A 115,343-nucleotide genomic window follows, 5' to 3' on the forward strand; every position below is an offset into this window, starting at 1 on the left:
AATCGTCAACAAAGCCGATGATCCCGTAGCCGATTAATACCGTTAGTACGCACCAGACGTAGGGGTTGGACGGATAGGCCCACAGCAGAACGGACACGGTGATCGCGGTGAGGATCATGATCCCGCCCATGGTCGGCGTGCCGCGTTTGCTGAAGTGGGACTCAGGACCGTCGTTACGTACGACCTGACCAAAGGAGAGTTTTTGCAGACGGGCGATCATGCGCGGGCCCATCCACAACGAGATGAACAGCGCGGTCAGCAGGCTGACAATGGCGCGAAACGTCAGATAGGAAAAGACGTTAAAGCCGGAATAATATTTGACCAAATGTTCGGCCAGCCATACTAACATGTCCCAGTCTCCTGTAATGCGCGTACTACCTCTTCCATGGCGGCACTACGTGAACCCTTCACTAAAATGGTCATTATCTTATGCTCCGCCAGCAGCTCGCGCAGGCGAGCCACCACGGCGGCTTTATCGTTAAAATGTTCGCCCACGCCGCTGGCGCGGCTGATATCCGCACTCAAAGTGCCGACGCTGAGGACACAATCCAGACCCGCGGCTTTCGCCGCTTCGCCGACTTCGCGATGACAGGCCGCGCTTTCCGCGCCAAGCTCCGCCATATCGCCGACGACCATCGTCCGGAAGCCGGGCATCTCTGACAGCACCTGCACCGCTGCGGTCATCGAACCGACGTTAGCGTTATAGGAGTCATCCAGCAGCAGCTGGCTCTCATTAAGCTGGATCGGAAACAGACGTCCCGGAACGGCCTGCAGCTGCGCCAGCCCGGCTTTTACCGCCGCCAGATCGGCGCCTACCGCCATCGCCAGCGAGGTCGCCGCCAGCGCGTTAGCGATGTTGTGACGACCCGGTAGCGGCAGCAGCACGTCAACGTTGCCGGTTGGCGTCTGCAGCGTAAACTCGGTGCCGCGGCTGGTGATCTGCACGTTGGTTGCCGTGAAATCGCTGTTGGCCGCGTTCGGCGAGAAGCGCCACACTTTGCGATCGCCAATCACCGCCTGCCAGTTCAGCCAGTCGTTATTGTCGGCATTGAGAATAGCGATGCCATTTTCCGGCAGACCGGTATAGATTTCGCCCTTGGCCTTCGCCACGCCTGCCAGCGAGCCGAAGCCTTCGAGGTGCGCGGCAGCAAGGTTGTTAACCAGCGCCGCTTCCGGATGCGTCAGACTGACGGTCCAGGCGATTTCGCCCTGGTGGTTGGCGCCAAGTTCAATCACCGCGTACTGATGCTCTTTGGTCAGACGCAGCAGGGTCATCGGTACGCCGATATCGTTGTTCAGGTTGCCGGCGGTATACAGCGTGTTGCCGCACTGGCTGAGGATCGCCGCGGTCATCTCTTTGACCGAGGTTTTGCCCGACGAGCCGGTCAGGGCGACGACGCGGGTCGGTACCTGCTGACGCACCCAGGCGGCTAACTCACCGAAAGCCTGCCGGGTATCTTTCACGATCACCTGAGGGAGATCGCAGGCCAATGGGCGGCTAACCAGCAGCGCGCCGGCGCCAGCGGCTTTCGCCTGTTCGGCAAAATCATGGGCATCGAAACGCTCGCCTTTCAGCGCCACAAACAGGCAGCCCGCCGTCACTTTACGGGTATCGGAGGTCACCTCGTCGATAGCGATATCGCTACCCTGCAGTTCGCCATGGGTGATAGCGGCGAGCTGGCTTAACGTAAAGCGAATCATGCTACCGCTCCCAGCAGACGCGCGACGGTCACGCGGTCGGAATAATCCAGACGACGGTTACCGACGATCTGGTAATCTTCATGGCCTTTACCCGCTACCAGCACAACGTCGTTCGCTTTCGCCTGCATGACGGCATTAGTCACTGCTTCCGCGCGGCCTTCCATCACCTTCGCATGACCCGCATCGAGCATGCCGGCCAGAATATCGTTGATAATCGCCCGCGGCTCTTCGGTGCGCGGGTTATCATCGGTCACCACGACGATATCGGCGAACTCTTCCGCAATCGCCCCCATCAGCGGACGCTTGCCTTTATCACGGTCGCCGCCGCAGCCGAAAACGCACCACAGCTTGCCGCTGCAGTGCAGACGCGCAGCCTGCAGCGCTTTTTCCAGCGCATCAGGCGTATGGGCATAATCCACCACCACGGCCGGTTTACCCGGCGCACTGAACACTTCCATACGGCCGCACACCGGCTGTAAACGCGCGGCGGTTTTCAGCAGATCCGCCAGCGGATAGCCCAGCGCCAGCAGCGTGGCCAGCGCCAGCAGCAGGTTGCTGACGTTAAAGGCACCCATCAGACGGCTTTCGATTTCACCCTGACCCCAGCTGGAGTCAAACTGGATAGTGGCGCCGCTGTCGTGATAATTGACCGCGGTCGTCTTCAGCCAGCGGCCGTGGCAGTTCGGATTGATGTGATCTTCCATCGATACCGCCACCGCATCCGGTAACTTCGCCAGCCAGCGACGGCCGACTTCATCGTCCGCGTTGACGATAGCCTGGCCGCTATGGTGGGTGGAGTACAGCAGCCATTTCGCCGCTTCGTAGTGTTCCATGTCGCCATGGTAGTCCAGGTGATCCCGGCTCAGGTTAGTAAACACCGAGGCGGCAAACTGCAGTGCCGCCACGCGGTGCTGCACCAGACCGTGGGATGAGACTTCCATCGCGCCGAAGGTAGCCCCTTGCTCGACCAGACTGGAGAGCACATGCTGAACGTCTACCGCAGAACCGGTGGTGTTTTCGGTCGGCACGACTTTATCCAGCAGGCCGTTGCCCACGGTCCCCATCACCGCGCTGGTTTCGCCCAGCAGCTTCGCCCACTGCGCCAGCAGTTGGGTGGTAGTGGTTTTCCCGTTGGTTCCGGTTACGCCAACCAGACGCAGCTGCTGCGACGGCTGATGATAAAAACGCCCGGCCAGGGCCGACAAACGTTCGTTAAGCTGGCTCAGGAAGATAACCGGTACGCCGTGCATTTCACGGATTTCACCGTCTTCGGCCTCACCCTGTGCTTCAGCAATAATGGCAGCCACACCTTGCGCTATCGCCTGCGGGATATAACGACGCCCGTCCGCCTGATGACCCTGTACCGCGATAAAGAGATCGCCGGAAGCAGCCACCCGGCTGTCCAGCGTCATCTCTCGCAGAATGCGCTCCGGTGCGTTTGGCACCCACGGAGCGAGTAGGTCGCGCAAATTACGATCTGCCACCTGTTCCCTCGCCTTGATTAATTACAAATTCACTTTTTTCGCCCGTTGCCAGCGCATCCGGTTCGATGTTCATGGTGCGCAATACGCCGCCCATGATGGCACCGAAGACCGGCGCGGAAACGGCGCCACCGTAGTATTTACCTGCCTGCGGGTCGTTGATCACCACCACCAGCGCGAAGCGCGGATGGCTGGCGGGCGCAACGCCTGCGGTGTAAGCAATATATTTGTTGATATAGCGGCCATCCGGCCCCACTTTTTTCGCCGTACCGGTTTTAATCGCGATGCGATAGCCTTTGATCGCCGCTTTCACGCCGCCGCCGCCGGGCAGCGCCACGCTTTCCATCATATGGACGACGGTACGAACGAGTGATTCCGGGAAGACGCGCTCGCCCGGAACCGGTGGATCAACCTTGGTAATCGACAGCGGACGATAGATGCCGTAACTGCCAATCGTTGCGTAGACTCGCGCTAACTGTAACGGGGTTACCATTAGCCCGTAGCCGAAAGAAAAGGTGGCCCTCTCTATGTCAGACCACCGTTGTTTTTGAGGATATAAGCCACTGCGTTCTCCGACCAACCCCAAATTGGTCGCCTTTCCAAGCCCAAAACGTGAGTAAGTATCTACTAACGCTGAGGACGGCATCGCTAACGCCAGCTTAGAAACACCGACGTTACTCGACTTCTGCAGCACCCCGGTCAGGGTCAATTCGCTATAGCGTGCCACGTCTTTGATTTCGTGGCCGTTAATTCGATAAGGGACTGTGTTGAGTACGGTATTCTCATTGACGATACCGCGCTGCAGCGCGGTCATCACCACCATCGGTTTGACCGTTGAACCCGGTTCGAACACATCGGTGATGGCGCGGTTACGCATGGTGTCTTTTGCCGTACCAGCAAAGTTATTCGGGTTATAAGATGGGCTATTGGCCATAGCCAGCACTTCACCGGTGTTAACGTCTACTAACACGGCGCTGCCCGACTCGGCTTTGTTAAAGGCCACGGCGTTGTTCAGCTCGCGATAGACCAGCGCCTGCAGGCGTTCGTCGATACTCAGCGCCAGATTGTGCGCCGCCTGGCTGTCGGTAGAAGAGATGTCTTCAATCACCCGGCCATAGCGGTCTTTACGCACGATACGTTCGCCCGGCTGACCGGTGAGCCATTTATCAAAGCTTTTTTCGACCCCTTCAATCCCCTGGCTATCAACGTTGGTGAAGCCAATGAGGTGAGCGGTTACTTCGCCTGAAGGATAGTAACGGCGAGACTCTTCGCGCAGATGAATCCCCGGCAGCTTCAGTTTTTTGATGTAGTCGGCCATATCAGGGTTAACCTGACGTGCCAGATAGATAAAACGCATCCGCGGATTGGTATTGATGCGCGTTGCCAGCTGATCCAGCGGCATATTGAGGGCATCCGCCAGCGCCTTCCAGCGCGTATCCAGGGTGACGCCGCCGGCGTCGTGGAGTTCCTTCGGATCGGCCCAGATAGCTTTCACCGGCACGCTGACCGCCAGCGGCCGTCCGGAACGGTCGGTAATCATCCCGCGCGCGGTCGATACCTCCTGCACGCGCAGCGAGCGCATATCGCCCTGACGCACCAGCATATCCGGGCTAACCACCTGCAACCAGGCGACGCGCCCGAGCAGAAAAGCCAGCGCCAGCAGAATGCAGCCGCACAGCAACGCAAAACGCCAACTGATAAAGTTGGCCTGTTCTTCCTGACGTTTTGCTTTTGGCGTTTTTGGCGCTGCTTTCATCCGTCGCAATAATCCTTATTTCTGTACAACGATATTTTCTTGTGATGGATCGACATGTTGCATCTGCAACTTCTCGGTCGCGATCCGCTCAACCCGGCTGTGATCGCCGAGCGCGTTCTCTTCGAGGATCAGGTTGCGCCACTCAATGTCCAAAGCATCGCGTTCCAGAACCAGCTGTTCACGCTGCGCGGTCAACAGGCGCGTGTGATGCGCGGTGGTGACCACAGTAATCGCCGTAATAATGATGCAAATGAACAGGCAGAGTGGCAGCTTCCCAAACCGCAGGAGGTCGTCACCGATCACGCCAGGCAAAGCATGGCGCTCGTTGCTTCCTATCGACCCTTTAACCTTGCTTAAGGCCTCTGTCACTCTGCCGATCATGCGTTCGTCCTCTCTGCAATACGCAGCACTGAACTACGGGCACGTGGATTCTCTGCCACCTCTTCTTCGCCCGGCATCAACTTGCCTAGTGCTCGCAGCTCACGGCCGCCCAGTTTTTTGAGCTGCGCTTCGGTCATCGGTATTCCTGCCGGAACCTGCGGACCGCGACTTTGCTCACGCATAAAGCGTTTCACAATGCGATCTTCCAGCGAATGAAAACTAATGATCGACAGCCGCCCACCCGGGGCCAGCACGCTGAGCGAGCTTTTTAGCGCCTGCTCTATCTCCTCCAGTTCACTGTTTACCCAAATGCGCACCGCCTGGAAGGTACGGGTCGCGGGATGTTTGTGCTTATCTTTTACCGGCATCGCAGCGGCGATGACCTCCGCCAGCTCTTTGGTACGGGTCATCGGTTCAATCCGATTACGTTCAACGATCGCCCGGGCGATACGCTTACCGAAACGCTCTTCGCCAAAGGTTTTGATTACCCAGGCGATATCGGCTTCTTCAGCCGTCTGCAGCCATTCGGCCGCGGACTGACCGCGCGTTGGATCCATGCGCATATCCAGCGGCCCGTCACGCATAAAGGAAAAGCCGCGCTCCGCGTCATCAAGCTGCGGGGAGGAGACGCCGAGATCGAGCAAAATGCCGTCGATTTTGCCGGTAAGATTGCGCTCGGCGACATAGTCTGCGAGCTGTGAAAAGGGACCATGCACGATGGAAAAGCGGGGATCATCGATGGTTTGCGCGACGGCAATGGCCTGCGGATCGCGATCAATTGCCAGCAGGCGTCCTTCCGCCCCCAGTTGGGAGAGGATCAGGCGCGAGTGGCCACCGCGACCAAAAGTACCATCAATATAGATACCGTCTGGACGAATATTGAGGCCATTCACGGCTTCATCCAGAAGTACCGTAGTGTGTTTAAAATTTTCCATCATTTTTATAAGGACAAATCCTGCAGGCGCTCCGACAGTTCACCGGTCGCGGACTGCTCAGCGTCGATATCTTCCTTGACCCGTTGATACCAGGTCGTTTCGTCCCACAGTTCAAATTTATTAAACTGCCCGACCAGCATCACTTCTTTTGTCAGCCCGGCATGTTGCCGTAACACCGGCGCAATCAATAAGCGACCGGCATTATCCATCTGACATTCGCTGGCATGACCCAGAAGCAGACGCTGCACGCGCCGCTCAACGGGATTCATGCTCGATAAACGCGACAATTTCTGCTCGATGACTTCCCATTCAGGCAATGGATAAAGCAGCAGGCACGGGTGATGAATGTCAATGGTGCATACCAATTGACCGGCAGCGTCCTCGATCAGCCCATCGCGATAGCGCGTTGGCACGGCCAGGCGGCCTTTGCTGTCGAGATTGACTAACGTTGCTCCACGGAACATGCCAGCCTCACCCCTTTTCGCCACTTTACCCCACAAATTCCCACCAGAAGGAGTTTACGGAGCGGAGGAAAAGCTTGTCAAGCCAGCACGGATGCCAACGGAGCTCAAAAACCCATTATTTACAGCCGACATTAGCCCTGATGAAAAAATCATCAACAGGCGAGGCAAATTAACGTTATGAATACGTGTAAGAAAATAACCAACAAACTCGTAACAGTTATAAACAGCAAAATATCTTCGGCGGGAAAATATAAAGTGTCAGTTTGCGACGCGAGCGGCATTTTAGGCCATTATGCCGGCCGTTAACAGTACCTGTTGCTGGCTGAAGGGCCGACCAGATGCGGGATAAGGTGAGAGAGCGGAACCGGCGTGAACAAAATGAGTGTTAATTCAGCAATTAACCCGGTGAATGTAACAAAATAATACAATTAAAGGCCGGATAAACATTTTCCAGGCGCTGTTTTGCCTGACAAAACGTTTGCTCAGGAATAAACAAAATAACGCGTAAAAAAGTTTAGGGATTTGTCTGAAATATATTCAGTTTTGCTTTTTTGACATCCGTTGCCTGATTTATCGCCAAAGGCCTGCCTTGTGGCAGGCCTGCCAGGAATAATCCTGGTCGCTGGCGATCTTTTGCCGTTAACGGCGATTCAGGCTGCCGCGGCGATAGAGATTACGGCGAATACGGCTGAGGCCCGGCTTCGGCTTGCGCGGTTCATCAAGGCTGGCGAGGACGATCTCCAGCACTCGTTCAGCCACATCGCGGTGACGCTGCGCCACGGCCAGTACCGGACACTGCAGGAAATCGAGGAGTTCGTTATCACCAAAGGTGGCGATTGCCAACTCGGAAGGCAGCTTGCCCTCGCGGCGCAAGGTCACATCCATCACGCCCTGCAGCAGTGGGAAAGAGGTGGTAAACAGCGCCTGTGGCATCGGATGCGTTTCCAGCCATTTCTCAAATAACTGGGCCGCCGCTTCACGCTCATAGCTGTTGGCATAGAGATAGTGTACCTCGCGCGGATCGTCCTGCCAGGCTTTGCGGAAGCCCTGTTCGCGCAGGAAGCTCACCGACAGCTCCGGCAACGCCCCGAGATAAAGCACCGTTTCGCCCGGGAAAGTCCGCAACTCAGCAGCGAGCATCTCAGCGTCATCCTGGTCAGCGCCTACCACGCTGGTGAAGTGCTCGCGATCAAGGGCGCGGTCGAGGGCGACGATCGGAAATGGGTCGTTGGCCCAGCGCTGATAGAAAGGATGCTCCGGCGGCAGCGAGGTGGAGACGATAATCGCGTCAACCTGACGCTGCAGCAGGTGCTCAATGCAGCGCATTTCGTTATCAGGTTGATCCTCTGAACAGGCTATCAGCAGCTGATAGCCGCGCTGGCGTGCCTGACGTTCCAGATAATTTGCAATACGGGTATAGCTGGTGTTTTCCAGATCCGGAATCACCAGGCCGATAGAGCGTGTGCGTCCTGCACGCAGGCCAGCAGCGACCGCATTCGGATGATAGTTGTGCTCTCGCACCACAGCCATCACCTTCTCGACCGTTTTGTCGCTTACACGGTACTGCTTCGCTTTGCCATTAATCACATAGCTCGCGGTGGTTCTTGAAACACCGGCCAGCCGGGCGATTTCATCCAGTTTCACAATTGCCCCTTGGGTAAGAAGTGCCAAACATAACCATTATTCAGGTAAGGAACCCTTTTTATAACATCTAAACGCAGAATAGTTAGTGCAGCAACCGCTTTCGCTTACAGTTCCTACTGATTTCGCAAAAAAAATAGCCCGACAGTCGCTGTCGGGCTATTTTTACATCAGTTCCCGCTCATTAGCGCATGATTTTATCACCGCGAGACAGGCCAACCACGCCGGAGCGAGCCACTTCCACGATCCGAGCGACATCGCGCAGCGAAGCGAGAAAAGCATCAAGCTTATCGCTGGTACCGGCGAGCTGCACGGTATAGATAGCAGGCGTCACGTCAATAATCTGACCACGAAAGATTTCCGTGTTGCGCTTCACTTCTTCTCGGCCATAGCCGCTGGCCTGAACCTTCACCAGCATGATTTCGCGCTCAACATGAGCCCCCTGCCCCAGCTCACTAACCCGCAGGACATCCACCAGCTTGTGCAGCTGTTTTTCGATCTGCTCGATCGCTTTTTCATCGCCCACAGTCTGGATGGTCATCCTGGAGAGAGTGGGGTCGTCCGTCGGCGCGACAGTCAGGCTTTCTATATTATAGCCGCGCTGGGAAAAGAGGCCGATAACGCGGGACAAAGCGCCCGATTCGTTTTCCAGTAATACCGATAATATCCGGCGCATAATCAGGTCCTCTCCGTTTTGCTCAACCACATCTCATCCATGCTGCCGCCGCGGATCTGCATGGGGTACACATGCTCACTGCCGTCGACGGTGACATCGACAAACACCAGCCGGCGCTGGCGCACCTGCTCCAGCGCTTCAGCCAGCTTCGGCTCCAGCTCCTGCGGCTCGCTGATGCGGATCCCGACGTGACCATAGGCTTCCGCCAGACGGACAAAGTCCGGTAGCGATTCCATATAGGACTGTGAGTGACGCCCGGAATAAAGCATATCCTGCCACTGCTTCACCATTCCGAGATAACGGTTGTTGAGGTTAAGCACCAGTACCGGCAGTTCGTACTGCAGCGCAGTAGAGAGTTCCTGAATGTTCATCTGGATACTGCCGTCGCCGGTGACGCAGACCACCATTTCGTCCGGCAGGGCCATTTTGACCCCCAGCGCAGCCGGTAAGCCGAAGCCCATGGTGCCGAGACCGCCGGAGTTAATCCAGCGCCGCGGTTTGTCAAAAGGATAATAGAGTGCAGCGAACATCTGATGCTGACCTACATCGGAAGTGACGTAGGCATCACCATGCGTCAGACGCCAGATCGTTTCAATGACCGCCTGCGGCTTGATCTTATCGCTCTGCTCGTCGTAACGCAGACAATGGCGGGCGCGCCATTGCTCAATCTGCTGCCACCAGTCACGAATGTCATCCAGCGGCTGCTGCGCCTCTTCCTGCTCTAACAGCTCCAGCATCTGCTCCAGCACCAGGCGTGCATCGCCGACGATCGGCACATCCGCCGGTACCGTTTTCGAGATTGAGGTCGGATCGATATCAATATGCAGTACCGTCGCGTTCGGACAGTACTTGGCCAGATTATTGGTTGTCCTATCGTCGAAACGCACACCAACGGCGAAAATGACGTCTGAATGGTGCATCGTCATGTTGGCTTCATAGGTACCATGCATCCCCAACATCCCCAGCGCTTGCGCATGCGTCGCCGGGAAAGCGCCGAGTCCCATCAGGGACGAGGCTACCGGTAGCTTCAGCTTTTCCACCAGCTCGCGCAGCTGAGGTTCGCAATGCGCATTGATCGCCCCGCCGCCGACATAAACGACCGGTTTTTTCGCCGCCACCAGGGTCTGCAGGGCACGTTTAATCTGTCCTTTATGACCGCTGGTCGTCGGATTATACGAACGCATACTGACCGAATCTGGCCAGGCGTACGGCAACTTTTTCGCCGGATTGAGAATATCTTTCGGCAGATCGACCACTACCGGCCCGGGACGACCGCTGGCCGCCAGCCAGAAAGCTTTCTTCAGTACGCCCGGAATATCTTCAGTCTGCTTCACCAGAAAACTGTGTTTTACCACCGGCCGGGAAATACCGACCATATCGCACTCCTGGAAAGCATCGTAGCCGATAAGCGATGTCGCCACCTGCCCGGAGAGGATCACCAGTGGGATGGAGTCCATATAAGCCGTCGCGATACCAGTGATCGCGTTCGTCGCCCCCGGGCCTGAGGTGACCAGCACCACGCCGACCTCTCCAGTCGCCCGTGCCAGACCATCCGCCATATGCACTGCGGCCTGCTCATGACGAACCAGCACATGATCGATACCGCCAAGGGTATGTAACGCATCATAGATATCGAGGACCGCGCCTCCGGGATAGCCGAATACTTGCTTGACGCCCTGATCGACAAGCGATTGGACGACCATCTCGGCTCCTGACAACATCTCCATGGTTTGCCTCCAGGCTTATTGTTTTACGACAGCGGAATTCAATTTCCGCGCGCTCGCACGATGCGAAGGAAAACCCTCCGCACTGAGGTGAATGGACTGCCTGCCACTACCATAACTGCTCGCCAGCGGGCAGGCAATTCGCCACCAGGCTAGCTTTCCTTGCGTAATAAGAAGAAAAGAAAGCGGAGAGATGAAAATATGGTGGAATGCTTCAGAGATAAGAAAAGGGAATAGTAAATACTCGGGGAAAAGGCGCGTTTACAGGAATTGATCCATTTTTCATGCACGCGTCAAGCCATGCCGACAACGTGAACAGAATAAAATTCTGCATTATCGAATTTTAATCATATAAAAAAAAAGGAGCCGAAGCTCCTTTCACCCCTGCGCCATGACTTAGCGCTTACAAATATCCACCAGCAGCTCTTCCATCCATTGGTGGCCTTTATCACGACCGGCGGCTTCATGCCAGGAGAGATAGCAGGTCCGGCTGTTAACCTTCAACGGCAACGGTAATATTTGCAGTGCTAATTGGTCGGCATACTCATTAGCCAGCCAGCGCGGTGCAATGGCAACCATCTGCGTTTGTGATACCACGTTTAATACGCTGACCATGGCATTTCCCTGATAGGCGATTCGCGCCTGTTTGTCGGCAGTGTCATACCACGGCTGGCTGAATGATGCATACCGGTCGAGAGCGACAGCAGCATGCTCTTCCTGGTAAATATCAGCCTCCATGACCGGCCCGGAAATACGAGGATGGTGGTGACTGGCAACCAAAACCATTTCATCTTTGAATAACGGCACGCAGGCAAACTCAGGGCGTCGGAACTCCTCATAGCTAATGACAAATTCCGTTTCCTGATAACGTAACTGATGTTCTGTATTTTGATTCAGCGCGGATTTAAAGACCAAATGAATATTGGGTGCGATCTCAGCGACTTTATTAAAAATGACCGATGTCAGGATGTTATCCAGCGGACTGCATACGCATAGATGGAAAACGCGCTCACTGCTCAGCGGTTCAAAACCGGATCCCGGCAGTTCGTTTTGCACCAGCTGCAGCGCCTGACGAACCGAACCAAACAGCTGATAGGCCCGCGCTGTTGGCTGGATGCCGCGGCCATAGCGCACAAACAGTTCGTCATTAAACATCACCTTCAGGCGCGATACGGCATTGCTCACTGCGGGCTGCGACATGCCGAGTGCATGGGCCGCACGGGTAATATTCTGCTCTTGCATAACCGCATCAAAAACGGTGAGCAGATTGAGATCAACCATCCGTAGTTGAGGTTTAACGACTTCCTGTCCGGGGGCTGTTTTATATTCTGGACTTTCAATTAACATATCTAACTCCGCCGTCACGATGAATTCCCTTTACTAAATCACTATAATTAGCGTCAAAAATATCATTTATCATGTAAATGACATTTGCAAAATAGCAAAGGAGATTTTTAGGAATATATCAAGGCTATGAGTGGCAGTGAAAAAAGGTACTTACGGGAAAAATAAACCACTTAAACCATACCAATTACTTAATGATGATGAGTGTAACCATAAACCACAAAAATAAAAACAGCACCGACAGTTAAGTGTAATTTAAGCATTAATAAAGCATTTTATTTTTAATACCATAAAATTAACAAGCCATTATCATTGAAAAATATTCCGTTAGCGCTCGAATACATTCACATGAAAAATAAATTTAATATTTTCATTCAGATAGCGCTTTCTTGCCGTCTCGAGCACCGCTCCCGATTGACGACATGTTGAATGCAAAGCATTTTTTCAAATGAAACAAATGCGGGCCTCGCCGCGCGAGTCCAAAAAAGGATCTTCGGCAAAACAGGTACTGTATCAGCACATTTTGCTAATTCCGTCAGTCAGTGCAAACCGCTTTTTCCGCGTCAGGGGTTGACTTTAAAACGGCTATCCAGTAACTCTAAAAGCATAACGATTTCATCTGGAGTTTGACGCAATGATTCGCACCACTCGTATCACCAGCCTACTACTACTAAACGCATGCCATTTGCGCGGTAGGCTGTTGGGCGACGTTCAGCGTTAAGTCATCTTCCAGCAAGACTATAAAACCCGCGCCTTGGCGCGGGTTTTTTTATGCTCGTCAACAAGGCGCCAGGACACAGACTAAGGATCCAAACCATGAGCCAGCAAGTCATTATTTTCGATACGACCTTACGTGATGGCGAACAAGCGTTACAGGCAAGCCTGAGTGTCAAAGAGAAACTGCAGATCGCTCTGGCCCTTGAGCGGATGGGTGTCGATGTAATGGAGGTCGGTTTCCCGGTTTCCTCTCCGGGCGATTTTGAATCAGTGCAAACCATCGCGCGCACCATTAAAAACAGCCGTGTTTGCGCCCTGGCGCGCTGCGTCGAGAAAGACATCGACGTGGCGGCGGAATCCTTAAAGGTAGCCGAAGCTTTCCGCATCCATACCTTTATTGCCACCTCGCCGATGCACATCGCCACCAAACTGCGCAGTACCCTGGATGAAGTCATTGAGCGTGCGGTCTATATGGTGAAGCGGGCGCGCAACTATACTGACGACGTTGAATTCTCCTGTGAAGACGCCGGCCGTACGCCGATTGCCGATCTGGCTCGCGTCGTGGAAGCGGCAATCAACGCTGGCGCCACCACCATCAATATCCCGGATACCGTCGGCTACACCATGCCGTTCGAATACGCCAACATCATCAGCGGCCTGTATGAGCGCGTACCGAATATCGACAAAGCGATTATTTCCGTCCACACCCATGATGACCTGGGTATCGCCGTCGGTAACGCCCTCGCCGCCGTCCACGCCGGGGCGCGCCAGGTCGAAGGCGCGATGAACGGTATTGGCGAGCGCGCCGGAAACTGCGCGCTGGAAGAAGTGATCATGGCAATCAAAGTGCGCAAAGACATCATGAATGTGCACACCAACATTAATCATCATGAAATCTGGCGCACCAGCCAGACCGTCAGCCAAATCTGCAATATGCCGATCCCGGCCAACAAAGCTATCGTCGGCACCGGCGCCTTCGCCCACTCCTCTGGCATCCACCAGGACGGCGTGCTGAAGAACCGCGAAAACTACGAGATCATGACCCCGGAATCTATCGGCCTGAACCAGGTGCAGCTGAACCTGACCTCCCGCTCCGGCCGCGCGGCGGTAAAACACCGGATGGAAGAGATGGGCTACCAGGAGAGCGATTACAACTTGGATCATCTGTACGACGCGTTCCTGAAGCTGGCGGACAAAAAGGGCCAGGTCTTTGATTACGATCTGGAAGCGCTGGCGTTTATTAACAAACAACAGGAAGAGCCGGAGCATTTCCGTCTGGATTACTTCAACGTCCAGTCCGGCTCCAGCGATATCGCTACCGCATCGATCAAGCTGGTCTGCGGGGATGAAGTCAAAACTGAAGCCGCCAACGGCAATGGTCCGGTTGACGCTATCTACCAGGCGATTAACCGCGTTACCGATTACAACATTGAATTAGTGAAGTATGGCTTAAGCGCGAAAGGTCACGGCAAAGACGCCCTGGGCCAGGTGGATATCGTGGTTGACTATAACGGCCGCCGCTTCCATGGCGTCGGTCTGGCAACGGATATCGTTGAGTCGTCAGCAAAAGCCATGGTACACGTACTGAACAATATCTGGCGCGCCGCCGAAGTCGAAAAAGAATTGCAACGCAAAGCTCAGAATAAAGAGAACAATAAGGAAACCGTGTAATGTCGAAGAATTACCATATTGCCGTTTTGCCGGGTGATGGCATTGGCCCGGAAGTGATGAACCAGGCGATGAAAGTACTGGAAGCCGTGCGTCAACGTTTTGCCATGCACATTACTACCAGCCAATACGATGTCGGCGGGATTGCCATCGACCGCCAGGGTACCCCCCTGCCGCAGGCGACCGTCGCCGGATGCGAACAAGCCGATGCGATCCTGTTCGGCTCCGTTGGCGGCCCGAAATGGGAACATTTACCGCCTGCCGAGCAGCCAGAGCGTGGCGCGCTGCTGCCGCTGCGTAAACACTTCAAACTGTTCAGCAACCTGCGCCCGGCCAAACTGTATCAGGGGCTGGAAGCGTTCTGTCCGCTGCGTGCCGATATTGCTGCCAACGGCTTCGACATTCTCTGCGTTCGCGAACTCACCGGCGGCATTTACTTCGGCCAGCCGAAAGGCCGCGAAGGCAGCGGTCAACATGAGAAAGCCTTTGATACCGAGGTGTATCACCGCTTTGAGATCGAACGTATCGCGCGCATCGCTTTTGAATCCGCCCGTAAGCGTCGTCACAAAGTGACTTCCATCGATAAAGCTAACGTCCTGCAGTCGTCCATTCTGTGGCGCGAAATCGTCAGCGAGATTGGTAAAGAGTATCCGGACGTTGAGCTGGCACATATGTATATCGACAATGCCACCATGCAGTTGATTAAAGATCCGTCCCAGTTCGACGTGCTGCTGTGCTCCAACCTGTTTGGCGACATCCTCTCCGACGAGTGCGCGATGATCACCGGCTCGATGGGAATGCTGCCGTCCGCCAGCCTGAACGAAGAAGGTTTTGGTCTGTATGAGCCGGCGGGCGGTTCCGCACCGGATATCGCCGGTAAAAATATCGCCAACCCGATTGCGCAGATCCTCTCCCTGGCCCTGCTGTTGCGCTACAGCATGAATGCCAACGAGGCCGCTACCGCGATTGAAAACGCGATTAACCGCACTTTAGAAGAAGGCGTTCGTACCGGCGACTTAGCGCGCGGCGCGGCGGCGGTCAGCACTGATGAAATGGGCGATATTATTGCCCGCTATGTCGCAGAAGGGGTGTAATCATGGCGAAGACGTTATACGAAAAATTGTTTGATGCGCACGTGGTATATGAGGCGCAAAACGAAACCCCGCTGCTGTATATCGATCGTCACCTGGTGCATGAAGTGACCTCGCCGCAGGCGTTTGATGGTCTGCGCGCGCACGGTCGCCAGGTACGCCAGCCGGGTAAAACCTTCGCCACCATGGATCACAACGTCTCGACGCAGACTAAAGATATTAACGCGTCCGGTGAGATGGCCCGCATCCAGATGCAGGAGCTGATTAAGAACTGTAAAGAGTTCGGCGTTGAACTGTACGATCTGAACCACCCATATCAGGGCATCGTTCACGTTATGGGCCCGGAACAAGGCGTCACCCTGCCGGGGATGACCATCGTCTGCGGCGACTCCCATACCGCTACTCACGGCGCATTCGGTGCGCTGGCGTTCGGCATCGGTACTTCCGAAGTGGAGCATGTACTGGCAACCCAGACCCTGAAGCAGGGCCGGGCGAAAACCATGAAAATCGAAGTGCAAGGCAAAGCGGCGCCGGGCATTACCGCCAAAGATATCGTGCTGGCGATCATTGGGAAAACCGGCAGCGCCGGCGGCACCGGCCACGTGGTTGAGTTCTGCGGCGAAGCGATTCGCGATCTGAGCATGGAAGGCCGCATGACCCTCTGTAACATGGCGATCGAGATGGGCGCGAAAGCGGGCCTGGTCGCGCCGGACGAAACCACCTTCAATTATGTACGGGGTCGTCTGCATGCGCCGAAAGGCAAAGATTTTGACGATGCCGTAGCATACTGGAAAACCCTGAAAACCGACGACGGCGCGACCTTTGATACGGTCGTGACGCTGCAGGCGGCAGAGATTGCCCCGCAGGTGACCTGGGGCACCAACCCGGGCCAGGTGATTTCGGTAACCGATATTATCCCCGATCCGACGTCGTTCAGCGATCCGGTGGAGCGCGCCAGCGCCGAGAAAGCGCTGGCCTATATGGGCCTGAAATCCGGCATCCCGCTGACGGAAGTGGCTATTGATAAAGTGTTTATCGGTTCCTGTACCAACTCGCGCATCGAAGATTTACGCGCCGCGGCAGAAATCGCCAAAGGTCGTAAAGTGGCGCCGGGTGTTCAGGCACTGGTGGTGCCGGGCTCCGGTCCGGTAAAAGCGCAGGCGGAAGCGGAAGGGCTGGACAAGATCTTTATCGAAGCCGGCTTTGAGTGGCGTTTACCGGGCTGTTCTATGTGCCTGGCGATGAACAACGACCGCCTGAATCCCGGCGAGCGTTGCGCCTCTACCAGCAACCGTAACTTTGAAGGCCGCCAGGGTCGCGGCGGACGCACGCATCTGGTAAGCCCGGCCATGGCCGCCGCGGCAGCCGTTACCGGTCATTTCGCCGATATCCGTAATCTGAAGTAAGGAGACCATCATGGCAGAGAAATTTACCCAACATACCGGCCTGGTGGTTCCGCTGGATGCTGCAAACGTCGATACCGATGCGATCATTCCTAAGCAGTTTTTGCAGAAAGTTACCCGCACAGGCTTTGGCGCGCACCTGTTTAACGACTGGCGTTTCCTCGACGATAAAGGTCAACAGCCAAACCCGGAATTTGTACTGAACTTCCCTGAGTACCAGGGCGCATCTATTCTGCTGGCGCGCGAAAACTTCGGCTGCGGCTCCTCACGCGAGCATGCACCATGGGCGCTGACCGATTATGGTTTTAAAGTCGTTATTGCTCCGAGCTTTGCCGATATCTTTTATGGCAACAGTTTCAACAACCAGCTGCTGCCGGTAACCCTCAGCGACGAGCAAGTCGATGAACTGTTCAAGCTGGTGCAAAGCAACCCGGGCATTCAGTTTGAAGTGGACCTGGAAGCGCAGGTGGTTAAAGCGGGGGATAAAACCTACAGCTTTAAGATCGACGACTTCCGCCGCCACTGCATGCTCAATGGTCTGGATAGCATCGGCCTGACGCTGCAGCATGAAGCGGCGATCTCCGACTACGAGCGGAAACTGCCGGCGTTTATGCACTAACCTTCGGGCCCGGTCTTTTGACCGGGCTTTTATTTTATTGCTGAGAAAACTGAGATCTCACGCACAAAAACAATATTATTTTCTTCATCACCCGAGCAAAATGCGGACCTGGTATACGCCATAAAGACGAATCATTTCGCTTTTTGCCTCTCCTTCCCGGCTGTTTTTTGTATTATCCCCTCACTGCAAGTAAAAATAAGGCACGAGTATTTACGATAAAAATATAACAATGTGAAAGAAGCGTTAATCCCATAGAGAACCCCTATAGCTCAGGACAAAAAAAAGCATTATTTTTCGATTTTTCTCCTCGTTATCTTCTCCCACAGAGAAATATTAACTAAGGATACGCCCGGGCCCCCGCATATCGGCCTCCCGGCCTCCTGTGGAGAGAAGAGATGAGCCACTACCCGCACCTTTTCAGTCCGTTGACCATCAACGGTATGACGTTAAAAAACCGCATTATTATGCCCCCGATGGGCACTAATATGGCTACGCTCAACGGCGAAGTCTCGCAGGAACAGCTTGAGTACTATGAACTTCGGGCCAAAGGCGGTACCGGGCTTATCACCATCGAAAACATCTGTATTGATTTCCCTTTCGCCTCCAACGGCACCACCCAGCTGCGTATCGATAACGATCAATACATTCCGCGGTTGTTTAAATTAACCGAGACCCTGCATAAACATGGGGCCTGCGTATCCATTCAGTTAAATCATGCGGGCGCTTCCGCTTACGCCTACCGACTGGAAGGCCAGACGCCGCTCTCTTCCTCCACCACGCCATCGAAGAAGCACGGTAATATTCCACGCCCGATGACCCATGAGGAAATTTATCACGCGGTAGAAAAATTTGGCGATGCCGCAGAACGCGTTCGTCGTGCGGGCTTCGACAGCGTCGAAATTCATGCCGGCCACTCCTATTTAATTAGCCAGTTTTTATCACCGTTATTTAATAAGCGTACCGATGAATTTGGCGGCAGCGTCGAAAACCGCACCCGGATATTAAGTCTGATTGTCGACAAAGTTCGCGCCTGCGTCGGGCCGCGTTTCCCGGTCAGCTTGCGCATCAGCGCCGATGACTTCCTTAAGGGCGGTAATACCCTCGAAGATTCCCTGCGCATTCTTGAGCTCTGTCAGGATAAGGTCGATATCATCAACGTCTCTGCGGCACAGAACGACAACCTGAATCTGCAGATCGATCAGATGTCGCTGGAGGATGGCTGGAAGCGCTATCTTTCCCGCGCGGTACGCGACAAATTCCATAAGCCCACGGTCATCGCCGGCAATATCCGCTCACCGCTGGTGGCCGAGGATATTCTCGCTAGCGGAGATGCCGATCTTATCGCTATTGGCCGCGGTCTGATTGCTGAACCGGAATGGGTACAGAAAGTACAAAGCGGTAATGAGCGTCTGATGCGTAAATGCATATCCTGCAACATCGGCTGCGCCGACCATCGTATCGCTCGCTCCCGCCCGCTGCGCTGCTCGATTAATCCGGATATCATTCATGGCGACGCCTACAAAATGCGCCGCGTCAATCGCGAGACTAACGTGGTGGTCATCGGCGCCGGTACCGCCGGGATGGTAGCCGCTTGCACCGCAGCGGAAGTCGGTTGCCATACCTGGCTGCTGGAAGCGAAAAACCACGTCGGCGGCCTCGCCAGCGAAATCTCCCGTCTGCCGGAGAAAAAACGCATCGCTGATTTCCCGCAGTTTATGAAAAATCGTATCGCCTCGCTGGATAACCTGATGCTTCAGGTCGGCAAACGGGCCGACGTGGCTTCAGTTTCCGCCCTGCGCCCGCATCTGATTGTCAACGCCACCGGCTCGACTCCGCTGCTGCCGCCGATCGAAGGATTACGGGAGAACATTGACGTCGAGAACGGCAAGATATTTTCCATTACCGGCATGATCGACAACCTGGCGAAATTTACCGATATCGAGGGTAAACGCATCGCCGTGGTCGGCGCAGGTGCCGTTGGCCTGGACGTTATCGAATACTTTACCGCTCGCGGCGCGCAGGCGGTGCTAATCGAGATGCAAGATTCCGCAGGTCGCGATCTCGACATCATTACCAAAAATGCCATGTTGACCATGCTTGACGAGTATCAGGTCGAGCAGCACATGAATACCCAATTGATGGCGGTCGCAGCCGATCACTTCCAGGTGAAAAATGCGCAACAGACCTTCGATATCCCCTTCGACTACGGCTTTGTCTGCCTGGGAATGCGCGCCAACCGGACGGGTCTCGACGAGATCGAACGCTGGGCCAATGCCAATAACGTCAAAATCATGAATATCGGCGACAGCCTGATGGCACGGCGCATTATCGACGGCATCCGCGAAGGCCGCAATGTGCTGGACACCCTGGAAGACATGGGTGCGCTCGGCAGCCGCGAAGCACAACGAATTCCCTTTCTAACTTATTGAGGATTTTTGTCATGGCAGAACGTATTACTGGACACACTGAACTGATTGGCCTGATCGCGACTCCGATTCGCCACAGCATGTCACCCACCATGCACAACGAGGCTTTTGCCCATCTCGGACTGGACTATGTCTACCTCGCTTTTGAAGTGGGTAACCAGGAGCTGAAAGACGTGGTGCAGGGCTTCCGGGCGATGAAGCTGCGCGGCTTCAACGTCTCTATGCCGAACAAAACCGAGATTTGCCAGTATCTCGATAAGCTGTCGCCGGCGGCGCAGCTGGTCGGGGCGGTTAATACCGTGGTCAACGACGACGGCGTACTGACCGGGCATATCACCGATGGCACCGGCTACATGCGCGCTCTTAGCGAAGCAGGTATCGATATCATCGGCAAGAAGATGACCGTACTCGGCGCCGGCGGCGCGGCAACGGCGCTCTGCGTCCAGGCGGCACTGGATGGCGTGAAGGCGATCTCTATCTTTAACCGTCGCGATAAATTCTTCGCCAACGCTGAAGAAACCGTGGCCAAGATCCGCAACAACACTAACTGCGAGATCCATCTGTTCGATCTGGACGATCATGACAAGCTGCGTGCCGAAATCGACAGCAGTGTGATCCTGACCAATGCTACCGGTGTAGGCATGAAGCCGTTTGAAGGACAAATGCTGCTGCCGGATGACAGCTTCCTGCGCCCGGACCTGATCGTCTCCGATGTCGTCTACAACCCGCGTAAAACCCACCTGCTGGAAGTTGCAGAGAAAAAAGGCTGCCGTACGCTGAACGGTCTGGGCATGATGCTGTGGCAAGGCGCGCGCGCGTTCGAAATCTGGACGGGTAAACAGATGCCGGTTGATTACATCAAAAGCATCCTGTTCTAAGGGCCAAGCGATGAAAAATAAATACATCCCTACTGCGGCAGGGCTGTACCTCAACTACCTGATTCATGGGATGGGGGTGCTGTTAATCACCCTCAACATGGCCCATCTTCAGGAACAGTGGGGAACGGACGCGGCCGGCGTATCGGTGGTGATCTCTTCGCTAGGTATCGGCAAACTGGCAACCATCGTGACCGGCTTCCTGTCGGATCGCTTTGGTCGCAAGCCTTTTATCTATCTTGGGATCCTTAGCTATCTGATCTTTTTCGTCGGCATCCTGCTGACCAAAAATATCTATCTGGCTTACGTGTTCGGCATTATGGCGGGCCTGGCGAACAGCTTCCTCGATTCCGGTACCTATCCGGCGCTGATGGAATCTTTCCCGCATTCTGCCAGCCGGGCTAACGTGCTGATCAAAGCCTTTGTCTCCGCAGGACAGTTCCTCTTGCCGTTCATTATCAGCTTCCTGATATGGGCAAATCTGTGGTTCGGCTGGTCGTTCGTGATTGCGGCGGCACTCTTTGTTCTGAGCGGGATTTACCTGCTTAAAATGCCGTTCCCTGACAGCCAGGCAGCAAAGAAAGAGGAATCTCCGGAGCCACAGGCGGAAACAGCCACCCGGCCACAGGCCAATAAGCTAGATATGGTGATCTTCACCCTGTACGGTTATATCGGCATGGCGACCTTCTATCTGGTCAGCCAATGGCTGGCGCAGTACGGCCAGTTCGTGGTCGGCCTGCCCTATGCCTCGGCGATTAAACTGCTTAGCATCTACACCGTTGGCTCGCTGGTTTGCGTGTTCGTAACTGCCGCCTTCGTCAAAGAGGTGTTTAGCTCGGCCATTGCGATGATTATTTATACTGGCCTGTCGATGATTTCGCTGCTGCTGGTGTGCCTGTTCCCGACGCCAATGATGGTGACCGGCTTTGCTTTTGTCATCGGCTTTGCCGCCGCTGGCGGAGTGCTACAGCTGGGTGCGACAATCATGGCGATGAGCTTCCCGAACGGAAAAGGCAAAGCAACCGGTATCTTCTACACTGCCGGCAGTATCGCCAGCTTCACGATCCCGTTGATCACCGCAAAGCTTTCGCAGATCAGTATCGCCAGCATTATGTGGTTTGATTTTCTGATCGCCGTTATCGGCTTTGTGATCGCCCTGTACATCGGCTATCGTCAACTGCAGGCTCGGGCGGCGCAAAAAGTGTCACGCACCGCAGTCACCGCCTGAAGTTCAACGCGAAAAATAATGGATACCTACATGACAAATGCAGTAACCGTAAAGAACATCACCTTCCAGGAAGGGGAAACCTTAATTTGCGTACCGCTGATCGGCAAAACGCAGGATGAACTGCTGCGTAACGCCCAGGGTCTGGTTGATGCCGGCGCCGATATTATCGAATGGCGCGTTGACCATTTTACCCAGGTCAGAGAAGTGGCTCAGGTGATGGCTGCGCTGGCGGAAATCCGTCACGCGCTGAAAGCACTTCCGCTGCTCTTCACCTTCCGCAGTAAGAAAGAAGGTGGCGAGACTGAGATCAGCGACGAGGCGTATTTTGCGCTCAACCGCGAGGCCGCGCGTAGCGGGCTGGTTGATGTTATCGATATCGAGCTGTTCAATGATGAAACGCAGATCCGCGCGCTGGTTGACGATGCGCATGCCGCGGGCGTCAAGGTCATCATGAGCAACCATGATTTCCATAAGACCCCTGCTCAGGAAGATATCATCTATCGCCTGCGCCGCATGCAGGAGCTGGGTGCCGACCTGCCGAAGATCGCGGTGATGCCGCAGTCGCCGCAGGATGTGCTGACCCTGCTCGCCGCCACGCTGACCATGAAAGAGAAGTATGCCACGCGCCCGCTGATCACCATGTCGATGGGGAAATCGGGCGGCGTTAGCCGGGTAACCGGGCGTCTTTTTGGCTCAGCCATGACCTTTGGCACCGTGGGCCAGGCTTCTGCGCCGGGACAGATCGCCATCGCCAAGCTGCGTGAAGTGATGGATATTCTTTCCTGATAAACCCATGGCCCGGAGGCAATCTCCGGGCCATCCGCTAACAGATATTCTGGCTGTCGTGGATAACCACATTTTTAAAAGACTGCAGCGCCGGAGAAAGCACCCTGTCTTTCATGGTCGCCAGATAGATATAGCGCGGGGGAATGGTATTTTTAATCGTCAGGATATGAACGTTGTAATAGGAGAGCGCCGAGATCCGCGGCATGATCGCGATCCCATAGTCGATACTGACCAGCCCAGCCATCGCGGTATCTTCATCCACATAGCAGGCGATCTCTGGCAGCAGCTTTTGCTGCATAAATACATTATCGATAAAGGGACGCAGGCCGCTATTTTCTGAAAAATAGATATAGGGATAATGAATCGTCTCCACCAGGTCGACTTCATGTTCATACAACCTGGCCAGCGGATGATCTTTTGCCGTAACCACCACCAGCTCCTGCTGAATCACAGGAATAAAATCAATATCTGGTTCGTCAGCAATATAGGAACAGATCGCCAGGTCGACCTTTCCTGCTTTTAATTCCTGCAATAGCGTCAGCGACGTCCCCTGCGTAAAAGAAAAAGTCACATTGTGACATTCAGGTGAAAGAGAATATTTATTAATTAACTGCGGAACAACATATTCACCCATCGTGTAAATAAAGGCGATGCGAATATTCTCTTTATTCTCAGCGCCATTTTTTTGCAACACCATTCGGCCATTTTCCAGCGAGGCCAGCGCGTCATCCACATACGGCAGAAAACGTTTGCCGTTTTGGGTAATTTTGACATTGCGTCCCTGTCTGGCGAACAGCGCGACCCCTAACTCCTTCTCCAGCTCAGATATCGCATGGCTTAGCGAGGGCTGAGTGATGCACAGACTGGAGGCCGCTTCGGTGTAATGTTCGGTTTCAGACAAACGCTTAAAATAATAAAGTTGCTTTAGGTTCATTATTTTTGCCCGTATAATATAAGAATAAATGCACTGACGCTAATATACCATGCAAGCCGCCAATAATGCGCATGAGCGGGTAAATATCGGCGTTACATCAAATATTATTTTGAGAAGCGTATGAATGTGCAACAAGGCATTGCCATTCATAGATAACATCTATGGTTCCGGGAGATGTTTTTGCATGTGCGAATATATGCAAAAATATTTTAAACTTTAAAGGAACTCACTATGAGTATGTCAAACTCTCAGGAAGTCCTCACTTCCTCATCGGGGACAAAAAAAAGAAGCCGCGTACGGATATTTATTCTCCTGCTGTTGTCTCTCGGAACGATGATCAATTATCTCGACCGCACTATTCTGGGTATTGTTGCCCCACAATTAACCAAAGAAATTCATATCGATCCGGCGATGATGGGGATCATCTTCTCCGCTTTTGCCTGGACCTATGCTCTGGCGCAGATCCCCGGCGGTGTGTTTTTAGACCGGTTTGGTAACAAGTTGACCTACACGCTGGCCATTTTCTTCTGGTCACTGTTTACTCTGTTACAGAGTTTCACCCTCGGCCTTAAATCTTTGTTGCTCCTGCGCCTGGGGCTTGGCGTCAGTGAAGCGCCCTGTTTTCCGGCGAACAGTCGCATCGTCAGTACCTGGTTCCCTCAGCACGAGCGCGCCCGTGCAACAGCTACATATACGGTTGGTGAATATATAGGACTGGCGGCCTTCTCACCGTTATTATTTTTAATCCTCGAACACCATGGCTGGAGAACGCTATTTTTTCTTACCGGTGGGTTAGGTATTTTATTTACTTTGGCATGGTGGCGTTTTTATCACGAACCCTATGAATCACGCACGGCTAATAAAGCAGAGCTGGAATATATCGGGGTTAACAGTATTAACAATAAAATCCAGAACGTTCCATTTAACTGGCGTGATGCCAGACGTCTGCTGGGCTGTCGTCAGATCGTCGGTGCCAGCCTGGGTCAGTTCGCCGGGAACACCACATTGGTGTTTTTCCTGACGTGGTTTCCCAGCTACCTGGCAGATCAGCGCCATCTTCCCTGGCTTCATGTCGGTTTCTTCGCCACCTGGCCCTTCCTCGCCGCCGCGATTGGCATCCTGTTTGGCGGCTGGCTGTCTGACCGCTTACTGAAGCGAACCGGTTCCGTCAACATCAGTCGAAAATTACCAATAATTTCCGGATTACTACTTTCCAGCTGTATTATTGCAGCGAACTGGGTAAACGCCAATAGCACGGTTATTATTATTATGTCGATAGCGTTTTTTGGTCAGGGGATGGTCGGTCTCGGCTGGACGTTAATTTCTGATATTGCCCCGGAAAATATGGCTGGCCTCACCGGCGGCATATTTAATTTCTGCGCCAATATGGCGTCAATTATTGCGCCACTGATAATTGGCGTGATTATCTCTACCACGGGTGATTTCTTTTACGCGCTGATCTACGTCGGGCTGACGGCGCTGATCGGGGTGATTGCTTACATTTTTATCATCGGCGACATCAAGCGTATCGTCCTGAAGTAGTCCCGGTTGCCCCGGCATCGCTGCGGCGCGCCGGGGCCTTCACTCAGATATCCTTCACCTTGCTGGTCAAAAACAGCGTCACCAGCGAAATCGCGGCGATCGTCCAGTAAACGCTGGCATGGCCATAGCTTTGCGACAATGCCCCCTGCATCACTCCGGCGAGGATCACCCCAGTGGAGATACTGTTGGTGAACAGGGTGGTCGCCGCCCCCGCTCGTCCCGGCATTAAATCCTGGAACCACAGCATGCCGATCCCGGCGACAATGCCGATAAAAATAGCGTTAAACAGCTGCAGAGCCAGCAGCGCCGTGCGGCCATGAAACAGTATCAGCCCCAGATAAAACAGCACGCCGGCGGCTACCGCCGCGACCATCATTTTACGTTTGCCAAAGCGCTTCACGTAGTAGCCGGCGAGGATCATCGCCGGTATCTCCAGTCCGGCGGCAGTTCCCATCAAGATCCCGGCCAGACTGTCCGGAAGCCCGAGATCGCTACTGATCCACAGCGGCATATCAATGATATACATGGTGTTACAGGTCCACATGAGCGTGGAGGCGATAAACAGCATGCGTACGTTTTTGTCATGCCAACCGCCGGCCTGCGCCAGCGCCTGCGCCTCTTCCGAAGGCTGTTCTACCCGCGCAACCGAGGGCAATTTAATGGCAATCAGCGCCAGGCTAATCACAAAGATGCCCGCCGCGATAGAGAACATGGTGGTGAAGCCGTAGTTGAGCGCCAGCATAAAGGCCAGCGGCGGACCGATCACCCACGCCAGGGAGAGCTGGGCACGCATGATCGAGCTGAACATCACCACTTCCCGCGCTGAACTGTCAGCATACTCTCGCGCCAGAGCAAAGAGCTGCGGCATGGCGGCGTTAGCGATGGACGCCAGCATCACGCCGCAGGTGATCAGCGTCAGATAGTGGCGGTTGAAGGCAAAGAGCAGCGCATTACCCACCGCCATCAGGCAGCAGAACATAATTAATCGCCGCCGATCGCCGCGGCTATCGGAGCGCTTGGCCAGCGCCAGACTCACCAGAATCCCGGCTATCGCATTCACGGTGTAGAACAGACCCACCCAGAACGGTTGCGCCCCAACTTCGCGGCTGAGAAATAAACTCAACGTCGGCGCCTGCAGTGCGCCCGCCACGCCCATCATAAATGCAACCAGCATAAAGGCGGCATACACGCCGTTTAGCCGTCGTCCCATCGTCATCAACCACAGCATGGAATGTCCTTAACACACGCGAAGTAAACGAAAAAAGCCAGCAGAAGCTTTCTGCTGGCGGGTGATTCTATACTCTATGCGTTTCATGTTGCAGGACAAAACGGTTACCCGTTTTGCACAGCGCTTGCGCTGGCCCTGAAAGGATGAGCGTGGCCAGAACGTTAGGCCCTGAGCGCATCGACAGCGAGGCGACCAGGCCACCTGCAGCGTGAAAGACGACGAGTATAACACCAATACTCAGTCACACATGATGTCTGCAAGTCAATGATCCGAGGTCTTTGACGTCACTCCCCACTGCATCAGTTCTCCCAGAATTTCCTGCTGTCTTCCTGCCATCAGGCGGGCCAGCCAGGACGCTTCCTGCGTCGCAGAAAAGTAGTGCTGGTAGAACGATTTTGCGGTTGACCTCATCATATTCACCTCCTCGCTTCATCGGGAATCATTATTGGCTTAATATGGGGAGTAATAAATTGCTGAGTTTTGCGCAGGAGTTCCCCTTTTATGTCTTCCAGCCGTCTGCAACAACAGTTCATCCGCTTATGGCAGTGCTGCGACGGCAAGTCGCAGGAGACCACTCTTAACGAGCTGGCGGAAATGCTGAGCTGCTCGCGCCGCCATATGCGCACCTTGCTCAATATGATGGAGTCCCGCGGCTGGCTGGCCTGGGAGGCGGAAGCAGGCCGCGGCAAGCGTTCGCGGCTAACCTTTCTCTATACCGGCCTCGCCCTGCAGCAGCAACGTGCCGAAGATCTTCTTGAGCAGGATCGCATCGATCAGCTGGTGCAGCTGGTCGGCGATAAGGCTGCGGTTCGCCAGATGCTGATCTCGCATCTTGGCCGCAGCTTCCGCCAGGGACGCCATATCCTGCGCGTGCTCTACTACCGTCCGATGAAAAATTTACTGCCCGGCAGCGCGCTGCGGCGTTCGGAAACCCATATTGCCCGACAAATATTCAGCGCCCTGACGCGGGTAAATGAGGAAAATGGGGAACTGGAAGCCGATATTGCCCACCACTGGCAGCAGCTGAGCCCCACCCACTGGCGCTTTTTCCTCCGCCCGGGGATCCATTTTCACCACGGCCGTGAGCTGGAGATGGCGGATGTCATCGCCTCTCTGCAGCGCAGCAATGCCCTTCCACTCTATTCGCATATTGAACGCATCGAATCCCCCACCGCCTGGACGCTGGATATTCATCTGCGTCAGCCCGACCGCTGGCTGCCCTGGCTGCTGGGGCAGGTGCCGGCGATGGTGCTGCCGCAGGAGTGGCAGACCATGACCCACTTCTCGTCGATGCCGGTCGGTACCGGCCCTTATGCCGTGGTGCGTAACAATCAAAACCAGCTCAAGATCCACGCCTTTGAAGACTATTTTGGCTACCGGGCGCTGATCGATGAGGTCAACGTCTGGGTGCTGCCGGAGATTAGCGAAGAGCCCAACGGCGGCCTGACGCTGCAGGGCAATACCGAAAGTGAAAAAGCGGTGGAGAGTCGTCTGGAAGAGGGGTGTTATTACCTGCTGTTCGACTCGCGAAGTTCACTGGGCGCCAACGACGCGGTGCGCCGCTGGTTAAGCTATCTGTTCCAGCCCGCGAATCTGCTCTACCATGCGGGCGAACACTACCAGGGGAACTGGTTTCCCGCCTACGGTCTGCTGCCGCGCTGGCATCACGCCAGCAACCATGCCTGTGAAAAACCGGCGGGACTGGAAGCGGTCACCCTCACCTACTACCGCGATCACGTCGAGCACCGGATGATCGGCGGGATCATGCGCGACCTGCTGGCCGCGCATCAGGTAAAGCTGGAGATCCAGGAGCTGGAGTACGATGCCTGGCATCGCGGTGAGGTGGTCAGCGACATCTGGCTCAATAGCGTAAACTTCACCTTGCCGATCGATTTCTCGCTGTTCGCCTATCTGTACGAAGTCCCGCTGATTCAGCGCTGCATCCCCATTGACTGGCAAGAGGATGCCAGCCGCTGGCGCGCAGGGGAATTTAATCCTGCCACCTGGAGCCAGCGGTTGCTGGCCAGCCAGCATATCGTGCCGCTGATCCATCACTGGCTGATGATTCAGGGTCAGCGCAGTATGCGCGGCGTGCGGATGAATACCCTCGGCTGGTTCGATTTTAAATCCGCGTGGTTTGCGCCGCCGGAGCCGTAAGCGCTTTCCGTCATCTGACAAAATCATTACACTAAGGCCGTTCTCAACGGGGTGCTAATAAACATACGCAATATCATTCAAGTTGCATCAAGGCAGCAAGCGGGTGAATCCCCTGGAGCATAGATAACTATGTGACTGGGATGAACGCGTGAAGCTAACGCAGATGCGGCTTGAAGGATGAAGCGTATGGGCTGAGAAAATACCCGTCGAACCTGATCCGGATAACGCCGGCGAAGGGATTTGAGGCTCACTCAAAATCCTTTGCCACCCCTTTTTTCTGAGGTGCAAAGTGTTGAAAAAATTACTCCCGCTGCTGGCGCTGGTCGCCCTGCCCGCTCTGGCTAAACCTGTCCTTACTGTCTATACCTATGACTCCTTCTCTGCCGACTGGGGCCCCGGCCCGGCGGTGAAAAAAGCGTTTGAGGCAGACTGCGGCTGCGAGCTGAAGTTCGTCGCGCTGGAAGATGGCGTTTCGCTGCTCAATCGCCTGCGCATGGAAGGCAAGAACAGCAAGGCCGACGTCGTGCTGGGTCTGGATAACAACCTGCTGGCAGCCGCGGCGCAGAGTAAACTGTTTGCCAAAAGCGGCGTGCCGGCCAGCGCGGTCAGCGTGCCGGGCGGCTGGGAGAATGACACCTTTGTCCCCTACGATTACGGCTATTTCGCCTTCGTCTATGACAAAAACAAACTGGCTAACCCGCCAAAGAGCCTGAAAGAGCTGGTCGAGAGCCCGCAAAAATGGCGCGTGATTTATGAAGATCCGCGCACCAGTACCCCGGGTCTGGGGCTGCTGCTATGGATGCAAAAGGTGTATGGCGACAAGGCGCCGGACGCCTGGCAGAAGCTGGCGGCGAAAACCGTCACCGTCACGAAAGGCTGGAGCGAAGCCTACGGTCTGTTCCTGAAAGGGGAAAGCGACCTGGTATTGAGCTACACCACCTCGCCGGCTTATCACCTCATCGAAGAGAAAAAAGATAATTATGCCGCGGCGGACTTTACCGAAGGCCACTATCTGCAGGTTGAAGTTGCCGCGCGTACCGCCGCCAGCAAGCAGCCGGAACTGGCGGAAAAATTCCTCAAATTTATGGTGTCTCCTGGCTTCCAGAACGCCATTCCCACCGGCAACTGGATGTATCCGGTCACCCAGGTGGCGCTGCCGGCCGGGTTTGATACCCTGGTGAAGCCGCAGACCACCCTGACGTTTACCCCGCAGCAGGTCGCCAGCGAACGTCAGACCTGGATTAATGCATGGCAACGCGCCGTCAGCCGCTAAACTTCGGCGGTCTGCTGCCAGGCCTGTTCGCCGCGACGCTACTCTGCGCCGTCGCGCTGGCGGCGTTTCTGGCGCTGTGGTTTAGCGCCCCCGACGCGGGCTGGCGGACGGTCTTCAGCGATAGCTACCTGTGGCACGTGGTGCGCTTCTCCTTCTGGCAGGCGTCGCTGTCAGCGCTGCTCTCGGTGGGGCCGGCGATCTTTCTCGCCCGCGCCCTCTATCGGCGTCGCTTCTCTGGCCGCACGCTGCTGCTGCGCCTGTGCGCGATGACCCTGATCCTGCCGGTGCTGGTGGCGGTATTCGGCATCCTCAGCGTCTATGGCCGCCAGGGCTGGCTGGCCTCCCTTTTTCACACGCTCGGCTGGCAATGGGAGTTCTCGCCCTACGGTCTGCAGGGCATCCTGCTGGCGCACGTCTTTTTCAATATGCCGATGGCCACCCGCCTGCTGCTGCAGGTGCTGGAAAATATCCCCGGCGAACAACGGCAAATTGCCGCCCAGCTTGGCATGCGCGGCTACGCTTTCTTTCGCCTCGTCGAATGGCCATGGATGCGCCGCCATATTCCCGCCATCGCCGCGCTGATCTTTATGCTCTGCTTTGCCAGCTTCGCCACCGTACTCTCGCTGGGCGGCGGCCCGAAAGCCACCACGATCGAGCTGGCTATCTACCAGGCGCTGAGCTTTGACTACGATCCGGCGCGAGCGGCGATGCTGGCGCTGATCCAGATGCTCTGCTGCCTCGGGCTGGTGCTGCTCAGCCAGCGACTCAGTAAAGCCGTCGCCATCGGCGTCAGCCATGTGCGCGGCTGGCGCGACCCTGACGATCGCCTGCACAGCCGCCTGGGCGATGGGTTGTTGATCGGCGCTGCCCTGCTACTGCTGCTCCCGCCGCTGCTGGCGGTCATTGTCGACGGGATCAACCGCAATATGCTGGACGTGCTGGCGCAGCCAGCGCTCTGGCAGGCATTAAGTACCTCTCTGCGCATCGCCATCGCCGCCGGGCTGTTGAGCGTGATCCTGACGATGATGCTGTTGTGGAGCAGCCGGGAACTGCGCGCTCGCCAGCGGCCGTTGGCCGGGCAGGCGATGGAGCTGAGCGGCATGCTGATCCTTGCGATGCCGGGAATTGTGCTGGCCACCGGCTTCTTCCTGCTGCTCAATAACACTATCGGCCTGCCGGAGTCCGCCGACGGTATCGTCATCTTCACTAATGCCCTGATGGCGATCCCCTATGCGCTGAAAGTACTGGAAAACCCGATGCGCGACATTGCCGCCCGCTATAGCATGCTGTGCCAGTCGCTGGGTATCGAAGGCTTCACCCGGCTGCGGGTGGTCGAGCTTCGCGCCCTCCGACGCCCGCTCGCCCAGGCGTTAGCCTTCGCCTGCGTGCTGTCGATTGGTGACTTCGGCGTGGTGGCGCTGTTCGGCAACGAGGCGTTCCGCACCCTGCCCTTCTATCTGTATCAGCAGATAGGCGCCTACCGCAGCCAGGACGGCGCTGTGACGGCCCTGCTCCTGCTGCTGCTCTGTTACTTGTTGTTTACGCTGATTGAAAAACTTCCGGGACGTGATGCTAAAACTCAATGATGTGACCTGGCTGTACCAGCATCTGCCGATGCGCTTTACCCTCGACGTCGCGCGCGGCGAGCGCATTGCGGTGCTCGGCCCCAGCGGTGCCGGAAAGAGCACGTTGCTGAATCTGATCGCCGGTTTTCTACCGCCCGCCAGCGGCAGCCTGCTGATTAACGGCGAGACGCATACCGCAACGCCGCCGGCGCAGCGTCCGGTCTCGATGCTGTTTCAGGAGAATAACCTGTTTAACCATCTGACTATTCGGCAGAATATCAGCCTTGGGATCCACCCGGGCCTCAAACTGAGCCGCGAGCAGCAGGCGCAGGTCACGGCGATAGCTGGACAGATGGGAATGGATGCGCTGCTGGAACGTCTGCCCGGCGAGCTCTCCGGCGGTCAGCGGCAGCGCGCGGCGCTGGCCCGCTGCCTGGTACGCCAGCAGCCGGTACTGCTGCTGGATGAACCCTTCTCGGCGCTCGATCCGGCACTGCGCCAGGAGATGCTGGCGCTGGTCGCCGATGTCTGCGAGCAGCAGCAGCTCACTCTGCTGATGGTCTCCCATAGTGTGGAGGACGCCGCGCGCATCGCGCCGCGCGCGATAGTGGTCGCTGAAGGGCGGATTGTCTGGGATGGCGCCACCGCCGAGCTGTTAAGCGGCCACAGCAGCGCCTCGCTTCTGATGGGGATCAGCGCGCAATAACCTTGTGCAGGATCGCCAGATAAACCGGCATCAGCGGATGGCGGAAGACAAACGTTAACGCCGTCGCCGCCAGCACGACCATCAGCGGCGTCAGCCACAGCAGCCGTCCGCGCGGTAGCCAGCGGGTCAGGCGATCGCCTGAGGTTTTCGCGCTCCGCCACAGCCGCCAGCACAGCCATCCCGCCAGCCAGGCCAGCAGCGCCGCGCCCAACAGCAGCCACTTAAAGCTGGCGCTGTTTTCATCAGCCGGAATATCAATCGCCGCCCCGGCAAGAATCCCGGGCAGGAAGTAGAGCGGTGGCCAGAGCAGGCAGCCGATAATATTCGGTAGCACAAACTTGGCCACCGGCAGATCGAGCATCCCGGCGACCATCGGCACCAGCGGTCGCGTCGGCCCGACAAAGCGGCCGATCAGAATGGTGATCATACTGTGCTGATGCAGCGCATGCTCGGTCTTCTCCAGCAGCGCACGGTTTTTCTTCATAAACGACCAGCGGTGCAACGGCTTTTTAAAGCGCCAGCCGAGCCAGAATGAGATCCAGTCGCCAAGCAGGCAGCCCACGATCCCCGCCAGCCACGCCTGCCAGAAGTTAACCTCACCGCTGCCGATCAGCGCCCCCAGGCCGGCCATCATCACCGTTCCGGGTAAGATAAGCCCCACCAGCGCCAGCGACTCGAGAAAGGCCACCAGCATCACGGCTAACAGCGAGTAGACCGTGGATTGGGTGATAAAGTGTTCCAGCAATGCTTGCATAATGTACCCGGTTAAAAAACGAAGCCCGGATTCTCCGAAGCCATCGCGCCGTCGTCAAGCCACCAATTGTCTTAATAGTTTACTGGCTGTGACATTTAAGCGGGTCATCATTTCACTTTCTTTACTTTTTATTCACATCCTGCGCGGAATTCGCTCGGGCTGGCGCCGGTGCATTTTTTGAATACGCGCGAAAAATAGAGCTGATCTTCAAAGCCGACGTTGCGTCCGACGGTGGCGATCGGCATCCGCGTGGTACTCAACAGCAGTTTGGCCTGGCTGATACGCTGGTCTTCCCGCCAGCCGAGCACGCTGATCCCCAGCTGCTGGCGGAACAGGTGCGACAGACGAGAAGGCGACAGGCAGACATGCTGGGCGACGCTGGCAATATCAAAATGGCTGTCCGCCAGATGGTCGCTGATGTACTGGCAGGCGTCGCGTACCCGGTTATCCAGCGGCGGATGCAGCGATTCGTTGATCGCCTCCATGCGCCGCAGCAGCAGCTGCTCCAGCAGATTAATCGCCAGCAGCTCGGAATAGCGCCCCGCCCCCTGCCCGGCATCGACGATCTGGCCGAACAGCTCGCCAAAGCGCGCCTGCCACTGTTCATCCGGGCGGAAAAAGCCGGTCTGGGCAAAAATCGTCGGCCAGTTAAGCCACTCGTGCCAGTAGGCGCGCGGCCGGAAGTAGACCCACTGGTGATACCACTCGCTGGCGTCCGGATGGCGGCCATAGTGGTGGATCTCCCCCGGCGGGAACAGCAGCATATCGCCTGGCCGGCAGACGAACTGCTCGCCGTGGTTATTGATAACACCCTCGCCGCGAATGGTCAGATTGAGGATATAGCCTTTCATGCCCAGCGGGCGGTCGATAAAGAAATCCAGGTATCCCTGCGCCTCGATCGGCGTAAGGCCGGTGACCAGATGGGCGTTAAAAGAGTAGCCTGGCAGCAGCGGATCGTTTTGCGTTTCGGCCATACGCGTCGTTCTCCCCGAAGGTATTATTGACACCAATTGTCCATATTCATGATTTTATCGCTATCCGCCCTGTCACGACTGCGACGGCGGTGGGAATTTCGCTAAAAACCCGCACAGTAAGCGAAAAAAGCGCCAGCCGCGTGCATTCCACCCTGACATGCCGGGTAACAAAAGTGTCTATAAATACGGCAGGAAAGTCCACATCGAATATTTGCACGGCGTCACACTTTGCGAGGTGACAGCAAAATAATCCATAAGATTAGCGAATACGGCCTGACGGATTTTGCCGGGGGTATCTACTGTTGCTGCATGAATGATTTTTGCATGGAGTAACAAGATGGCAATTGCGATTGGCCTCGACTTTGGTAGTGACTCAGTCCGCGCCCTGGCGGTGGAATGTGCGTCCGGCGCAGAGCTGGCGGCAAGCGTGGAGTGGTATCCGCGCTGGCGGGAGGGACAGTATTGCGATGGCGCTAACAACCGGTTCCGCCACCACCCGCGAGATTACATCGAATCCATGGAAGCGGCGCTGAAAAGCGTACTGGCCTCCCTGAGCGCCGAACAGCGCGCTGACGTCGTGGGCATTGGCGTCGACAGCACCGGCTCTACCCCGGCTCCCGTCGATGCCGAGGGCAACGTGCTGGCGCTGCGCGAAGAATTCGCTGACAACCCTAACGCCATGTTTGTCCTGTGGAAAGATCACACCGCGGTCGAGGAAGCCGAGGCGATCACCCGCCTGTGTCACCAGCCGGGCAAAGAGGATTATTCCCGCTATATCGGCGGGATCTACTCCAGCGAATGGTTCTGGGCCAAAATTCTCCACGTCACCCGCGAAGATAGCGCCGTCGCCGAGGCAGCCGCCTCGTGGGTGGAGCTTTGCGACTGGGTGCCCGCCCTGCTCTCTGGCACCACCCGTCCGCAGGATCTGCGCCGCGGCCGCTGCAGCGCCGGACATAAATCGCTGTGGCACGAAAGCTGGGGCGGTCTGCCGCCGGCCAGCTTCTTCGATGAGCTTGATCCCATCATTAACCAGCATCTGGCCTGGCCGCTGTTCACCGATACCTGGACGGCCGATGTGCCGGTCGGCACGCTGAGCGCAGAGTGGGCCCAGCGTCTGGGTCTGTCGCAGACTGTGACCATCTCCGGCGGCGCCTTCGACTGTCATATGGGCGCCGTTGGCGCCGGGGCACAGCCTAACGCGCTGGTGAAAGTCATCGGCACCTCCACCTGCGACATCCTGATTGCCGATAAAGAGAGCGTCGGCGACCGCACGGTGAAAGGCATTTGCGGCCAGGTCGACGGCAGCGTGGTCCCACACTTTATCGGCATGGAGGCAGGCCAGTCCGCCTTCGGCGATATTTACGCCTGGTTTGGCCGCATCCTCGGCTGGCCGCTGGCGCAGCTCGCCCGGCAGCATCCCGAACTCAGCGAGCAGATCAAAGTCAGCCAGCAGCAGCTTCTGCCGGCCCTCACCGAAGCCTGGGCCAATAATCCGTCGCTGGAACATCTGCCGGTGGTACTCGACTGGTTCAACGGCCGCCGCACGCCGAATGCCAATCAGCGTCTGAAAGGGGTGATCACCGACCTTAACCTGGCCACCGATGCCCCCGCGCTGTTCGGCGGGCTGATCGCCGCCACCGCCTTCGGCGCCCGCGCCATTATGGAGTGCTTCACCGAGCAGGGGATCCCGGTTAACAACGTGATGGCCCTCGGCGGTATCGCGCGGAAAAACCAGGTCATCATGCAGGCCTGCTGCGACGTGCTGAACCGTCCGCTGCAAATTGTCGCCTCCGATCAGTGCTGCGCGTTGGGCGCCGCCATCTTCGCCGCCGTCGCCGCTGGCGTCTATCCGGATATCCCTGCCGCGCAACGCAACATGGCAAGCCAGGTGGAAACCACCCTGCAGCCGCGCGCGCAGCAGGCGCAACGTTTCGAACAACTGTATCAGCGCTACCAGCAGTGGTCGGTCAGCGCGGAACAACACTATCTCCCTTCGGCTGCAAAGGCGGAAAAAGCCCCGCAATCTCAGGCAGCGCTCACCCATTAAGGATACGAAAATGACGATTTTTGATAACTATGAAGTATGGTTCGTTATTGGCAGCCAACATCTGTACGGCCCGGAAGCCCTGCGCCAGGTGACGAAGCATGCCGAACATGTGGTGAACAGCCTGAATGCGGAAGCCAAACTACCGTGCAAACTGGTTCTCAAACCGCTGGGCACCACGCCGGACGAAATCACCCATATCTGCCGCGACGCCAACTACGATGACAAATGCGCCGGGTTAGTGGTCTGGCTGCATACCTTCTCGCCGGCAAAAATGTGGATCAACGGCCTGACTATCCTCAATAAGCCGCTGCTGCAGTTCCATACCCAGTACAACGCCGCACTGCCGTGGGACAGCATCGATATGGACTTTATGAACCTGAACCAGACCGCGCACGGCGGCCGCGAGTTCGGCTTCATCGGCGCCCGTATGCGCCAGCAGCACAGCGTGGTGACCGGTCACTGGCAGGATAAAGAAGCCCACCAACGTATCGGCGGCTGGATGCGCCAGGCGGTCTCCAAACAGGATACCCGTCAGCTGAAAGTGTGCCGTTTCGGCGATAACATGCGCGAAGTGGCGGTGACCGACGGCGATAAAGTCGCCGCGCAGATCAAATTTGGCTTCTCGGTGAACACCTGGGCGGTCGGCGATCTGGTGCAGGTGGTCAACAGCATCAGCGACGGCGATATCAGCGCCCTGGTCGATGAATATGAGAGCAGCTACCGTCTGACCCCGGCGGCGCAGGTTCACGGCGACAAGCGCCAGAACGTGCTGGACGCCGCGCGCATTGAGCTGGGGATGAAACGCTTCCTTGAACAAGGTGGTTTCCACGCCTTTACCACCACCTTTGAAGATCTCCACGGCCTGAAACAGCTTCCGGGTCTCGCCGTGCAGCGCCTGATGCAGCAGGGCTACGGCTTTGCCGGCGAAGGCGACTGGAAAACCGCCGCTCTGCTTCGCATCATGAAGGTGATGTCAACTGGTCTGCAGGGCGGCACCTCCTTTATGGAGGATTACACCTACCACTTCGACAACGGCAACGATCTGGTGCTCGGCTCCCACATGCTGGAAGTGTGCCCGACGATCGCCACCGCCGAGAAACCGATCCTCGACGTCCAGCCGTTGGGCATTGGCGGTAAAGCGGATCCGGCGCGCCTGATCTTCAATACCCAGACCGGCCCGGCGATTGTCGCCAGCCTGATTGACCTGGGGGATCGCTTCCGTCTGCTGGTCAACACCATCGAAACCGTCCCGACGCCGCACGATCTGCCGAAGCTGCCAGTGGCCAACGCCCTGTGGAAAGCGCAACCGGATCTGCGTACCGCTTCGGAAGCCTGGATCATCGCCGGTGGCGCGCACCATACCGTCTTCAGCCATGCGCTGAACCTCGACGATATGCGCCAGTTTGCCGAACTGCACAATATCGAGCTGACCGTTATCGACAACGACACCCGCCTGCCGTCGTTCAAAGACGCGCTGCGCTGGAATGAAGTCTATTACGGTTCAAAACGCTAAGAGGCCGCCCCTCACCCTAACCCTCTCCCCAGAGGGGAGAGGGAACCGACCGGCGCGGTGTCAACTTTCTCCCTCTCCCTTTGGGAGAGGGTCGGGATGAGGGGAACCGACCCGGCGCGGTGTCATCTTTCCCCTCCCCCTTTGGAAGAGGGTCGGGATGAGGGGAACCGACCGGCGCGGTGTCAACTTTCTCCCTCTCCCTTTGGGAGAGGGTCGGGGTGAGGGATACCCGACTCGCCTGCTATTCGGAGCACACTATGTTAGAAGATCTTAAACGCCAGGTCCTCGAAGCTAACCTGGCCCTGCCAAAGCATAATCTGGTGACCTTGACCTGGGGCAACGTCAGCGCCGTCGACAGCGATCAGGGCGTGCTGATTATCAAGCCTTCCGGCATGGATTACAGCGTGATGACCGCCGACGATATGGTGGTGGTCAGCCTGGAGACCGGCGAGGTGGTGGAAGGCAATAAAAAGCCCTCGTCGGATACCCCAACCCATCGTCTGCTGTATCAGGCCTTCCCGACGCTGGGCGGCATTGTGCATACCCACTCCCGCCACGCCACCATCTGGGCGCAGGCCGGGCAATCTATTCCGGCGACCGGCACCACCCATGCCGACTATTTTTATGGTCCGGTCCCCTGCACCCGATTGATGACCGATGCGGAGATCAACGGCGAATACGAGTGGGAAACCGGCAATGTGATTGTCGAAACCTTCCGCCAGCAGGGCATAGACCCGGCGCAAATGCCCGGCGTGCTGGTGCATTCCCACGGCCCGTTCGCCTGGGGCAAGAACGCCGAAGACGCGGTACATAACGCCATCGTGCTGGAAGAGATCGCCTATATGGGCATATTCTGCCGCCAGCTGGCGCCACAGCTGCCGGCTATGCAGCAGACGCTGCTCGATAAGCACTATCTGCGTAAGCACGGGGCCAAAGCCTACTACGGCCAGTAATCACCCTGCTCGCGCTGCGCTTAGCAGGGCTTCGGCTCTGCACCGTCTGGTAGCCCGGATAAGGCGCAAGCCGCAATCCGGGTCAACTTTAGCGCCGAATGCCTGTATAAAACCCCAGCACCCATCATGAAACCAGGCTATAATCAGGCCTGGTTTTTTATCATTGAGAGCACCCGTGACCCAGCCGCGAGCAGGTTTTTTACTCACCCGTCACTGGCGGGACACCCCGCAGGGCACCGAGCTGTCCTTCTGGCTGGCCACCGACGATGGCCCGCTGCAGGTCACCCTCCCGCCGCAGGAGTCCGTCGCCTTTATCCCCGAAGCGCAGCGGGCGCAGGCTGAGCGACTGCTGCAGGGTGAGAAAGGGCTCCGCTTCGCCCCGCTGGCCCTGAAAGATTTCCACCGTCAGCCGGTTGTCGGCCTCTACTGCCGTGCCCATCGTCAATTGATGCGTCTGGAGAAGATGCTCCGCGACAGCGGCGTCACCGTCTACGAAGGCGATATCCGCCCGCCGGAGCGCTACCTGATGGAGCGCTTTATCACCGCCCCGGTGTGGGTGGAAGGCGAAACGCGCGGCTCGCAGCTGGTCAACGCGCGCATGAAACCGCATCCTGACTATCGCCCGCCGCTGAAATGGGTCTCGCTGGATATCGAAACCAGCCGTCACGGCGAGCTGTACTGCATCGGCCTGGAAGGCTGCGGCCAGCGGGTGGTCTACATGCTGGGGCCCGAGCCCGAATCTCCCCCGGCTGTCGGTTTCGAGCTGGTCTACGTCGCCAGCCGCCCGCTGCTACTGGAAAAGCTCAACGCCTGGTTTGCTGAACACGATCCCGACGTGCTGATCGGCTGGAACGTGGTGCAGTTCGATCTGCGGGTCCTGCAAAAGCATGCCGAACGCTATCGTATCCCGCTGCGGCTCGGCCGCGGCAACAGCGAGCTGGAGTGGCGCGAGCACGGTTTTAAGAACGGTGTCTTCTTCGCCCAGGCCAACGGCCGGCTGATTATTGACGGCATCGACGCGCTGAAATCGGCGTTCTGGAATTTCTCCTCCTTTTCTCTGGAGGCGGTGGCCCGCGAGCTGCTGGGCGAAGGCAAAGCCATCGACAACCCGTGGGATCGGATGGACGAGATCGATCGCCGCTTCCATGAAGACAAACCGGCGCTGGCGACCTATAACCTGCAGGACTGCGAGCTGGTGACGCGGATCTTCCACAAAACGGAGATTATGCCGTTTTTGCTCGAGCGGGCGACGGTCAACGGCCTGCCCGCCGACCGCCACGGCGGCTCGGTCGCCGCCTTCAGCCATCTCTACTTCCCGCGCATGCACCGCCTGGGCTACGTGGCGCCAAACCTCGGCGACGTACCGCCGCAGGCCAGCCCTGGCGGCTATGTGATGGACTCCCGCCCCGGCCTGTATGACTCGGTGCTGGTGCTGGACTACAAGAGCCTGTATCCGTCGATCATTCGCACCTTTTTAATCGATCCGGTCGGTCTGGTGGAGGGCCTGGCGCAGCCCGATGACCAGCACAGTATCGAAGGCTTCCTCGGCGCCCGCTTCTCGCGCGATAAACATTGCCTGCCAGACATTGTCAGCCAGATCTGGCACGGCCGGGATGAAGCCAAGCGCCAGCACAATAAGCCGCTCTCCCAGGCGCTGAAGATCATCATGAACGCTTTCTACGGCGTGCTGGGCACCAGCGCCTGCCGCTTCTTCGACCCACGTCTTGCCTCGTCGATCACCATGCGCGGCCACGCAATTATGCGCCAGACCAAAGCGTTGATTGAAGCCCAGGGCTATGACGTTATCTACGGCGATACCGACTCCACCTTCGTCTGGCTTAAGCGCCCGCACAGCGAAGCGCAGGCGGCGGAGATCGGCCGGGCGCTGGTGAACGACGTCAACGCCTGGTGGGCGCAGGAGCTGGGCAAAAGCCAGCTCACCAGCGCCCTGGAGCTGGAGTATGAAACCCACTTCTGCCGCTTTTTAATGCCGACGATCCGCGGCGCCGATACCGGCAGCAAGAAACGCTATGCCGGGATGATTCAGGAGGGCGATACCCAGCGCATGGTGTTCAAGGGGCTGGAGACGGTACGCACCGACTGGACGCCGCTGGCCCAGCAGTTTCAGCAGGCGCTGTACCTGCGTATCTTCCGCAACCAGCCGTATCAGGATTATATTCGCGACACCCTCGCCCGGCTGATGAACGGCGAGCTCGACGAACAGCTGGTTTACCGCAAACGCCTGCGCCGCCCGCTGGCCGAGTATCAACGTAACGTACCGCCGCACGTGCGCGCCGCGCGGCTTGCCGATGAGCAAAATCTGAAGCGTGGGCGGGCGCAACAGTATCAGCAGCGCGGCACCATCAAATACGTCTGGACCACCAGCGGCCCGGAGCCGGTGGATTACCAGCAGTCGCCGCTCGATTACGATCACTATTTAACAAAGCAGTTGCAGCCAGTGGCGGAAGGGATCCTGCCCTTCGTCAACGATGACTTTGCTACAATAGTGACAGGACAGCTGGGGCTATTTTGATTTTTTGTCACCCATTCCGCGGGCACGAAAGCCTAAAAATGAAGCGTGAGGAGGACGTGACGAACGTTCTGCCATCCAGTAATATAGCGCCCTTTCCATTCCTGGCCCCAATTTTGACGCATCTCCGATTGTTCATGGAGATGATCAACTATTGCCTGCAATTAAAGAACTAAAGAGCCGAACATATATGCCTTTTACACTTGGTCAACGCTGGATTAGCGACACAGAGAGCGAACTAGGATTAGGGACGGTGGTAGCGCTGGATGCGCGCATGGTCACTCTCCTTTTTCCCGCCATCGGCGAAAACCGTCTGTACTCTCGCAACGATTCCCCGATCACCCGCGTGATGTTTAACCCGGGCGACACCATCACCAGCCATGAAGGCTGGCAGCTCCACGTTGACAAAGTGAATGAAGAGAACGGGCTGCTGTCCTACACTGGCACCCGCCTGGACACCCAGGAAGCGAACGTCACCCTGCGTGAAGTGCTGCTCGACAGCAAACTGGTATTCAGCAAACCGCAGGACCGCCTGTTCGCCGGCCAAATCGACCGCATGGATCGCTTTGCCCTACGCTACCGCGCGCGCAAGTTCCAGAGCGAACAGTACCGCATGCCGTGGAGCGGCCTGCGCGGCCAGCGCACCAGCCTGATCCCGCACCAGCTGCATATTGCCCACGATGTGGGCCGTCGTCACGCGCCGCGCGTCCTGCTGGCCGATGAAGTGGGCTTAGGTAAAACCATTGAAGCCGGGATGATCCTGCACCAGCAGTTGCTCTCCGGCGCCGCAGAGCGCGTGCTGATCGTGGTCCCGGAAACCCTCCAGCACCAGTGGCTGGTGGAGATGCTGCGCCGTTTCAACCTGCGTTTCTCGCTGTTCGACGATGAACGCTACGCCGAAGCGCAGCACGACGCCTACAACCCGTTCGAAACCGAACAGCTGGTGATCTGCTCCTTAGACTTCGTGCGCCGCAGCAAGCAGCGCCTGGAGCACCTGTGCGACGCCGAGTGGGACCTGATGGTCGTCGACGAAGCGCATCACCTGGTGTGGAGCGAAGAAGCCCCGAGCCGAGAATATCAGGCCATTGAACAGCTGGCTGAACGCGTACCGGGCATCCTGCTGCTGACCGCGACACCGGAACAGCTGGGTATGGAGAGCCACTTTGCGCGCCTGCGTCTGCTGGATCCAAACCGCTTCCACGATTTCGCGCAGTTTGTTGAAGAACAGCAGAATTACCGCCCGGTCGCCGACGCCGTCGCCCTGCTGCTGGCGGGCAACAAACTGAACGATAACGAACTCAACACCCTGGGCGACCTGATCGGCGAGCAGGATATCGAGCCGCTGCTGCAGGCCGCTAACAGCGATCGTGAAGATGCTCAGGCCGCGCGCCAGGAGCTGGTTTCGATGCTGATGGACCGCCACGGCACCAGCCGGGTGCTGTTCCGTAACACCCGTAACGGCGTCAAAGGCTTCCCGAAACGTGAGCTGCACACCATTCGCCTGCCGCTGCCGACCCAGTACCAGACGGCCATCAAAGTCTCTGGCATCATGGGCGCGCGCAAAACCGCGGAAGAGCGTGCGCGCGACATGCTCTACCCTGAGCAGATTTATCAGGAATTTGAAGGCGATACCGGCACCTGGTGGAACTTCGACCCGCGCGTCGAATGGCTGATGGGCTACCTGACCAGCCATCGTTCGCAGAAGGTGCTGGTAATCTGCGCCAAGGCCGCTACCGCGCTGCAGCTGGAGCAGGTGCTGCGCGAGCGCGAAGGTATCCGCGCCGCGGTGTTCCATGAAGGGATGTCGATTATCGAACGCGACCGCGCCGCGGCGTGGTTTGCCGAAGAAGACACCGGCGCCCAGGTGCTGCTGTGCTCCGAAATTGGCTCCGAAGGACGTAACTTCCAGTTCGCCAGCAACCTGGTGATGTTCGATCTGCCGTTTAACCCGGACCTGCTGGAGCAGCGTATCGGCCGTCTCGACCGTATCGGCCAGGCGCACGATATCCAGATCCATGTGCCGTACCTGGAAAAAACCGCGCAGTCGGTGCTGGTGCGCTGGTATCACGAAGGCCTCGACGCCTTCGAACATACCTGCCCGACCGGCCGGACCGTCTACGACAGCGTCCATGACGAACTGATTAACTACCTGGCGGCACCGGAATCCACCGACGGCTTTGACGATCTGATCAAATCCTGCCGTCAGCAGCATGACGCCCTGAAAGCGCAGCTGGAGCAGGGCCGCGACCGTCTGCTGGAGATCCACTCCAACGGCGGCGAGAAAGCCCAGGCCCTGGCGGAGAGCATCGAAGAGCAGGATGACGACACCAGCCTGATCGCCTTCTCGATGAACCTGTTCGATATCGTTGGCATCAACCAGGATGACCGCGGTGAAAACCTGATCGTCCTGACCCCGTCCGACCATATGCTGGTGCCGGACTTCCCGGGCCTGCCGGAAGACGGTTGCACCATTACCTTCGAGCGAGATGTGGCGCTGTCGCGTGAAGACGCGCAGTTCATCACCTGGGAACATCCCCTGATCCGCAACGGTCTGGATCTGATCCTCTCCGGCGATACCGGCAGCAGCACCATTTCCCTGCTGAAGAACAAGGCGCTGCCGGTCGGCACCCTGCTGCTGGAGCTGATCTACGTCGTCGAAGCGCAGGCGCCGAAACAGCTGCAGCTTAACCGCTTCCTGCCAGCGACCCCGGTTCGTCTGCTGCTGGATAAAAACGGCAACAACCTCGCCGGCCAGGTAGAGTTTGAAAGCTTCAACCGTCAGCTGAGCGCGGTCAACCGCCACACCGGCAGCAAGCTGGTCAATGCGGTGCAGCAGGACGTTCACGCCATTCTGCAGCAGGGCGAAGCGCAGATTGCCAAAGCAGCGCAGGCGCTGATCGACACCGCGCGTAACGAAGCCGATGACAAGCTGACGGCGGAACTGTCGCGTCTGGAAGCGCTGAAGGCGGTGAACCCGAACATCCGTGACGACGAACTGGCGGCCATCGAAAGCAACCGTCAGCAGGTGATGGATGCGCTGGCGCAGGCCGGATGGCGTCTGGACGCGCTGCGTCTGATCGTCGTCACCCACCAGTAACGGAACGCGAAATGGCGATGGAAAACTACAATCCGCCGCAGGATCCCTGGCTGGTGATCTTGTATCAGGATGAGCACATCATGGTGGTCAACAAGCCAAGCGGCTTGTTGTCCGTGCCGGGTCGTCTTGATGAGCATAAAGACAGCGTGATGACGCGCATTCAGCGCGACTTCCCGCAGGCCGAATCGGTGCACCGCCTGGATATGGCCACCAGCGGCGTGATTGTGGTGGCGCTGAATAAGGCCGCGGAGCGCGAACTGAAACGTCAGTTCCGCGAGCGCGAGCCGAAGAAACAGTACGTCGCCCGCGTCTGGGGCCATCCGCAGCCGGCGGAAGGTCTGGTGGATTTACCGCTGATTTGCGACTGGCCGAACCGGCCAAAGCAGAAGGTGTGTTATGAAACCGGCAAAGCGGCGCAAACCGAGTATGAGGTGCTGGAGTACGCTGAGGATAACACCGCCCGCGTGCGCCTGAAGCCGATTACCGGGCGTTCGCACCAGCTGCGGGTACATATGCTGGCGCTGGGGCATCCGATCCTTGGCGACCGCTTTTACGCCACCCCGGAGGCGCTGGCGATGGCCCCGCGCCTGCTGCTGCACGCCGAGACGCTCACCATCACCCACCCTGCCTACGGCAACGCGATGACTTTCCGCGCGCCGATCGACTTTTAACGCTCATACTTCGAGTTGCATGCGGGTTGGCTGCGTGCAACTCGGATTAGTGAGGGTACAGAAAACAATCCCGATTAATCGCGGGCGAACCACGCATCAATCATCTGCTCAACGCGCGCCACGACGAGATCGGTGTCATGGCGACGGCTGCGCGCGCAGGCGTGCGCCGGCTCATCGCACAGCAGGCAGCGGCGCTGCGACTCACCGAGCGACTGACGCCCCACCAGCCCATTCTGCGGACAGATCACATCGATATCCCACAGGCGTCCCAGCGGATGGCTCTGCTCCAGCGTACTGCACATCGCTTTGATTTCGCTGGCCGGATGCGCCACGCACCACAGGGCTTCCGGTCCGGTCGGCAGCCACAGCACCTGACGATCCAGCGTTTGCCAGCGGTGCTTCCACAGCAGCTGGTCGCAGGCCTGGAGGGCAACGCCCATCATGTTGCGATAGCGAATGCTGTCCTTCACCGCCCCCGGGGTCACCAGGGTCAGGGAAATAACAGGCTGCTGATAATGGGCCAGCCAGTCGGCCTGACGGGCCGCACGCTGCTCTTTCGCCGCCAGCAATGCGTCGATGCTGACGCCCGCCTGGGCGGGAGTATCCACTGACATTAATTCCTCTCCTACATATGATAAATGCGACAGCGCCTGGACTGTCATGATGATGGTTGCGATAGCCGATCGCGCGCTGATTGTAACGCTAAATGCGGAGCATTTAGGATACAGAACGCAGATATTTTCGGCGTTCTGTAGCGGAAAATAGCAGGTTTATCACTGAGAGCAGCGTTAAATCACGCCAGATAGTGGCTGAGGAACAGTAGCGCCAGCGAGACATTTATCGCCCCGCCGATGCGGGTGGCAATCTGCGCGAACGGCATCAGGCTCATGCGGTTACCGGCGGTGAGGATCGCCACATCGCCGGTGCCGCCCTGCCCGCTCTGGCAACAGGAGACAATCGCCACATCGATCGGGTGCATCCCTATCTTTTTACCAACAAAGAAGCCGGTCGCCACCAGCGCAGAGACGGTACTGACGATCACCAGCAGGTTGGTGAAGGTGAAGGCGTTCACCAGCTCCTGCCACGGAGTAATCGCCACGCCGACGGCAAAGAGGATCGGATAGGTCACCGCGGTGCGGAAGAATTTATACACCATCTGCGATCCCTCCTGCAGACGTGGAGAAACCACGTTAGCCAGCTTTAACAGCACCGCGAGAAACAGCATCCCCACCGGCGCCGGCAGGCCAATCAGTTTGTGGCCAAGCATCCCCATCATATACAGCAGCACCGCCAGCAGCGCGCCGGAGGCCAGGGTGCCGACGTCGGTTTTGCCGCTCACGCCTTCACTCTCACCAAGCGTGCGGGTTTCATGGCTGCGGTTCGGCATCAGTTGCCCTTCCCCGGTGAGATGCGGGAAGCGCTTGCCGAGCTGGTTGAGGCAGCCAGAGATGACTATCGCCGTCAGGCTGCCAAGCATCACCATCGGCAACACCCGGCCAAGGGCAACGCCCTGCTCCATATGCATCAGCGCAGCGTAACCCATCGACAGCGGTATCGCCCCTTCGCCTACGCCACCAGCCATGATCGGCAGCACGATAAAGAAGAACACCTGGAACGGCTCCATACCCAGCAGCGTGCCGACGCCGATGCCCACCAGCATGCCAACCACTTCGCCACACAGCATCGGGAAAAAGATCTTCAGGAAACCCTGAATCAGCGTGGTGCGGTTCATGCTCATGATGCTGCCGACGATGATGCAGCAGATGTAGAGATAGAGGATGTTGGTGGATTGATAGAATTTGGTGGTGGATTCAACCACCACGTCCGGCAGCAGACCGTAGTGGACCAGCGCGGAAGGAATAAAGGTGGCGCAGATCGCCGCCGCGCCAAGTTTCCCCAGCACCGGCAGGCGCTTACCAAACTCGCCGCAGGCGAAGCCAAAGAAAGCCAGAGTGGCCACCATCACCACGATATCGCTCGGCAGTTTGCCGCCAAGGCAGTCGAGGGCAATCAGCCCCCCGGCCAGCAGAAACAGCGGCAGCGGGACGATGCCGACCTTCCAGTTATCCATAATGTGCCACCAGCGCTGCTTCAGCGTGGTTTTCGGCGTATTGATCGGTTCAAGGGTTGCAGAGAATGCATTGTCTGTGGTGCTCATAAATTCAGCCCTGTCGTTATTATTCATTTTCAGCGTAAAGGGACAGCGGCGTCGTTAATGTGAAGCTCCCCAGATTAAAAAAGAAGTTTTAATGGTCACTATGGTTTTTATGGTTTCTATTCGCCGAACCTCAAAGGAGTGATATATCTCTGATTTATTATCGTGGTTTTTATGGTTTTTATTTCCCGCCGCGTCTGATTTCCACTACGGCCCTGCCAGCGCCTGCGCCGATGATCACAACTTTCCATTAACATTTACGTTACGTGACAGAAAAATGATAGAGTGCCGGGATGGTAAATACGCTGTTCGGGACCTATGAAATTATCTTTTCAATATAAGCTGTTTATTTCGCTGGTCGCTTTTTTCTCGGTCCTCTTTATCGCGCTCGGCATTTATTATTATTTTGACGCCAGCCGCCAGCTTTATCAGGAAATGAGCGCCCGGGCCAAAATTCAGGCCGAAGAGATAGCCCTGATGCCGAATTTACGCCAGCAGGTCAGCCAGCACGATCCGCAGGCGATTCGGGCGTTTATGCAGCAAATCGCCGCCCATAGCGATGCCAGCTTCATCGTTATCGGCGACCGACAGGGGGTACATCTGTTTCACTCCGTCCACCCGGAATGGGTTGGCACGCGGCTGGTCGGTGGCGACAACCAGGCGGTACTGGAGGGACACACCATCACCACCATTCGCAAAGGCGGCCTTGGCGTCTCGCTGCGCAGCAAAACGCCCATCGTCGATGACGAGGGGCAGGTGATCGGCATTGTTTCCGTGGGCTACCTGACCAGCTATCTTGACAGCATCACGCTGACCAAAGTGATCAATATTTTTATCGCTGCCGTCCTGCTGCTCATCGCCCTGTTTATCTTCTCCTGGTACTTTACCCGCAGCATCAAGAAGCAGATTTTTTCGCTCGAGCCACGGGAGATAGGTCTGCTGGTGCGCCAGCAAAAGGCGATGATGGAGTCGATCTTTGAAGGGGTGATCGTCATCGATCGCCAGCGGCGTATTGAGGTGATTAACCATGCCGCCCGCAGCCTGCTGGGGCTCAGCCAACCCGCCCGCCAGCTGCGAGGTCAGTCGATCGACAGCGTTATTTCACCACAGCCGTTTTTCGCCAGCGGCGACATGCTCGAGCGCGATACCCATGACGAGCTGTGCCGCTTCAACCAGTTGACCGTGCTCGCCAGCCGGGTGCGCATTATGCTGGAGAACACGCTGCAGGGCTGGGTGATCACCTTCCGCGATCGCAACGAAATCAATGCCCTCACCGCCCAGCTCAGCCAGGTGAAGCGCTATGTCGACAATTTGCGCATCATGCGCCACGAGCAGCTCAACCGGATGACCACCCTCTCCGGCCTGCTGCATATGGGCCACTACGACGAAGCGATCCGCTATATTCAGGCCCAGTCGGAGCATGCCCAGGAGCTGCTGGACTTTATCTCCTCGCACTTCCAGTCGCCGACGCTGTGCGGCCTGCTGCTTGGCAAAGCCACCCGCGCCCGCGAAAAAGGCGTGGCGCTGAGCTTCGACCCGGCCTGCCGTATCGACCGTCCGTTGCCGTCGCTGATGGAATCTGAACTGATCTCCATCATTGGCAACCTGCTGGATAACGCCATCGAAGCCACGCAGCGCGCTGATCTTCCGCACGAGCCGGTGGAAGTGCTGATTCAGCTCAACGCCCGGGAACTGATTATCGAAGTGGCCGACCGCGGCGTCGGTATTCGCCACGATATTCGCGACCGCATTTTTGAACGCGGCGTCACCACCAAGACCCGTGGCGATCACGGTATTGGTTTGTATCTTATTGAACATTATGTCACTCAGGCGGGCGGCACTATCGAAGTCGCCGATAACGCGCCGCGGGGAACGATCTTCACCCTGTTTATCCCGGCCGACGCCCCAGCCTGTCCGCAAACGGAGGCCCACGATGCATCATGACCTGGTCGATGTGCTAATCATTGAAGATGAGAGCGAGCTGGCGCGCCTGCACGCCGAGCTTGTGCAGAAACACCCGCGTCTGCGGCTGGCAGGCATGGCGGCCTCCCTCGCCCAGGCGCGGAAGTTGCTCCACGCCACGCCGCCCCAGCTGGTGCTGCTGGATAACTATTTGCCGGACGGCAAAGGGGTAACGCTGATGACCGACCCGGCGCTGGCGACCAGCCATTGCTCGGTGATCTTTATCACCGCCGCCAGCGATATGGAAACCTGCAGCCTGGCGATCCGCAACGGCGCCTTCGACTATATCCTTAAGCCGGTGTCATGGAAGCGACTGAGCCAGTCACTGGAGCGCTTTATCCAGTTCTACGATCAGCAGCGAGAATGGAAAATCGTCGATCAGCAGAACGTCGATTCTCTCTATCAACTGCAGGCGAAGAACTATCGCGTGGACAACGGCAGCAAGGGCATTGAAGAGAAGACGCTGGCGCTGGTGCAGGGGCTATTTCGCGGTCGGGAAGCGCACTGCTTTTCCGTCGATGAAGTGGTCAGCGCCGCCGGACTCAGCAAAACCACCGCCCGCCGCTATCTCGAACACGGCGTTGAAACCGGCTTTCTGGAGGTGGAAATGCAGTACGGTAAAATCGGCCATCCACGGCGGCTGTACCGCCGCGCCCAGGCCAAAAGCTAGAGGCCCCTCGCCGAACGGGAGGGGCGGGAAAACTCAGAAGCCGCGCTGCTCTTTGATCAGTTCCCAGGCCTTCTGGATCTCCTGAGCCTTCTGTTTGGCCATCTCCATCATCTCCGGCGGCAACCCTTTCGCCACCAGCTTGTCCGGATGGTGCTCGTTCATCAGCTTACGATAGGCGCGCTTTACCGTCGCCGCGTCATCGGTCGGTTTCACCCCCAGCACATTGCAAGCATCTTGCAGCGTTGGCCCACGCTGCGCCTGCTGCCAGCCGGCGTTACCGCCCCGCTGACCATACGATTGCTGCTGCGAACCGCCGCCAAACTGGGCGCCGCCCTGCATCATTCGCAGGAACTGATCGAACTGGGCGCGGGAGATGCCGAGCTCATCGGCGATGACGAACAGCACTTCGCGTTCGTTAGGGTGCAATTCGCCATCGGCGAACGCCGCCTGCAGCTGAATTTCCAGAAACATCCGAATCAAATCGAAGCGGCCAAAACAGACGCTGCGCAGCTGACGCATCTTCTCGCGCAGCGGATAGTTGTCGGCCTTCCCATCGCGGAACGCCTGCTGCGCCGCCGTGCGCGAGGCGCCGTGCAGGTTCATCCGATCCATCAGCACATTGGCGACATGAATATCCGCTTCGGTGACGCGCCCCTTGGATTTGGTCAGATGCCCCATCACTTCAAAGGTGGTGGAAAAGAAGAGCGACTGGCGCTCCTGTTGATTGGCGAAGAGATTCAACCGGCGGCTGCGCGCCCGGTCAAACATATGGCCGACCAGGAAGCCGAGCACCACGCCCCAGAACCCACCGCCCATCAGCAAAGCCACTGCCACGCCAATCACTTTACCCAAATACTGCATAGACTCCCCAACTGTTTGTCGCCGTTAAGCTCGAATATGACCGCACGTTAACCGGCACTCGCGCCTCGGTCAATTGTGGGACATAGCCTATAATTTGCTTTATCATACTCGTCATTCAACAGGGTGCCTAACGCTCGGGCCCGAAACGGGCAGGATTAACACTAGCGTGATAAAGTTGAGTAAGTTAGGCTCTGACCGTTTGCAAGCCGCTGCCACAAGATGATGGAACAATAAATACAACGTATGAAAAAACGTATTCCCAGCCTCCTGGCTACGATGATTGCCAGCGCCTTGTATAGCCAACAAGGCCTCGCTGCCGATCTCGCAACGCAATGTATGCTTGGCGTGCCAAGCTTTGATCGTCCGCTCGTGGAAGGGCGGCCTGGCGATCTGCCGGTGACGATTAACGCCGATCATGCGAAGGGCAACTACCCGGATAATGCCGTCTTCACTGGCAACGTCGATATTAACCAGGGGAATAGCCGTCTACGAGCCGACGAAGTTCAGTTGCATCAGCAGCAGGCCGCAGGCCAGGCGCAACCGGTGCGAACGGTGGATGCGTTGGGCAACGTCCATTACGACGATAACCAGGTGATCCTCAAAGGGCCAAAAGCCTGGTCGAATCTGAACACCAAAGACACCAACGTCTGGCAGGGTGATTATCAAATGGTCGGCCGCCAGGGACGCGGTACCGCGGACCTGATGAAACAGCGCGGCGAAAATCGCTATACCATTCTGGAAAACGGCAGCTTTACCTCCTGTCTGCCGGGCTCCGACACCTGGAGCGTCGTGGGCAGCGAAGTCATCCACGACCGTGAGGAACAGGTCGCCGAGATCTGGAACGCCCGCTTTAAGCTTGGCTCCGTGCCAATCTTCTACAGTCCCTACCTGCAGCTGCCGGTGGGCGATAAGCGTCGTTCTGGCTTCCTGATCCCGAACGCCAAATACAGCACCAAAAACGGTGTGGAATTCTCCCTGCCGTACTACTGGAATATCGCGCCGAACTTCGATGCCACTATCACCCCGCACTATATGAACAAACGCGGCGGTGTGATGTGGGAAAACGAATTCCGCTACCTGACCCATCTCGGCAGCGGCTTAACCGAATTCGACTACCTGCCGTCGGATAAAGTCTATGAAGACGACCACTCCAAAGACAGCAACAGCCGCCGCTGGTTGTTCTACTGGAACCACTCCGGGGTTATCGATCAGGTCTGGCGTCTGAACGCTGACTACACCAAGGTTAGCGATCCTGACTACTTCAGCGATTTCAGCTCGAAATATGGCTCCAGTACTGACGGCTACGCCACACAGAAGTTCAGCGCCGGTTACGTCAATCAGAACTTTGACGCCACGGTCTCAACCAAGCAGTTCCAGGTCTTTGACCGGGAATCGAGCAACTCCTACTCGGCTCAGCCGCAGCTGGACGTCAACTATTACCAGAATGATGTCGGACCGTTCGATACCCATCTGTACGGTCAGGTTGCCCATTTTGTTAACTCGAATAACAACATGCCAGAAGCCACCCGCGTTCACTTCGAACCGACGATCAACCTGCCGCTGTCCAACGGCTGGGGTAGCCTGAATACTGAAGCCAAGCTGCTGGCGACCCACTACCAGCAGAGCAACCTCGATAAGTACAATGCGGCCAACGGCACCGACTATAAAGAGTCCGTCAGCCGCGTGATGCCGCAGTTTAAAGTCGACGGTAAAATGGTCTTTGAACGCGACCTGCAGGAGGGATTCACCCAAACGCTGGAACCGCGTATGCAGTATCTCTACGTACCGTACCGCGATCAGAGTGAAATCGGCAGCTACGACTCTACGCTGTTACAGTCAGACTATAGCGGTCTGTTCCGCGACCGCACCTACAGTGGTCTGGACCGCATTGCGTCGGCCAACCAGCTCTCCACCGGGATCACCTCCCGCGTGTATGATGCCGCCGCCGTGGAACGTTTTAATATTTCCGTTGGTCAAATCTACTATTTCACCGAGTCACGCACCGGTGATGACAACATCAACTGGGAGAACAACGACACCACGGGTTCACTGGTCTGGGCTGGCGATACTTACTGGCGCATTACCGATGACTGGGGCTTGCGCGGGGGGATCCAGTACGATACGCGTCTGGATAACGTCGCCACCGGTAACGGCACCATTGAATACCGTCGGGATGAGAACCGCTTAGTCCAGCTTAACTATCGTTACGCCAGCCCGGAATATATTCAGGCCACACTGCCATCGTATTCCACGGCTGAACAATACAAACAGGGTATTTCGCAGGTGGGGATGACCGCCAGCTGGCCGATCGTCGATCGCTGGTCCGTGGTCGGGGCATACTACTACGATACCAATACCCGGAAAGCAGCAAACCAGATGTTAGGTGTCCAGTATAACTCCTGCTGCTACGCCATCCGTCTTGGCTACGAACGTAAAGTCAACGGCTGGGATAGCAACAACAACGGCGGCGAGAGCAAATACGATAACACCTTCGGAATCAATATCGAATTGCGCGGTCTGAGCTCTAACTACGGCCTCGGCACCCAGCAGATGCTGCGTTCGAACATTTTACCGTACCAGAGCTCCCTGTGATGCGGCTGGTTTACAACATCATCCGCATTTGCGGTTAATCGAAATGGAAAAAGTATGAAGAACTGGAAAACGCTGCTTCTCGGTATCGCCATGATCGCGAATACCAGTTTCGCTGCCCCCCAGGTGGTCGATAAAGTAGCGGCCGTCGTCAATAATGGCGTCGTGCTGGAAAGCGACGTCGATGGTTTGATGCAATCGGTTAAGCTCAACGCTGGCCAGGCTGGCCAACAGTTGCCGGATGACGCCACCCTGCGCCATCAAATCCTCGAAAGACTGATCATGGACCAGATCGTATTACAGATGGGGCAGAAGATGGGCGTGAAGGTCTCTGACGACCAGCTCGACCAGGCTATCGCCAACATCGCTAAACAAAACAATATGACCATGGATCAGATGCGCAGCCGTCTGGCCTATGAAGGCATCAACTATAACACCTACCGTAACCAGATCCGTAAAGAGATGCTGATTTCGGAAGTGCGTAACAATGAAGTGCGTCGTCGCATCACCGTGCTGCCACAGGAAGTGGAAGCGCTGGCGAAACAGATCGGCGACCAGAACGATGCCAGCACCGAGCTCAACCTGAGCCACATCCTGATCCCGCTGCCGGAAAACCCGACCTCTGACGAAGTCGCCGCAGCCCAGGAGCAAGCAAACTCCATCGTTGAGCAGGCGCGTAGCGGTGCGAACTTCGGCAAACTGGCTATCACCTACTCCGCTGACCAACAGGCGCTGAAGGGCGGCCAGATGGGCTGGGGCCGTATCCAGGAGCTGCCGGGTATTTTCGCTCAGGCGTTAAGCACGGCGAAGAAAGGGGATATCGTCGGTCCGATTCGTTCCGGCGTTGGCTTCCACATTCTGAAAGTGAACGACTTGCGCGGTGGTACCCAGAATATCTCCGTCACCGAAGTTCACGCCCGTCATATTCTGCTTAAGCCGTCACCGATCATGAACGATGCCCAGGCTCAGGCTAAGCTGGAACAGATCGCCGCCGAGATTAAGAGCGGGAAAATCACGTTTGCTCAAGCGGCGAAAACCTATTCTGAAGATCCGGGCTCGGCAAACCAGGGCGGTGATTTAGGCTGGGCCACTCCAGACATCTTCGACCCGGCATTCCGCGATGCGCTGATGCGTCTGAACAAAGGGCAGACCAGCGGACCGGTGCACTCCTCCTTTGGCTGGCATCTGATCGAACTGCTGGATAGCCGTCAGGTTGACAGAACGGATGCCGCGCAGAAAGATCGTGCTTACCGCATGCTGATGAACCGCAAATTCTCTGAAGAAGCGGCAACCTGGATGCAGGAACAGCGCGCCAGTGCGTACGTTAAAATTCTGAGCAACTAATATCGATGCCTGAAACCCGTAAAGTTGTTATCACTCCCGGCGAACCCGCCGGGATTGGCCCTGACCTGGTCGTGCAGCTTGCCCAGCGCGACTGGCCAGTTGAGCTGGTGATCTGCGCCGACGGCGCCCTGTTAACTGACCGAGCCCAGCGGCTCGGTCTTCCTTTATCGCTCCTTCCATACGATCCTGCGCAACCGCCCGTCCCGCAGCGTGCCGGTACCCTGACGCTGCTAAATGTGCCGCTGAACGTTCCGGCGGAACCCGGCGTGCTGAATGTCCAAAACGGCGCCTACGTAGTGGAGACGCTGGCGCGCGCCTGCGACGGCTGTCTGAACGGCGAGTTTGCGGCGTTAGTGACCGGCCCGGTGCACAAAGGCAATATCAACGATGCCGGCATTGCCTTTACCGGCCATACCGAGTTCTTTGAAGAACGTGCCCAGGCCAGTAAAGTGGTAATGATGCTGGCGACCGAAGAGCTGCGGGTGGCGCTGGTCACCACCCATCTGCCGTTGAAAGCCATCAGCGAGGCGATTACGCCCGACCTGCTGCGCGAGATCATCACCATTCTCGATCACGACCTGCGCACAAAGTTCGGTATTGCCCAGCCGCACGTACTGGTTTGCGGGCTTAACCCGCACGCCGGCGAAGGCGGCCATATGGGAACGGAAGAGATAGAGACCATCATTCCGGTACTGGAAGAGATGCGCGCAAAGGGGATGCACCTCAGCGGTCCGCTGCCGGCAGACACCCTCTTCCAGCCGAAATATCTTGATCATGCCGATGCGGTACTCGCGATGTACCACGATCAGGGCCTGCCCGTGCTAAAATACCAGGGCTTTGGCCGCGGCGTGAACATTACGCTCGGTTTACCTTTTATTCGTACCTCCGTTGACCACGGCACCGCGCTGGAATTAGCCGGCCAGGGGAAAGCGGACGTCGGCAGTTTTATCACGGCGCTTAATCTCGCCATCAAAATGATTGTTAATACCCAATGAATAATCGAGTCCATCAGGGCCACTTAGCCCGTAAACGCTTCGGGCAGAACTTCCTCAACGATCAGTTTGTGATCGACAGCATCGTCTCGGCGATTAATCCGCAGAAAGGCCAGGCGATGGTTGAAATCGGCCCCGGTCTGGCAGCACTCACCGAGCCGGTCGGCGAACGTCTGGATCAGCTGACCGTTATCGAGCTGGACCGCGATCTGGCCGCCCGCCTGCAGACGCATCCGTTCCTCGGACCGAAGCTGACTATTTATCAGCAGGATGCGATGACCATGAACTTCGGCGAACTGGCGGAGAAAATGGGCCAGCCGCTGCGCGTCTTCGGCAACCTGCCATACAATATATCGACCCCGCTGATGTTCCATCTGTTCAGCTATACTGATGCCATTGCCGATATGCACTTTATGCTGCAGAAGGAAGTGGTGAATCGTCTGGTTGCCGGACCGAACAGTAAGGCGTATGGTCGATTAAGCGTAATGGCGCAATATTATTGCCAGGTGATCCCGGTGCTCGAAGTGCCGCCAAGCGCGTTTACCCCACCGCCTAAGGTCGACTCCGCGGTGGTACGCCTGGTGCCGCACAGCACCATGCCGTATCCGGTCAAAGAGATCCGGGTGCTGAGCCGCATCACCACCGAAGCGTTCAACCAGCGCCGCAAGACCATCCGCAACAGTCTCGGCAATCTGTTCAGCGTGGAAGTGCTGACCGAGCTGGGCATTGACCCGGCTATGCGCGCAGAAAATATTTCCGTGGCGCAGTACTGCCAGATGGCCAACTGGCTGTCTGACAATCTGCCATCGAAGGAGAGCTAACCATGATTCATTCGCCCCGGGTGTGTGTCCAGGTACAGAGCGTCTATATCGAATCGCAGTCTTCCCCGGAAGAAGAGCGCTATGTCTTCGCTTACACCGTCACCATTCGCAACCTGGGGCGGAGTCAGGTTCAGCTGCTTGGCCGCTACTGGCTCATCACTAACGGCCACGGTCGTGAGACTGAAGTTCAGGGTGAAGGGGTGGTCGGCGAGCAACCGCATATTCCCGCCGGCGGTGAATATCAATATACCAGCGGCGCAGTCATTGAAACGCCGCTGGGAACCATGCAGGGTCATTATGAGATGATCGATATCGACGGCGCGCCGTTCCGTATCGAGATCCCTGTGTTCCGTCTCGCAGTTCCAACGCTCATTCATTAAAACAATGTCAACATACCTTATTGGCGACGTTCACGGTTGCTACGATGAACTGATCGCATTATTAGCGCAGGTTAAATTCGACCCGAGCACCGACATGTTATGGCTCACCGGCGATCTGGTGGCCCGTGGCCCGGGGTCGCTGGAGGTCCTGCGCTATGTCAAATCTCTGGGCGCCAGCGTGCGACTGGTGCTGGGCAACCATGACTTACACCTGCTGGCGGTCTTTGCCGGTATTAGCCGCAACAAGCCAAAGGATCGTCTGAAACCACTGCTGGAAGCGCCGGATGCCGATGAGCTGCTCAACTGGCTGCGTCGCCAGCCGCTGCTGCAGGTGGATGAAGAGAAAAAGCTGGTGATGGCCCATGCCGGCATCACGCCGCAGTGGGATCTGGAGACCGCCCAGCAGTGCGCACGCGATGTTGAAGCGGTACTCTCCAGCGACTCCTATCCTTTCTTCTTGGATGCCATGTACGGCGACATGCCGAACCACTGGAGCAACGAGCTGAGCGGGCTGGCGCGCCTGCGCTTTATCTCTAACGCCTTTACCCGCATGCGCTACTGCTTCCCGAACGGCCAGCTGGATATGTATTCGAAAGAAGCGCCCGAGGACGCCCCGGCGCCGCTGAAGCCGTGGTTTGCCATTCCGGGCCCGGTGAGCAGTGCGTACAGTATTGCCTTTGGGCATTGGGCTTCGCTGGAGGGACGCGGCACGCCGGAGGGGATTTACGCCCTGGATACCGGCTGCTGCTGGGGCGGGGAACTCACCTGCCTGCGCTGGGAAGATAAGCAGTACTTCACCCAGCCGTCGAACCGCCAGAAAAGCCTCGACGAAGGGGAAGCCGTCGCGTCCTGAGTCTTCCCGGATGGTGGCGTGTTGCGCCTTATCCGGGCAACCTGCGGCGCCGTTTTGTCGGGTGGCGGCTAACGCCTTACCCGACCTTGTATTATTCCTTTCGTGCAGAGAGAACCGGCCAGTTCTTTCTGCCATGCAGTCCGGATGCCGCACCCGACCTTAGATCCTCAAATCTGTGTCGTAGATAATTCGCACCGGACTGCGCTCCTCCACAAGTGATAAACCGAACAGTATCATGGACCGGAACACCCGGTACCCCGCATTTGCAAGGATGGTTACACCATGGAAAACAAACTCCACTTTATCGGCATTGATGTTGCCAAAGCTAAACTCGATGTCGATATGCTGCGCCCTGATGGCCGTCACCGCAGCAAGAAATTTGCCAACACCCCAAAAGGCCATAACGAGCTCGTCAGCTGGTTGTGCGGTCATCAGGTCAGCAATGCCCACGTCTGCATGGAAGCGACCGGGACGTATATGGAAGATGTCGCCGCTCATCTCTCTGACGCGGGGTATCTGGTCTCCATTATCAATCCGTTGCTCAGCAAAGCGTTCGTCCAGAGCCAGGGAATACGCAGCAAAACCGATACGGTGGATGCCCGCCAGCTGGCGTATTTTTGCCGGGAGAAACGCCCGGTGATATGGGAAGCCCCCCATCCGGTTGAGCGGGCCCTGCGGGCGCTGGTGCTGCGGCATCAGGCACTGACGGAAATGCATGTTCAGGAGCAGAACCGGCGGGAAAGTGCCCGTGAAGTTCAGTTGCCGAGTATCGACATGCACCTGCTGTGGCTGGAGACGGAACTGAAGCGTATCGAAAAGCAGATAAAAGACCTGACGGATGATGATCCGGATATGAAGCACCGTCGCAAACTGCTGGACAGTATCCCGGGGATCGGAGCGAAAACATCGGCGGTGTTGCTGGCTTACGTGGGGCTGAAAAACAGATTCCTGGAAGCGAGGCAGTTCGCGGCGTTCGCGGGTCTGACACCAAAGCAGCATGAATCAGGCAGCAGCATCCGGCGGGTGAGTCGGATGAGTAAAATGGGTCATATGTCGCTGCGCCGTGCGCTGTACATGCCGGCAATGGTGACGCTGTACAAGACAGAATGGGGTCGGATATTCAGGGAACGACTGGAGAAGAGCGGAAAAAATGCAAAGCTGATCATCGGTGCAATGATGCGGAAGCTGGCACAGGTGGCGTACGGGGTCCTGAAATCGGGACGCCCGTTCGATGCCACGCAGCATACGGAAAATGCTTGCATGGCATAACAGTATCTACATTTCCGTGCCATTTGTAGCCACGGGCAGCACTCCCGGAAGACGGAGCCCGCGACGGGAAATATGACGAGGTACTGCGTGCGCCATCGTCACGGAATTCATGCAAAAGAAAACCCCGGTTACGTCAGACGCGACCGGGGTTTTTTCATGGCAATCCTTCCCGCTTAACGGCGTTCGAGGATCTCAAAGCAGTAGCTGTGGGAGTTCTGCGCATCGGCATCATGAAACTCACTGAACACCGATTCCCACTCGTCCGGATCGTAATCCGGGAAATGAGTATCGCCTTCCACTTCCGCATCGATATGAGTCAGATACAGCTTCTGCGCTTTCGGCAGAAACTGCTCATACACGCGTCCACCGCCAATCACCATAATCTCTTCCACATCGCCGCAGGCGGCAATCGCTTCCTCAACGGAGGAGACCCACTGCACGCGATCGTCGCTGCCGGGTTTGCTGCTGATCACGATGTTTTTACGCCCCGGCAACGGGCGTCCAATGGATTCCCAGGTCAGACGCCCCATCACTACCGGCTTATTTAACGTGTTGCGCTTGAACCAGGCGAGATCGGCAGGCAGGTTCCATGGCATGGCGTTTTCCATACCAATCACGCGATCTACCGCTAACGCCGCAATCAGACTGATCATTCATTCATTCCTGAGTACAAAAAATTGTCGCCACTATACGGAAAGCGTACAACTTCGTCGACTGGGCGGAGAGTAAAGAATAAGAAAATTTTCTGATTTGCTGGCAAGCCCACGTTCACACCGTGGGCCGCCAGAAGAGGATCTAAAAGAAAACAAAATGTTACTGGTTAGCGTCAGGCAGAGGGCTTATTTTCCGGCTCATCGGCAATATCCCCGGTATGCCTGCCCTCTTCCGTTCCCTGCCAGCCATGGCGCTGCACCAGCGACAGATGATGTCGATCTTCGTTGATGATGCCGGTGAGCATATCGCTGGTCCGCTTGAAGACCGCCACCCGCGACGCCGCGTCGTTTTCCGCCATCGCCACCATCTCTTCGACCATTTGCAGGTTGAAACGACGGAACAGATCGGCCCGCTCGCGCGCTTCATAGGCGCCAAGCCCCAGCGCCTCCAGCGTCATTCGGCCGGACTTCAGCGCGGCCTCGAAGGTTTCACGCTCCGGCGCGTCAACGCCAGCCTGACGCAGCTGGATATAATGATCGACATCGCGGGCGCGGGAGATAATCTGCAGATGCGGGAAATGTTCTTTCACCCTCGCCACCAGCTCCAGGCTGACGTGCGGATCGTCAATGGCATTGATCAGCACTTCCGCCTTTTCCGCACCGGCTGACTCCAGCAGATCGACCCGGGTGGCATCGCCGTAGAAGACCTTCATATCAAATTTGCGCAGGGTATCGACATGGTCCGGATCGTGATCGAGGATCACCATCTTCACCCCGCTTGAGAGCAGCAGTCGCCCGGCAATCTGTCCGAAGCGGCCAAAGCCGGCGACAATCACCCGCGGCTGCTCTTCATCAATCTCGTCAGCGTCACGCGCCTGGCCGCTGGACGATTTCTCCATGCGGGTCAGCAGCACCAGCAGAATGGGGGTTGCCGCCATCGACAGGGCGACCGCCAGGGTCAACGCCTTTGCCCATTCGCCGTCCAGTACATCCGCCATCCGCGCGGCGCCAAAGACCACAAACGCGAACTCACTTCCCTGCCCCAGCAGCACCGCAAACCAGCGGCGCTGGGCGCGCGGCACGCCAAGCGGCCTGGCGATAAGCCACAGCATCAGCATTTTTATCGCCAGGAAACCGACCAGCAAAATCACAATACGCAGCGGATGGGTCACGAGAGTGCCGAAATCAATCGACATGCCGACGCCGATAAAGAACAGCCCCAGCAGCAGTCCTTTAAACGGCTCAATATCGCTTTCCAGCGCATGACGATACTCGGAGCTGGCCAGCAGCACCCCGGCGAGAAACGCCCCCATCGCCATCGACAGCCCGACCTCTTCCAGCAATAAACCAAAGCCGAAAACCAGGAACAGGGCCACGGCGCTGAACACTTCGCGCAGTCCGGAACGGGCGACAAAGCGCAGCAGCGGACGGGTCAGATAGCGCCCCAGGGCCACCACCAGCGCCAGCGCCGCGGCCACCTTCAATGCGGAAAGAGCAAACGCCACCAGCGAGGTGGCGCCACCGCTGGCCGCCAGCAGCGGGATCATCGCCACCAGCGGGATCGCCGCGATATCCTGAAACAGCAGCACCGCGAAGGCGCTGCGCCCCATCTGCGACACCGTCAGATTACGCTCATTCATCGCCTGCATCGCAATGGCTGTGGAAGAGAGCGCCAGGGTCATGCCGATCAGCTCGGCCACCTGCCAGCGCAGGCCCAGCAGCATGCAGAACAAGCCGATCAACACCCCGCAGGCCACCATCTGCAGCGCGCCGCCGCCAAACACCGAGGCGCGTAGCTTCCACAGCCGCTGCGGATCCAGCTCCAGACCAATGACGAACAGCATCAGCACCACGCCGATCTCGGCAAAGTGCAGAATCGCCTCGGCGTCGGTCACCAGCCGCAGCCCCCACGGGCCGATAATACAGCCGGCGATCAGATAGCCCAGCACCGACCCCAGCCCCAGGCGGACGGCGATGGGCACAATCAGCGCCGCGGCGCCCAGGTAAATCAGCGCTTGTATCAGCGTATGGCTATCCATTCTGATGTGCCTCCTGCCAGTCAATTAAGCGTTGACGATAATGGCGGGCCTGCTCCTGCAGCGTTTCGTCATCGCAGATAAAGGTGCAGTGCATGGCAAACGGCGGCAGCCATTTCATGCCGCAGTAAAGCGCAGTTGCCTGCAACGGCTGCGCCAGCACCGGAAAACCGGGAAATGAACCGATGTCGAAGTGGCTTTCACCGCCGCCGGTGGTCACCGCCCACATCAGCGATTTACCGCGCAGGGCAATACCGTTGTGGCCATAGGCCCAGCCGTGCGCCAGCACTTTGTCCATCCACAGCTTCAGCAGCGGCGGTACGCTATACCACTGCATGGGATGCTGCCAGATAACCAGATCGGCACGGGCCAGCGCCGCCTGCTCGGCGGCGATATCGATATTAAAGTCAGGATAGAGTTGATAGAGGGAGCGTATCTCTACGCCTTCAAGCGTCCCTGCCTGTTCAAGCATTCGCTTATTCGCATGAGAATGCTGCGGATAAGGATGCGCATAAATTATCAGAATCATTGATTGGCCTGCGTTTGCTCTTGTCATAATCAGCAAGAGTGTAGACAGTTAAGCCAACGGCTTACAATGATAACTGTGATTTATGTCGCAGTGGGTTACGCATTTCGGGGTTGATTCTTGATCGCCACATCAGAATCGTTGTCGACCAGATCGCATTGCTTCGGTAGCAGAAAGGTCATTGTGCCGGCGATAATCAACGAACCGGCCAGGGCGCAGACCGCCACATTCTGGCCGTAGAGATACATCATCACGCCCACCAGATAGGGGCCACAGAATCCGCCGAGATTGCCCAGGCCATTGATCACTCCGCGTGCGCTGCCCGCCACCTCCGGCGAAGCGATACGCCCCGGCATCGACCAGAACGGACTGGTAGCCGATTTGAGAAAGAAACCGCAGATCACCAGTGCGATATAGGCCGCCACCATCTGGTCGCGGAGCACTACCGACGCCACCAGCGCTGCCGCAAAACTGTAGAGCGAGAAGCGAACCCACAGACGACGCTTACCGCTGTGGTCGCTGAACAACGAAATCACATAGATCCCGGCCAGCGTGGCGACAAACGGCAGCACCGCCAGGAAGCCAACGCTGGCCATGTTGCCGCCGGTTAACCCCTTCAGAATGGTCGGCAGCCACAGCGTGTAGCCATAATCCCCGGTCTGGTAGAAAAAATTGAGGATCACCAGCTTCATCAGTCCGGCATTACCAAACACATCCTTCACCGGCGCCTTGCTGACAGGGGCTTCTGCCTGCTTCGCCGCACGCTCGGCGGCCAGGGTGGTCACCAGATAGTCACGCTCGCGGGCGGGCAACCAGTGGGCCTCTTGCGGACGGTCGCTGATCATAAACCACCACACGACCAGCACCACCAGCGACAACAGCCCTTCGATGATAAACAGCCAACGCCAGTCAAGCGCCGCAATAATGGCGCCGGAGACCGGCGCGGTGAGCATGCCGCCGAGCGGGGCAAACATCATCACAAACGCGTTCGCGCGACCCAGCTCTTTTTCCGGAAACCAATTGCTGACCATGGTCAGCACTACCGGCAGCATTCCCCCTTCAGAAACCCCGAGAATAAATCGCAGCACCAGCAGTTGATATTGATGAGTCACAAACCCTGTCGCCACGGAAACGATAGCCCAGGCTACCAGCGACCAGGCAATAAATTTTTTACCGCTGCCGTTAACCGCAATTCGCCCACCGGGAATTTGCAAAAATAAATAACCAATAAAAAAGATACCGCTGGCCACGCCGGCCATTTGGCTGGTAATGCCTAAATCGGCCTCCATGCCGCCTGGCAGGGCAAAGCTAATATTAACCCGGTCCATAAATGACATAATGCAGGCAATTAACACCGGCACAATGATACGCAGCCAACGGGTGCTGGGAATTTTCTCGTTCATATATTTGCACTCTCTATGCAGAGGTTATTGTTTTGATTGAGATCGCGCGGGTACAGAAATAAAAAGCTCATTAATCGATAGCGTTTGGCAGCGCTGCGCCGGCAAACCAGGCGGCGACGTTAGCAAAAACCACTTCGCTCATTTTCTGTCGTGTTTCCTGCGTGGCGCTGGCGACATGCGGCTGCAGCACCACGTTATCGAGGGCGATCAGCGCCGCCGGGACCTGGGGTTCCTGTTCGAAAACATCGAGCCCGGCCCCGGCGATAACGCCGTTTTGTAACGCGTGGATCAACGCCTTTTCATCCACCAGCGAACCGCGGGCAATATTGATAAGCCAGGCATGCGCCGGCATCACGTTAAACACCGAGGCGTCGATGATGCCGCGGTTCGCCTCGCCGCCGGATGCGGCAATCACCAGAAAATCGCTCTCATGTGCCAGGGTATGCAGGTCGGCACACCACTGATAATCGAGGCCCGCTATCTTTTTACGGTCGGTATACAGCACCTGCATATCAAAACCCCGCGCCCGGCGGGCGATCGCCTGGCCAATATTCCCCATACCCAGCAGGCCGATACGCTTCCCGCTGACCTGAGTCGCCAACGGCATACCACCGCTCAGCCAGCGTCCCTCGCGGACAAAGCGATCGCCCTGACAGAGCTGACGGGAACCGGCCAGCAGCAGCCCCATCGCCAGGTCAGCGACATCATTCGTCAACACCCCGGAGGTGATGGTGACGGCAATTTGCCGCGAGCGGGCATACGCCAGATCCACCGCATCGGTACCGACGCCGAAGATGGCAATCAGCCCAGCCTGAGGCAGCAACTCAAGGACGCTGTTTGCTACGCCGACGTCGCCGCGAGTGACCACGACGGCAATGTTCTCTCCTTGTTCACGCAGAAAGGCGATCGGATCGTCCTGCTCGTAGAGACGCAGCAGCGGGAAATGCTCCGCCAGCTGCAGCTGCAGGGTTTCAATTACGGGGGCCACTAAAAGGACAGCGCGGGGAATAACACTCTTCATCAGATCACCTGTTTGACGTTTGGTTACGACGGTAGCCACTATCAAACGGGTTTTTATCGGGGGATTTTGCGATCTGTATCACGCTGAATCGTGTTAAAAATGCATGTTACCGGACGCGTGATCGTGAAGACAAAACGGCGACCAGACAGGCGATGGACCGCGCGCGCATTAACCTTTCGCTAACACACGACAGGCGCTAGCTGGTGGCCGTTAAATCGTTTCGCCCATCGACAGGCGGTAGTGGAGATCCACCTTTTCAATAGTGGGCAGTCCTTTGATTTTCTTTATTAAAATCTCTGTCGCCACCTTACCCATCTCGAAGCGCGGCGTCAGGACGCTGGCCAGCCGGGGAGAGACGATCTGGCCGATCTCCAGGCCATGAAAGCCCGCGATAGCCAGCTCCTGGGGCACGCTGATACCGGATGCCAGGCACTCCTGTAACACGCCCACCGCCAGGTCGTCATTAGTGCACAGGATACCGTCCATATCGGCGTACATTTGCCGCGCCAGGGTCATCATGCCGGTGCCAATGGAAACCGACGAGACTTTATTCGGCGCAATGCGCCCCACCGCCAGCCCGGCATTCTCCATCGCCCGACAGTAGCCCAGATAACGCTGCTCGTCGCGGACGTCGGACATCGAGCCGAAGTAGATGATCCGTCGTTTACCGCTGGCCAGCAGCATGGTGGTCATATCGAAGCCGGCCTGGAAGTTATCGAATCCGACGTTAATGCGTCCTGGATTCTCCGCCAGCCCCATCACTTCGGCGATCGGGATCTTCGCGGCATTCAGATACTTGTCCGCCCGCAGGGAGTGCACCGACTCGGTCAGCAGCAGTCCTTTCACGTTAAACGCCAGCACGGCGGCAATCTGCTCCTCTTCACGCTGGCGATCGTAGTCGTAATTCACCACCAGCGTCTGGTAGCCATGCCCGGCGGCGACAGATTCGATGCCGGCCAGCAGATCGGCAAAAATTTGATTATGAAAGGAGGGAATGAGTACGCCAATCCGCGGCACGGCGACGCTGGTCATCGCCGGATTATCCGGGTCGGGCTGATAGCCGATCTCCGCTATCACGCTGGCAATGCGCTCCGCCGTCTCCGGTTTCACCTTTTCCGGGGTGCGCAAATAGCGGCTAACGGTCATCTTGGTTACGCCAGCCAGCTCGGCAATATCATGGAGAGTAATGCGTTGTGCTTTCATCTGTGTGTCCGCCAAATACCTGACTGCTTCAGGCCATTATGCCTGTCGGGGTGGCAAAAGAGAATGCCAGTCCGTAGCCGTTAACCCGTTGAGTCAGCGAGATTTACCGGCAGCGTCACGTTTAAGGTAACCCCTTTTTGTAACACGGTTTCGAGTGATCTTCATCACAGTTTCCCCCGGTAAAAATCCGTGAGATAGGGCACAGGTTTTCTTCAGCCGCTAATCAGGATATCGAGATGAACGATCTTTTCAGCTTACAAGGTAAACGCATTTTAATTACGGGCGCAGGACAGGGGATCGGTTTTGTCATGGCCCAGGGTCTGGCGCAATATGGCGCAGAAATCATTATTAATGACCTTTCTGCCCCGCGAGCGGACGATGCGGTGATGAAGCTCCGCGACGAAGGCGCCACCGCCCATGCTGCGGTATTTAACGTGACCGATGCCGAGGCCGTTGAAGAAGCCATTGCCAATATCGAAGCGCATCTTGGCCCGATTGACGTGTTATTCAATAACGCCGGGATCCAGCGCCGCCACCCGTTTACCGAATTCCCGGTGCAGGAATGGAATGACGTGATTTCAGTTAACCAGACGGCGGTATTTCTCGTCTCTCAGGCCGTCGCGAAGCGCATGGTTGACCGCCAGCAGGGAAAAATCATCAATATCTGCTCCATGCAGAGCGAGCTGGGGCGCGACACCATCACCCCCTACGCCGCCGCCAAAGGCGCGGTGAAGATGCTAACCCGCGGGATGTGCGTTGAGCTGGCGCGGCACAACATTCAGGTCAACGGCATTGCCCCGGGCTACTTTAATACGGCGATGACCCGGACGCTGGTTGAGGATAAGGCGTTTACCGACTGGTTATGCAAACGCACCCCTGCCGCCCGCTGGGGCGATCCGCAGGAGCTGGTCGGCGCTGCCGTCTTTTTATCGTCAAACGCGTCGAATTTCGTCAACGGCCATCTGCTGTTTGTTGATGGCGGCATGCTGGTCGCGGTCTGAGTGAGGGAGCGCATGATGGCAGGACAATGCATTATTTTGATGGGCGTCTCCGGGACCGGCAAATCCACCGTCGGTCAGGCATTGGCCCACGCGCTGGGGGCGAAATTTATCGACGGCGACGACCTTCATCCACGCAGCAATATCGTCAAAATGGCCACCAGCCAGCCGCTGAATGATGAGGATCGTCAACCGTGGCTGACGCGTATCGCCGACGTTATTTTCAGCCTTGAGCAGAAAAACGAGTCTGGTGTATTGGTCTGTTCCGCATTGAAAAAGCGCTATCGCGACCGCCTGCGTGAGGGGAACGCGAAGCTACGCTTCCTGTGGTTGACCGGGGATTATGACTGCATTTTGCAGCGTATGCGCCAGCGTAAAGGCCACTTTATGCCAGAGGCGCTACTGCGTAGCCAGTTCGCCGCCCTGGAGACGCCAGACGCCAGTGAAAGCGATGTTCTGGCCGTCGATATTACCCCCGACGTCGCCAGTATTGTCGCCCACTCATTAACGTTACTTCATCCGCAACAACCGCAGAGGATCCCGGCATGATTATCGATACCTTAACCGCCGCCGCCGAAAATGAGCTCTATCCGCCGGTGATTCGCCAGGCGCTGCAGGCCGTGTTACAGCAACAACCGCACGCGCTGCCGCCGGGGAAATATACCGTCGAGAGTGATAATGTGTTTTTTACCGTCGTCGAAGGCCATACCCGGCCGCTGGGCGAGCAACGTCCGGAATATCATCGTCAATATCTCGATATTCACATTGTGCTGAAAGGCGAAGAGATCATCGGTGCCGGGAATAAAGGGCTGCCGGTCGTTGAAGATGGCCCCTTCAACACGGCGCAGGATATCGGTTTCTGCCAGGCTATCGACAGCGAAACGCTGATTCATCTCCACCCGGAAGAGCTGGCGATCCTCTTCCCCGGTGAATTACACCGCCCGATGGCCTGCCTCGAACAAGGCGCAGCGTTGCGCAAAATCGTGGTCAAAATCGATCGCGCGCTGCTGTAACGCGATCGTTCGGCCCCGCACGCTCCCCGCGGGGCCTGGGATAACCACTTAGTTATCCAGCTCATCCATGGATTTTACCTGGTCGCGGTTAATCTGCTCCACGCGGCCGGTTTCGGCATTTTTGTAAGAAACGAGGCCGGTATCATCATCCACCTGCGGTTTGCCGCTGGTGACAATGGTCTTGCCGTCGGTGGTTTTGATCGACTGATTCGATGAGCAGCCGGCCACGAACATGATTGCCGTCGCTGCCAGTGCGGATGCCACCAGAATATTGTTCCGCATTGTATCCTCCTGTCTTTTCATCAATAGGTATCGTTATGGTGCTAACTATAGTTAGCCTGACCCGACAGGGGGTTAAAAGCAGAACTCTCCGAAGATGGCCGCAGCCCATAAAAAAGGGCTGACGATGTCGTCAGCCCACGTTTGTAGCTATCCGGCCAGGCCGGTGCGCTTATTTGGTGATTTGCGCGTGCATTTCCTGAACCGAAATCACCTTATCGGTGGCGTCGGCGTTCAGGGCCATCGCGGTGGCAAAGCCGCCGTTCAGGGTGGTGTCATAGTGCACCTTGTACTGCAGCGCGCTGCGGCGGATCAGCTTGGAATCTTCAATCGCCTGGCGACCTGCGGTGGTGTTGATGATGTAGGTATATTCGCCATTCTTAATGCGGTCCTGAATGTGCGGACGACCTTCATGCACCTTGTTCACCAGACGCGGGTTAATGCCCGCTTCGCCCAGCACAATCGCCGTGCCGTGAGTCGCATCCAGCTCGAAGCCGAACTTCAGCAGCTTCGCCGCCAGGTCGACCACGCGCTCTTTGTCGCCTTCGCGGACGGAGAGCAGTGCGCGACCCTGTTTCTTCATGGTCGAGTTACTGCCCAGCTGCGCTTTGGCGAACGCTTCAGCGAAGGTGCGGCCGACGCCCATCACTTCCCCGGTAGAGCGCATTTCTGGCCCCAGCAGCGGGTCAACGCCCGGGAATTTGTTGAACGGCAGGACCACCTCTTTCACCGAGTAGTACGGCGGGATGATCTCTTTGGTCACGCCCTGCTGCGCCAGGGTTTTACCCGCCATCACGCGCGCCGCCACTTTCGCCAGCGGTACGCCGGTGGCTTTGGAGACAAACGGTACGGTACGCGCAGCACGCGGGTTGACTTCAATCAGATAAACTTCGTTATCTTTCACCGCGAACTGGACGTTCATCAGGCCACGAACCTGCAGCTCGAAGGCCAGTTTCTGCACCTGCTCGCGCATCACATCCTGAATCTCTTTGCTCAGGGTGTAGGCTGGCAGGGAACAGGCGGAGTCGCCGGAGTGAACGCCTGCCTGCTCGATATGCTCCATGATGCCGCCAATCAACACCATTTCGCCATCGCAGATAGCATCGACATCCACTTCAATCGCGTCGTCGAGGAAGCGATCCAGCAGTACCGGCGCGTCGTTAGAGACGCTGACCGCAGTCTGGAAGTAGCGGCGCAGATCCTGCTCGTCGTAAACAATCTCCATCGCCCGACCGCCGAGCACGTAAGACGGGCGCACCACCAACGGATAGCCGATCTCTTTTGCCTTCTCAACCGCTTGCTCAATCGCAGTCACGGTGGCGTTCGCCGGCTGCTTCAGTTTCAGGCGGTCAACCGCATGCTGGAAGCGCTCACGGTCTTCCGCACGGTCGATGGCGTCCGGGCTGGTACCGATAACCGGCACGCCGGCTGCTTCCAGCGCGCGCGCCAGCTTCAGCGGGGTCTGGCCGCCGTACTGGACGATAACGCCCTTCGGCTTCTCGATGCGCACGATTTCCAGCACGTCCTCCAGGGTCACCGGCTCGAAGTACAGACGGTCGGAGGTGTCGTAGTCGGTGGAGACGGTTTCCGGGTTACAGTTGACCATGATGGTCTCGTAACCGTCTTCACGCAGCGCCAGCGAGGCGTGTACGCAGCAGTAGTCAAATTCGATACCCTGACCGATACGGTTCGGGCCGCCGCCGAGAACCATGATCTTATCGCGGTCAACGGACGGGTTGGACTCACACTCTTCTTCATAAGTGGAGTACATGTAGGCAGTATCGGTAGCAAATTCCGCCGCGCAGGTATCCACGCGTTTGTAGACCGGATGCAGGTCATACTGGTCGCGCAGCTTGCGGATTTCCGCTTCACGCACACCCGCCAGCTTCGCCAGACGCGCATCGGCAAAGCCTTTACGCTTCAGGGTGCGCAGGAAGTCAACGTCGAGGCCGTTGATACCCACTTCCGCCACTTTCTCTTCCAGACGTACCAGCTCTTCAATCTGCACCAGGAACCAGCGATCGATGTTGGTCAGGTTGAAGACGCCGTCGACGGAGAGGCCCGCGCGGAACGCGTCAGCGATATACCAGATACGCTCAGCGCCGGCGTCTTTCAGCTCGCGGCGGATTTTGGTCAGCGCTTCCGGATCGTCGAGGCTCACTTTCGGGTCGAAGCCGGTGGCGCCCACTTCCAGACCGCGCAGCGCTTTCTGCAAGGATTCCTGCTGGGTGCGACCAATCGCCATCACTTCGCCGACAGACTTCATCTGGGTTGTCAGACGATCGTTGGCGCCGGCGAATTTTTCGAAGTTAAAGCGTGGAATTTTAGTGACTACGTAGTCGATGGACGGCTCAAAAGAAGCCGGCGTGCGGCCACCGGTGATGTCGTTCATCAGCTCGTCAAGGGTATAACCTACCGCCAGCTTGGCTGCCACTTTAGCAATCGGGAAGCCGGTCGCTTTGGAGGCCAGCGCCGAGGAGCGGGAGACGCGCGGGTTCATTTCAATAACGATCAGGCGACCGTTTTTCGGGTTGACCGCGAACTGTACGTTAGAGCCGCCGGTTTCGACACCGATTTCACGCAGCACCGCCATCGAGGCGTTACGCATGATCTGGTACTCTTTATCAGTCAGGGTCTGCGCCGGCGCAACGGTGATGGAGTCACCGGTGTGGATACCCATGGCGTCAAAGTTTTCAATCGAGCAGACAATGATGCAGTTATCGTTCTTATCGCGCACCACTTCCATCTCGTACTCTTTCCAGCCGATCAGCGATTCATCAATCAGCAGTTCGTTGGTCGGAGAGAGATCCAGGCCGCGTTCGCAGATTTCTTCGAACTCTTCGCGGTTATAGGCGATACCGCCGCCGGTGCCGCCCATGGTAAAGGACGGACGGATGATGCACGGGAAACCAACGTCGGCGGCAACCGCCAGCGCTTCTTCCATCGTGTGGGCGATACCAGAGCGCGCGGTGTCGAGACCGATTTTTTTCATCGCGATATCGAAACGGCGACGGTCTTCGGCTTTATCAATCGCATCGGCGGTGGCGCCAATCATAGTCACACCGAATTCAGCCAGAACGCCCTGACGCTCCAGCTCGAGCGCGCAGTTCAGCGCCGTCTGGCCGCCCATGGTCGGCAGCACCGCGTCCGGGCGCTCTTTTTCGATGATTTTACGCACCACTTCCCAGTGAATCGGCTCGATATAGGTGGCATCGGCCATTTCCGGGTCGGTCATGATGGTCGCCGGGTTAGAGTTCACCAGGATAACGCGGTAGCCTTCTTCACGCAGGGCTTTACAGGCCTGGGCTCCGGAGTAGTCAAACTCACACGCCTGACCGATAACAATCGGGCCCGCGCCCAGAATCAGGATACTTTTTATGTCTGTACGTTTTGGCATTGCTTTCTTCTCCGAAGAACCTGTTTATGGTCGTCGCGAGCGATGGGTAGACAAGGAAAAAATTTGTGAGAAAGCGCAGTTTACAAAACGTAAATGAGCATTTTGAACAAATTTTTAACGCCGTATTCCCGAGCACAGCAGAACATAAACAGGTTCTGATTATTTCGCGGACTGACGGTAGAGCTCAATTAACTCGATAAAGTGGTCGAACAGCGGTGCGGCATCGTGCGGCCCCGGGCTCGCTTCCGGGTGGCCCTGGAAGCTGAACGCCGGTTTATCGGTACGATGGATCCCCTGCAGGGTGCCGTCGAACAGCGACTTGTGGGTCACGCGCAGGTTAGCCGGCAGCGTGGCTTCATCCACCGCGAAACCGTGGTTCTGGGCGGTGATCATCACCACATTGTTGTCGATATCTTTAACCGGATGGTTGCCGCCGTGGTGACCGAACTTCATCTTAATGGTCCTGGCACCGCTCGCCAGCGCCAGCAGCTGATGGCCAAGGCAGATGCCGAACACCGGAATATCGGTCTCGAGGAATTTTTCAATCGCCTCGATAGCGTAATCGCACGGCGCCGGGTCGCCAGGGCCGTTGGAGAGGAAGATACCGTCCGGATTCAGCGCCAGTACGTCCGCGGCGGAGGTCTTCGCCGGCACCACCGTCAGGCGGCAGCCGCGGTCAACCAGCATGCGCAGGATGTTGCGTTTCGCACCGAAGTCATATGCCACGACGTGGAACGGCAGCTCGCTTTCCGCTTTCGCTTCCGGCAGATCGCCCGCCAGGGTCCAGCTGCCTTGCGTCCAGCTGTAGGTTTCTGCGGTGGTGACTTCCTTCGCCAGATCCATGCCGTTCAGGCCCGGGAACGCTTTCGCTTTTTCCAGCGCCAGCTGGGCATCCGGGCTGTCGCCCGCGATGATGCAGCCGTTTTGCGCCCCTTTCTCACGCAGCAGACGCGTCAGCTTGCGGGTATCGATATCGGCAATCGCCACGATGTTATGGCGCTTCAGATAAGAAGAGAGGTCTTCAGTACTGCGGAAGTTGCTGGCAATCAGCGGCAGGTCGCGAATAACCAGACCCTGCGCATGCACCTGAGAAGATTCTTCATCGGCGGCGTTGGTGCCGACATTACCAATATGAGGATAAGTAAGAGTGACGATTTGGCGGGAATAGGAAGGATCAGTGAGGATTTCTTGATAACCGGTCATTGAAGTATTGAAAACGACTTCCCCAACCGCCGTGCCGGTTGCCCCGATGGCCCGACCGTGAAACTGGGTTCCGTCTTCCAGAACCAATAGCGCTGACTTAATCAAAACATCCTCCAGAGAATATCCACTCACTTTATTTGCATATTAATTCATAAACACGATCTGAATCAATGCAAATCTGTTGCCCGCAGATTTTTGGCAAACGGCGGCATTCTGGAGAGATGTCGGATAAAAGTCAACTCAAAGCGGAGATTTTTAATGCCATTTTACGCCACTGGCGCATAAGACGTGATTTTTACGCCAAAAAGATCAACAAACCTGCCTTAGAAAACGCTTGCGGACGTGGAAGAGTGTAAAACAGAGCGCTAACCAGCAAAAAAGTGGACCAGATGGTCAAAATTTACATTCCATTCACTAAAAAACAGGCAAAGAAAGCATGTTTTAGCCATTTCATCAAAAACAAATCATGTAATGCGCAAAAATAAAAAAGGGCAACAAAATATTGCCCCTTGCATCAATAACTTATTGATAGCAATAACCACATCACGATGGGTAATAATCGTTATAAAGCATTCAGATCCAGCACATCACGCATATCAAATAGGCCATTTTTCTTAGCTTTCAGCCATAAAGCTGAACGAACGGCGCCATTAGCAAACGTCATTCGGCTGGACGCTTTATGGGTGATTTCAATACGCTCGCCGATATCAGCAAACATCGCGGTATGCTCTCCGACGATGTCGCCTGCACGGACGGTCGCAAAGCCGATAGTGCCCGGGACACGTTCGCCGGTATGACCTTCACGACTGTAAACGGCGCAGTCCTTCAGATCTTTGTTCAATGCGCCGGCGATCGCTTCGCCCATCGCCAGCGCGGTGCCTGACGGCGCATCCACTTTATGCCGGTGGTGCGCTTCGATAATTTCGATGTCGGTATAGTCGCCCATCACCTTCGCCGCCTTCTCCAGCAGCTTTAACAGGACGTTGACGCCGACGCTAAAGTTAGCGGCGAAGACAATGGCAATCTCCTCGGCAGCATCGCGAATCGCCAGTTTGCCCGCGTCGTCAAACCCGGTGGTGCCAATAACCATCCCTTTACCATGTTCACGGCAGAAGGCCAGGTGGTTCAGCGTGCCTTCCGGGCGGGTAAAATCGATCAGGACGTCGAAATCGTCTTTAACCGCCGACAGGCTGCTTTGCACCGTAACGCCCGCTTTTCCTGCGCCCGCCAGCTCGCCGGCATCGCTGCCCACCAGACTGGATCCTTCGCGCTCCAGCGCCGCGCCCAGCGCCACGCCTTCCATCTGCAGCGCAGCCTGAATTAACTGGCGTCCCATCCGGCCGCCCGCGCCGGCGATGGCCACGCGGATTTGTGCATCATGCATAGCTATTCTCTTTTGTTAACATTACGTAAATTGTTTTCAGAGTAACCAGCCCATCAGCGGGCCGCTACTCAAAAACGCCGATAATTAGAAATTTATGACAAACGGCGGACGATATCAGTAAAAACTATAAGTTTGTGCCGCAAATCCACGTTTACGCAGTGACAACCAGCAAGAGAAATGAGGATGCTCCGCCCCCACAAGGCGGGCGGAGACGGGGTGGAAGGAATTACTGCGGGAAAAGCGCGCCGCCAGGAAAGGCGGATAAAAACCAGGTCACCGCCAGTAAATCAGCGCTGCCGCCGGGGCTGAGGTGGCGGGCAATCAGCTCATCGTCAAACTGGCGCATCGCCTCCAGTCCATCGTCAGCCAGCACGCCTCCCTGCCACAGCAATCGCTGCGCTTCCTGCTGGACATAGTTCAGCCCGGCCAGCCCGCCGCGCGAGACGAGATTAGTATCATCATTCCACGCCATCAGGTGCAGCAGGGTTTGCAGCAGCGCCAGGTTGCTGTCGCTGGTTTCCGCCATCACACGGTTAAAGACCGGCAACGCCTGGGTGCGCACCGTCAGGAATCCACTCTCTGCCTCGCCGCGCGCGCCGGCGAGGCCATAACGCAGAAAATGAGCCTCGCCTTTACTGAGTCGCTCCCCGTTAGCCGAGGATAATTCCTGCATAACCATGCCGCGACAGAAGCGTGCCACCTGATCGCACAGCCGATGTTGTTCCATCGGCTCTCCCTTCGACGCCAGCCTGCCTGCCGCCGCGCTCAGCAGACCAAAAGCGAAGATCGCCCCCCGATGGGTATTCACTCCGCCGGTCACTTCCAGCATATCGTTCTCGCAGGCCATTCCCACCGGGCGCAGCATCATCAATACCTGCTCCGGCGCGACCGCCGCGGTATCGTGGCCCATGATATAAAACTTTTCCATCCACGGGGCCACCACGGCGGTGCTGGCTTCAAACGAGGCCAAATCCATATCGTGGTGCGCGCCAGCGTTACGAATATCCACTAACCCAGGCTTGGGGGTCAGGCGAACTTCGGTTAACAGTGCGCGCTCCACCGCGCTGACGATCTCATCTGCAGTCATTGCCGTCACGCGCTGCAAACGCGGAGGATGGATTAACACGTTGTTCATCGCCTTTTCCCCTCTGCGCTTAGTCGCTGTTTTTAACCTGACGAATCACATCGATGACCGAGCCGTCGCGATAGCGCACGACTGCGACCACCCGATCGGTAAATTCGATCGGCTGCGGCTTGCCGGTCAACAGCTCTGCACGCTGCTGCAGTTCCTCAATGGTCATCAGCGGGATACCCGCGTTGCGCAGATTGTCGATCAGGTCCTGACGCGCCGGGTTTACCGCAATGCCGTGGTCAGTGACCAGCACATCCACGCTGGCCCCCGGCGTGACGCGGGTCAGCACCTTTTCCACGACGCAGGGAATACGGCCGCGAACTAACGGTGCGGTAATAATGGTCAAATCCGCACCGGCGGCGGTATCGCTGTGGCCACCGGACGCCCCGCGCAGCACACCGTTAGAACCGGTCATCACGTTGACGTTAAAGTCGGTATCGATTTCCAGCGCGCTGAGCATTACCACGTTTAAGCGCTCGCAGGAGGCGCCTTTAGAGCCTGGGCTGGCATACTGATTGGTGGAGATCTCGACGTGGTTCGGGTTCTGCGCCAGCGAACGCGCGGCGTCGCCATCGAACGACTGGGTATCGAGCAGCGTTTTGATCAGCCCCTTTTCGTGCAGATCGACCATCGTGCCGGTGATGCCGCCGAGGCCGAAGCTGGCGGTAATGCCGTTACGGCGCATTTTGTCTTCGAGGAAGCGGCTCACCGCCAGCGAGGCGCCGCCGGTGCCAGTCTGCAGCGAGAAGCCGTCTTTAAAGTACCCGGAATGCTCGACCACCTTCGCCGCCTGGCGGGCAATCAGCAGTTCGCGCGGGTTGCTGGTCAGACGGATGGCGCCAGCGGTAATCTTTTCCGGATCGCCGACTTCGTCTACCTGGACAATCAGATCGACCTGATCCTGGGCAATACTGGCCGGGTAGTTAGGATAATCCACCCACTCTTCAGTCAGCAGTACCACGCATTTAGCGTGCTCGGCATCGACGCGGGCGTAGCCCAGCGAACCGCAACGTGACTTACCGCTAAAACCGTTGGCGTTGCCAAATTCGTCGCAGCAGGGGACGCCAAGAAACGCCACATCAATCGACAGCTCGCCGCTTTGAATCAGCTGTACGCGACCGCCATGGGAGTGGATCTGCACCGGGTTTTCCATTAATCCGGCGGAGATCTCCTCGCCCAGCTTGCCGCGCAGTCCGGAGGTGTAGATCTGGCGGATCACGCCGTTCTTAATATGCTCGATCAGCGGCCAGTGGGCGTCGATCAGCGAACTGGACGCCAGGGTCAGATCGCGAAAGCCCATTTCCGCCAGCTTCGCCACCACCATATTGACGACTTTGTCGCCGCCGCGAAACGCGTGGTGGAATGAAATGGTCATCCCGTTTTGCAAGCCGGAGCGACGAATCGCCGTTTCCAGCGAATCGCAGATTTTGCGCTGGCGCTTTTCGCTCTCGCTCGCCAGCCAGGGGCTTTTCGCCGTTACGCCGGCATAAGGAGTCAGTCCATTCGGCATCACGTACTGCTGATTAAGCATTGCTACTGTCTCTTTCATCTTGTTCCCCTTAATCACGAATACCGGAAGCCGAGAGCGCCACCACTTTGCGAGCGTGGTCAATAATCGGTCCATCGATCATCTTGCCGTTCAGCGATACCACGCCAAGACCGCGCGATTCTGCCTCTTCCGCAGCAGCTATCACCTCCTGCGCATGGTCGACCTCTTTACGCGTCGGGGCATAGACCTGGTGCAACAGTTCAATTTGTCGCGGGTTAACCAGCGATTTGCCGTTAAAGCCGAGGTTCTTCGCCAGGTTCGCTTCCGCGAGGAATCCCTCTTCATTATTGATATCCGACCACACCACGTCATAGGCGGCGATACCGGCGACGCGGGCGGCGTGCAACACCGCACAGCGGGCATAGAACAGCTCGGTACCATCGCCGCGGGAGGTGCCCATATCCATGACGTAGTCGAAGGCCGCCAGCGCGATCGCCGCCAGCCGCGGGCTGGCACGGGCGATCTCAACCGCATTCACCACGCCCAGCGCCGACTCGATAGCCGCCATGAGTTTGGTGCTGCCGACGTCCCGGCCGCACTCACGTTCAATACGCGCGACGTGAGCTTCCAGCTCATGGATATCTTCTTTGCTGTCGGTTTTCGGCAGACGCACCATATCCACGCCTGCACGCACCACCGCTTCAAGATCGGCAAGACCGAAGGGCGTATTCAATGGGTTAATACGCACTACAGTTTCGATATCCTGATACAGCGGATGCTGCAGCGCCTGATGCACCAACAGGCGAGCGGTATCTTTTTCGCGTAGCGACACGGCGTCTTCAAGGTCAAACATCACCGCATCGGCGCCGTAAACGAAGGAAGTACTTAACATGGCGGCATTGGCGCCGGGGATAAACAACATACTGCGACGGGGTTTCATAGCTGGCTCCATGGCACTTGGGACTGTTGTGCAGCGCGCAGCGCCGCAGCCTGAACGCGAGCACGCAGAACGCACTCCAGCGCACCTTTATCATCGACCACCACGTTGGCCTGGCTGACGCCAAGCTGCGCCAGCGTTTCTCTGACCACCTGTTCAATCGCAGCGCCAAACTGCTGCTTCACAATGCTGTCGATCTCCAGCTGAATACCCGGCTGCGCCGTCGGCCCAATCCTGACCATCACATCGCTGGACTCCAGCGTGCCGGCCAGGGCGTCAATTTTCATTTCCATAGAGGCAAATCCTTGGTTATGGCCTATAAATCAGGCGGTTTGATGTTCATTTTCCGCCAGTTGCATCAGAAAAGTGAGCGTACCCGGCGGCACCAGCGCCGCCACGGCCTGCCAGTTGCGCTGCCGGTAAAGCTCGCGCACGCGGGAAGCCGAGATCGGGGCGCCGTTTTGTTCGATTCGCGCCAGTTCAACTACCTTTACAGGCGGGGTATCGCCAGGTGCTTCCAGCAACACTTTCATGCGCTCGTTGTAATGGCGGGTCAGCGAGCACAGTGGTTCTGTACCGACAAAACGATGGGTTATCTGCAGCGCTGGCGCTAAACGCTCGCGGAACAGCTGAAGGTCAATCTGGCTGTGGCTGTCATCGACCACGCCCTGATCTTTGAGAAAATAGCCGGGAAAGGTGGCCCGCGAGATGATATATGCCGAGCCGGGATGTAACGTGACCTTGTCGATACCGACAATCCCCTTTTCAATGAGCGTGAAGCGATCCTGATAGGAGAAACAGGATGCATCTTCTTTAACCACGAACAGATGTAGCCAGTCGCACTGTCGGGCCGCCTGCTCCACCAGCCAGCGGTGGCCGAGGGTGAAAGGATTGGCGTTCATCACAATGGCGCCAATTTTGCGTCCCGGTTGGCGGTACATGGCCAGCTGGCGGCAGTAGCGGGTGAGGCGTTCCCGGCTATTTTCCAGTAACACAGCGCGATCGCCGGCCTGGGCTATTGGCCAGAAGCCAGCCCCCGAAAACAGCGCGGCGTTAGAAGGTTTCGTAAAGAGAAACAGCTCACTGCGCCCCAGCTCATAGGCCAGAGTGAGTAATTCCGTCAGTAATTTCAGGCTCAGCCCTTCTCCCTGCAGCGAGGGATCGACCGCGATGCACTTCAGCACGTTACCGGCAATGGCGCCGCAACCGACCAGCCGCTGCTGATACTCGGCGACGATCGCCATTTCACAATCAGCCTCTAATGAGAGCTGATGTTGACGCAGAAATCGGTCGATCGCCTCTCGCCGCGGTTTATCCTTTTGTAGCTGAACGCGTTTTAATATCAGAGTCATTTTTTAGCGCTTCGTTATTCCAAAACGACCTGTATTTCGCCAGCGTTCGGCTATGGATTCTTGTATTTAAATCACAGTTTTTCTCGTGGCTTAATTGGCTTTATGGTTTTTATGTTGTTAATTAATTCAGCATCATTAAACCAATTAAATTAATAAAAAACACGAGTATTCAGTGAAGGTAATCACACCTTGGCAGTGATTCTATTTATTACTATGCGCCGGTCTTAATACTCCATCAATAAACAGGATAACGTTTATGACTAACATGAGCCACGCTCCGGCAACGGAGAAAAAGGGCGTTAGCGACCTGCTGGGATTCAAAATCTTCGGCATGCCGCTGCCCCTTTATGCGTTTGCGTTAATTACGCTATTACTTTCCCATTTCTTTAACGCGTTACCCACCGACATTGTCGGCGGCTTCGCCATAATGTTTATTATTGGCGCCCTGTTCGGTGAAATTGGCAAACGTCTGCCAATATTCAACAAATATATCGGTGGAGCCCCGGTGATGATTTTCCTGGTGGCGGCTTATTTCGTCTATGCCGGTATTTTCACGCAGAAAGAGATCGATGCCATCAGCAACGTGATGGATAAGAGTAACTTCCTTAACTTATTCATCGCAGTATTAATTACCGGGGCGATCCTTTCCGTGAACCGCCGTCTGCTGCTGAAATCGCTGCTTGGCTATATTCCGACGATCCTGATGGGCATTATCGGCGCATCTATTTTCGGCATCGCTATCGGCCTGGTGTTCGGTATTCCGGTGGATCGCATCATGATGCTCTACGTCCTGCCGATCATGGGCGGCGGCAACGGCGCGGGCGCGGTACCGCTGTCGGAAATTTACCACTCCGTCACCGGCCGCTCTCGCGAAGAGTACTACTCTACCGCCATCGCCATCCTGACCATCGCCAACATCTTCGCCATCATTTTTGCCGCGGTACTCGATATCATCGGTAAAAGACACACCTGGCTAAGCGGTGAAGGCGAGCTGGTGCGTAAAGCCTCGTTCAAAGTCGAAGAGGACGAGAAAGCGGGTGAAATCACCCATCGCGAAACCGCTGTCGGCCTGGTGTTGTCCACCACCTGCTTCCTGCTCGCTTATGTCGTAGCAAAGAAAATTCTGCCCAGCATTGGCGGCGTTTCTATTCACTATTTTGCGTGGATGGTGCTGATTGTCGCAGCGCTGAACGCCTCTGGCCTGTGCTCACCAGAAATCAAAGCCGGTGCCAAGCGCCTGTCTGATTTCTTCTCCAAACAGCTGCTGTGGGTCCTGATGGTCGGCGTCGGCGTTTGCTACACCGACCTGCAGGAAATCATCAATGCCATTACTGTCTATAACGTCGTTATCGCCGCCGTAATCGTTATCGGCGCAGTGCTCGGCGCGGCGATCGGCGGTTGGATGATGGGCTTCTTTCCGATTGAATCGGCGATCACCGCGGGCCTGTGTATGGCCAACCGCGGCGGCTCCGGTGACCTGGAAGTCCTTTCCGCTTGTAACCGAATGAACCTTATTTCCTATGCGCAAATCTCTTCCCGTTTGGGCGGCGGTATTGTGCTGGTCATCGCCAGTATCGTGTTCGGCATGATGATTTAACCCATTTGCACGGTGACGCCGTTGAACTCACGACGTAAATGGCTATCAGGGTCCAATGCCGGGAGCGGCAGAGGGAAATCCACCCTGCTCCTTAGCCGGAAACGCCAGAAACGTCGCCAGTCAGCGCGCCATCGTGCCCCTATTGAGATGTACCAATGACTGACAATGCCGTCCTGTTAGGCGAAGGCTTCACCCTGATGTGTCTCGGCATGGGCTTTGTGCTGGTTTTCCTGCTGCTGCTCATCTTTGCCATCCGGGGAATGTCCCTCGCCGTCAACCGCCTGTTTCCTGAGCCGCCTGCCGCCCCCAGCGCGGCGCCGGCCGCCGTCGCGCCCGCCGACGACTTCGCCCGCCTGAAGCCGGCGATTGTCGCCGCCATTCACCACCATCGCCGTCTTCACCCTTAATTCACGGAGGAATTCATGACCGTTGCCATTACCGATGTCGTCCTGCGCGACGCCCACCAGTCCCTGTTCGCCACCCGCCTGCGTCTCGACGATATGCTGCCCGTTGCCGCTGCGCTCGACGACGTCGGCTACCGCTCGCTGGAGTGCTGGGGCGGCGCCACCTTTGACGCCTGCATCCGCTTTCTCGGCGAGGACCCGTGGGTCCGCCTGCGCGAGCTCAAAAAGGCGATGCCGAAGACCCCGCTGCAGATGCTGCTCCGCGGCCAGAACCTGCTCGGCTACCGCCACTACGCCGACGACGTGGTGGAGCGCTTTGTCGAACGCGCCGTCAAAAACGGCATGGACGTCTTCCGCGTCTTCGACGCCATGAACGACCCGCGCAACATGAAAGCCGCCCTGCAGGCGGTCCGCCGCCACGGCGCCCACGCCCAGGGCACGCTTTCGTACACCACCAGCCCGGCGCACACCCTGCAGACCTGGCTCGACCTCACCGAACAGCTGCTGGAGACCGGCGTCGACTCCGTCGCCATCAAGGACATGTCCGGTATCCTGACGCCGGGGGCGGCGTATGAGCTGGTCAGTGAAATCAAAAAACGCTACGACGTCACCCTGCACCTGCACTGTCATGCCACCACCGGCATGGCGGAGATGGCCCTGCTGAAGGCCATTGAAGCCGGGGTCGACGGCGTGGATACGGCGATTTCGTCCATGAGCGCCACCTACGGCCACCCGGCCACCGAGGCGCTGGTCGCCACCCTCGCCGGTACGCCGTACGACACCGGCCTCGATATCCACAAACTGGAGAGTATCGCCGCGTACTTCCGCGAGGTGCGTAAGAAGTACCACGCCTTCGAAGGCCAGCTGAAGGGCACCGACAGCCGTATCCTCGTCGCCCAGGTGCCGGGCGGGATGCTCACCAATCTCGAAAGCCAGCTGAAGCAGCAGAACGCGGCGGACAAACTCGACCAGGTGCTGGCGGAAATCCCCCGCGTGCGCGAGGACCTCGGCTTTATTCCGCTGGTGACCCCGACCTCGCAGATTGTCGGCACCCAGGCGGTGCTCAACGTCCTGACCGGCGAGCGCTACAAGACCATCGCGAAGGAAACCGCCGGGATACTGAAAGGCGAATACGGCCGCACCCCGGTACCGGTGAACGCCGCCCTGCAGGCGCGGGTGCTCGACGGCGCTGAGGCCATCACCTGCCGCCCGGCGGATTTACTCAAGCCGGAGCTGGCCGCGCTGGAAGCCGACGTCAAACGCCAGGCGCAGGAGAAGGGCATTCAGCTTGCGCAGAACGCCATCGACGACGTGCTCACCGTGGCGCTGTTCCCGCAGCCCGGCCTGAAATTCCTTGAGAACCGCCACAACCCGGCGGCCTTTGAGCCGGTGCCGCAGGTGGAAGCCGCGCAGCCGGTGGCAAAAGCAGAGAAGCCTGCCGCCTCCGGCGTCTACACCGTGGAAGTGGAAGGCAAAGCCTTCGTGGTCAAAGTCAGCGACGGCGGCGACGTCAGCCAGCTGACCGCAGCCTCTTCCGCACCGGTTCAGGCCGCCGCCCCGGCCGGCGCCGGCACCCCGGTGACCGCCCCGCTGGCGGGCACCATCTGGAAAGTCATCGTCAGCGAAGGCCAGACGGTGGCCGCAGGCGACGTGCTGCTGATTCTGGAAGCCATGAAGATGGAAACCGAAATCCGCGCCGCGCAGGCCGGCACCGTCCGCGGTATCGCGGTGAAAGCCGGCGACGCGGTGGCGGTCGGCGACACCCTGCTGACCCTGGCGTAAGGACGAGGAGCGCAAATGGAAAGTCTGAACGCCCTGATTCAGGGCATGGGGCTGATGCACCTCGGTGCCGGCCAGGCCATCATGCTGCTGGTCAGCCTGCTGCTGCTGTGGCTGGCCATCGCGAAAAAGTTCGAGCCGTTACTGCTGCTGCCGATTGGCTTCGGCGGCCTGCTGTCGAACATCCCGGAGGCCGGACTGGCGCTCACCGCCCTGGAGAGCCTGCTGGCCCACCACGACCCGGCGCAGCTGGCGGTGATTGCCGCGAAGCTCCACTGCGCGCCGGACGTCCACGCCATTAAGGACGCGCTGGCCCTGGCCCTGCCGTCGGTGCAGGGGCAGATGGAGACGCTGGCGGTGGACATGGGCTACTCCGCCGGGGTGCTGGCCATCTTCTATAAGGTGGCCATCGGCTCGGGCATCGCGCCGCTGGTCATCTTTATGGGCGTCGGGGCGATGACCGACTTCGGCCCGCTGCTGGCCAACCCGCGCACCCTGCTGCTGGGAGCGGCGGCGCAGTTCGGTATCTTCGCCACCGTCCTCGGAGCGCTGACGCTGAACTACTTCGGCATCATCAGCTTCACCCTGCCGCAGGCGGCGGCCATCGGCATCATCGGCGGCGCCGACGGCCCGACGGCGATTTACCTGTCGGGCAAGCTGGCGCCGGAATTACTCGGGGCCATCGCGGTGGCGGCCTACTCCTACATGGCGCTGGTGCCGCTGATCCAGCCGCCGATCATGAAGGCGCTGACCACGGATAAGGAGCGGAAGATCCGCATGGTGCAGCTGCGCACGGTGAGCAAGCGGGAGAAGATCCTCTTCCCGGCGGTGCTGTTGCTGCTGGTGGCGCTCCTGCTGCCGGACGCCGCGCCGCTGCTGGGGATGTTCTGCTTCGGCAACCTGATGCGCGAGAGCGGGGTGGTGGACCGGCTGAGCGAAACGGTGCAGAACGCGCTGATCAACATCGTGACCATCTTCCTCGGGCTGTCGGTGGGGGCCAAGCTGGTGGCGGACAAGTTCCTGCAGCCGCAGACGCTGGGGATCCTGGTGCTGGGGGTGATCGCCTTCTGCGTGGGGACCGCCGCCGGGGTGCTGATGGCGAAGCTGATGAACGTGTTCAGTAAACACAAAATCAACCCGCTGATTGGTTCCGCCGGGGTGTCGGCGGTGCCGATGGCGGCCAGGGTGTCGAACAAAGTGGGTCTGGACGCGGACGGGCAGAACTTCCTGCTGATGCATGCGATGGGCCCGAACGTGGCGGGGGTGATCGGCTCGGCGATCGCCGCCGGGGTGATGCTCAAGTACGTGCTGGCGATGTAGGCCAGCCTCCTTCCCGGAGGCGGTTATGCCGCCTCCGGGCAACAAAATAAAGAGTCGGACGGCATGTCTGTATCGAGCGCTTTTCTGAATTTATTGATTATGTGCGTCTTCAGCAGGTACGCAGGCCGCCAAAAGGGGAAAATAACAATTTAATGTCTATCTACCCTATGTATACCCGAACAATTACCCAGTGGTTTGCTAGGCGATCGTTTCAGAATCGCATTTTCCTGCTGATCTTATTTACCTCCACTATCGTTATGCTGGCCATGTCCTGGTATCTGACCAACATTGCCGAAGAGCGCCTTCATTATCAGGTTGGCCAGCGGGCGCTGATTCAGGCGATGCAGATCTCCGCGATGCCAGAGCTAGTGGAAGCGGTCCAGAAACGCGATCTCGCCAGAATAAAAGCCCTTATCGACCCCATGCGCTCATTTTCCGATGCCACCTATATCACCGTCGGTGATGCGGAGGGTCAACGCCTCTATCACGTTAATCCTGATGAAATTGGTAAATCGATGGAGGGCGGCGATAGCGATGAGGCGCTGATAAACGCCAAAAGCTATGTTTCGGTGCGCAAAGGTTCGTTGGGATCGTCACTGCGTGGTAAATCGCCGATCCAGGACGCGACCGGTAAAGTGATTGGCATTGTGTCGGTAGGCTACACCATTGAGCAGCTGGAAAACTGGCTTAACCTGCAGGTAAGCTCGCTGCTGATCCAGATGGCGCTTGTTCTGCTGGCCCTGCTCTTTTGCGCCCGGCGCTTTACACTGCATATCAAAAAGCAAATGCTCAATATGGAACCCCAGCAGCTATCGCAGCTGCTGATCCAGCAAAGCGTGTTGTTTGAATCGGTGTTCGAAGGGCTTATCGCCATCGACTCCGACTTTAAAATTACCGCCATTAATCAGGCCGCCCGCCGCCTGCTCAATCTGAGCCAACCGGAAACCACGCTTATCGGCAAAAGGATCAACAACGTTATCTCGCAGGAGGCCTTCTTCTACGATGCGCCACAGACCAATAAAAAAGATGAAATCGTCATTTTCAATCAGATCAAAGTGATCGCCAGCCGGATGGCGGTGATCTTAAACAATGAACCGCAGGGCTGGGTGATCAGCTTTCGCAGCAAAGACGATATTAATACCCTTAGCCTGCAGCTTAGCCAGGTACAACAATACGCTGATAACCTGCGCGCCGTGCAGCATGAACACCGCAATTTGATCTCCACCATCGCCGGCCTGCTGTTTCTCAAACGCTATGATCATGCGCTGGATCTGATCCAACAACAGTCGGAAAGTCACCAGAAGGTGATCGATTTTATTGCGCGCAATTTCCAGGACAACCACCTGGCCGGGCTGTTGATCGGCAAATATTACCGGGCCAAAGAGCTTGGACTTGAGCTGGTTTTCGATCCGGCCTGCTTCGTTGATAGATTACCTACCGCCCTTTCGCACAATGAATGGATCTCAATCGTGGGGAATCTACTTGATAACGCCTACAATGCCAGCCTGCGTCAGCCGCAGGGTTCAAAACAGATCGAATGTCTGATCAACAGCGATGGCCAGGAAGTGATCATTGAGATCGCCGACCAGGGATGCGGCATTGACGAGGCGCTTCGCGATCGGATCTTTGAGCGCGGTGTCACCAGCAGCGCCAGTAAAGATCATGGCATTGGGCTCTGGCTGGTACGCAGCTACGTGGAACAAGCAGGCGGCAGTATCGTCGTCGAAAACAATATTCCTTTTGGCACCATTTTTACTCTTTATATCCCCCTGACCCGAGATGAACATCATGGATAGCATCACCACTCTTATCGTTGAAGACGAACCTATGCTGGCGGAGATCCTGGTGGATAACATTAAACAGTTTCCCCAGTTCGACGTCATTGGCATTGCGGATAAACTCGAGAGCGCCAGAAAACAGCTCAGACTGTATCAACCACAGCTGATCCTGTTGGACAATTTCTTACCCGACGGTAAAGGTATCGATCTGATCCGCCATGCGGTCAGCACCCATTACAAGGGGCGGATCATCTTTATTACTGCGGATAATCATATGGATACCATCAGCGAAGCGCTGCGTCTGGGGGTATTTGATTACCTGATTAAGCCGGTGCACTATCAGCGCCTGCAGCATACCCTGGAGCGTTTCGCCCGCTACCGTAGCTCGCTACGCTCCAGCGAACAGGCCAGTCAGGTTCACGTCGACGCGCTGTTTAATATTCAGGCCCGGGAGCAAACGGAGCCCACCACCACACCGATGCGCGGGATCGATGAAAGCACCTTTCACCGCGTGCTGCAGCTCTTCTCCGACCCGACGGTAGTGCATACCGCCGACTCGTTGGCCCGCATCCTCGGCAGCAGCAAAACCACCGCTCGCCGCTATCTGGAACAAGGTGTGAAGAACGATTTCCTCGAAGCGGAAATCAGCTACGGCAAGGTCGGTCGACCAGAACGCATTTATCACGGTAAACAGACCGACCCCGGACAAGCCTGACAGGCTTACGCCAGGGTATAGCTGACCACCAGCTGCCCCTTCTTCATTTTTATCTGACTGATAACAATGTCGCCCAGTTCTGACAGACGGGCGACATGGGTCCCCCCGCAGGCATAAGCGGGCAGGCCGCCGAATCCCACCTGGCGTAAGCCATCAGCGAACATCACCTGACGCGGTAAGTCCTGCGCTTGCCAGGTCTTCACCTGCGTCAGCAGCGCGCTGGCGTCCGGCAGCGCGGCGCTATTCCTGCTGGTAAAGGTTATCCGCCCTTCGCCAGGCCAGTGGTGCGCTTTCACCGGTTGCCAGCCAAGCTGTTCCCCCGCCAGGCCAAGCAGGTGACCGGCGGAATGCAGACGAGCATGTAGCTGTCTCGCCGGTGCATCAATTTTCATCTCCACTTCACCAGCAGGAAGCGGCTGCGCCACGATATGCAGTACGCTGTCGCCGCGCACAATAACCGTCACCACCTCCTGACCGGCAATCCAGCCGCGATCCGCTGGCTGTCCCCCTCCCTGTGGATGAAACAACGTGTGATCCAGTTCGATAGCGTAGCGACCATCCGCTTCAGCGGTACAGGCGATGATCTGGGCGCGCCCGTCGGTGGCGTCGCTGGTGTAATAAACCCGTTCAGTCATGATGATTCTCCTCTCTGTCCGCTCAGTATATTGTTAATATCGACAGCGATAATCCCATCATCCGCCAATGCACTCTTGCGCCGGGAGCACAAATGAATCTGAACCTCCTGCCGGATCTCGCCCTCTTCGTCCAGATCGTCGACCAGGGCAGCTTCTCCGCGGTCGCCCGCCAGAATGGCATTACCCCTTCTGCCGTAAGCCGCAGCGTATCGCGGCTGGAACGGGAGATGGGCTGTAAACTTCTCCAGCGTACCACCCGCAAGCTACGCCTGAGCGATGCCGGAGAAACGGTCTATCACCATGCGCAGGAGATGCTGGATGCGGCGCGGCAGGCGATGGATTCCGCCAGCAGCAACCAAACGGTCGCCCAGGGGAAGCTGACCCTCAGCGTACCGAAAGCCGTCGGTCGCTTTGTGATCCACCCGCTGATGATGGCGTTTTTCCAGCGTTATCAGCAGGTTGACGTCTGCCTGCGCCTGGAAGATCGTCCTCTGGATTTTATCGACGACGGTATTGATTTGGCGCTACGCATCACAGAAAGTCCCTCGCCCGGGCTGCATGGCAAACCGCTGATGCCGATCAGGCATGTTATCTGTGCCACTGAGGCCTATTTACAGCAGCACGGTACGCCGCACACGCCGCAGGATCTGCGCATACATAGCTGCATCAGCCTTGGCGAAACGCCTGCCGACGCGCGCTGGAAGTTTCGCCGCGAAGGGAAAAGCGAAACGGTGCAAACGTATGGGCGGTACGCCGCCAACCATACCGCCGTACGCCTCGACGCGGTCAGGCAGCATGTGGGGATCGGCAGCCTGCCGCTGTTCACCGCCCGTGAGGCGCTGGCGAACGGCGATATCGTGCAGGTGCTGCCAGAGTGGGAATTTATCAGCAGCTACTCCGGCGATCTGTGGCTGCTGTGGGCGGGAAATAAGCATATGCCCGCCAGAATGCGGGCGATGATTGATTATCTCAGCGAGACGGTGCCGGCGCTGAACGCAGACAGCACATTATCAGCGAAATAACGCCAAACCAGGGAATAATGACCCCCAGTATGAACCAGATCCCGGAGCGGCCGATATCATGCATCCGCCGACAGCCAACAGCCAGCAAAGGGATCACCATCAACAGCAGCCACAGTGCCGCAAAGGGTATGACAACAAAACTGAGGATCCCATAGTGAGGGTCAACGTGGGTGGCCAGACCCCAGGCGACCAGTGGCGCGGTGGCGATCAGTACATTGATAAGAAAAAACGTCCAGAACTGCTGCCGGCTGGCGCGTCCGCTAAAGTTAAAGGTCTCTTTCCAGCCGCTCAAATACGCCTGTCCATAGGTCATTGCTTCTCTCCTTGAAAATCGAGTGATATATCACGGCGCCAGGGCAATCACCTCCGCTGCCCAGCGCTGAAACCCTTCTACGTCGATATCGAGCGCCACCAGGGCGTTCGCCGGCTGGCCCAGTCGCCCTTCGATATCCACCACCGTGGTGCCAGCGGTCCAGGTCCCCTGCGTCTCCACCGCCACAAAGCACGGCTGGAGAATGAACAGTTCCGGGCGGGCCAGCCACGCAATAGCGCAGAGATCGTGCATTCTTAAACCACTGCTCATGCTGCCGCTGCGATAGTGGCTAAACAGGGCATGAAGCATTTTACCGGTCTGGTTCAGCGTCGGCAGGGTCGCCAGATAATCTGCCGTCAGCAGCGCCCGGTTGGTGACGTCCAGCCCGCACATCACAATCTCCAGTCCACTGTGGAACACTTTTGCGGCGGCTTCCGGATCGATAGCAATATTGAATTCCGCATTTGGCGTGAAGTTGCCGCGCCCCGCCGAGCCGCCCATAATCACCAGTCGGCGAATGTTGAACACACATTCCGGATACTGGGTCAGCAGCAGCGCAATATTGGTCAGCGGACCAATCGCCACCAGGGTGATCGGCTCGGCAGCGTGCATGAGCGCATCGCGGATCGCCTGGAAGGCCGGCTTCGCCAGCGGTTGACGTTGATGCTCAACAAAGTCATACCCTTCCATGCCAGATTCGCCATGCACCGAGGCGGCGTCGCGCAACGGACGCACCAGCGGCATTGAAGCGCCCTGCGCCAGCGGCACATCGGCATTCCAGAAGTGCAGCAGCTGCAGCGCGTTACGGGTCGTCTTCTCCACCGAGACATTGCCCGCCACGGTGGTCATCAGCTGCAGATCCAGCTCAGGCGCGAAGAGCGCCGTGGCAATGGCGGCAGCATCGTCGATGCCCGGATCGGTATCAAGAATGATCGGTAAGCGCATGGTTTCTCCCTAAAAAAAATGCCAGACGTTAAGTCTGGCATCTTCTCATATTGCAGGCGGAAAGAACTTACTCTACTTCACGGACATCCACACGCAGCTCCTTCGGCACTTCAAAGACGATATTCTCTTCCCGGCCTTCCAGCGGCACGGCTTCGCCGCCGCCCAGCTCCTGCAGACGGGTAATAACATTCTGTACCAGAATGTCCGGTGCCGAAGCCCCCGCCGTCACGCCGACGCAGGCCGCATTCTTGACCCATGCTTCCTGAATATCAGAGGCATCGTCAATCAGGTAAGCCGCCTTACCCATCCGCTGCGCCAGCTCGGCGAGGCGGTTAGAGTTGGAGGAGTTTTTCGACCCGACCACCAGCACCACGTCAGCCTGCTCCGCCAGCGCGCGCACGGCTTCCTGGCGGTTGGTAGTGGCATAGCAAATGTCATCTTTACGTGGACCAACGATTTTCGGGAAACGCGCACGCAGGGCGTCAATAACGTCGGACGTATCGTCGACGGAGAGCGTGGTCTGGGTCATAAAGGACAGCCGGGCGTCATTTTTCACGTCCAGCTTCAGCACGTCTTCCGGCGACTCGACCAGGTACATGCCCCCTTCCGGGTTGTTGTACTGCCCCATGGTGCCTTCGACTTCCGGGTGGCCGGCGTGGCCAATCAGAATCGACTCTTCGCCACGACGGCTCGCGCGGGCAACTTCCATATGTACTTTCGTCACCAGCGGACAGGTGGCGTCGAACACCGTCAAATCGCGGCTCTTCGCTTCATTACGTACCGCCTGCGACACGCCGTGGGCGGAGAAAATCAGGATCGCGCCGTCCGGGACTTCGCTGATCTGTTCGATAAAAATAGCGCCACGCTTGCGCAGGCTATCCACCACATAGCGGTTGTGCACCACTTCATGACGAACATAGATCGGCGCGCCATACAGCGTCAGCGCGTTTTCTACAATGCTGATAGCGCGGTCAACGCCAGCGCAAAAGCCGCGCGGGTTAGCCAACAGGATCTGCATGTTACTCCTCCAGCGCCGGATCGATCTCCAGCACTTCAATATCAAAATGAACGGTGCGCCCGGCCAGCGGATGGTTAAAGTCAACGGTGATAGAGTCACCGTTCACTTCGCGGATCACGCCAGGCATTTCGCTGCCATCCATTGCAGTAAAGAGCATAATCGCGCCGATTTCCGGCTCGCCAGCGTCAATAAACTCACGGCGAGAGAAATACTGAATCAGGTCCGGGCTGGGTACGCCAAAGGCGGCGTCAGGCTCCAGCGAAAAGGCCTTTTTCTCCCCCTCTTTCAGACCGAGAAGCTGTTGTTCCAGCCCTTCAGACAAGGAGGTGTCGCCGAGGCGAAACAGCGCCGGTTTACCGTTATTGCGGGTAGATTCAGCCGTGGAGCCATCATCCAGCTTCAGGGTGAAGTGAACGAGGACCGCGCTGTTGCTCTGTACGGATTTAGACATGCAAATTGCTCGCTTGTTTTAGGCCACCTGGTGCCCGGAGGCGCTACGCTTACCGGGCCTAAGGGAGGCCACTAATTCTGTAGGCCGGGTAAGCGTAGCGCCACCCGGCATTGAGATTTACGCCTGCGCTTTCGCGGTCGGTTTCGGCAAGAAACCTTCCAGCACAATTAGCGCTGCGCCGATGCAGATCGCGCTATCGGCGAGGTTGAAGGTAGCAAAATGCCAGTCGCCGACGTAGAAGTCGATCATATCGACCACAAAGCCGTGCCACAGGCGATCGAACAAGTTGCCCAGCGCGCCGCCGATAATCAGGGCATAGGCAATGTTGTTCAGCTTTTGCGTCGCCTTCGAACGGTACATCAGCACCGCCAGTACCACACAAATGCCGATCGCGATCCCGGAAAAGAACCAGCGCTGCCAGCCGCCGCTGTCGGCGAGGAAACTAAACGCCGCGCCATAGTTGCGGGCATAATGCAGATTAAGCGACGGGAACAGCGGAACCGTCTCCCCCAGAGCGAAGTTCTGGAGGATCAGGAATTTGCTACCCAGATCGATAATCAGCACGGCTACGACCACCCACAGCCAGCGTAGCCCCGTTGAACAGATCGATTTACTCATCAGGCGAATTTACGTTGCTCGCCGTTACCGGCGACGTTGCTCACACAGCGACCGCAGATTTCTGCGTGTTCCGCTACCTTGCCGACGTCACTGGTGTAATGCCAGCAGCGTGGGCACTTCTCGCCCTCGGCTTTGCTCAGGACCACTTTCAGCCCTTTCAGCAGATCGCTCTGCCAGGCATCAGCCGGCGCCTGCGCATAATCGGCAACGTTGGCGCCGGAGGTCAACAGGACAAATCGTAATTCATCGCCCAGCGCGTTGAGCTTGGCCGCCAGGTCGGCATCGGCATACAGCGTGACCGCTGCTTCCAGAGAGCCACCGACTTTCTTATCCGCACGCGCTTGCTCGATCACCTTGTTGACTTCGCCGCGCACCTTGAGCAATTCATCCCAGAAACCGTCGTTCATCGCTTCGTCGTCGGCCAGGCCAAACAGACCTTCATACCACTCGCCGGTGAAGACGTATTTCTCACGCTCGCCCGGCAGGTAGCCCCAGATTTCGTCCGCGGTGAAGGACATGATCGGCGCCATCCAGCGCACCAGCGCTTCCACAATGTGGAACAGCGCGGTCTGGCAGCTGCGACGCGCCACGCTGTCCGCTTTCGCGGTGTACTGACGGTCTTTGATGATGTCGAGGTAGAACGAGCCCATCTCGATGGAGCAGAAGCGCATCAGGCGCTGCACCACTTCGTGGAAGTCGTAGGATTCGTAGGCTTTCAGGATATCTTCCTGAGCCGCCTGCGCACAGCCAACTGCCCAGCGATCCAGAACGACCATCTCTTCCGGTTTAACCATGTCTTTTGCCGGATCGAAACCGTTCAGGTTCGCCAGCAGGAAGCGCGCGGTGTTGCGGATACGACGATAGCTGTCGGCGGCGCGTTTGAGGATCTCATCGGAGACCGCCATTTCGCCAGTGTAGTCGGTGGAAGCCACCCACAGGCGCAGGATATCGGCGCCCAGCTTGTTCATCACGTCCTGCGGGCTAACGGTGTTACCGATAGACTTGGACATTTTGCGGCCCTGGCCATCGACGGTGAAGCCGTGGGTCAGTACCTGACGATATGGCGCCTTGCCTTTCATCGCCGTGGAGATCATCAGCGAGGACATGAACCAGCCGCGATGCTGGTCAGAGCCTTCCAGATACATGTCCGCGGCGTGACCGGCGAATTCCGGACGCACATCAACCACCGAAGAGTGGGTAGACCCGGAGTCAAACCACACGTCGAGGGTATCCGGCACTTTTTCGTAGCTGTCGGCGTCATCGCCCAGGATGTCGCGGGAATCGAGATCCCACCACGCCTGGATGCCGTCAACTTCAACGCGTTTCGCCACTTCTTCCATCAGTTCGAGGGTACGCGGGTGCAGCTCGTGAGTTTCTTTATGCACGAACAGCGACATCGGCACGCCCCAGGTACGCTGACGGGAGATACACCAGTCAGGACGGTTGGCCACCATCGATTCGATACGCGCCTGGCCCCAGTCCGGGATCCACTGCACGCCTTTGATCTCTTTCAGCGACTGCGCGCGCAGGCCTTTCTGATCCATGCTGACGAACCACTGCGGAGTAGCGCGGAAGATGATCGGCGATTTGTGGCGCCAGCAGCACGGATAGCTGTGCTGCATTTTTTCCACGTGCAGCAGCGCGCCGCTGTCACGCAGCATCTCAACGATGATGTCGTTGGCTTTAAAGACGTTGATACCATCCAGAGACGGATAGGTCCCCGGCAGGTAAGCCCCGTCCGGGCCAACCGGGTTGGCGATTTCCAGACCGTATTTCTGGCTGATCGTGTAGTCGTCCGGACCGTGGCCGCCGGCGGTATGCACCGCACCGGTACCGGCATCCAGCGTCACGTGGTCGCCGAGGATCGCCGGCACGTCGAAATCGAGGAACGGGTGCTTGAAGCGCATCAGTTCAAGCTCGGAACCTTGTACCGCCGCCAGGATAGTGTAATCCGTTGCGCCAACGCGCTTCATCACGCTCTCAACCAGGTCTTTCGCCAGGATCAGCGCCTGGCCGTCAACCTGTACCAGCGCATAGTCAAACTCTGGCGACAGGGAGATAGCGCGGTTAGCCGGAAGCGTCCACGGGGTGGTGGTCCAGATAACCAGCGACACCGGGCCATTGACGTCGGCAACGCCGAATTTCGCCAGCACCGCGGCTTTGTCCACTGCGTGGAACGCCACATCGATAGACGGAGAGGTCTTGTCGTAATACTCCACTTCCGCTTCCGCCAGCGCGGAACGGCAGTCTACGCACCAGTGCACCGGCTTAGCGCCTTTATGCAGATGGCCGTTACCGATGATTTTTCCCAGCGCGCGAATGATGTTGGCTTCGGTTTTGAAGTCCATGGTCAGATACGGATGCGACCAGTCGCCCAGCACGCCGAGACGGATAAAGTCTTTACGCTGACCGTCGATCTGCAGGGCGGCATATTCGCGGCACTTGGCGCGGAATTCGGCAGCGGTAAACTTCTCACCCGGCTTGCCGTATTCCTGCTCCACTTTCAGCTCGATCGGCAGACCGTGGCAGTCCCAGCCCGGAACGTAAGGCGAGTCATAGCCCGTCAGTCCTTTGGACTTAACGATAATGTCTTTCAGAATCTTGTTAACCGAGTGACCAATATGAATGCTGCCATTCGCATAAGGAGGGCCATCATGCAGAATGAAGGTTTTTTTGCCCTTTTTGGCTGCACGAATGATGCCGTACAGGTCATCATCGGTCCAACGCGCCAGCATTCCCGGTTCGCGTTTGGCGAGGTCGCCACGCATAGGGAACCCTGTTTCCGGCAAATTCAGGGTCGATTTATAGTCACTCATCAGATTCTCGGTTCCGTATTTCGGTTTGATAAACACCAGTGGCTCAGGCCTGGCTGGTCAGCCCAAATAATTCGCGGGCCGTTAACTCATCACGTGCGATTTGCGCCTTCAGCTCGTCCAGCGACGCAAACCGCTGCTCGTTACGTATTTTTTTACGCAGTACTACATTGATATGGCGACCGTAGAGGTCCATTACAACGTCCAACAGATGCACTTCGAGCTGCTGACGCACGCCCGCGACCGTTGGACGGGTGCCAATATTGGCGACGCCCGCAATCGGTTTGTCGCCCAGCCCTGTCACTTCTACCGCATAGACCCCTTTAACCGGGGAAACCTGACGACGCAGCGGTAAGTTCGCCGTCGGAAAACCTATGGTACGGCCCAGTTCATCGCCATGGACGACGCGTCCGGAGATGCTAAACGGGTGACCCAGCAGCGTCTCCGCCAGCTGGAGGTCGTCATCAGCCAGCGCCTGGCGCACCGCCGTGCTGCTGATCCGCACCCCGCCTTCACAGAAGGTCTGGGTGCTGGTGACGTCAAAACCGTATTCCGCCCCCGCCTTTTGTAATAACAAGAAATCCCCCTGGCGACCAGCGCCAAAGCGGAAATCGTCACCGACGGCAAGGAACTGCACGCCCAGGCGGCGCACCAGCAGTTCACTGATAAAATCCTGCGCGGTCAGCGCAGCGAATCGGCGGTCAAAACGAATGCACAGCACATAGTCGACTCCGCTCTCAGCCAGATAGTTCAGCTTTTCACGCAGGCGGGTCAGCCGCGCCGGGGCTTTATCGGCGGCAAATAGCTCAAGCGGCTGGGGTTCAAAAATCATCACCACGACCGGTAAACCGCGCTGGCGGCCCTCTTCGCGCAACCGCTGCAGCAGCGCCTGATGCCCACGATGCACGCCGTCGAAATTACCAATGGTCAGCACGCACCCGTGCGGGGCCTGACTGAGATTATGTATGCCGCGTATCAGCTTCATGTCTGGCTCAAAACAGTGAAAATCGTCCGAGTATACCTTGTACAACTGTCAACGTTAACCAGCGATTGCACCTCGGCAACGAAAGTTCTCAGGAATTCATTCACTCAGCGCGAGAAAGCGGGAAAACTGCCCGCGCCCGGCGATTTTTATGGTGGAAAGGCTGTATTCGCCTGCAACAAGCTGGTAGAATCTTGCGCCATCACTACGTAATGAAGCGCTGTGGTGTTAAACGGCGCTTATTTGCACAAATCCATTGACAAAAGAAGGCTAAACGGGCATATTCCTCGGCCTTTGAATTGTCCATATAGAACACATTTGGGAGTTGGACCTTGGCTAATATCAAATCAGCTAAGAAGCGCGCCGTTCAGTCTGAAAAGGCTCGCAAGCACAACGCTAGCCGTCGCTCTATGATGCGTACTTTCATCAAGAAAGTATACGCAGCTATCGAAGCTGGCGACAAAGCTGCTGCACAGAAAGCATTTAACGAAATGCAACCGATCGTGGACCGTCAGGCTGCTAAAGGTCTGATCCACAAAAACAAAGCTGCGCGTCATAAAGCAAACCTGACTGCACAGATCAACAAACTGGCTTAATCGCCTGCTTGCTGAACTTTGTTAAAGAAACCCGCGAAAGCGGGTTTTTTTATGCCTGTTATCTTCCCTCAACAGCGTGGGCTGGCGCGACCCAAGCCACGCCAGCCCACACTGCACTCTATTCTGGTTCGGTAAAGAGCGACGAATAATCGCGATTACAGATACGCTGGACCGCCGGGTGCTGAATCATCCGTTCAGCGAAAATGGCGTGATACTCCTCCATCACGCTATCCATGCGACCAATTTCGACAATCGATTCATCATAGTAGAAATCATGCGCATAGAGCGTCGGCGCGACAAATATCGCATTATGCGCGGCGCCGAAGGCTTTCATGAGCGCCGCATCGTCAAATTCGCCGAGGATCTCCACCTTCAGGCCCTGCACGTTAATCCAGTTCAGCAGTTTACGCCCCAGCATCGAACGCCGGCCGGGGATCAGCAGCCGCCGCTCTTCAAGACAGGCGGGGAACGGCTTTGTCGGCGCCGGGTTCATGCACCAGAAGCTGACGCTGCACTCGCCAATCTTCACCGAAAACAGCCCTTCCTGCTGTGTCGAGTCGATCGGGCAGTCAGAGATAATCATGTCGAGCTTATGCTGGCTCAGCTGCTCCAGCAGTAGCTCATGGGTGGATTCAAAACAGCGCAGATGGATCTGCTCGCTCTCAACGACGGCGGCATCCAGCACGCCGCTCACCAGCCGTTTCGAGAGCGCATCGGCCACGCCGACGTCAAACAGCAGGTTCGACTCTTTGCGATAGTTGACGATGTCGAGCATCTCCTGGCTGAGGGTAAACATCCGGTCGGCGTAGCGGAAGACCAGCTCCCCCAGCTCGCTCGGCTCAAGCCCCCTTCCCTTTCGCTTAAATAATTTCCCCTGCAGGCGCTCCTCCAGGGCTTTGATCTGCCCGGTAATGGTCTGCGGCGTCAGAAACAGCGCCTCCGCCGCGCCCACGACGGACCCTTCTTTATACACGTGCCAGAAGTAGTACAGATGGTTGTAGTTGATATGTGACATGCTTCTCTCCCTGATAATGTCCAGGAGGGCCTGGCAGGCCCTCCTGCAGAAAGGTTATACCGCGAGGCGAGTCTCCGTCACGCGCTGACGCAGTATGAGATAGCCGGTGACTGCCGATAACACTGAGCCAATTAAGATGCCCAGCTTAGCCCAGTTGATCAACGCAGGATCCACGTTGCCGAAGGCCAGAGTGGCAATGAAAATCGACATCGTAAAGCCAATCCCGCACAGGATACCCACCGCCATAATCTGCTTGCAGGTGGTCCCCGCAGGCAGCGAAGCCCACTTCAGCTTCAGCGCCAGCCAGCAGAACAGGCTAATCCCCAGCGGCTTACCGATAAACAAGCCAGCCATGATGCCCAGCGGCAGGAGCGACGTCAGCCCGGCAAGAGTGACCCCCTGCAGTGAGACCCCGGCGTTAGCGAAGGCAAACAGCGGCAGGATCATAAACGCCACCCACGGGTGCAGGACATGCTCAAGCGCTTTAGCCGGTGACTTGCCATGCTTTTCCTCGAGCGGGATCATAAAGCCGACAATCACCCCGGCAAGGGTCGCGTGAACGCCAGACTTCAGCACCGCCGTCCACAGCACCGCGCCAACCAGAATATAGATCCCGGTACGCCGCACGCCGCTCAGATTCAGGGCCACCAGCACCGCAATCGCCGCAGCCGCCACGCCCAGCGAGAGCATGGACAGGTCGTGGGTATAAAACAGCGCGATAATCACGATAGCCCCGAGGTCGTCAATAATCGCCAGCGCCATCAGGAAAATCTTCAGCGCCGTCGGCACGCGACTGCCTAACAGCGCCAGCACGCCGAGGGCAAAGGCAATATCCGTTGCCGCCGGTATCGCCCACCCTTCTCTGGCGATGGGATCCTGGGCGTTAAAGGCCAGATAGACCAGCGCCGGGACAATCATCCCGCCCAGTGCGGCGATTACCGGGAAGACCGCCTGACGACGACTGGCCAGAGAGCCCTGAATTAACTCGCGTTTGACCTCCAGGCCAATCAGCAAAAAGAACACCGCCATCAGGGCATCATTGATCCATAACAGCATGTTCTTGTTGATCTCCAGCGCGCCCACACGCAGCTGTACTGGCGTCTCAAGGAAGGAGTGGTACAGACCGCTGGTCACACTGGTATTGGCCATCACCATCGCCAGCGCGGCAGCGATGATTAAGACAATGCCGCCGGAAGCATCGCTACTAAAGAATCGTTGCAGATGTTTCACTTTTACTTTCATCCTGTTGGTGAATAACTCGATAAAAGCATAATACACAAACTGATAACTCGAAAAAATCAGATTTAAATTGCTTTAATGATCGTTTTTTACGAACCAAAGAGCAGACATAAGATGAAAAAAAGCCCGGACGCAAGGCCCGGGCCGGATACCAGCAAAAACGGAATTAGCGGGTCAGGTCGTCGAAGAACTTCTTCACGCCGTCAAAGAAGCTTTTAGAACGCGGGCTGTTGTTCTCCCCGGTCGGACCGCCGAAGCTCTCCTGCAGCTCTTTCAGCAGCTGTTTCTGTTTCTCGTTAAGCCCCACCGGCGTCTCCACCACCACGCGGCACAGCAGATCGCCCTGTGCCCCGCCGCGAACGGACTTCACGCCCTTTCCACGCATGCGGAACAGCTTGCCGGTCTGGGTTTCACCTGGAATTTTCAGGTTGACGCGACCGTCGAGCGTCGGGACCTCAATCTCACCGCCCAGCGCTGCCATGGTGAAGTTAATCGGAACTTCGCAGTACAGGTTATTGCCTTCACGCTCAAAGATAGCGTGCTGCTTCACCTGGACCTGAACGTACAGATCCCCTGCCGGTGCGCCATGCTCGCCAGCCTCGCCTTCACCCGCCAGACGGATCCGGTCGCCGGTGTCGACACCCGCCGGAATTTTAACCGACAGAGTTTTGGTCTTCTCGACACGGCCGTGGCCATGACATTTATTGCATGGATCTTTAATCAGCGTACCGCGCCCCTGACAGTGCGGACAGGTTTGCTGTACCGCAAAGAAGCCCTGGCGCATCTGCACCTGGCCCGCGCCATGACAGGTTGGACAGGTCTGCGGTTTGCTGCCGGCCTTGGCGCCGCTGCCGTGACAGACGTCGCACTCTTCCAGCGTCGGAATACGGATCTCTTTGGTGACGCCACGCACCGCTTCTTCCAGCGTCAGCTCCATGTTGTAACGGAGATCGGCGCCGCGCGCCGCGCGCTGACGACCACGTCCGCCGCCAAAGATATCGCCGAAGACATCGCCAAAGATATCGCTGAAGTCCGCACCGCCGCCAAAACCGCCGCCGCCGCCCATTCCGCCCTGCTCAAAGGCCGCGTGGCCGTACTGATCGTAGGCCGCACGCTTCTGGGCATCAGTCAGGATTTCATACGCTTCTTTGATTTCTTTAAATTTGGCTTCGGCCTCTTTATCTCCCTGGTTGCGGTCCGGGTGATATTTCATGGCCAGGCGCTTATAAGCCTTTTTGATTTCACGCTCTTCCGCTGTTTTGGAAACGCCTAAAATCTCGTAGTAATCTTGCTTTGCCATCGGTGTTTTTCAGCCCCTTAACATGCGTGCACGGGCGGAGAGGAAACCTCTTCGCCCGTGCCAGTGTTTTACCCGTTCAAAGGGCGATTATTTTTTATCTTTCACTTCTTCGAACTCAGCGTCGACAACATCGTCGTCTTTCGCGTTGCTCGCCTGAGCGTCAGCGGAACCCGCCTGCTGCTGAGCGTGCTGCTGCTGAGCAATTTCCATCAGCTTCTGCGAAGCCTGCGCCAGCGCCTGCATTTTCGCTTCGATATCCGCTTTGTCTTCGCCTTTCAGCGACGTTTCCAGCGCGGTCAGTGCAGACTCGATGGCAGTTTTGTCGTCAGCCGGCAGTTTATCGCCTGCTTCTTCAACCTGCTTGCGAGTGCTGTGCAGCAGATGGTCACCCTGGTTACGAGTCTGTACCAGCTCTTCGAACTTACGGTCAGATTCGGCGTTAGCTTCTGCTTCGCGAACCATTTTCTGAATTTCTTCTTCATTCAGACCGGAAGACGCCTTGATGGTGATCTTCTGCTCTTTACCGCTGTTTTTGTCTTTCGCGGAAACGTGCAGGATACCGTCAGCATCGATGTCGAAGGTGACTTCGATCTGCGGCATGCCGCGCGGCGCCGGGTTAATACCATCCAGGTTGAACTGACCCAGAGATTTGTTATCAGACGCGCGTTTACGCTCACCCTGCAGCACATGGATGGTTACCGCAGACTGGTTGTCTTCAGCGGTAGAGAACACCTGGCTGTGCTTGGTCGGGATAGTGGTGTTTTTGCTGATCAGCGCAGTCATCACGCCGCCCATGGTTTCGATACCCAGTGACAGCGGGGTTACGTCGAGCAGCAGAACGTCTTTCACATCACCCGTCAGTACACCGCCCTGAACGGCAGCACCGATCGCCACGGCTTCATCCGGGTTAACGTCTTTACGCGGTTCTTTACCAAAGAACTCGGCCACTTTCTTCTGCACCATCGGCATACGTGTCTGACCACCAACGAGGATCACGTCGTTGATATCAGAAACGGACAGACCGGCATCCTGCAGAGCAACTTTCAGCGGCTCGATGGAACGGTTAACCAGGTCTTCAACCAGGCTTTCCAGTTTCGCGCGAGTCACTTTGATGTTCATGTGTTTCGGACCGGTCGCGTCTGCAGTGATATACGGCAGGTTAACGTCGGTCTGCTGAGCAGAAGACAGTTCGATCTTCGCTTTCTCAGCGGCTTCTTTCAGACGCTGCATCGCCAGCGGGTCGTTGCGCAGGTCAATGCCCTGATCTTTCTTAAACTCATCAACGAGATAGTTGATCAGACGCGTATCGAAGTCTTCACCGCCCAGGTGGGTGTCACCGTTGGTTGCCAGTACTTCAAAGGTTTTTTCGCCATCAACTTCGTCAATTTCGATAATAGAGATATCGAAAGTACCACCACCGAGGTCGTATACCGCGATAGTACGGTTGCCAACTTCTTTATCCAGACCGTAAGCCAGCGCAGCCGCGGTCGGTTCGTTGATGATACGTTTGACTTCCAGACCAGCAATACGGCCAGCATCTTTAGTTGCCTGACGCTGCGCATCGTTGAAGTAAGCCGGTACGGTGATAACCGCTTCAGTTACCGGTTCACCCAGGTAATCTTCAGCCGTTTTCTTCATTTTTTTCAGCACTTCAGCAGAGATCTGCGGCGGTGCAGTTTTGGTGCCTTTCACATCCAGCCATGCGTCGCCATTGTCTGCGGCAACAATTTTGTATGGCATGATAGAAACATCACGCTGAACTTCTTCGTCCTGGAAGCGGCGGCCAATCAGGCGTTTAATCGCAAACAGGGTGTTTTGCGGGTTTGTCACTGCCTGACGTTTAGCCGGCTGACCAACCAGAGTTTCACCATCCTGGGTATAGGCAATGATAGAAGGCGTGGTGCGATCGCCTTCGGCGTTCTCCAGCACGCGTGCAGTAGTGCCATCCATAATCGCTACACAAGAGTTGGTAGTACCCAGGTCGATACCAATAATTTTACCCATCTAAACGTCTCCACTAAAAATTCGATCAACATGTGGTTGTGAACCTGTAATAAGGGCGAAACGTGCGGTTTCAACTGCCCAGACATCATTTTTTTTCAGGTTCTTCACTGCGGTTGACTACAAGATGGGGTCGCCCACTCCGGCATCAAGGGGCAAGCATAAAAATTTTTTGCGTCGGGCGGGCGACCGTGGTTCCACACGGCTGCGAACGACTTCCTGGAAAAGGTCGCAGGATGTCAAAAAAGGCGTGGACGCGAACATATAAATAACGAATAAAAAAGTTAATTATATTCATAATATCATTGACATAACCCGCAATACTTGCGCGCTAAAAGCCCCGTTTCCCTGGTGATAATATCCCCCGCCGTCGCACTTCACTTATTCAGGGAACAAATTGATGAAATCACTCATTCAGCTTTCCGCGGGGATGATTCTCAGCCTGTCGCTGATCGCCTCAGCCGCCGCTAACGACCATAAAATCCTCGGTGTGATAGCCATGCCGCGCAATGAAACCAACGATCTCACGCTTACGCTTCCTGTGTGCCGGGTAGTCAAGCGCATTCAGCTCAGCGCCGATCGCGGCGATATACAGCTCTCCGGGGCAACGGTCTACTTTAAAGCCAGCTTCGGTGCCAGCCATACGCTGAACGTACCGGCCGGGATCAAAGAGGGCAACACCACGGGCTGGATCACCATCAACAGCGATAATGACACCCGACGCTGTGTGAAAAAAATCGCCTTCTCCGGCCACACGGTTAACTCCTCTGATATGGCCTCACTGAAAATTATCGGCGACGACTAACGCCCGCTATCCTGAGGAGGGATGACTTTATGCATATCAACTACCTGACCGATGACGATCTCGCCTTTCTGTCTGAGTGCAGCGAGGCGCATCTTGAAGCCTTTACCCGGATTCTGACCCACGGCGAAAACGGCAAACCCCGTCTCTCCAGCACGCTTCTGCGCAACGAGACTTTTTTAGCAATGGAAGGCCACCCGGAGCGCTATCGCCGCAACTGGCAGCTGATTGCCGGCGAGCTGCAGCATTTTGGCGGCGACAGTATCGCCAATACGCTACGTCGCCATGGCAAATTTTATCGCGCGATCCTGCTGGATGTCTGCAAGCGGCTGAAGGCGAAGGTCGACAAACAGATGACGACGCCGCAGATCGAGCAGCAGCTGCTGACCCATTTTCTGCAAAATAGCTGGAAGAAGCTCGATGCAGAGCAAAAAGCGCAGTTTCTCGCCGCGGTGGAATGCCGGAGCAGCGAGCTGGAGAGCCTGTTGCCCCATCTGCTAAAGCATCGCAAGCTGAGCGAAGGCGTTACCCTGTTGCTGGAAGAACGCTTAACCGCCATCCTGCGCGCCCATGCCGCGGTGAGCGTTATCGGCCATGGGCTGGTGCGCGGCGCCGGGTTGGGCGGGCCGATTGGCGCCGCGCTGAATAGCGTCAAAGCGGTAAGCGGCAGCGCCTACCGGGTGACCATTCCTGCGGTCCTGCATATTGCCTGTTTGCGGCAAATGCTCCAGTCGCCGCCGGGGGCAACAGAAATTGGTGAAAAATACCCCGCCAGATCATAGACAGCCTTTTCGCGCCTCATTATTATGCCGCGCCCCGCCGCCAAGGTACGGGGTAATGCTTCCCTTTTAATGATAATTTTGAGGAATTATGGGCAACACTAAGTTGGCTAATCCGGCACCGCTGGGCCTTATGGGCTTCGGCATGACCACTATTCTGCTTAACCTGGCGAATAGCGGCCTGTTCGCATTCGATGTAGCTATCCTGGCGATGGGCATTTTTTACGGCGGTATTGCGCAAATTTTTGCCGGTCTGCTGGAATATAAAAAAGGTAACACCTTTGGCTTAACCGCTTTTACCTCCTACGGCAGCTTCTGGCTGACGCTGGTTGCTATCCTTCTGATGCCTAAAATGGGCCTGGCGGAAGCTCCGAACGCGCACTTCCTCGGTATGTACCTTGGTCTGTGGGGCGTATTTACCCTGTTCATGTTCTTTGGCACCCTGAAGGCAGCCCGCATGCTGCAGTTTGTCTTCCTGAGCCTGACCGTACTGTTCGCGCTGCTGGCGATTGGCCATCTGGCCGATAACGAAGGCATCGTGAAGGTGGCCGGCTGGGTCGGCCTGGTTTGTGGCGCCAGCGCTATTTACCTGGCAATGGGTGAAGTGCTGAACGAACAGTTTGGCCGTACCGTCCTGCCGATCGGCGAACCACGCTAATCGTCTGCCGCCGTCCTGTCGCAGGGCGGCGGCATGTCAGTCATCATCGGCGAGTCATCTTTAACGCTGTAGCTCCCCTTCCGGCAACTCCGCTGGCGCCGTCAGCCCCTGACGTAGCCAGATACCTAATCCCAGTCCCATCAGCGACAGGGCCAGTACATACCAGGCTGGCGCCATGGGCGACACGCCCATCAGCATGGTGACGGCAATCGGCGTCAGGCCGCCAAAGATCGCGTATGACAGGTTGTAGGAAAACGAGATGCCGGTGAAGCGTACTTCCGCCGGGAAGGCCCGCACCATCACATAAGGCACCGCCCCCACGACGCCGACGCACAGCCCCACCGTGCCATAGAGCAGAAACAAGCGCTGCGGGCTGGCGCCGGCAAGATGGTAAAATGCCCAGCTGGCAACCGCCAGCAGCAGACTGCCGACGATAAAGGTGCGGCTGGCGCCGAAGCGGTCCGCCGCCAGTCCGGCAAGTAAACAGCCGATACACAACATAATGGTGGCGATACTGTTGGCCTGCAGGGTAATGGCCGGCGCAAAGCCATAGTGCTTCTGCAGCCAGACCGGTGACATCAGGATCACCACCACCACGCCTGCTGACAGCAGCCAGGTCAACAACATAGAGATCACTACCGCCTTCTGATGCTTGAGCGCCACCGCTTTGACCGGTAGCTCCTGCGCCAGCGCTTTGCGCTGCTGCATCTCAAGGAAGATTGGCGTCTCCTGCAGCCAGCGGCGCAGATACATCGCGATCAGACCAAATATGCCGCCCAGCAGGAAAGGGATCCGCCAGCCGCCGTCGTGGATACCCTGCGGCGTCAGGCTGGTATTGATAAGCGTCGCCACTACCGATCCCAGCAGGATGCCTACCGTCAGGCCGGCCGTCAGCGTACCGCAGGCGATACCAATACGTTTTTCCGGGACATGCTCGGCGACAAACACCCAGGCGCCTGGCACCTCCCCGCCGATCGCCGCTCCCTGCAGAATACGCATCAGCAGTAACAGCAGCGGCGCGACGATACCCACCGAGCTATAGGTCGGCAGCAGGCCAATCGCCAGGGTCGGCAACGCCATCAGCAGGATGCTGAGGGTGAACATTTTCTTGCGCCCCACCAGATCGCCAAAGTGGGCCATGATGATCCCTCCCAGCGGACGCGCCAGGTAACCGGCGGCAAAAATGCCAAAAGTCTGCACCTGGCGCAGCCATTCCGGAATATCGGCGGGAAAGAAAAGCTCACCGACGACGGTGGCGAAGAAGACAAAAATGATGAAGTCATAAAACTCCAGCGCGCCGCCAAGGGCGGCCAGCGTCAGCGTTTTATAATCCTGGCGGTTAAGAGGTCGGTTTGCATATGACATAACGCGATTTCATCCTGAGGTGTGCTGCGTATTTTATAGTGTGTAAAGTAAACAGCACTATATCGTAAATAAAACGGCACACCATCAGCGATGCAGGTTATGTCACAATTGCATCAAATTCAGGATAAAGTTTCGCGTCTGGCACTTTTGGGACGGAATGCTTCTACCACCTGGCCATCCGTTTCGACATAAGGCCCCTCAAGCAACTGTACACAATATGGTACACTTGCAAAAATACCGTGCACCAGTACCTTGCCGTCAGCATCTTTTACCCCTTCCAGGGTCTCCTGAATCGCTTTCGGTTGTCCGGGAAGGTTGAGGATCAGCGCCTGCTTGCGGATCACCCCGACCTGCCGGGAAAGGATAGCCGTCGGCACAAAGTGTAGGCTAACCTGGCGCATTTGCTCGCCGAAGCCCGGCATCACCCGATCGGCAATCGCCAGCGTTGCGTCAGGCGTCACATCGCGACGCGCAGGACCCGTTCCGCCGGTGGTCAGCACCAGGTGGCACCCCATTTCGTCAACCAGTTCGCACAGCGTTTGCTCAATGATGGCCTGTTCGTCCGGAATCAGGCGAGTTTGCAGGTCGAAGGGGGTGGTAAGGGCACGCGCCAGCCACTCTTCCAGTGCCGGGATGCCTTTATCCTGATAGACGCCGCTGGAGGCGCGATCGGAAATGGAAACTAAGCCGATTCGTAAGGTATTCATGGTTATTCCGTTCAAACTGTGGCGTTAAACGAAATGATACACTGCCGGAGGCGGGACAGACAGTGTAATGTGGCCGACGGGCGTCGGCCACCTGCGGGATTACAGCAGTTCGCCGATCATTTTTTCCAGTTTTTCCTGGTCGATCGCAAACTTACGGATACCTTCCGCCAGTTTGTCTACCGCCATCGGATCCTGATTATGCTGCCACAGGAACTCAGACTCGGTAATGCGCTCCGGACGGGCTTTCACTTCACCGGTGTACACCAGCTTACGCTCAACCGCGCCTTCGCTTTCGGACAGCTCTTTCAGCAGCGCCGGCGCGATGGTCAGGCGGTCACAGCCAGCCAGTTCCAGAATTTCGCCAACGTTACGGAAGCTTGCGCCCATCACCACGGTTTCATAGCCGTGCTGCTTGTAGTATTCGTAGATTTCGCTGACGGAAACCACGCCCGGATCTTCTGCCGGTGCGTACTCTTTCTTGTCGGTGTTGGCTTTGTACCAGTCGAGGATACGGCCAACGAACGGCGAAATCAGGAAGACGCCCGCTTCGGCGCAAGCGCGAGCCTGCGCGAAGGAGAACAGCAGCGTCAGGTTACAGTTGATGCCTTCTTTTTCCAGCTGTTCAGCGGCGCGAATGCCCTGCCAGGTGGAGGCCAGTTTGATCAGAATGCGATCGTTGCTGATGCCCGCGTCGTTGTACAGCTTGATAATGCGCTTGGCTTTCGCGATAGACGCTTCGGTATCATAGGAGAGACGCGCATCCACTTCGGTGGAGATACGGCCCGGGATCAGCTTCAGAATTTCGAGACCAATGTTCACCGCCAGCTTGTCGGAAGCATCGAGGATCTGCTGCGCGCGATCGCTGCTCTGGCTGCGAGCCCAGGTCACTGCGTCGTCAATCAGCTTACGGTACTCAGGGATCTGAGCCGCGCCGAGAATCAGGGAAGGGTTGGTGGTGGCATCCTGAGGCTGATACAGCTTCATTGCCGCAATATCTCCGGTGTCAGCGACGACAGTGGTGTACTGACGCAGAGAAGTTAATTTATCCGTCATGATATATTTCTCTTAAACAGCAGTTAAGGGGATGTAACCGGTCTGCCCAGATGATAACACGCTGCCGGGTCAGCGCAACCGCCGACGAGAGAAGAGCGCAGAGTGTGATAAACTATGCAGATTAATTTGCTGAAAGCGAAAGGATTGTCACTTAATTGGTAACGCTTACACTGGCGTGCCGGCATAGACAAGAGGACGTTTAATGCCTGATTTTCTCTCATTTATCAATGAAATACTCTGGGGCTCGGTAATGATTTATCTGTTACTGGGCGCCGGCATCTGGTTTAGCTGGCAAACCCGGGGTATTCAGTTCCGTTACGTCCGCAAGTTTGGCCGCAGTCTGAAAAAAAGCCTACACCCGCAGCCAGGTGGTTTAACGTCTTTTCAGGCGCTCTGTACCAGTCTTGCCGCCCGGGTGGGCAGCGGCAATCTGGCCGGGGTGACGCTGGCGATCGCCGCCGGCGGGCCCGGCGCCGTATTCTGGATGTGGGTTTCCGCCCTGCTCGGCATGGCCAGCAGCTTTGCTGAATGTTCCCTTGCTCAGCTGTATAAAGAGCGCGATAGCCGCGGGCAGTTTCGCGGTGGCCCGGCCTGGTATATGGCGCGCGGGCTCGGCATGCGCTGGATGGGCGTCCTGTTTTCGATCCTGCTTCTGCTGGCCTATGGCTTTATCTTCAACACCGTGCAGGCCAACTCCGTAGCCCATGCCCTGCATTATGCGTTCGATCTGCCGGCAGCGGTCAGCGGCGGCGTGCTGGCCATCCTCGTGTTACTGGCGATCCTCCGTGGTTTACGCGGTGTGGCGCGCCTGATGCAGTGGATTGTCCCCATCATGGCGCTCATGTGGATTGCCACCAGCTTGCTCATCGGTTTGTGGCACGTCACCGCCCTGCCGACAATTTTCGCCACCATCTTTCGCTGCGCCTTCGGCTGGCAGGAGGCCGCCGCTGGCGCGGTGGGCTACACCATCAGCCAGGCGCTGACCAGCGGCTTTCAGCACGGCATGTTTTCCAATGAGGCTGGGATGGGTTCTTCGCCTAACGCCGCGGCCGCCGCCGCCTCCTGGCCGCCGCATCCGGCGGCGCAGGGGATCGTGCAGATGATTGGCGTGTTCATCGATACCATCGTGATCTGTACCGCCAGCGCGGTCATCGTCATGCTGGCGCCGCGGCCCGACAATGAATATACGCTCAATGGTATTCAGGATTTACAACACGCAATGAGCGTGCTGGTGGGCGGCTGGGGGGCGGATTTTATCGCCTTCATCGTGCTGCTGTTCGCCTTTAGCTCTATCGTGGCGAACTACGTGTATGCGGAAAATAATCTGGTTTTCCTGCGCCTGGACACACCGCGCTATATCTGGGCGCTACGGATAATCACCGTCCTGATGGTGCTGCTGGGAACCATGATTAGCCTGCCGGTCATCTGGCAGAGCGCGGATATCATCATGGCGCTGATGGCTATGACCAACCTGACGGCCATCCTGCTGCTCTCCCCGACGGTGCGACTTATCGCCAGCGATTATCTGCGTCAGCGGCGGCTGGGTATCCAGCCCACTTTCGATGCCACTCGTTACCCGGATATTGACCAACAGCTGGCCCCGGGCGCCTGGAATGAATTGCCGCGCGAATAACGCGGCAATCACAGCTATCGATCCCCTGCAGGCTTTTTTTTGTTACAGTCAGCGAAAATTGCCTGCAAGGACTGAATATGCTGATTCTGATTTCACCTGCTAAAACGCTTGATTACCAAAGCCCCCTGGCGACCACTCGCTTCACACAACCCGAGCTACTGAGCGAGTCTCAGCAGTTGATTAACGTCGCCCGCCAGCTTTCCGCGCCGCAGATTGGCAAGCTGATGAGCATTAGCGACAAGCTGGCGGATCTGAACGCCACCCGTTTCCACGACTGGCATCCTGATTTTACGCCGCAAAATGCCCGTCAGGCGATCCTGGCGTTTAAAGGCGACGTCTATACCGGTCTGCAGGCAGAAACGTTCACCGAAGATGACTTCGACTTCGCCCAGCAGCATCTGCGCATGCTCTCCGGTCTGTATGGCGTGCTGCGCCCACTGGATCTGATGCAACCCTACCGCCTGGAGATGGGCATCCGCCTGGAAAATCCGCGCGGCAAAGATCTGTACCAGTTCTGGGGCGATACCATTACTGATACCTTGAATCAGGCGCTACAGGCCCAGGGGGACGATATCGTTATCAACCTGGCTTCCGACGAGTATTTTAAATCGGTGAAAACGCAAAAATTGCAGGGCCAGCTGATCAAGCCGGTGTTCCTTGATGAGAAAAACGGTAAATTCAAAGTGATCAGCTTCTATGCCAAGAAAGCCCGCGGCCTGATGAGCCGGTACATTATTGAAAACCGCTTAACCCAGCCGGAGCAGCTCAAGGCCTTTAATAGCGAAGGTTATTTCTTTGATGCAGATGCCTCGGAGAAAGGCGAGCTGGTGTTTAAACGCCACGAGCAGTAACACGTTGCGGTAAATAAAAAAGGGGAATCATTCCCCTTTTCAATATAAATAAACAAGATGATAAATTATTTTAACGAACCCAGTTTTCCACCACGCCTTTTTCATCGAAGAAAACCATCAGCGAGTTCGAATCTTTTTGACTGGACTTATCGACCGCATCGGCAGCTTGCGATGCCCCGGTCACCGGAATCATGGAGCCCGCGAGGCTGACCAGGTTGATCCCTTTATCTACTGAATAATACCAGCTCTCTTTACCCGAAGCAGTAACCGTCGTATGACCGGCATCGGGCGCACCAAAATACTGACGAACCTCCGCTTTAGTGGTTTTCCCGACAATGAGATGTTGTTTCAGATAGGCCGGGCTTAATTTATCTTCATTACCACCAATCGTTGTCCCGGAGCAGCCGATCAAAGCGAACAGAAGAATAAAAGATAAAATACGCATGTTTCCTCCTTGAAAACCGTGTCAAATAAACGTGTGTAATTGCCATCTTTAAATTTATCGCGATGCAATAATTAAATAATCAGCATCAATACAATCAGGCAGAAATAATAAATTAAAACAATAAATTTAGCTTTAATTATCACGTAGATGGTGAAAACGCCGGAAATAGTTTGCAACAAAAGTAAAGCGCTGACAATCGAATACTGCGGACAACTTTACGGCAGGAAATAACCTGTTTCGACAGGGATGGTGAATATAAAAAACCGGGCAACGTTCGCCCGGTTTGCTCAATCATATCGCCAGACTTAGCCCATCATCAGCTTGCGCAGCGCGGCGAAATCCGCCGACAGGTTGTGAGACAGCAGCGGCAGGTCGGCGCGGTCGGCCAGCTCTTTCGGCAGCGGCAGAGTCTCCTGCAGGATCTCCTCCACGCTCTCTTTGAATTTCGCCGGATGGGCGGTGCCGAGGAACAGGCCGTACTCTCCCGGCTGCAGCTGATCGCGCAGCGCGCGCCAGGCAATTGCCGCATGCGGTTCAGAGATGTAGCCAATGTCCTTCAGCTCGCGCATTGCCGCTTTGGTCGTCTCATCATCGACCGCGGCATGGCCCAGCTCGCTCAGGCGCCAGATTTTACGGCGGAACAGCTCTTCAACGCGCGGCCAGTTGTTCGGCTGGCTGACGTCCATGGCGTTGGACAGCGTCGCCTGAGTGGCTTTTGGCGCCCACTCGCCGCCCTGCAGATAGCGGGGAACGGTGTCGTTAGCATTGGTGGCAGCGATAAAGCGCTTGATCGGCAGACCCAGCGATTTCGCCAGCAGACCGGCGGTCAGATCGCCGAAGTTACCGCTTGGCACGGAAATCACCAGCTGATTGCGGGCTTCCTGCGGCAGTTGCGCCACCGCTTCGAAGTAGTAGCAGATCTGCGCCAGCAGGCGGCTGATGTTGATGGAGTTAGCCGAGTTAAGCCCCAGCGCGACCTTCAGTTCCTCATCGTCAAACGCCTGCTTCACCAGCGCCTGACAGGCATCAAAGTCGCCATCAATCGCCACGGTTTCAATGTTGCCGCCGAGGGTACAGAACAGCTTCTCCTGCAGTGGACTGATCTTGCCGCGCGGATAGAGGATAACCACTTTGACGTTCGGCAGACCGTAGAAAGCATGCGCCACGGCCGCGCCGGTATCGCCAGAGGTCGCGGTAAGGATGGTGACCGGCTTATCGCCCGCGATGTGGGTCAACATCTGCGCCATAAAGCGGCCGCCGAAGTCCTTGAACGCCAGGGTCGGGCCATGGAACAGCTCCAGGCAGCCGACATCGTCCTGCACCTTGCTTACCGGCGCCGGAAAGGCAAACGCCGCGCGCACCCGCTGCTGCAGAACGTCCTGCGGGATCTCATCGCCGATAAAGGCCGATAAAATTTTGGCGCTGCGGGTGACAAAGTCCTGCGCCAGCATGTCGTCGATTTCAGTCAGGCTGAATTCCGGCAGATCGTGCGGAAAGAACAGACCCTGATGCTTGCCAAGTCCCTGGGTGACGGCCTGCGCAAAGCTGACCTGCTCGTTGTGATCTTTTAAGTTATACAGTTTCATTGGTTATCCCACTACGCGTGCGCCCGCCGTGTCCAGCCGGCAAATATGAACAAAGCCTTCCTGATTCTGCAGATAGTGCGCGCCAAGCCAGTCGGCGACGCGCTGCGCGGTTTCCGGTTTATCGCACAACGCGAACAGCGTCGGGCCAGAGCCGGAGATACCGCAAGCCTGGGCACCTATCTCCATTGCCGCCTGACGCGCTTCGCTGAAACCCGGCAGCAGTTTGGTTCGGTACGGTTCGGCAATGACATCTTTCATCAATTTTGCCGCCAGCTGCGGCTGGCGGGTATAGCAGGCATGAATAAAGCCCGCGAGGTGGCGGCCATGGGCGATACAATCCTGGCGGCGGTACTGCGCCGGCAGAATCGCCCGCGCCTCGGCGGTGGAGACTTTAATCCCCGGGTAAGCCAGCACCCACAACCACTCATCAAACCCGGGCACTTGCTGGCTAATAATCCCGTTCTCTTCGATCATCAACTGCATACCGCCAAGATAGCACGGCGCTACGTTGTCGTAGTGAATGCTGCCGGAGATACGCCCTTCCATCTCTCCCATCAGCGCCAGCATGCGCGTCTCGTTGAGCGGCTTACCACAGAACTCGTTCATGGCCACCAGCGCAGCGACCACCGAGCAGGCGCTGGATCCCAGCCCGGAGCCGATCGGCATGTTTTTTTCCAGCGTCATCGCGACCGGTACCGTCTTACCAATTTCCCGGCAAAAACTTTCCCAGCACTGGTAAACAATATTCTCCTGCGGCACGGTCGGCAGTTTGCTGGCGAAACGACCCAGATTCTGCAGGCTAAATTGCTCCGCCGCTTCGACGGTGACGTTATCGCCCAACAGCGTGCCATCGACCGGCGTAACCGCCGCGCCCAACACATCAAACCCGACGCTCATATTGGCACTGGAAGCCGGGGCATATACTTTGACCATCTTAAACTCCTAACTTCCAGGACAAGGTGCGCAGCAGGTCGGCGAATACGCCGGCCGCCGTGACGTCGTTCCCGGCACCATAGCCGCGCAGCACCAGCGGCAATGGCTGATAATAGTGGCTGTAAAAGGCCAGCGCGTTCTCACCATTTTTGACTTTGAACAACGGATCGTTGCCGTCAACCGCGGCAATTTTTACCCGGCAGGTCCCATCCTCTTCGATGTTACCGACGTAGCGCAAGACTTTACCTTCATCCCGCGCCTTAGCAACCCGCGAGGCGAACCCATCGTCCAGCGACGGCAGCCGGGCCATAAAGGCTTCGACATCGCCGCTGGCATCGAAGTCCGGCGGCAACACCGACTCAACGATAATATCCGACAGCTCCAGTTCACGCCCGGTCTCACGGGCCAGGATCAGCAGCTTACGCGCGACATCCACCCCGGATAAATCGTCACGCGGATCCGGCTCGGTATACCCCATCTCACGGGCCAGCGCCGTCGCCGCAGAGAAACTTACACCCTCGTCCAGCTTGCCGAAAATAAACGACATGGAACCCGAAAGGATCCCGGAAAAGTGGCGCAGCTCATCGCCAGCGTTAAGCAGGTTCTGCAGGTTCTCAATAACCGGCAGGCCCGCGCCAACGTTAGTGTCATAAAGGAACTTACGCCGCGAGCTGCTGGCCGCATGACGCAGCTGGTGGTAATAATCCAGCGAAGAGGTGTTGGCCTTTTTGTTCGGCGTCACCACATGGAAACCTTCGCGCAGGAAGTCGGCGTACTGATCGGCGACCGCCTGACTGGAGGTACAGTCGACGATCACCGGGTTCAGCAGATGGTACTCTTTCACCAGGCGGATCAAGCGGCCAAGATTAAACGGCTCTTTCGCCTCGGCCAGCGCTTCACTCCAGTTCTCCAGATTCAGGCCATGCACACTGGTCAGCAGCGCCTGAGAATTGGCTACACCGCAGACCCGCAGATCGATATGTTTATTCTTCAGCCAGCCCTGCTGGCGTTTAATCTGCTCCAGCAGCGCGCCGCCGACGCCGCCGACGCCGATGACAAACACTTCGATCACCTGGTCGGTGTTGAACAGCATCTGGTGGGTCACGCGCACGCCGGTGGTGGCGTCATCATTGCTGACCACCACCGAAATAGAGCGCTCGGAAGAGCCCTGGGCAATCGCCACGATATTGATATTGGCGCGGGCCAGCGCGGCAAAAAATTTCGCCGAGATACCGCGCAGGGTACGCATTCCATCGCCTACCACGGAGATGATCGCCAGACGTTCCATAATGGCCAGCGGCTCCAGCAACCCCTCTTTCAGCTCTAGATAAAACTCATCTTCCATCGCCCGTTTAGCACGCGCGCAGTCGCTCTGCGGCACGCAGAAACTGATGCTGTATTCGGAAGAGGATTGCGTGATCAACACCACTGAGATACCGGCGCGGGACATGGTCGCGAAGACGCGGGCCGCCATGCCGACCATACCCTTCATCCCCGGTCCGGAGACGTTGAACATCGCCATGTTGTTGAGATTTGAGATGCCTTTCACCGGCAGGTCATCTTCGTCGCGGCTGGCGCCGATAAGCGTTCCCGGGGCCTGCGGGTTGCCGGTATTTTTAATCAGGCATGGGATCTGAAACTGGGCGATAGGGGCGATAGTGCGCGGGTGCAGTACTTTCGCGCCAAAGTAAGAGAGCTCCATCGCCTCCTGATAAGACATCGATTTCAGCAGGCGCGCATCCGGTACCTGGCGCGGGTCACAGGTGTACACCCCGTCGACATCGGTCCAGATTTCACAGCAGTCGGCGCGCAGGCAGGCGGCCAGTACCGCAGCCGAATAGTCGGAGCCGTTGCGGCCCAGTACCACCAGCTCGCCCTTCTCATTGCCGGCGGTAAATCCGGCCATCAGGATCATATGGTCTGCCGGGATCTGGCTGGCGGCAATCCGGCGGGTGGATTCGGCGATATCGACGGTGGATTCCAGATAGTGGCCCACCGCGAGCAGTTTTTCGACCGGGTTAATCACACTGACTTTATGACCACGGGCTTCCAGCAGGCCTGCCATGATGGCGATGGAGAGCTTTTCGCCACGGCAGATCAGCGCGGCATTAACCCCATCCGGACACTGGCCCAGCAGGCTGATGCCGTGCAGAACATGCTTAATCTGAGCAAATTCCTGCTCAACGAAGGCTTTCAGTTGGGCAAGCGGGAAAGCGGGCTGGGCATCGGCAAGACCCTGAAGAAGTTCGGCAAAAATGCGTTCAGCGTCGGCAATATTCGGGAGGGCATCCTGGCCACCGATAGTTTTTTCAATCATCGCCACCAGGTGGTTGGTGATCTTCGCCGGGGCAGATAGTACGGTCGCTACCTGCCCCTGCCTGGCATTACTCTCCAGAATATCGGCAACCCGCAGAAACCGTTCCGCATTTGCCACTGATGTACCGCCGAACTTCAACACTCGCATGGTTCTTACCCCTTGATCTCTTGTCAAAAAAAAAGCCCGCACTGTTCAGGTGCGGGCTTTTTTCTGTGTTTCCTGTACGCGTCAGCCCGCACCGTTACCTGTGGTAATGGTGGTGGTGATAATGGTGGTAATCATGCCGATGCGATTCATGGATGTTGTGTACTCTGTATTTTTATCTGTCTGTGTGTCCTGCCTATATTGGTTAAAGTATCTGCCGTCTTAAGTCAATGAATTTCTCAATTACCCCCATTTCAGCCGGCTTACGTATTGCCCCGCTGCGGCAAGAAAAAACATCCAGATCGGCGGAATATCGCCTTAACAAACAGCACACAAAACCATAATTAAAAATTATGACAGAACTTTATTCTGAGAGGTTTTTTTCAATATCATGCAGCAAACGATGCAACATTGCCGTGTCGCGCTGCTGCAGAAGTCCCATTCGTTGCGACAACCAATCGGCCAGTTTGGCATCATCCTCCACGCCCAAACGCGAAAGTAATGCCAGGGTACGAGTTCGTAACGCCTGCAGTTGATGATGGTCTGCCGCATTGGCGGACGGTGCCGATTGTTGCATAAGTGATGCTAATTGATAACAGTAGACCATCACCGACTGGCCGAGATTCAGCGATGGATAATCTGCCACCATCGGCACGCCGGTGAGTACATCAGCCAGCGCCAGCTCCTCGTTGGTCAATCCGGCGTCTTCACGGCCAAACACCAGTGCAGTATGGTTCATCCACTGCG

100 protein-coding genes, 1 pseudogene and 1 other annotated feature (2 of these 102 running past the window's edge) are annotated in these 115,343 nt (G+C 57.1%); of the genes and pseudogenes, 45 read left to right on the forward strand and 56 right to left on the reverse strand.

The window, feature by feature from the left end:
* The 11 genes from mraY to leuO form a co-directional block, all read right to left on the reverse strand.
* On the reverse strand, positions 1-349 hold the 5' portion of the coding sequence (mraY, locus tag B8P98_RS23280) for a phospho-N-acetylmuramoyl-pentapeptide-transferase (protein ID WP_004204335.1). 734 nt of this gene lie to the left of the window's left edge; only the first 349 of its 1,083 coding nucleotides appear in the window; the start codon lies at positions 347-349; its stop codon lies off the left edge, out of view.
* A complete protein-coding gene (gene murF, locus B8P98_RS23285) occupies positions 343-1,701 on the reverse strand; it encodes a UDP-N-acetylmuramoyl-tripeptide--D-alanyl-D-alanine ligase (RefSeq protein ID WP_025711001.1) in 1,359 nt (452 codons plus the stop codon). Before murF ends, mraY begins: the two co-directional genes overlap by 7 nt.
* Positions 1,698-3,185 (reverse strand): UDP-N-acetylmuramoyl-L-alanyl-D-glutamate--2,6-diaminopimelate ligase, encoded by a 1,488-nt coding sequence (gene murE, locus B8P98_RS23290; RefSeq protein WP_042929047.1) that lies wholly within the window; start codon positions 3,183-3,185, stop codon positions 1,698-1,700. The genes murF and murE overlap by 4 nt, the downstream gene beginning before the upstream one ends.
* Positions 3,172-4,938, reverse strand: a complete 1,767-nt coding sequence (locus tag B8P98_RS23295; protein ID WP_004204330.1) for a peptidoglycan glycosyltransferase FtsI — start codon at positions 4,936-4,938, stop codon at positions 3,172-3,174. The genes murE and B8P98_RS23295 overlap by 14 nt, the downstream gene beginning before the upstream one ends.
* A gap of 15 nt (positions 4,939-4,953) precedes the next feature.
* Positions 4,954-5,319, reverse strand: coding sequence for a cell division protein FtsL (gene ftsL, locus B8P98_RS23300; RefSeq protein WP_002888550.1), 366 nt, complete (start codon positions 5,317-5,319; stop codon positions 4,954-4,956).
* Positions 5,316-6,257, reverse strand: coding sequence for a 16S rRNA (cytosine(1402)-N(4))-methyltransferase RsmH (gene rsmH / locus B8P98_RS23305; protein WP_025711004.1), 942 nt, complete (start codon positions 6,255-6,257; stop codon positions 5,316-5,318). Before rsmH ends, ftsL begins: the two co-directional genes overlap by 4 nt.
* 2 nt (positions 6,258-6,259) lie before the next feature.
* Entirely contained in the window at positions 6,260-6,718 is a 459-nt protein-coding gene (mraZ, locus tag B8P98_RS23310; protein ID WP_004204327.1) for a division/cell wall cluster transcriptional repressor MraZ, read from the reverse strand.
* Between the two features lie 639 nt (positions 6,719-7,357).
* Positions 7,358-8,362, reverse strand: coding sequence for a catabolite repressor/activator (cra, locus tag B8P98_RS23320; protein ID WP_004145952.1), 1,005 nt, complete (start codon positions 8,360-8,362; stop codon positions 7,358-7,360).
* Between the two features lie 181 nt (positions 8,363-8,543).
* Positions 8,544-9,035 carry an acetolactate synthase small subunit gene (gene ilvN, locus B8P98_RS23325; protein WP_025711006.1) on the reverse strand — a complete coding sequence of 164 codons (492 nt, stop codon included), beginning with the start codon at positions 9,033-9,035 and terminating at the stop codon, positions 8,544-8,546.
* Positions 9,036-9,037: 2 nt separating this feature from the next.
* Positions 9,038-10,762: an acetolactate synthase 3 large subunit gene (gene ilvI / locus B8P98_RS23330; protein WP_025711007.1), complete on the reverse strand. Its 1,725-nt coding sequence runs from the start codon at positions 10,760-10,762 to the stop codon at positions 9,038-9,040.
* Positions 10,763-11,155: 393 nt separating this feature from the next.
* Positions 11,156-12,124 (reverse strand): transcriptional regulator LeuO, encoded by a 969-nt coding sequence (gene leuO, locus B8P98_RS23335; RefSeq protein WP_087805032.1) that lies wholly within the window; start codon positions 12,122-12,124, stop codon positions 11,156-11,158.
* 613 nt (positions 12,125-12,737) lie between these two features.
* Between leuO and leuL the strand changes: the two genes are divergently transcribed.
* The 9 genes from leuL (at position 12,738) to aroD (ending at position 22,916) form a co-directional block, all read left to right on the forward strand.
* Positions 12,738-12,824: a leu operon leader peptide gene (leuL, locus tag B8P98_RS23340; protein ID WP_017901192.1), complete on the forward strand. Its 87-nt coding sequence runs from the start codon at positions 12,738-12,740 to the stop codon at positions 12,822-12,824.
* Between the two features lie 95 nt (positions 12,825-12,919).
* Positions 12,920-14,491 carry a 2-isopropylmalate synthase gene (leuA, locus tag B8P98_RS23345; protein ID WP_025711009.1) on the forward strand — a complete coding sequence of 524 codons (1,572 nt, stop codon included), beginning with the start codon at positions 12,920-12,922 and terminating at the stop codon, positions 14,489-14,491.
* Positions 14,491-15,582: a 3-isopropylmalate dehydrogenase gene (gene leuB, locus B8P98_RS23350; RefSeq protein ID WP_095033448.1), complete on the forward strand. Its 1,092-nt coding sequence runs from the start codon at positions 14,491-14,493 to the stop codon at positions 15,580-15,582. Before leuA ends, leuB begins: the two co-directional genes overlap by 1 nt.
* A 2-nt stretch (positions 15,583-15,584) precedes the next feature.
* Positions 15,585-16,985 (forward strand): 3-isopropylmalate dehydratase large subunit, encoded by a 1,401-nt coding sequence (gene leuC, locus B8P98_RS23355; protein ID WP_025711011.1) that lies wholly within the window; start codon positions 15,585-15,587, stop codon positions 16,983-16,985.
* Positions 16,986-16,995: 10 nt separating this feature from the next.
* Positions 16,996-17,601, forward strand: a complete 606-nt coding sequence (gene leuD, locus B8P98_RS23360) for a 3-isopropylmalate dehydratase small subunit (protein ID WP_025711012.1) — start codon at positions 16,996-16,998, stop codon at positions 17,599-17,601.
* A 395-nt stretch (positions 17,602-17,996) separates the two neighbouring features.
* Complete coding sequence (locus B8P98_RS23365) at positions 17,997-20,030, forward strand: oxidoreductase (protein ID WP_095033449.1); 2,034 nt, start codon at positions 17,997-17,999, stop codon at positions 20,028-20,030.
* Between the two features lie 11 nt (positions 20,031-20,041).
* Complete coding sequence (locus B8P98_RS23370) at positions 20,042-20,905, forward strand: shikimate dehydrogenase (RefSeq protein WP_025711014.1); 864 nt, start codon at positions 20,042-20,044, stop codon at positions 20,903-20,905.
* 10 nt (positions 20,906-20,915) lie between these two features.
* Positions 20,916-22,130 carry an MFS transporter gene (locus tag B8P98_RS23375; RefSeq protein WP_025711015.1) on the forward strand — a complete coding sequence of 405 codons (1,215 nt, stop codon included), beginning with the start codon at positions 20,916-20,918 and terminating at the stop codon, positions 22,128-22,130.
* A 30-nt stretch (positions 22,131-22,160) separates the two neighbouring features.
* Entirely contained in the window at positions 22,161-22,916 is a 756-nt protein-coding gene (gene aroD / locus B8P98_RS23380) for a type I 3-dehydroquinate dehydratase (protein ID WP_025711016.1), read from the forward strand.
* Positions 22,917-22,953: 37 nt separating this feature from the next.
* Here aroD and B8P98_RS23385 read toward each other — a convergent pair whose 3' ends face one another.
* Complete coding sequence (locus tag B8P98_RS23385; RefSeq protein ID WP_095033450.1) at positions 22,954-23,850, reverse strand: LysR family transcriptional regulator; 897 nt, start codon at positions 23,848-23,850, stop codon at positions 22,954-22,956.
* 231 nt (positions 23,851-24,081) lie between these two features.
* On the opposite strand from B8P98_RS23385, the gene B8P98_RS23390 reads away from it, so the two are divergent.
* Positions 24,082-25,392, forward strand: coding sequence for an MFS transporter (locus B8P98_RS23390; protein ID WP_095033451.1), 1,311 nt, complete (start codon positions 24,082-24,084; stop codon positions 25,390-25,392).
* 43 nt (positions 25,393-25,435) lie between these two features.
* Here the strand turns inward: B8P98_RS23390 and B8P98_RS23395 are convergent, their stop codons facing one another.
* Positions 25,436-26,620: a sugar efflux transporter gene (locus B8P98_RS23395; RefSeq protein ID WP_095033452.1), complete on the reverse strand. Its 1,185-nt coding sequence runs from the start codon at positions 26,618-26,620 to the stop codon at positions 25,436-25,438.
* Positions 26,621-26,881: 261 nt separating this feature from the next.
* A complete protein-coding gene (gene sgrT, locus B8P98_RS23405) occupies positions 26,882-27,034 on the reverse strand; it encodes a glucose uptake inhibitor SgrT (RefSeq protein ID WP_080897862.1) in 153 nt (50 codons plus the stop codon).
* An 87-nt stretch (positions 27,035-27,121) separates the two neighbouring features.
* On the opposite strand from sgrT, the gene sgrR reads away from it, so the two are divergent.
* The 4 genes from sgrR to thiQ all read left to right on the forward strand — a co-directional run bounded on the left by sgrR (position 27,122) and on the right by thiQ (position 32,321).
* Positions 27,122-28,777 (forward strand): HTH-type transcriptional regulator SgrR, encoded by a 1,656-nt coding sequence (sgrR, locus tag B8P98_RS23410; RefSeq protein WP_095033453.1) that lies wholly within the window; start codon positions 27,122-27,124, stop codon positions 28,775-28,777.
* A 289-nt stretch (positions 28,778-29,066) separates the two neighbouring features.
* Positions 29,067-30,050 carry a thiamine ABC transporter substrate binding subunit gene (thiB, locus tag B8P98_RS23415; RefSeq protein WP_095033454.1) on the forward strand — a complete coding sequence of 328 codons (984 nt, stop codon included), beginning with the start codon at positions 29,067-29,069 and terminating at the stop codon, positions 30,048-30,050.
* The gene (gene thiP, locus B8P98_RS23420) at positions 30,026-31,636 is read left to right on the forward strand and encodes a thiamine/thiamine pyrophosphate ABC transporter permease ThiP (protein ID WP_095033455.1); all 1,611 of its coding nucleotides are present in this window, start codon (positions 30,026-30,028) and stop codon (positions 31,634-31,636) included. Before thiB ends, thiP begins: the two co-directional genes overlap by 25 nt.
* Positions 31,620-32,321, forward strand: coding sequence for a thiamine ABC transporter ATP-binding protein ThiQ (gene thiQ / locus B8P98_RS23425; protein ID WP_095033456.1), 702 nt, complete (start codon positions 31,620-31,622; stop codon positions 32,319-32,321). Before thiP ends, thiQ begins: the two co-directional genes overlap by 17 nt.
* On the opposite strand, the gene B8P98_RS23430 is transcribed toward thiQ, so the two are convergent.
* Complete coding sequence (locus tag B8P98_RS23430; protein ID WP_095033457.1) at positions 32,308-33,075, reverse strand: DedA family protein; 768 nt, start codon at positions 33,073-33,075, stop codon at positions 32,308-32,310. The genes thiQ and B8P98_RS23430 overlap by 14 nt on opposite strands.
* A 128-nt stretch (positions 33,076-33,203) precedes the next feature.
* Positions 33,204-34,049 (reverse strand): arabinose operon transcriptional regulator AraC, encoded by an 846-nt coding sequence (araC, locus tag B8P98_RS23435; RefSeq protein WP_004204301.1) that lies wholly within the window; start codon positions 34,047-34,049, stop codon positions 33,204-33,206.
* 337 nt (positions 34,050-34,386) lie between these two features.
* Here araC and araB point away from each other — a divergent pair, with 337 nt between their 5' ends.
* From araB to rluA, 6 genes are all read left to right on the forward strand, one after another.
* Entirely contained in the window at positions 34,387-36,096 is a 1,710-nt protein-coding gene (gene araB, locus B8P98_RS23440; RefSeq protein ID WP_095033458.1) for a ribulokinase, read from the forward strand.
* A 10-nt stretch (positions 36,097-36,106) separates the two neighbouring features.
* Entirely contained in the window at positions 36,107-37,609 is a 1,503-nt protein-coding gene (araA, locus tag B8P98_RS23445; RefSeq protein WP_025711021.1) for an L-arabinose isomerase, read from the forward strand.
* A 257-nt stretch (positions 37,610-37,866) separates the two neighbouring features.
* Positions 37,867-38,562: an L-ribulose-5-phosphate 4-epimerase gene (araD, locus tag B8P98_RS23450; protein ID WP_025711022.1), complete on the forward strand. Its 696-nt coding sequence runs from the start codon at positions 37,867-37,869 to the stop codon at positions 38,560-38,562.
* Positions 38,563-38,737: 175 nt separating this feature from the next.
* Entirely contained in the window at positions 38,738-41,095 is a 2,358-nt protein-coding gene (gene polB / locus B8P98_RS23455) for a DNA polymerase II (RefSeq protein ID WP_095033459.1), read from the forward strand.
* A gap of 187 nt (positions 41,096-41,282) precedes the next feature.
* The gene (gene rapA / locus B8P98_RS23460; protein WP_095033460.1) at positions 41,283-44,189 is read left to right on the forward strand and encodes an RNA polymerase-associated protein RapA; all 2,907 of its coding nucleotides are present in this window, start codon (positions 41,283-41,285) and stop codon (positions 44,187-44,189) included.
* Between the two features lie 11 nt (positions 44,190-44,200).
* Positions 44,201-44,860 carry a bifunctional tRNA pseudouridine(32) synthase/23S rRNA pseudouridine(746) synthase RluA gene (gene rluA, locus B8P98_RS23465; RefSeq protein WP_025711025.1) on the forward strand — a complete coding sequence of 220 codons (660 nt, stop codon included), beginning with the start codon at positions 44,201-44,203 and terminating at the stop codon, positions 44,858-44,860.
* 74 nt (positions 44,861-44,934) lie between these two features.
* Here rluA and citX read toward each other — a convergent pair whose 3' ends face one another.
* A complete protein-coding gene (gene citX, locus B8P98_RS23470) occupies positions 44,935-45,474 on the reverse strand; it encodes a citrate lyase holo-[acyl-carrier protein] synthase (RefSeq protein ID WP_002888347.1) in 540 nt (179 codons plus the stop codon).
* 179 nt (positions 45,475-45,653) lie between these two features.
* On the reverse strand, positions 45,654-47,018 hold the full coding sequence (locus tag B8P98_RS23480) for a 2-hydroxycarboxylate transporter family protein (protein ID WP_095033461.1): 1,365 nt from the start codon (positions 47,016-47,018) through the stop codon (positions 45,654-45,656).
* 315 nt (positions 47,019-47,333) lie between these two features.
* Between B8P98_RS23480 and B8P98_RS23485 the strand changes: the two genes are divergently transcribed.
* Together B8P98_RS23485 and B8P98_RS23490 are read left to right on the forward strand one after the other, a co-directional pair.
* Positions 47,334-48,959: an ATP-binding protein gene (locus B8P98_RS23485; RefSeq protein WP_080897864.1), complete on the forward strand. Its 1,626-nt coding sequence runs from the start codon at positions 47,334-47,336 to the stop codon at positions 48,957-48,959.
* Positions 48,949-49,647, forward strand: a complete 699-nt coding sequence (locus tag B8P98_RS23490; RefSeq protein ID WP_080897865.1) for a response regulator — start codon at positions 48,949-48,951, stop codon at positions 49,645-49,647. The genes B8P98_RS23485 and B8P98_RS23490 overlap by 11 nt, the downstream gene beginning before the upstream one ends.
* A 33-nt stretch (positions 49,648-49,680) precedes the next feature.
* Here the strand turns inward: B8P98_RS23490 and djlA are convergent, their stop codons facing one another.
* Positions 49,681-50,508, reverse strand: coding sequence for a co-chaperone DjlA (djlA, locus tag B8P98_RS23495; protein ID WP_025711029.1), 828 nt, complete (start codon positions 50,506-50,508; stop codon positions 49,681-49,683).
* Positions 50,509-50,751: 243 nt separating this feature from the next.
* On the opposite strand from djlA, the gene lptD reads away from it, so the two are divergent.
* The 7 genes from lptD (at position 50,752) to B8P98_RS23535 (ending at position 58,756) form a co-directional block, all read left to right on the forward strand.
* A complete protein-coding gene (gene lptD / locus B8P98_RS23500; protein ID WP_025711030.1) occupies positions 50,752-53,100 on the forward strand; it encodes an LPS assembly protein LptD in 2,349 nt (782 codons plus the stop codon).
* Positions 53,101-53,154: 54 nt separating this feature from the next.
* Positions 53,155-54,441, forward strand: a complete 1,287-nt coding sequence (surA, locus tag B8P98_RS23505) for a peptidylprolyl isomerase SurA (protein ID WP_025711031.1) — start codon at positions 53,155-53,157, stop codon at positions 54,439-54,441.
* A 5-nt stretch (positions 54,442-54,446) separates the two neighbouring features.
* A complete protein-coding gene (gene pdxA / locus B8P98_RS23510) occupies positions 54,447-55,436 on the forward strand; it encodes a 4-hydroxythreonine-4-phosphate dehydrogenase PdxA (protein ID WP_025711032.1) in 990 nt (329 codons plus the stop codon).
* Positions 55,433-56,254 (forward strand): 16S rRNA (adenine(1518)-N(6)/adenine(1519)-N(6))-dimethyltransferase RsmA, encoded by an 822-nt coding sequence (gene rsmA, locus B8P98_RS23515; RefSeq protein ID WP_004204275.1) that lies wholly within the window; start codon positions 55,433-55,435, stop codon positions 56,252-56,254. The genes pdxA and rsmA overlap by 4 nt, the downstream gene beginning before the upstream one ends.
* Positions 56,255-56,256: 2 nt before the next feature.
* Entirely contained in the window at positions 56,257-56,634 is a 378-nt protein-coding gene (apaG, locus tag B8P98_RS23520; RefSeq protein ID WP_002888323.1) for a Co2+/Mg2+ efflux protein ApaG, read from the forward strand.
* A gap of 4 nt (positions 56,635-56,638) precedes the next feature.
* On the forward strand, positions 56,639-57,487 hold the full coding sequence (gene apaH / locus B8P98_RS23525) for a bis(5'-nucleosyl)-tetraphosphatase (symmetrical) ApaH (protein ID WP_095033462.1): 849 nt from the start codon (positions 56,639-56,641) through the stop codon (positions 57,485-57,487).
* Positions 57,488-57,769: 282 nt separating this feature from the next.
* Positions 57,770-58,756 (forward strand): IS110 family RNA-guided transposase, encoded by a 987-nt coding sequence (locus B8P98_RS23535; protein ID WP_025714927.1) that lies wholly within the window; start codon positions 57,770-57,772, stop codon positions 58,754-58,756.
* Between the two features lie 173 nt (positions 58,757-58,929).
* On the opposite strand, the gene folA is transcribed toward B8P98_RS23535, so the two are convergent.
* The 6 genes from folA to B8P98_RS23570 all read right to left on the reverse strand — a co-directional run bounded on the left by folA (position 58,930) and on the right by B8P98_RS23570 (position 65,598).
* On the reverse strand, positions 58,930-59,409 hold the full coding sequence (folA, locus tag B8P98_RS23540) for a type 3 dihydrofolate reductase (protein ID WP_002888320.1): 480 nt from the start codon (positions 59,407-59,409) through the stop codon (positions 58,930-58,932).
* Between the two features lie 173 nt (positions 59,410-59,582).
* A complete protein-coding gene (gene kefC, locus B8P98_RS23550) occupies positions 59,583-61,448 on the reverse strand; it encodes a glutathione-regulated potassium-efflux system protein KefC (RefSeq protein ID WP_025713771.1) in 1,866 nt (621 codons plus the stop codon).
* The gene (gene kefF / locus B8P98_RS23555; RefSeq protein WP_025713772.1) at positions 61,441-61,974 is read right to left on the reverse strand and encodes a glutathione-regulated potassium-efflux system oxidoreductase KefF; all 534 of its coding nucleotides are present in this window, start codon (positions 61,972-61,974) and stop codon (positions 61,441-61,443) included. The genes kefC and kefF overlap by 8 nt, the downstream gene beginning before the upstream one ends.
* A gap of 95 nt (positions 61,975-62,069) precedes the next feature.
* Complete coding sequence (locus tag B8P98_RS23560; protein WP_025713773.1) at positions 62,070-63,374, reverse strand: MFS transporter; 1,305 nt, start codon at positions 63,372-63,374, stop codon at positions 62,070-62,072.
* Positions 63,375-63,444: 70 nt separating this feature from the next.
* A complete protein-coding gene (locus tag B8P98_RS23565; protein ID WP_012542880.1) occupies positions 63,445-64,395 on the reverse strand; it encodes a 2-hydroxyacid dehydrogenase in 951 nt (316 codons plus the stop codon).
* Positions 64,396-64,605: 210 nt separating this feature from the next.
* On the reverse strand, positions 64,606-65,598 hold the full coding sequence (locus B8P98_RS23570) for a LacI family DNA-binding transcriptional regulator (protein ID WP_008807481.1): 993 nt from the start codon (positions 65,596-65,598) through the stop codon (positions 64,606-64,608).
* A gap of 236 nt (positions 65,599-65,834) precedes the next feature.
* On the opposite strand from B8P98_RS23570, the gene idnO reads away from it, so the two are divergent.
* The 3 genes from idnO to B8P98_RS23585 are packed head-to-tail and all read left to right on the forward strand — an operon-like array spanning position 65,835 to position 67,609.
* Entirely contained in the window at positions 65,835-66,599 is a 765-nt protein-coding gene (idnO, locus tag B8P98_RS23575) for a gluconate 5-dehydrogenase (protein WP_008807482.1), read from the forward strand.
* Between the two features lie 15 nt (positions 66,600-66,614).
* Complete coding sequence (locus tag B8P98_RS23580; RefSeq protein ID WP_025713775.1) at positions 66,615-67,145, forward strand: gluconokinase; 531 nt, start codon at positions 66,615-66,617, stop codon at positions 67,143-67,145.
* The gene (locus tag B8P98_RS23585; RefSeq protein ID WP_080897737.1) at positions 67,142-67,609 is read left to right on the forward strand and encodes a YhcH/YjgK/YiaL family protein; all 468 of its coding nucleotides are present in this window, start codon (positions 67,142-67,144) and stop codon (positions 67,607-67,609) included. The genes B8P98_RS23580 and B8P98_RS23585 overlap by 4 nt, the downstream gene beginning before the upstream one ends.
* Positions 67,610-67,657: 48 nt before the next feature.
* Here B8P98_RS23585 and B8P98_RS23590 read toward each other — a convergent pair whose 3' ends face one another.
* From B8P98_RS23590 to citC, 9 genes are all read right to left on the reverse strand, one after another.
* A complete protein-coding gene (locus B8P98_RS23590; protein WP_002888059.1) occupies positions 67,658-67,891 on the reverse strand; it encodes a YgdI/YgdR family lipoprotein in 234 nt (77 codons plus the stop codon).
* Positions 67,892-68,060: 169 nt separating this feature from the next.
* On the reverse strand, positions 68,061-71,285 hold the full coding sequence (carB, locus tag B8P98_RS23595) for a carbamoyl-phosphate synthase large subunit (RefSeq protein ID WP_025713777.1): 3,225 nt from the start codon (positions 71,283-71,285) through the stop codon (positions 68,061-68,063).
* Positions 71,286-71,444: 159 nt separating this feature from the next.
* Complete coding sequence (gene carA, locus B8P98_RS23600) at positions 71,445-72,593, reverse strand: glutamine-hydrolyzing carbamoyl-phosphate synthase small subunit (protein ID WP_025713778.1); 1,149 nt, start codon at positions 72,591-72,593, stop codon at positions 71,445-71,447.
* 457 nt (positions 72,594-73,050) lie between these two features.
* The gene (gene dapB / locus B8P98_RS23610; protein ID WP_025713779.1) at positions 73,051-73,872 is read right to left on the reverse strand and encodes a 4-hydroxy-tetrahydrodipicolinate reductase; all 822 of its coding nucleotides are present in this window, start codon (positions 73,870-73,872) and stop codon (positions 73,051-73,053) included.
* Between the two features lie 226 nt (positions 73,873-74,098).
* A complete protein-coding gene (citG, locus tag B8P98_RS23615; protein ID WP_025713780.1) occupies positions 74,099-75,007 on the reverse strand; it encodes a triphosphoribosyl-dephospho-CoA synthase CitG in 909 nt (302 codons plus the stop codon).
* Between the two features lie 19 nt (positions 75,008-75,026).
* Entirely contained in the window at positions 75,027-76,553 is a 1,527-nt protein-coding gene (citF, locus tag B8P98_RS23620; RefSeq protein WP_095033463.1) for a citrate lyase subunit alpha, read from the reverse strand.
* 10 nt (positions 76,554-76,563) lie between these two features.
* A complete protein-coding gene (gene citE, locus B8P98_RS23625; protein WP_025713782.1) occupies positions 76,564-77,433 on the reverse strand; it encodes a citrate (pro-3S)-lyase subunit beta in 870 nt (289 codons plus the stop codon).
* Complete coding sequence (gene citD / locus B8P98_RS23630) at positions 77,430-77,723, reverse strand: citrate lyase acyl carrier protein (RefSeq protein ID WP_042929679.1); 294 nt, start codon at positions 77,721-77,723, stop codon at positions 77,430-77,432. The genes citE and citD overlap by 4 nt, the downstream gene beginning before the upstream one ends.
* Before the next feature lie 30 nt (positions 77,724-77,753).
* A complete protein-coding gene (gene citC / locus B8P98_RS23635) occupies positions 77,754-78,782 on the reverse strand; it encodes a [citrate (pro-3S)-lyase] ligase (RefSeq protein ID WP_095033464.1) in 1,029 nt (342 codons plus the stop codon).
* A gap of 256 nt (positions 78,783-79,038) precedes the next feature.
* On the opposite strand from citC, the gene citS reads away from it, so the two are divergent.
* From citS to citB, 6 genes are all read left to right on the forward strand, one after another.
* Positions 79,039-80,379 (forward strand): citrate/sodium symporter CitS, encoded by a 1,341-nt coding sequence (gene citS / locus B8P98_RS23640; RefSeq protein WP_025713785.1) that lies wholly within the window; start codon positions 79,039-79,041, stop codon positions 80,377-80,379.
* A gap of 155 nt (positions 80,380-80,534) precedes the next feature.
* Complete coding sequence (locus tag B8P98_RS23645) at positions 80,535-80,786, forward strand: oxaloacetate decarboxylase subunit gamma (protein WP_025713786.1); 252 nt, start codon at positions 80,535-80,537, stop codon at positions 80,784-80,786.
* 15 nt (positions 80,787-80,801) lie between these two features.
* On the forward strand, positions 80,802-82,565 hold the full coding sequence (oadA, locus tag B8P98_RS23650; RefSeq protein ID WP_095033465.1) for a sodium-extruding oxaloacetate decarboxylase subunit alpha: 1,764 nt from the start codon (positions 80,802-80,804) through the stop codon (positions 82,563-82,565).
* Positions 82,566-82,580: 15 nt separating this feature from the next.
* Positions 82,581-83,882: an oxaloacetate decarboxylase subunit beta gene (locus B8P98_RS23655; protein WP_095033466.1), complete on the forward strand. Its 1,302-nt coding sequence runs from the start codon at positions 82,581-82,583 to the stop codon at positions 83,880-83,882.
* 167 nt (positions 83,883-84,049) lie between these two features.
* Complete coding sequence (gene citA / locus B8P98_RS23660; RefSeq protein ID WP_095033467.1) at positions 84,050-85,678, forward strand: citrate sensor histidine kinase CitA; 1,629 nt, start codon at positions 84,050-84,052, stop codon at positions 85,676-85,678.
* Complete coding sequence (citB, locus tag B8P98_RS23665) at positions 85,671-86,375, forward strand: citrate response regulator transcription factor CitB (protein ID WP_025711707.1); 705 nt, start codon at positions 85,671-85,673, stop codon at positions 86,373-86,375. Before citA ends, citB begins: the two co-directional genes overlap by 8 nt.
* Before the next feature lie 5 nt (positions 86,376-86,380).
* Here citB and B8P98_RS23670 read toward each other — a convergent pair whose 3' ends face one another.
* Positions 86,381-87,010 (reverse strand): alanyl-tRNA editing protein, encoded by a 630-nt coding sequence (locus B8P98_RS23670; RefSeq protein ID WP_080897744.1) that lies wholly within the window; start codon positions 87,008-87,010, stop codon positions 86,381-86,383.
* A 92-nt stretch (positions 87,011-87,102) separates the two neighbouring features.
* Between B8P98_RS23670 and B8P98_RS23675 the strand changes: the two genes are divergently transcribed.
* Positions 87,103-88,032: a LysR family transcriptional regulator gene (locus B8P98_RS23675; protein ID WP_080897745.1), complete on the forward strand. Its 930-nt coding sequence runs from the start codon at positions 87,103-87,105 to the stop codon at positions 88,030-88,032.
* Here B8P98_RS23675 and B8P98_RS23680 read toward each other — a convergent pair.
* The 8 genes and pseudogenes from B8P98_RS23680 to B8P98_RS32055 all read right to left on the reverse strand — a co-directional run.
* Positions 87,980-88,345: a DUF805 domain-containing protein gene (locus tag B8P98_RS23680; RefSeq protein ID WP_025711710.1), complete on the reverse strand. Its 366-nt coding sequence runs from the start codon at positions 88,343-88,345 to the stop codon at positions 87,980-87,982. The two genes, B8P98_RS23675 and B8P98_RS23680, sit on opposite strands and share 53 nt — an antisense overlap.
* Before the next feature lie 30 nt (positions 88,346-88,375).
* A complete protein-coding gene (gene rihC, locus B8P98_RS23685; protein ID WP_080897746.1) occupies positions 88,376-89,290 on the reverse strand; it encodes a ribonucleoside hydrolase RihC in 915 nt (304 codons plus the stop codon).
* A 67-nt stretch (positions 89,291-89,357) separates the two neighbouring features.
* The gene (gene ispH / locus B8P98_RS23690) at positions 89,358-90,308 is read right to left on the reverse strand and encodes a 4-hydroxy-3-methylbut-2-enyl diphosphate reductase (RefSeq protein ID WP_095033468.1); all 951 of its coding nucleotides are present in this window, start codon (positions 90,306-90,308) and stop codon (positions 89,358-89,360) included.
* A 1-nt stretch (position 90,309) separates the two neighbouring features.
* A complete protein-coding gene (fkpB, locus tag B8P98_RS23695; RefSeq protein ID WP_004204241.1) occupies positions 90,310-90,759 on the reverse strand; it encodes an FKBP-type peptidyl-prolyl cis-trans isomerase in 450 nt (149 codons plus the stop codon).
* A gap of 117 nt (positions 90,760-90,876) precedes the next feature.
* Positions 90,877-91,377: a signal peptidase II gene (gene lspA, locus B8P98_RS23700; RefSeq protein ID WP_025711713.1), complete on the reverse strand. Its 501-nt coding sequence runs from the start codon at positions 91,375-91,377 to the stop codon at positions 90,877-90,879.
* Positions 91,377-94,193: an isoleucine--tRNA ligase gene (ileS, locus tag B8P98_RS23705; RefSeq protein ID WP_080924936.1), complete on the reverse strand. Its 2,817-nt coding sequence runs from the start codon at positions 94,191-94,193 to the stop codon at positions 91,377-91,379. The genes lspA and ileS overlap by 1 nt, the downstream gene beginning before the upstream one ends.
* Before the next feature lie 43 nt (positions 94,194-94,236).
* Positions 94,237-95,175 (reverse strand): bifunctional riboflavin kinase/FAD synthetase, encoded by a 939-nt coding sequence (ribF, locus tag B8P98_RS23710; protein ID WP_025711715.1) that lies wholly within the window; start codon positions 95,173-95,175, stop codon positions 94,237-94,239.
* Positions 95,176-95,182: 7 nt separating this feature from the next.
* A pseudogene (locus tag B8P98_RS32055) lies at positions 95,183-95,388 on the reverse strand (DUF2575 domain-containing protein); the annotation flags it as partial.
* 116 nt (positions 95,389-95,504) lie between these two features.
* On the opposite strand from B8P98_RS32055, the gene rpsT reads away from it, so the two are divergent.
* Complete coding sequence (rpsT, locus tag B8P98_RS23725) at positions 95,505-95,768, forward strand: 30S ribosomal protein S20 (protein ID WP_002887965.1); 264 nt, start codon at positions 95,505-95,507, stop codon at positions 95,766-95,768.
* A gap of 118 nt (positions 95,769-95,886) precedes the next feature.
* On the opposite strand, the gene nhaR is transcribed toward rpsT, so the two are convergent.
* The 4 genes from nhaR to dnaK form a co-directional block, all read right to left on the reverse strand.
* Positions 95,887-96,783 (reverse strand): transcriptional activator NhaR, encoded by an 897-nt coding sequence (nhaR, locus tag B8P98_RS23730; RefSeq protein WP_025711717.1) that lies wholly within the window; start codon positions 96,781-96,783, stop codon positions 95,887-95,889.
* A gap of 54 nt (positions 96,784-96,837) precedes the next feature.
* Positions 96,838-98,013: a Na+/H+ antiporter NhaA gene (nhaA, locus tag B8P98_RS23735; RefSeq protein WP_095033662.1), complete on the reverse strand. Its 1,176-nt coding sequence runs from the start codon at positions 98,011-98,013 to the stop codon at positions 96,838-96,840.
* Between the two features lie 175 nt (positions 98,014-98,188).
* On the reverse strand, positions 98,189-99,322 hold the full coding sequence (gene dnaJ / locus B8P98_RS23740) for a molecular chaperone DnaJ (protein ID WP_002887955.1): 1,134 nt from the start codon (positions 99,320-99,322) through the stop codon (positions 98,189-98,191).
* Positions 99,323-99,409: 87 nt separating this feature from the next.
* On the reverse strand, positions 99,410-101,326 hold the full coding sequence (dnaK, locus tag B8P98_RS23745) for a molecular chaperone DnaK (protein ID WP_004204234.1): 1,917 nt from the start codon (positions 101,324-101,326) through the stop codon (positions 99,410-99,412).
* Between the two features lie 397 nt (positions 101,327-101,723).
* Between dnaK and B8P98_RS23750 the strand changes: the two genes are divergently transcribed.
* The 3 genes from B8P98_RS23750 to satP all read left to right on the forward strand — a co-directional run bounded on the left by B8P98_RS23750 (position 101,724) and on the right by satP (position 103,562).
* The gene (locus tag B8P98_RS23750; protein ID WP_025711719.1) at positions 101,724-102,128 is read left to right on the forward strand and encodes a DUF2541 family protein; all 405 of its coding nucleotides are present in this window, start codon (positions 101,724-101,726) and stop codon (positions 102,126-102,128) included.
* Positions 102,129-102,157: 29 nt separating this feature from the next.
* Positions 102,158-102,907 (forward strand): acidic protein MsyB, encoded by a 750-nt coding sequence (gene msyB / locus B8P98_RS23755; RefSeq protein WP_025711720.1) that lies wholly within the window; start codon positions 102,158-102,160, stop codon positions 102,905-102,907.
* Between the two features lie 88 nt (positions 102,908-102,995).
* Positions 102,996-103,562, forward strand: a complete 567-nt coding sequence (gene satP, locus B8P98_RS23760) for an acetate uptake transporter (protein WP_025711721.1) — start codon at positions 102,996-102,998, stop codon at positions 103,560-103,562.
* Between the two features lie 60 nt (positions 103,563-103,622).
* Here the strand turns inward: satP and B8P98_RS23765 are convergent, their stop codons facing one another.
* The 3 genes from B8P98_RS23765 to tal all read right to left on the reverse strand — a co-directional run bounded on the left by B8P98_RS23765 (position 103,623) and on the right by tal (position 106,687).
* Positions 103,623-104,927 (reverse strand): MFS transporter, encoded by a 1,305-nt coding sequence (locus B8P98_RS23765; RefSeq protein ID WP_080897749.1) that lies wholly within the window; start codon positions 104,925-104,927, stop codon positions 103,623-103,625.
* A 119-nt stretch (positions 104,928-105,046) separates the two neighbouring features.
* Positions 105,047-105,634, reverse strand: a complete 588-nt coding sequence (gene mog / locus B8P98_RS23770; RefSeq protein ID WP_025711723.1) for a molybdopterin adenylyltransferase — start codon at positions 105,632-105,634, stop codon at positions 105,047-105,049.
* Between the two features lie 99 nt (positions 105,635-105,733).
* Positions 105,734-106,687, reverse strand: a complete 954-nt coding sequence (gene tal, locus B8P98_RS23775) for a transaldolase (RefSeq protein ID WP_025711724.1) — start codon at positions 106,685-106,687, stop codon at positions 105,734-105,736.
* Between the two features lie 202 nt (positions 106,688-106,889).
* On the opposite strand from tal, the gene B8P98_RS23780 reads away from it, so the two are divergent.
* A complete protein-coding gene (locus tag B8P98_RS23780; RefSeq protein ID WP_095033469.1) occupies positions 106,890-108,320 on the forward strand; it encodes an alanine/glycine:cation symporter family protein in 1,431 nt (476 codons plus the stop codon).
* A 77-nt stretch (positions 108,321-108,397) separates the two neighbouring features.
* Positions 108,398-109,171, forward strand: coding sequence for a peroxide stress protein YaaA (gene yaaA, locus B8P98_RS23785; RefSeq protein ID WP_095033470.1), 774 nt, complete (start codon positions 108,398-108,400; stop codon positions 109,169-109,171).
* A 70-nt stretch (positions 109,172-109,241) separates the two neighbouring features.
* On the opposite strand, the gene B8P98_RS23790 is transcribed toward yaaA, so the two are convergent.
* The 6 genes from B8P98_RS23790 to B8P98_RS23815 form a co-directional block, all read right to left on the reverse strand.
* Positions 109,242-109,616, reverse strand: a complete 375-nt coding sequence (locus B8P98_RS23790; protein WP_080897750.1) for a hypothetical protein — start codon at positions 109,614-109,616, stop codon at positions 109,242-109,244.
* Positions 109,617-109,921: 305 nt separating this feature from the next.
* The gene (gene thrC, locus B8P98_RS23795) at positions 109,922-111,202 is read right to left on the reverse strand and encodes a threonine synthase (RefSeq protein WP_095033471.1); all 1,281 of its coding nucleotides are present in this window, start codon (positions 111,200-111,202) and stop codon (positions 109,922-109,924) included.
* Between the two features lie 3 nt (positions 111,203-111,205).
* Positions 111,206-112,135 (reverse strand): homoserine kinase, encoded by a 930-nt coding sequence (gene thrB, locus B8P98_RS23800; protein WP_080924930.1) that lies wholly within the window; start codon positions 112,133-112,135, stop codon positions 111,206-111,208.
* A gap of 1 nt (position 112,136) precedes the next feature.
* Complete coding sequence (gene thrA, locus B8P98_RS23805; RefSeq protein WP_095033472.1) at positions 112,137-114,599, reverse strand: bifunctional aspartate kinase/homoserine dehydrogenase I; 2,463 nt, start codon at positions 114,597-114,599, stop codon at positions 112,137-112,139.
* Positions 114,600-114,624: 25 nt separating this feature from the next.
* Positions 114,625-114,742 (reverse strand) — a sequence feature (Thr leader region).
* Positions 114,681-114,749 carry a thr operon leader peptide gene (gene thrL / locus B8P98_RS23810; protein WP_004222578.1) on the reverse strand — a complete coding sequence of 23 codons (69 nt, stop codon included), beginning with the start codon at positions 114,747-114,749 and terminating at the stop codon, positions 114,681-114,683. (Overlaps the previous feature by 62 nt.)
* Before the next feature lie 211 nt (positions 114,750-114,960).
* Positions 114,961-115,343: the 3' portion of a tRNA/rRNA methyltransferase gene (locus tag B8P98_RS23815; RefSeq protein ID WP_025711732.1), read on the reverse strand. Its footprint extends 304 nt past the window's final position; the window shows 383 of its 687 coding nt (coding positions 305-687); its start codon lies beyond the right edge, outside the window — the gene reads right to left on this strand; the stop codon is at positions 114,961-114,963.

Source organism: Klebsiella quasivariicola (assembly GCF_002269255.1).
Taxonomy (GTDB): Bacteria; Pseudomonadota; Gammaproteobacteria; order Enterobacterales; family Enterobacteriaceae; genus Klebsiella; species Klebsiella quasivariicola.

Excerpts from the sequence above, each read along its gene's own strand:
- murF (WP_025711001.1), bottom strand. The coding sequence starts at position 1,701 with ATGATTCGCTTTACGTTAAGCCAGCTCGCCGCTATCACCCATGGCGAA.
- B8P98_RS23295 (WP_004204330.1), bottom strand. The coding sequence starts at position 4,938 with ATGAAAGCAGCGCCAAAAACGCCAAAAGCAAAACGTCAGGAAGAACAG.
- ftsL (WP_002888550.1), bottom strand. The coding sequence starts at position 5,319 with ATGATCGGCAGAGTGACAGAGGCCTTAAGCAAGGTTAAAGGGTCGATA.
- rsmH (WP_025711004.1), bottom strand. The coding sequence starts at position 6,257 with ATGATGGAAAATTTTAAACACACTACGGTACTTCTGGATGAAGCCGTG.
- mraZ (WP_004204327.1), bottom strand. The coding sequence starts at position 6,718 with ATGTTCCGTGGAGCAACGTTAGTCAATCTCGACAGCAAAGGCCGCCTG.
- ilvN (WP_025711006.1), bottom strand. The coding sequence starts at position 9,035 with ATGCGCCGGATATTATCGGTATTACTGGAAAACGAATCGGGCGCTTTG.
- ilvI (WP_025711007.1), bottom strand. The coding sequence starts at position 10,762 with ATGGAGATGTTGTCAGGAGCCGAGATGGTCGTCCAATCGCTTGTCGAT.
- leuL (WP_017901192.1), top strand. The coding sequence starts at position 12,738 with ATGATTCGCACCACTCGTATCACCAGCCTACTACTACTAAACGCATGC.
- leuA (WP_025711009.1), top strand. The coding sequence starts at position 12,920 with ATGAGCCAGCAAGTCATTATTTTCGATACGACCTTACGTGATGGCGAA.
- leuB (WP_095033448.1), top strand. The coding sequence starts at position 14,491 with ATGTCGAAGAATTACCATATTGCCGTTTTGCCGGGTGATGGCATTGGC.
- leuC (WP_025711011.1), top strand. The coding sequence starts at position 15,585 with ATGGCGAAGACGTTATACGAAAAATTGTTTGATGCGCACGTGGTATAT.
- leuD (WP_025711012.1), top strand. The coding sequence starts at position 16,996 with ATGGCAGAGAAATTTACCCAACATACCGGCCTGGTGGTTCCGCTGGAT.
- B8P98_RS23365 (WP_095033449.1), top strand. The coding sequence starts at position 17,997 with ATGAGCCACTACCCGCACCTTTTCAGTCCGTTGACCATCAACGGTATG.
- B8P98_RS23370 (WP_025711014.1), top strand. The coding sequence starts at position 20,042 with ATGGCAGAACGTATTACTGGACACACTGAACTGATTGGCCTGATCGCG.
- B8P98_RS23375 (WP_025711015.1), top strand. The coding sequence starts at position 20,916 with ATGAAAAATAAATACATCCCTACTGCGGCAGGGCTGTACCTCAACTAC.
- aroD (WP_025711016.1), top strand. The coding sequence starts at position 22,161 with ATGACAAATGCAGTAACCGTAAAGAACATCACCTTCCAGGAAGGGGAA.
- B8P98_RS23385 (WP_095033450.1), bottom strand. The coding sequence starts at position 23,850 with ATGAACCTAAAGCAACTTTATTATTTTAAGCGTTTGTCTGAAACCGAA.
- B8P98_RS23390 (WP_095033451.1), top strand. The coding sequence starts at position 24,082 with ATGAGTATGTCAAACTCTCAGGAAGTCCTCACTTCCTCATCGGGGACA.
- B8P98_RS23395 (WP_095033452.1), bottom strand. The coding sequence starts at position 26,620 with ATGCTGTGGTTGATGACGATGGGACGACGGCTAAACGGCGTGTATGCC.
- sgrT (WP_080897862.1), bottom strand. The coding sequence starts at position 27,034 with ATGATGAGGTCAACCGCAAAATCGTTCTACCAGCACTACTTTTCTGCG.
- sgrR (WP_095033453.1), top strand. The coding sequence starts at position 27,122 with ATGTCTTCCAGCCGTCTGCAACAACAGTTCATCCGCTTATGGCAGTGC.
- thiP (WP_095033455.1), top strand. The coding sequence starts at position 30,026 with ATGGCAACGCGCCGTCAGCCGCTAAACTTCGGCGGTCTGCTGCCAGGC.
- thiQ (WP_095033456.1), top strand. The coding sequence starts at position 31,620 with ATGCTAAAACTCAATGATGTGACCTGGCTGTACCAGCATCTGCCGATG.
- B8P98_RS23430 (WP_095033457.1), bottom strand. The coding sequence starts at position 33,075 with ATGCAAGCATTGCTGGAACACTTTATCACCCAATCCACGGTCTACTCG.
- araC (WP_004204301.1), bottom strand. The coding sequence starts at position 34,049 with ATGGCCGAAACGCAAAACGATCCGCTGCTGCCAGGCTACTCTTTTAAC.
- araB (WP_095033458.1), top strand. The coding sequence starts at position 34,387 with ATGGCAATTGCGATTGGCCTCGACTTTGGTAGTGACTCAGTCCGCGCC.
- araA (WP_025711021.1), top strand. The coding sequence starts at position 36,107 with ATGACGATTTTTGATAACTATGAAGTATGGTTCGTTATTGGCAGCCAA.
- araD (WP_025711022.1), top strand. The coding sequence starts at position 37,867 with ATGTTAGAAGATCTTAAACGCCAGGTCCTCGAAGCTAACCTGGCCCTG.
- rapA (WP_095033460.1), top strand. The coding sequence starts at position 41,283 with ATGCCTTTTACACTTGGTCAACGCTGGATTAGCGACACAGAGAGCGAA.
- rluA (WP_025711025.1), top strand. The coding sequence starts at position 44,201 with ATGGCGATGGAAAACTACAATCCGCCGCAGGATCCCTGGCTGGTGATC.
- citX (WP_002888347.1), bottom strand. The coding sequence starts at position 45,474 with ATGTCAGTGGATACTCCCGCCCAGGCGGGCGTCAGCATCGACGCATTG.
- B8P98_RS23480 (WP_095033461.1), bottom strand. The coding sequence starts at position 47,018 with ATGAGCACCACAGACAATGCATTCTCTGCAACCCTTGAACCGATCAAT.
- B8P98_RS23485 (WP_080897864.1), top strand. The coding sequence starts at position 47,334 with ATGAAATTATCTTTTCAATATAAGCTGTTTATTTCGCTGGTCGCTTTT.
- B8P98_RS23490 (WP_080897865.1), top strand. The coding sequence starts at position 48,949 with ATGCATCATGACCTGGTCGATGTGCTAATCATTGAAGATGAGAGCGAG.
- djlA (WP_025711029.1), bottom strand. The coding sequence starts at position 50,508 with ATGCAGTATTTGGGTAAAGTGATTGGCGTGGCAGTGGCTTTGCTGATG.
- lptD (WP_025711030.1), top strand. The coding sequence starts at position 50,752 with ATGAAAAAACGTATTCCCAGCCTCCTGGCTACGATGATTGCCAGCGCC.
- surA (WP_025711031.1), top strand. The coding sequence starts at position 53,155 with ATGAAGAACTGGAAAACGCTGCTTCTCGGTATCGCCATGATCGCGAAT.
- pdxA (WP_025711032.1), top strand. The coding sequence starts at position 54,447 with ATGCCTGAAACCCGTAAAGTTGTTATCACTCCCGGCGAACCCGCCGGG.
- rsmA (WP_004204275.1), top strand. The coding sequence starts at position 55,433 with ATGAATAATCGAGTCCATCAGGGCCACTTAGCCCGTAAACGCTTCGGG.
- apaG (WP_002888323.1), top strand. The coding sequence starts at position 56,257 with ATGATTCATTCGCCCCGGGTGTGTGTCCAGGTACAGAGCGTCTATATC.
- apaH (WP_095033462.1), top strand. The coding sequence starts at position 56,639 with ATGTCAACATACCTTATTGGCGACGTTCACGGTTGCTACGATGAACTG.
- B8P98_RS23535 (WP_025714927.1), top strand. The coding sequence starts at position 57,770 with ATGGAAAACAAACTCCACTTTATCGGCATTGATGTTGCCAAAGCTAAA.
- folA (WP_002888320.1), bottom strand. The coding sequence starts at position 59,409 with ATGATCAGTCTGATTGCGGCGTTAGCGGTAGATCGCGTGATTGGTATG.
- kefC (WP_025713771.1), bottom strand. The coding sequence starts at position 61,448 with ATGGATAGCCATACGCTGATACAAGCGCTGATTTACCTGGGCGCCGCG.
- kefF (WP_025713772.1), bottom strand. The coding sequence starts at position 61,974 with ATGATTCTGATAATTTATGCGCATCCTTATCCGCAGCATTCTCATGCG.
- B8P98_RS23560 (WP_025713773.1), bottom strand. The coding sequence starts at position 63,374 with ATGAACGAGAAAATTCCCAGCACCCGTTGGCTGCGTATCATTGTGCCG.
- B8P98_RS23565 (WP_012542880.1), bottom strand. The coding sequence starts at position 64,395 with ATGAAGAGTGTTATTCCCCGCGCTGTCCTTTTAGTGGCCCCCGTAATT.
- B8P98_RS23570 (WP_008807481.1), bottom strand. The coding sequence starts at position 65,598 with ATGAAAGCACAACGCATTACTCTCCATGATATTGCCGAGCTGGCTGGC.
- idnO (WP_008807482.1), top strand. The coding sequence starts at position 65,835 with ATGAACGATCTTTTCAGCTTACAAGGTAAACGCATTTTAATTACGGGC.
- B8P98_RS23580 (WP_025713775.1), top strand. The coding sequence starts at position 66,615 with ATGGCAGGACAATGCATTATTTTGATGGGCGTCTCCGGGACCGGCAAA.
- B8P98_RS23585 (WP_080897737.1), top strand. The coding sequence starts at position 67,142 with ATGATTATCGATACCTTAACCGCCGCCGCCGAAAATGAGCTCTATCCG.
- B8P98_RS23590 (WP_002888059.1), bottom strand. The coding sequence starts at position 67,891 with ATGCGGAACAATATTCTGGTGGCATCCGCACTGGCAGCGACGGCAATC.
- carB (WP_025713777.1), bottom strand. The coding sequence starts at position 71,285 with ATGCCAAAACGTACAGACATAAAAAGTATCCTGATTCTGGGCGCGGGC.
- dapB (WP_025713779.1), bottom strand. The coding sequence starts at position 73,872 with ATGCATGATGCACAAATCCGCGTGGCCATCGCCGGCGCGGGCGGCCGG.
- citG (WP_025713780.1), bottom strand. The coding sequence starts at position 75,007 with ATGAACAACGTGTTAATCCATCCTCCGCGTTTGCAGCGCGTGACGGCA.
- citF (WP_095033463.1), bottom strand. The coding sequence starts at position 76,553 with ATGAAAGAGACAGTAGCAATGCTTAATCAGCAGTACGTGATGCCGAAT.
- citE (WP_025713782.1), bottom strand. The coding sequence starts at position 77,433 with ATGAAACCCCGTCGCAGTATGTTGTTTATCCCCGGCGCCAATGCCGCC.
- citD (WP_042929679.1), bottom strand. The coding sequence starts at position 77,723 with ATGGAAATGAAAATTGACGCCCTGGCCGGCACGCTGGAGTCCAGCGAT.
- citC (WP_095033464.1), bottom strand. The coding sequence starts at position 78,782 with ATGACTCTGATATTAAAACGCGTTCAGCTACAAAAGGATAAACCGCGG.
- citS (WP_025713785.1), top strand. The coding sequence starts at position 79,039 with ATGACTAACATGAGCCACGCTCCGGCAACGGAGAAAAAGGGCGTTAGC.
- B8P98_RS23645 (WP_025713786.1), top strand. The coding sequence starts at position 80,535 with ATGACTGACAATGCCGTCCTGTTAGGCGAAGGCTTCACCCTGATGTGT.
- oadA (WP_095033465.1), top strand. The coding sequence starts at position 80,802 with ATGACCGTTGCCATTACCGATGTCGTCCTGCGCGACGCCCACCAGTCC.
- B8P98_RS23655 (WP_095033466.1), top strand. The coding sequence starts at position 82,581 with ATGGAAAGTCTGAACGCCCTGATTCAGGGCATGGGGCTGATGCACCTC.
- citA (WP_095033467.1), top strand. The coding sequence starts at position 84,050 with ATGTATACCCGAACAATTACCCAGTGGTTTGCTAGGCGATCGTTTCAG.
- citB (WP_025711707.1), top strand. The coding sequence starts at position 85,671 with ATGGATAGCATCACCACTCTTATCGTTGAAGACGAACCTATGCTGGCG.
- B8P98_RS23670 (WP_080897744.1), bottom strand. The coding sequence starts at position 87,010 with ATGACTGAACGGGTTTATTACACCAGCGACGCCACCGACGGGCGCGCC.
- B8P98_RS23675 (WP_080897745.1), top strand. The coding sequence starts at position 87,103 with ATGAATCTGAACCTCCTGCCGGATCTCGCCCTCTTCGTCCAGATCGTC.
- B8P98_RS23680 (WP_025711710.1), bottom strand. The coding sequence starts at position 88,345 with ATGACCTATGGACAGGCGTATTTGAGCGGCTGGAAAGAGACCTTTAAC.
- rihC (WP_080897746.1), bottom strand. The coding sequence starts at position 89,290 with ATGCGCTTACCGATCATTCTTGATACCGATCCGGGCATCGACGATGCT.
- ispH (WP_095033468.1), bottom strand. The coding sequence starts at position 90,308 with ATGCAGATCCTGTTGGCTAACCCGCGCGGCTTTTGCGCTGGCGTTGAC.
- fkpB (WP_004204241.1), bottom strand. The coding sequence starts at position 90,759 with ATGTCTAAATCCGTACAGAGCAACAGCGCGGTCCTCGTTCACTTCACC.
- lspA (WP_025711713.1), bottom strand. The coding sequence starts at position 91,377 with ATGAGTAAATCGATCTGTTCAACGGGGCTACGCTGGCTGTGGGTGGTC.
- ileS (WP_080924936.1), bottom strand. The coding sequence starts at position 94,193 with ATGAGTGACTATAAATCGACCCTGAATTTGCCGGAAACAGGGTTCCCT.
- ribF (WP_025711715.1), bottom strand. The coding sequence starts at position 95,175 with ATGAAGCTGATACGCGGCATACATAATCTCAGTCAGGCCCCGCACGGG.
- nhaR (WP_025711717.1), bottom strand. The coding sequence starts at position 96,783 with ATGTCACATATCAACTACAACCATCTGTACTACTTCTGGCACGTGTAT.
- dnaJ (WP_002887955.1), bottom strand. The coding sequence starts at position 99,322 with ATGGCAAAGCAAGATTACTACGAGATTTTAGGCGTTTCCAAAACAGCG.
- dnaK (WP_004204234.1), bottom strand. The coding sequence starts at position 101,326 with ATGGGTAAAATTATTGGTATCGACCTGGGTACTACCAACTCTTGTGTA.
- B8P98_RS23750 (WP_025711719.1), top strand. The coding sequence starts at position 101,724 with ATGAAATCACTCATTCAGCTTTCCGCGGGGATGATTCTCAGCCTGTCG.
- msyB (WP_025711720.1), top strand. The coding sequence starts at position 102,158 with ATGCATATCAACTACCTGACCGATGACGATCTCGCCTTTCTGTCTGAG.
- satP (WP_025711721.1), top strand. The coding sequence starts at position 102,996 with ATGGGCAACACTAAGTTGGCTAATCCGGCACCGCTGGGCCTTATGGGC.
- B8P98_RS23765 (WP_080897749.1), bottom strand. The coding sequence starts at position 104,927 with ATGTCATATGCAAACCGACCTCTTAACCGCCAGGATTATAAAACGCTG.
- mog (WP_025711723.1), bottom strand. The coding sequence starts at position 105,634 with ATGAATACCTTACGAATCGGCTTAGTTTCCATTTCCGATCGCGCCTCC.
- tal (WP_025711724.1), bottom strand. The coding sequence starts at position 106,687 with ATGACGGATAAATTAACTTCTCTGCGTCAGTACACCACTGTCGTCGCT.
- B8P98_RS23780 (WP_095033469.1), top strand. The coding sequence starts at position 106,890 with ATGCCTGATTTTCTCTCATTTATCAATGAAATACTCTGGGGCTCGGTA.
- yaaA (WP_095033470.1), top strand. The coding sequence starts at position 108,398 with ATGCTGATTCTGATTTCACCTGCTAAAACGCTTGATTACCAAAGCCCC.
- B8P98_RS23790 (WP_080897750.1), bottom strand. The coding sequence starts at position 109,616 with ATGCGTATTTTATCTTTTATTCTTCTGTTCGCTTTGATCGGCTGCTCC.
- thrC (WP_095033471.1), bottom strand. The coding sequence starts at position 111,202 with ATGAAACTGTATAACTTAAAAGATCACAACGAGCAGGTCAGCTTTGCG.
- thrB (WP_080924930.1), bottom strand. The coding sequence starts at position 112,135 with ATGGTCAAAGTATATGCCCCGGCTTCCAGTGCCAATATGAGCGTCGGG.
- thrA (WP_095033472.1), bottom strand. The coding sequence starts at position 114,599 with ATGCGAGTGTTGAAGTTCGGCGGTACATCAGTGGCAAATGCGGAACGG.